Source organism: Megasphaera sp. SC8-1 (assembly GCF_024436295.1).
Taxonomy (GTDB): Bacteria; Bacillota; Negativicutes; order Veillonellales; family Megasphaeraceae; genus Megasphaera; species Megasphaera elsdenii.
This window is the reverse complement of record NZ_JANFQH010000023.1, coordinates 57,444-169,117: the sequence shown is the minus strand read 5'-3', so window position 1 is coordinate 169,117 and position 111,674 is coordinate 57,444. Positions and strand designations below refer to the sequence as shown.

Genomic DNA, 111,674 nt, shown 5'->3' with positions numbered 1-111,674 from the left:
GTTGAAGCACCACAAATCCTCCATGGAGCCGCCACCGCGGCCGACGATGAGGACGTCCAGGTCCTTGCGCCGGCCCATCGCTTCGATAGCAGCGGCAATGGCCGTATCGACGCCGTCGCCCTGGACGGGGATGGGATGGAGGACGATGTCGGCATAGGGATTGCGTTCGCCGGCAATCTTATAGATGTCGTGGAGTACGGCCCCCGTCTTCGACGTCAGGACGCCGACGCGCCAGGGGAACCGCGGCAGCTCCTTCTTGTGGCTGCTGTCGAAATAGCCCTGGGCGGCCAGTTCATTCTTGATGCGTTCGTACTGGGCCTGCAAGGACCCGGTACCCTGAGAAAAGAGCTGTTCAATGATAAAGGAAAGGGCGCCGCCTTTTTCATAGACATTGACGGCGCCGATGACGACGACATGGTCCCCTTCGCGGACCGCCCGGACCGCTGCCGTCACGCGGCTGCGGAACACAATGGCCCGGATGGAACACTGATCGTCGCGGATATTCATATAATAATGGCCGTTCGACGCCCGCTTGAGGCCGATGATATTCCCTTCCATGGCAAGGCTCTGCAGGCGGTAATCACCGTGGATATCCTCTTTGATGCGGCGGACGACGTCCGTAACCGATGCATATTTCATGATTTCTTCCCTTCCTGTACGGCAGCCCAGAAGGCTGCGCCCGAGGCATTATCGGCGCTGAAGCCATCGGCAGCCAGATCCAGGCGTATGCCATGGCAGCGGCAATAATCGCTCATCTGATGGCGCAAATAGGCGTTGGACATGACGCCGCCGGCAGCGACGAGATGTTTCATGCCATCGGCTGCCGCGTAATCGAGGAGGCTCTCCAGGCCGCGCCAGACCGTCGACAGTGTCCAGCTGCAAAGGCGGGCCGGGTCTTCCCCGCCGGAAGCCACGAGCCGCTGTCCCTGCGATTCCGGCCCGGAAAAGCTGACCTGGCCATCGCGGCAGAAGACATGGGCTCCTTTGACAGGCGGATTTACCGTCTGAGCCAGCTTATCGACATGGATGCCCGCCGGAAACGGCAGGTCCAGGGCCACGCCCATGCGGTCGATGAACTGGCCGGCACTGATATCGCTGGTACCGCCGATGCGGGTGATGTCGAGGCCCCGTTCATCCGGGACGGCCCGCAGCAGGTCCGTCGTCCCGCCGGACAAGTGGATGCCGTAAAAAGGATCCGTACCGATATGGCCCAGGCTGCGCAGGACGGCGAGAAGATGATTTTCCTGATGGCTCAGGCGGTATAAAGGGACGCCTAAGACGGCTGCCAGGGCCCGGGCATAACCGAGACCGGCCAAAAAAGCCGGCATATAGGAATCGTCACGGCGCCGTGGCTGGTCAGTCACGGCAATGGCCCGGATATGAGCACGAGACAGGATGCCTGCCAGCCGTTCAAAGAGAACCGGCAGATTCCGCGTATGCTGATAGACCATGTTGGACTGGGACAGGCCACGGCCGCCCTTTGCGACGCTCAGGATGATGCGTTCGTCGGCGACGACTTCATAAGCGTCATCGACGAGGCACAGGGACGTCGTGTAACAACTCGTATCGATGCCGAGAAAGACGTCCATCAGGCCTTCGACCTTACATAGGCACCCAAGATGCCATTGACGAACCGTGCCGATTTATCGCCGCTAAATTCCTTGGCCAGGATGACGGCTTCGTTGAGGACGATGGACGGTGCCAGCGTTTCTTTCGGGTACACGAGTTCGCACAAGGCCAGGCGCAGGATGTTGCGGTCCGTGCGGTTCATCCGTTCGATGTCCCAGCCCTTGGCAAAGGAGCGGATGATGTCATCCAGTTCATCGCGGTGTTCCGTCGTCGTTTCGACGAGATACGTGCAATAGGCATCGCGTTCCTGGTCACTCAGTTCCGGACCGTCTTCGGTCAAGGTATCGGTCGTGACGTAATCGTTTTCCAGGATTTCCTGTTCGCTGTACTGGATATCGTTTTCTCCGTGAAATTCACGGGAATATAAAAGTTCGAGCGCCTGCTGGCGCGCTTTATGTCTGCTCACGAGTTTCCTCCTGTGTTCATAACTTATTCAGCTGGCGGAAAGGCCAGGTCTTCAATGGTGACGGAAATATCGAGTCCCTCCGGTTCAGCCATCTCTTCAATCACAGCGGCTGCCCGCTGCTGGACAGCTAAGGCCAGATGGTGCAAATCTCCGCCATAACGGGCACGGACAGCCAGATGGACACGGACGATACCGCCTGCGACCGATACGCTGCGGCTGCGGATGGCGACGACGCCCGGTACCTCGCGGCCGGCCGTCTCGGCGATATGGCGCAGGGCCTTTTCACTGACGGCATAGGCAAAATCCTGTTCTTCATCCATCGTGACGATCCTCCTCGAAAACCAACTGCTGTACAATGATGTGGACCGCCGTAACCGTGCAGGCCGTCGCCTTTTCGACGGCATCCTTGACGGACTTCTGCACTTCCAGGGCTACGTCGGGAATACGGCAGCCATAGCGGATGACCAGGCGGACCGTCAGCTCGATGCGCTGGCCCTCGATGGTGACATCGACGCCGCGCCCCGGCAAGGTACGTCCTAATTTCTCGGCCGCCGCTTCGGCAATATTCATTCCCAAGTCGGCGACATAAGCCGCTTTGGCCGCGGTCAGGGCCGCAATGGATGCAATGACGCGCTGGGAAATATGGATACTTCCCCATTCATTCACTTCAGTTGTTTCCATGGGAATCACCCCTTTAGTCCACAAAAGGGGCTGTCGCACGTGCGAAGCCCCTTGGATACCTTATGCTCTGCCGATATACTGGCCGGTTCTCGTGTCGATCTGGAGAACTTCGCCTTCATTGATAAAGAGCGGTACTTTGACGACATAGCCCGTTTCCAGTTTGGCCGGTTTGCTGCCGCCTGTCGCTGTATCACCGCGGACACCCGGATCGGTTTCAACGACTTTCAGTTCAACAGCAGCCGGGAGATCGATGCCGATGACTTTGCCTTTGAACATCATGACGGAAACGTTCATTTCTTCTTTCAGGAAATGGACAGCGTCGCCGAGGTTGTCTTTGTTCAATTCGATCTGTTCGTATGTTTCGTTATCCATGAAACAGTACATGCCTTCATTTTCATAGAGGTACTGCATCTGGCGGCGGTCAACGTGGCCGTCCTGTACTTTTTCGCCAGCATTCCAGGTACGTTCGACAACAGCGCCCGTTTCGAGGTTCTTAATCTTAGCGCGGACGAAAGCAGCGCCCTTGCCCGGTTTTACGTGCTGGAATTCAACGACCTGCCATACCTGGCCGTCGATTTCGATAGTTACGCCTGGTCTGAAATCATTACTTGTAATCATGTGTAAACTCCTCCTATAACAGCTCCATCAATTCTTTGGGTGTTTTGGTTAAAATTTCACAGCCGTTGGCTGTAACGGCAACGGAATCCTCAATGCGGACGCCGAACTTGCCTTCTATGTACAGTCCCGGTTCTACCGTGACTATCATATTCTCTTCGAGTACGCCTGTCGATTTCGGCGACAGGACCGGTTGTTCATGGATTTCCAGGCCCGTACCGTGGCCCAGGGAATGAGTGAAATACTGGCTGACGTGATAGCGGGCGAAGTAATTGCGCACGGCAAAATCGACTTCGCGGCGGGAAACGCCGGCCTTGACGAGGGATACGCCCAGCTTCTGCCCTTCCAGGATGAGATTATAGAAATCCTTCTGGGCCTGCGACGCCTTGCCGACGACGACAGTCCGGGTGATGTCCGAATGGTAGCCTTCCCAGACAGCACCGAAATCGAAGGTAACAAAATCACCGGCTTCGATGACTTTCGGGCTGGCCGTACCGTGAGGCATGGCCGAACGCCTGCCTGAGGCGACGATAGTCGTAAAGGACTTTTCTTCCGACCCGAGAAGCAGCATATTGCTTTCCAGGCGGGCAGCCAGTTCCTTTTCCGTGACGCCAGGCTTGATGTACGGCAATAAATCGGCAAAGGCCCGGTCGGCAATATTGCTGGCCTTGCGCGTCGCCTTCAGCTCATACGGTTCCTTCACAGCCCGCAGACTGGTCAAATCACAGGGCAGGAAGCCGCATAAAGCTCCATCGGAAATATTTTCGTACATGAAATGAGTCAGGAAATTTTCTTCATAACCTGCCACGCCGATTTCCATGTCGTTCAAGGACGAGCGGATGGATGACGATAAGGCATTGTGGTGGTTTTTGATATCGTACCAGGTTCCGGACTGGTTGGCAGCCTGTTCCGTATAACGGGAATCAGTCCACAATACAGCCTGATCCAGGCCAATGACCAGTGCGCCTTCACCGCCTGTAAAGGCACTGAAATAACGCAGATTTTCCGGCTGGACGATAATGACGCCGTCTGCATCGTGTTCTTGCAGGAAAGCGCGCAGGCGGGCAATTCGTTGTTCTATCATAGTATCACCCTATATTAATTCAATCATATTTTATAATACCATATTTTCCGCCTGCTGAAAAGGTGGAATTGCAAATCACCGCCCCCGTCCTTTCAAGGCTTCCCGCTCCTCATCGGTCAGCGGGCGGAACTGGCCCGGCTCCAAACCTTCATCGAGGACGACGCTGCCGACGGAGCGGCGGTGCAGCTGGACGACCTTCAGGCCGACGGCAGCACACATGCGCTTGACCTGATGGAACTTTCCTTCCTGGACAACGACCGTAAGGGACCGGGGGCCGGTCTGGACGGCCTTGGCCGGCAGGCAGTGCAGGCCATCGTCAAGGACGATGCCATCGGCAAAGCGCTGGCCCATATCAGGTGGGATATCGCCTTCGACGACGGCATCGTATATCTTGTCCATGTGCTTCTTGGGCGACGTAATGCCATGGGCCCAGGTCCCGTCGTTGGTGATGAGCAGGAGGCCTGTCGTATCCTTATCGAGGCGGCCGACCGGGAACAGGCCGGCGCCCTGATACTGGCGCGGCAAGAGGCCGATGACCGTCGGCGACACGTTGTCTTCCGTCGCCGATACGACGCCGGCCGGCTTATAGAGCATGAGATAGATATGTTCTTCGTAGCCCACGATTTGACCGTCGACGGCAATCACATCAGCTGCCGGGTCGACTTTCTGGCTGCTGTCGAGGCAGACGGTACCATTCATAGTCACATGGCCGCCTTTGCACAATTCCTTCAGTTCCCGCCGCGTCCCCCAGCCCGTATGGCCCAGAAGCTTATCGAGGCGCATAGTCTTTGCCATAATACCTCCTTAGAGCGACGGCATCTTGTCCCACTGGGGCTGATACCCCGTCAGGCCTTCCAGATGCTGCGTGCAGTTCATGAGGGTCATGACATTGCGGTCGCCATAATATTCGATGATGTTAAAAGCCGTGTTGAACTGCTGGAAGCACCAGATACGCTTCATATCGAGGCCCAGCAGGCCAAAGAGCAGGCAGCGGATCGCCGCCCCGTGGGATACCATGAAGACGCTGTCGCCATCTTTGTGATGCGACAAGATTTCCCGTGTCTTCTTCAGTGTCCGGTCGCGGACCTGGCAGAACGATTCACCGCCCCGGGCCGGCAAGGTCCCGTCCGAAGCATAGACCGCTTCCAGTTCACCCGGCCACTGGGTCGTGATTTCCTGGTATGTATGGCCTTCCCAGACGCCGAAATCAGCTTCCTTCAGTTCGTCATAAGCGATGACGTCCAAATGGTGCGGCGCGGCTACACATTCGGCCGTCGTCTTGGCGCGCTGGAGCGTGCTGCTGTAGACGGCGTCGAGATGGACATGGCGGAAAAATTCTCCCAGGCATTTCGCCTGTTCCAGTCCATGTTCATTGAGGGGTACATCAGTCGACCCCTGGTACCACTGCTGGACATTACCTGCTGTTTCGCCATGACGTGCTAAATATAATTTTATCATCGTGTTCCTCCGTGTATTTTCCTATAAGTGGTTCAACCTTCGTGCCCTTTCATTATAGCAAGAAATCGGCCAGCCTGCTACCGACAGCCGTCACCAGTAGCAGGGCCATTTCGCTGCCTTCGAGGACGGCACCATACGTATCGCCCGTCACGCCACCCAGTTTGCGGCTGATATGGAAATTAGCCCACAAGGACAACAGCATGGCCGCCCCTAACAGGCCCAGGTAAAAAGGCCCGCAAAGGAAAGCCGGCACCAGGGCCAGTACGAAAGCTTTCGCTACGGTATGGGCTGGCGCATAGGTGACGAAAGCCTTCCCCAGCCCTTGCTGTCGGGCATAGGGAAACTGGAAGATGCTGATCAGCGTCCCGAAGCGGGCTGCTGCCGGGATCCCGATGAGGGCCGGCAGGGCTGCGTCTGGCGTCAGCTGGCTGAGGAAAGCCACTTTCAGGAGGACCAGGAAGACGAAGGCCGTTACGCCGCCGGCACCGACGCGGCTGTCCTTGAGGATTTCCAGCATCCGTTCGCGGCTGCGGCCGGAAAAGAGGCCGTCCGCCGTATCCATATAGCCATCGGCGTGGAGTCCGCCGGTCAGGTAGAACCAGAAGGCGACGACCAGGGCCGACCGGCCAAAAGCGTCGAAAAGGAAAGACGACGCTCCGTAGAGCGCCGCCAGGAGTAAGCCGATGATCAAGCCGACGACGGGAAAGAACAAGACAGACCGGCCAAAGTCCTCATCGCGCCAGACGCTCTGCGAGGCCAGGTGGATACGCGATAAGAACTGCAAGGCAATGAGAAAAGCTTTCATCGTTTCACCTCCGGCAGACGGACAGCCCGCTGTTTCAGCTCCGTCGTAATCCCGCAGACAGACAAATAGACTTCATCGGCTTCGGCTGCCGCAGCCTGATTGATCTTGCCGATGAGGTCGCGGTACAAACGGCTCACATGCTCCATGGGAACGATGCCGCAGCCCAGCTCGTTGGTGACGAAGATAGCCGTCACGCCAGCCTGGCGAAAGGCGGCCATGACAGTTTTCAGTTCAGCCAGGGCCCCGTCGATGAGGACTTCATCGGCTTCACCGTCGTGAGCAAAGAGATAATTAGAAAAATAAAGAGTCAGGCAGTCGACGAGGACCACATCTGACGACCGGCACAACCGTTCCATCGTCCCCGGCAGGTCTTCCGGGATTTCCCAGGTCTGCCACGATGACGGCCGGCGCCGGCGGTGGGCGGCGATGCGCCGGGCCATTTCTTCATCGAAGATGCGGGCTGTCGCCACATAAGCATGCCGCCCGGGAAGGGCGGCAGCATAGCGTTCGGCAAAGGCGCTTTTACCACTCCGCGCCCCGCCGGTGACAAGGATGATGTTAGATGTTTCCATTTACTTCTTGATTTCCGAATACAAATGAAAGACTTCCGGCAAAATGACTTTTTCCATACCGATCTTGATGAGGCTCGGCAGTCCCGGCAGGCAGTAGACCTGGCACTGGTGGATGATGCCAGCCGTCGTCCGGTAGGCCATGGCCTGGACACCGCAGGCCCGGCGATAGGCAAAATACGTCATCATCGACTGGAAGGCCGGAATTTTCTTATCGAACAGGGGTTCCACCGTTTCGATGGTCACGTCGCGCTTGGCCAGGCCCGTACCGCCGCTGGTGATGACCAGGTCGACGCTGCAGACCCATTCATGGAGATGGCGTTCGATTTCGGCCTTGTCATCTTTGACAATCTGATAGTCGACGACCTGATGGCCGTAGTTGGCCAAAGCCGACTGAATGAGCAGGCCGTTCGTATCGTCGGAAAAGCTGCGGCTGTTGCTGATCGTGAGAATCGCCGCCCGCAAGGGATGTTCTTCCATTTTTTTACTATTCAAGATGAATAACCTCCTAACTTAAGACACATAAGATTCTATGATAGAAAAGGGATCGCGCCCTTCCAGTAATCCTTGTAAGAACGCAGGGATGAAACATTCACTGACGACCTGAGCCTCATAGGACCGTTCCCCGTCCTGACTGGCAACGGTGATGCCGTCCCCCAGGGCCAGGCGCACGGCACAGGCCGGGCCGCCTGATGGCAGGATTTCGCTGCGGGACCAGAGGACCGTCGCCTTATCCCGCCAGGGGTATGGGTCATCTTCATCGAAATCGCAGTCCACGACTTCGGCTGCGACGACGAGGCCGCTCTCTTTAGCCTGTTCTGCCGTATGGCAGACGAACTGCGTGTACTCATCGTCGGAAGTAGCCGCCGCTGCCGAAATGTACAGCAGGCGGAAGTCGTCCCACAAGACGTGCTCTGAAATAAATTCTTCTGACGGGGCCATATCGGCCTCTTCATCGACAAAAGACGTATGCCAATTATAGGCGGAACAGATTTCCTCCGCATCGTCGCCGGCATTGAGGGGATACACGTGGAAATCCAGTTTCTGAAAACCTTCCGTCACGTGAACATCGAGGCCGTGCTCCGACTCGTCTTCCTGCCAAAAGAAAAATGGCAAACCAATATATATCACATCCAATATGATCACCTCTTATAATTATACTATTCGACCTGAAAGGGCAAAAGTCCTACTTGAAAAATATATGTTCTTGTAATGTCTGGCAATTCTTATATAATATAAATATAAACTACGGCTGCCCCTCTTGTAAACAAGGCAGCCAGAAAGGAAGTAATCTTATGTTAAAAAAAATCGCAACCCTGGCCGTTACCTTCGCCTGCCTGTTCAGCTTTATGGCATCGGCTACCTTTCTCGACGATAATCCCCGCTTCGTCCAAGTCGGTCACAACGACACGACCGAATCGTATATCGACATGAACACCATTCAGTCCGTCCGCTACGATCCGCCGTACTATATCATCCGGGCTACTGTCGTGACCTATGATTATGCCAACAATACGGTCCAAGGTTATGATAACAATTTCTTCTACAATTTTAAAGCCCAGACCGTAAAGACCCAGACCCTCGGCGACGTCAGTTATGACTTGCAGGGCAATGTCCTGTCCACTTCAGCCCTGCCCAATCCGGAAGTCAAGACGACAGACCGCCTGTCAGTCAACGGCCATGCCGCTAACCGCGCCTTCCGTACCTGTTATGACATGAACTTTTTCCAAGAATAGGCTCTCAAAATTATTGAAAAGGATTTGATATTTCATGGATTCCCTGATCCACATCATCACGACGATCGTCACCCTCGTCTTCATCGCCGCCGTCCTCTACTCCCTCACGTCGGCCCTGCGCAAACGGCGGCGCAAAGCCAAAGTTCAAGAAGAACTGGCCAAGAAGGAACATGTCAAGGTCGAAAACCTGCACCAGTACGACATCAAGCCCGACGATGGCTATTATAAATACCCTATCGAAGAAAAGGGGAAACTGCGCCGCTTCCCGCAGCACTTCACAGCCGTCGCCCTGGAACTGGCCAATGAGCAGCCTTATTCCATCTGTCTCCTGGCCCTGGCTGAATTTGACCACGGCGAACTGAAGGATACCCGCTATTTCTACGTCCGTCCGCCAGAAAATAACTTGTCCGCCGTGAAAGACCGCTACCACTGGGATGAACTCTCGAAGGCCGATGAGTTCGGCGAATATTGGCAGGCCGGCCTGAAAAACCTCATCGAAGGACAGACCCTGGTCGCCCACAACGCGCCGTTCGTCATGGGCTGCCTGACCCACGCCCTGCACATCTACGGCATCGATGCCCCGGCGTTCCGCTATGCCGATACGCTGGAAGTCGCCAAGAAGCTCTATCACTTCCCGTCGAACCAGCTCGACGTCATCTGCGATGAAATGGACATCGAAACGGAAGAAGGCAACCTCTTGAGCCAGGCCATCGCCATCGGCCGCTTCTTCCTCACAGCCCATAAAGAATACCCCATGTTCCTGCCAGATTTGGCCTATATAAAAGAAGCGCCGACGACAGACGACAAAGAAGCCGCCCTCATCGCAGCTGTCGAACGCGAAGAAGGGACACCGGAAGAAATGTTTGCCCCAGAAAAGCCGGACCTGACCCTCATCGACGACTTAGTGCAAAAAGGCTACGTAGAAGCCGGTGAAAAACCAGGCACGTACTATGCCACCGACAAAGGCCTGGACTTCTCCGAAAGCCGGTAGTTTTGTGGCTCGTGGCTAGTGGTTCGTGACTCGTGGCATGAATATTTGACGAAAGGCTCCCATTATAGGGGAGCTGGCCGCCGAAGGCGGTCCGAGAGGTTGCCTTTAACATCAAAAAAGGACTATCGCATGAAGGTTTGTATCATCATGCGATAGTCCCTTTTACTTTATAGTTTGTAGTACGGAGTTTGTAGTTTGTAGAAGCTGGCTTTAATTTTTTACCATTTGCTGCAAACTAAAAACTACAAACTTAAAACTCAAAAAGAGGCTGTCTTAATGCGACAGCCTCTTTTTTCACACAATATGGTGGGCGATAATGGATTCGAACCATCGACCCCCTCGATGTCAACGAGATACTCTAACCAACTGAGCTAACCGCCCATATTTTATACTTCTCTGTGCGACTCGTTTATTATAACCTACTTTTCTCTTTTTGGCAAGGGAAATAGAAAAATTATTTTAATAACTTTTCCATTTCATAGGACAACTGTCGCGGCGTCAAAACGCTGTCGAAGGGGCGCGTCATCTGGCCACCGCGGGCGATGAAGATGAGTTTCGGTATGTCATGGACGCCATATTCCTTCAGCATCGGTTCCCGGACACAATAGACAGGCAGGCCTGCCCCGCTCTGCTTCATATAAGACAAGCTGTCCTCCTGGTCCGGTCCGACAGGGACCGTCACAAACTGAATGGCTTGCCCATACGTTGGATACACTTCTTCCAGTGCTGCGAGCTGGCGCAAACTGTCCTGGCTCCAGGAAGACCAGAAGAAGAGGCAAACCGGTTTCTCATTATACAAGGCCTGAAGCCGCACCGTACCATTAGGTGATTCCAGAGATTCATCAGGGGCCATCATTTCCGTTTCAGCCGTCGTCACGTCTTCCGCTTCCTTGATGACATCCGAACTATAAGCCTCTTCTTCCTTGCCAGGCCAGAAAAAAATCGTCAATATCAAGCAAATACAGGCAAGCCCTGCCAGGATTCTCGTTTTGATGGTCATGTCTCTCTCCCCTTTTTCCTTATATCCATTATAACTGAAAAAAGTGGTTCGTGGCTAGTGGTTCGTGGCTAGTGGTTCGTGATTCGTCGCGATGGATTTTTTGTCCCTTCGATTTACGATGAACGACCTACGATGAACCTAAAAGAGGGCTTGTCGCCATACGACAAGCCCTCGAATCTGGGGATAGGATCTATTGTAATTGCGTGTTATGCGTGGATGTAGATGCGGACGGCACGGTTGATGAGATTGATCTTGCGGCCGTAGAAGGCATGGTACATGATGAAGCAGGCAACAGCGACGATGGCTGCTACAGCATAGAGCTGCGGGAAGGTGAGCAGGCCGTGGAGGCTGCCGAGGACATAGGGCCCTACGCCGATGCCGAGGTCCAAAGCGACAAAGTACGTCGATAAGGCAACGCTGATGCGGTACGACGGGGTCAATTTGATGCAGACAGCCTGACCGTTGGACATGAACGTACCATAGCCAAGGCCAACGAAGACGCCCGATAAGAGCAGCTGCCAAGAAGCACCGGTAATGCTGAGGAGGAACAAGCCGATAGCCAGGCAGATGTAGCAGGGATAGAGGACGTAGTTTTCGCCTTTGTGGTCGAAGATGACACCCGTCATCGGACGAGTGATAGTGATGACAACGGCATAGACGACGAAGAAGAACGTACCGGCCTGGACCAGGTTGATTTCACGAGCATAAGCGGCCAAGAATGTCAGGACGCTGGAATAAGCGAAGCCCATGAAGAAGCCGATGATGGAGATGATCAGTACGCGATATTCGACGTAATTGTCGAGGGTCATGGCTTTCATGCGGGCAACCTGTTCCGACGTAAGCGTGATTTCGTCGATATGGAGGGCGATGCAGCCAATCATGCACAAGCCGACGAGAACGGCACAGAGGGTGATGATAAAGGTGAAGTTCGTGACGACGATGAGGAACATACCCAGGAAGGGGCCGACAGCGGCAGCCAGGCTGGTGCTCAAGCCGTAGTAGTTGATGCCTTCGCCCCGTTTTTCTGCCGGAATGCAAGAAGCGACGATCGTATTGGTCGCCGTCGAGACGATACCATAGGCCATGCCGTTGAGGAAGCGGATGCCATAGAGAATAGCGAGATTCGGGATATAAAAGTATAATAAGGTCGTTACGAAATAAAAGAGGATCCCGCCATATAAGGACTTGCGGCGGCCGTATAATTCAATAGCCTTGCCGAATTGCAAGCGTGCCAGCAGGGTGCCGACAATGAAGATGCCCGAAGCCAGTCCGGCTTCACCGAGGGAAGCGTGCAATTGGTCTTTGGCGACGACGGCGATGATGACCATTAATAAGTAATAAATAAGATAGACTACAAAATTGATACCTGTGTCGAGAAGGAAATCTTTGTTCCAAAGTGATTGATTCGACATTGTGTATTCACTGCTCCTTTCGTATTTGCAAGCTAGATTCTACACCTTCTCTCCCGTCTTGTATAACGCAAAAAAAAGATACCTGTCATCGTTTTATATGATGGCAGATACCTTTATCATTATTTTTTAATATGATAGACACGGCGGATATAATCGACGAAAACCTGGATCGTCGCGTATTTCGGGTTGTCTTTCTTATACACGAGATAACACGGCAGGCGCAGGGGCGGTTCCAATTCACAGTAACCTTCGGCAATGCCCATGGCCTGGAGGAAGCGTTCCGGCAGGATAGCCCCGATGCGGTTCTGCTGACAGTAGTTCATCATGGCATAAGGCGTCGAGAACCAGGCCTGCGTCTCCTGAGGCGGACAGGCGTGGGACGTGAAATAATGGTTGATGTAGCGATTCATCTCATACTGGGGCGAATACTGGGCCAACGGCTGGGACGCCACATATTGCGGCGTCACGGCATGTTCCGGCAACTTGAGGTTCGGCCCGTAATAGACGAGGTTCTCGATGCCGAAGAAGACCTTCTCATACTCTTCCAGATGCAGCGCCGGCAAGTAAAAGAGCGATACAATATCCAGGCGGTCTTCTTTCAGCCATTGGATCATCTCCCGGACTTCCAGGTTATAGACCCGGAACGAAGCGCCGCTGTGATGTTCCTGGAAATAAGCTAGGTGCCGGTTCATGTGGACATCCCCTAAGGACAGCATGATGCCTACAGACAGGGGCTGGGTCTTCCCCATCCGTCCTGGCAGTTCGCTCATTGCTTCCTCCAATTCGCCCAAAATACGGGCTATTTTCGTATAGAACAGCTTCCCGGCCGGTGTCAGATGACTTCCCCTGTTCGAGCGTTCAATGAGGCGGACGCCGACGAGGTCTTCCAATTTCTTCATCTGCGCACTAAAAGCCGACTGGGTGATGTTGGCAGCATTGGCAGCCGTCGTGAAGTTCCCATACTTCCCATAAATGACGAAATTCCGCAGCTGCTGTATCGACGGTAAATCCATGGGGCCTCCTTATGATAAAAGGCGCCGTCTACGAAGACAGCGCCTTTTAAGTAGTTAGTTGTTATCAGTTAGTGGCTAGTAGATGGCTCTAAATTTAAGCCCTCTTCTACAAACTACAAACTCCGTACTACAAACAATAAAGAAAGGAGCATCACATGACGACAGAAGCCTTCCTGTGACGCTCTCTCCAGTCACTTATTCATCTAAGAGTTCATCGAATTTTGCATTGGCTGCTTCAAATTCTTCGTCCGTCGGTGCGACGTAGACGTCTTCACCATCTTCCTGGTCGACGCGGGCTATGATAGCATCGCCGCCTTCTTCGTCTTCTGTGACTTCGACGAGCAGGGCGAATACGTTGCCATCGAGGGAGATGCGCTGCACTTCCTGATATTCCACTTCGTTGCCTTCGTCATCAGTTGCGGTTACGATGATGACTTCTTCTAATTCGTTGTTCATTTCTTCCGACATAATAGTCCTCCTTAATGAGATTGAGCGTCTAAATAATTCTGTAAAATGAGGATGGCTGCCATTTTATCGACAAACTTCTTGCGCTTTTCGCGGCGCACATTGCCTTCCTTCAATACATTCTGGGCCATGACGGTCGTCAGGCGTTCATCCCAATAGACAATGTCTATATCCGGGACGGTTTGCTGGAATCGTTCGACGAATTCTTCGATTTTCTTCATATTCTCGCTGTAGTCACCGTTCATATGACGCGGTTTGCCTACGACGATGCGATGTACTTCTTTTTCTTTGATCAGTTCGCGCAGACGAGCAAAGTCTGCTTCATCGGATTGACGGCGGATCGTTTCTACGCCCTGTGCCGTAATCAGCAAGGCATCGCTGCAGGCAACGCCGATGGTCTTGGAACCGACATCGAGTCCTAAAATTCTCATATGTCTCCTATAAATTGTGCTGTTTGACGTACGAACGGACTAATTCTTCGATGAGCTCATCCCGTTCGATGCGCCGGATATTGCTGCGAGCATTGTTGTGGCTCGTGATGTACGTCGGGTCACCGGACAGGAGATAGCCTACGATCTGATTAATCGGGTTGTATCCTTTTTCTTCCAATGCATGGTACACATCTTCCAGAATCATGGATGCAACGGTCTTTTCTTCACTTCGGTTTTGCATAATCATCGTTTCGTCGCTTACTGCCATGTTCACTCACATCCTTTTTTATTCGATTGGCATGACTGCCAAAAATCTATGCTAAAATATCGCTTACGGCCTGGACGCCTGCTTTCAGGGCTTCTGCCAATTTTTCCGGTTCTTTGCCGCCAGCCTGAGCCATGTCGGGACGGCCGCCGCCGTTGCCACCAGCAGCCTGAGCCGCTGCTTTGATGATCTTGCCGGCATGGAGTCCTTTTTTCGTATCGCCCTTGGCGACTTTGCAGACGAAGTTGACTTTGTCACCATGGGTCATGCCCAGGAGGACGACGCCGCTGCCGAGTTTATCCAGGACGGTATCGGCCAAATCGCGCAGGTTGTCCATGGAATCGGCCTGAGCCGAAGCTGCGACGACGGGGACGCCGCCGATGTCTTCCTTCGCTGCCAAGATGCTGTCCATATCGGACAAGGCTGCGTCTTTCTTGAGCTGTGCCAATTCTTTTTCCGTATCCTTCAACTGGGCCAGGAGAGCTTCCAGTTTAGCCGGTGCGTCGCCGACTTTGGCTTTCAAGAGGCCTGCCAGCTGCTGCAGTTCCTGCGATTCGTCCTTGGCCAGCTTGAGGGCTGCCGGACCGGTGACGGCTTCGATGCGGCGTACGCCGGAACCCGTACCGGTTTCGCTGGTAATGCGGAAGGAGCCGATGACCGACGTATTGGCGACATGAGAACCGCCGCAGAGTTCGCAGCTGAAGTCGTCGACGGAGACGACGCGGACGACATCACCATATTTTTCACCGAACAAGGCCATGGCGCCTTTTTCCTTAGCGGCATCCAGAGCCATTTCTTCGATGGTAACAGGGACGTTCTTGAGGATTTCTTCGTTGACCAGGGCTTCGATTTTATCCAATTCGGCTTGCGTGACCGGCGAGAAATGGGTGAAGTCGAAGCGCAGGTGATCCGGCATGACCAGGGAGCCGGCCTGATTGACGTGGTTGCCCAGTACCTTGCGGAGGGCAGCCTGTAAGAGGTGCGTTGCCGTGTGGTTGCGAGCCAGGTTCAGATGACGCTGCTTGTCGACGGCGATATCGACGGCGTCGCCTGTCCGGAGGACGCCTTCTGTGATTTCAGCGATGAGGTATACCAAGCCATTCGGGAGTGCCTGGGCATCGGTAACCTTGGCCTTGCCTTCAGCCGCACAGAGGACGCCGGTATCGCTGAGCTGGCCGCCGCCTTCGGCATGGAAGGGGTTGTCATCGAGGATGATCGTCACTTCCTGGCCATCGCGGGCTTCGCTGATTTCGACACCGTCCTTGCCAATCATGGCAATCGTCGCTTTGACAGCACTTTCGTCGTTGACCAGTTTGGACTGGTCCAGTTTCGTCGTATCCGGCGTAGCGACTTTGGCCGAAACCTTGGTATGCGCAGCGCGGGCCCGGTCCTGCTGTTCCTTCATGGCTGCCTGGAAGCCGTCTTTATCGACTTTGAAACCCTGTTCGCCAGCGATTTCTTCAGTCAGTTCCATCGGGAAGCCATACGTATCATAGAGCTTGAAGACTTCTGCCCCTGTGAGGACTTTGTCGTCACCGACATGGGCCATCATATCATTGAGCAGTTCCATGCCCTGTGCCAGGGTAGCACTGAACTGTTTTTCTTCGGTATTGATGATCTGTTTGATGAGGGCTTCGTGTTCCCGCGTTTCCGGATATTCGTCGCCGAGGATGTCCAGGACCGTATCGACGAGGCCTGCCAGGAAGAGGTCCTGAATACCCAGGAGACGGCCGAAGCGGACGGCACGGCGCAGGATACGGCGCAGGACGTAGCCGCGGCCTTCATTGGACGGCAGGATGCCATCGGAAATCATGAAGGTAATGGCACGGATATGGTCGGCAATGACCTTCATGGCCATCTTCTGCCGGGGATCACTGTAATCGCCGCCGGAAATGGCGATGACTTTTTCAATGATCGGGAAGATGAGATCCGTTTCAAAGTTCGATTCTTTCTGCTGGATGACCGAAGCCAGTCGTTCCAGGCCGCAGCCCGTATCGATGTTCTTCTTGGCCAGCGGTTCGTACTTGCCGTCTTTGGTGCGGTTGTACTGGGTAAAGACGAGGTTCCAGATTTCCAGATAGCGGTCGCAGTCGCAGCCGACAGTGCATGTCGGTTTGCCACAGCCCCGTTCCGGGCCGAGGTCATAGAAGATTTCGCTGTCCGGACCGCACGGGCCTTCGCCGATTTCCCAGAAGTTATCGTCGAATTTGAAAATCCGTTCATCAGCCAGGCCGATCATATTATGCCAGTAATCATAGGCTTCTTTATCGTCAGGATAAATGGTGACATACAATTTGTCCGTATCCAGTTCCAAGACCTTGGTCAGAAATTCCCAGGCCCAGGAAATGGCTTCTTTCTTGAAATAATTGCCGAACGAGAAGTTGCCCAGCATTTCAAAGAACGTATGGTGACGGGCTGTACGGCCTACGTTGTCGATATCGTCGGTGCGGATGCACTTCTGGCTGGTCGTGACGCGGTACGACGGCGGTACGAGCTTCCCCGTGAAATACGGCTTGAGCGGTGCCATGCCGGCGCCGATGAGGAGCAGGCTCGGGTCGTTTTCCGGAATGAGCGGAAAGCTGTGCAGGATCAAATGCTCCTTGCTCTTAAAGAATTGTAAATAAGCTTTGCGGATTTCATTACCCGTCATGTACTTCATATCGTAAACACTCCCTCTAAATATCTTTCTACATGGGAAAATTATACGCTCATTTCCCCCTGTTCGGCAACCTTTTCTTGTTATTTTTTATCCCACAGGCCGGTTGTATAAGGAAAGGCTAGAGGACGACTGTTCCCTAGCCAGTTTGCCTATCTCCGGACCCGTGTAGCACCGACATAGCGCGGCGACCAATAACCGCTGTCGAGGCTGTCTACGCGGATACCGCCACTGCTGGTGGCACTGATGAAATTGTTGTTGCCGACATAGATGCCCGTATGGGATACGCCTGGTTCATACGTCGTAAAGAAAACCAGGTCGCCCGGCATGAGTTCGCTCCGGCGGACCCGCTGGCCCACTTCATATTGTTCATCGGCCAGGCGCGGCAGGTTGATGCCATTATGGGAAAAGACATATTTCGTAAAGCCTGAGCAGTCGAAGCCTTCAGCCGGCGTATTCCCGCCGAATACGTAAGGAATCCCTAAATACTGATAAGCGGAATGGACCAGCTGGTTGCCGAAGGCATCGCCGCCGCTGAAATGGCGGTATTTGCTGATAGCACCATTGTTGAAGCGCGTACTCTGCCCTTTCTTCATGACCGGCTTCGGCGGCAGTTTGGAACGATTGCCTGTCAGGAGATAATACGTCCAGCCGCCGACCTTGCCGCTGACCTGGATCTTCTTATCTTTCTGATACTGCGATACAGCCTGTGCCGTATCTTTCGTATAAACGCCGTTGACATTGACCCGATAGCCTTTGCTGCGAAGGATCTGCTGAATGGAACGGACTTCATCGCCCCGGCTGCCAATGGTCAGCGGGGAAGCTGCCAGCACCGGCAGGGCGGCGAAAACGAAAAGTGCGGCCAATATCCAAACTTTACTGATTTTTTTCCACATAAATACTCCTCTCTGTCTCGAAGGCCATACAACGCAAGGGCTTACCTGTCTTTATGCTGGCCGAGTTCAGCCCGCAGCCAATACAGAGGTCTATGCTTTACCTCTTCAAATATACGTCCTATATACTCTCCGATGACACCGATAAAAATGAGCTGAAAGCCGCTGAACAGGCAGTCGACAATCATCGTCGTCGTCCAGCCCTGTACGGCTTCGCCCACGATATTACAGTAAATGACATGCAGGATCAGTAGCAGGCTCAATAAGCCGCTCAGCATGCCGACGTAAAAGGAAACCCGCAGGGGAATCTTAGAATAAGCCATGATCCCGTCGAGGGCAAAATGCAGCATCTTGCGCACGGAAAACTTGGATTTCCCGGCATAGCGCCTCGGCGCTACGAAATGAATGAAGGTCTGGGTATAGCCGATATCGCCGATCATGCCGCGGATGAAGCGGTCGTGTTCGCGGAACTGCTTGAATGTTTCCAGTACCCTTTTGTCGATGAGGCGGAAATCGGATCCGCCCGGTGTGATGTGGACCGGAGATACAGTATTCAATATACGGTAATACCATTTCGACGTCATCCGTTTGAGGAAACCCGCATCGTCTGTCGATTCACGTATCGTCTGGACGACATCGTTGCCTTCGCGCCATTTCCGGACCAGTTCAGGAATCATCGATGGCGGATGCTGCAAATCACCATCCATGGTGATCACGGCGTCGCCAATTGCATGATCCATGCCGCAGGTAATGGCCAGCTGATGACCGAAATTACGAGCCAGGATAAAAGCCCGTACGTGTCCATCCTGCTGGGTCAGGCGGCTGAGGATGAGGGGCGTCGCATCTTTGGAACCATCGTCGACAAAGATAATTTCATAGTCCATATCAAGTGTCGCTGCGGCTTTCGTCGCCTCTTCATAGAACTTCTCAATGTTCGGCTGTTCGTTATATACTGGAACGACAATAGACAATACCTGTCGTCCCGTCCCTCTCGTTTCTAAATTCAATTATATCATCCCAATATTTTTGTTGTCAAAACCGGCCGCCTTGTTTTCTGCCACGACAGATGCCAGGAACTTGCTGATTTCTACCTGCGAGGCATAGCCGATAATGCGTTTCAGCGGTTTCCCGTCCTTAAAGAACAATAACGTCGGAACCGCCATGATTTCATATTTTTCGGCAACATTCCGCATGGTATCGACATTGATGCGTACCACTTTCACAGCATCGCCAAAATTCGCGGCTGCCTGGCTGATTTCTGAATGAACCATCTTGCACGGCTCGCACCAGGGAGCCCAGAAGTCTGCGATGACAATGCCCGGCTGGCGAAGGACCTTCACGGAAAAATCAGCATCACTGTCAATCGAAACTACCGCCATGATTATGCAACCTCCCATCTGGCCGACAATAAATCAAATTAATTATACCACTTTCGCTTAATGAAGCCAACTAGAAAGATTGTTCTTTGTAAAGGGAGCAAAAAAGGAGCTGTCCTTTGAAGACAGCTCCTTTTTGGGTTTGAAGTTGAAAGTTTGATGTTTGATGTGGATGGGGTAAAATTTAAAAGCCATCGCCTCAAACATCATGCATCAAACCTCAAACATTAAACCGAAGCACCCGTTCGAAGAGGTTCTTGGCCAAAGGGCCGAAGCCGTCGCGTTTGAGCGACGAATAGGCCAGGGCCGGCCGGTCCGACGGGAAGAGTTTATTTAACTGGGCCAGGTTGCGGTTCTTTTCGTTGGCCTTGAGCTTATCGGCCTTGGTCCCGACGATCTGCAGGGGTACGCCGGCACTGGACAGCCAGTCATAGGCCTGCTGGTCGATGGCCAGGCCCGGGTGGCGCAGGTCGACGAGCAGACAGAGGACGCAGAGGTTCGGCGACTGCGTGACGTATTCGCCGATGAAAGCACTCCACATGTCGCGGTTCTTGCCGCCGGTCTTGGCAAAGCCATAGCCCGGCAGGTCGACTAAATAGAAAGGCAGCCGCTGCTCCCCTTCTGCTTCATCGCGCCGCCGCAGGGCGGCACTGAAATAGTTGATGGTCTGGGTCTTTCCCGGAGCACCGCTGACGCGGGCCAGGCCGCGGTGGTTGCACAGGGAATTGATCAGGCTCGATTTACCTACGTTGGAACGGCCGAGGAAGGCCACTTCCGGTACAGACCCTTCAGGGTACTGGTCGCGGCGGACAGCCGTCGTGGCATAAGCGGCCTTGATGATATCGTACGAAGCCATCAGGACTTCACCAGTGCCTGAGCCAGCACTTCATCCATATGATGAACAAAGACGAATTTGACATCCTTTTTGACCGACTGCGGCACTTCGTCCATATCTCGCTTGTTTTCTTCCGGCAGGAGGATCTTCTTGATACCCGCCCGATGAGCAGCGATGACTTTTTCTTTGATGCCGCCTACGGGCAGGACCGTGCCGCGCAGGGTAATTTCGCCGGTCATGGCGACATCGTGGCGGACGGCTTTGCCCGTCAGGGCCGATGTGATGGCCGTCGCCATGGTGATACCTGCTGATGGGCCATCCTTGGGGATAGCTCCTTCAGGCAGATGGATGTGCAAGTCCATGTTGGCGTAGAAATCGGCATCGATGCCCAGGACATCGGCCCGGCTGCGGACGTAGGTCACACCGGCTTCAGCCGATTCTTTCATGACATCGCCGAGCTGGCCTGTGAGCAGCAGGCGGCCCTTCCCTTTGACGGCAACGGCTTCTGTTTCCAGGACTTCCCCGCCGACCTGGGTCCAGGCCATGCCGGTGACGATACCGACTTCATCGTCCTTATGGACCGTTTCCGGCAGGAATTTGACCGGGCCGAGCAGTTTTTCCAGGTTCTTGACAGAAACGCTGAGCGGCACTTCATCATTCATGAGCAGGGACTTGCCGATACGGCGGCAGACCGTACCGATCGTCTTTTCCAGGTTACGGACGCCGGATTCCCTCGTATACCCTTCGATGATACGGCGCAGGACGGCGTCGGAGAACTTGGCCTGACTCGGCCGGAGGCCGTTTTCTTTCACCTGCTTCGGTACCAGATAGCGCTTGGCGATCTGGACCTTTTCCTCTTCTGTATAACTCGTGAAGTCGATGATTTCCATGCGGTCCATGAGGGGCCGGGGAATATCACTGAGGACGTTGGCCGTCGTGATCCAGAATACTTTCGACAAGTCGAAAGGCAGTTCCAGGAAATGATCGCTGAAAGTATTGTTCTGTTCCGGATCGAGGACTTCCAGCATGGCCGACGACGGGTCGCCGCGCATATCAGAAGTCATCTTGTCGATTTCATCGAGGAGGAAGACCGGGTTCTTGACACCGGCCTGCTTCATGCCGGCCAGGATGCGGCCCGGCAGGGCTCCGATGTAGGTGCGGCGATGGCCGCGGATTTCGGCTTCGTCGCGGACGCCGCCCAGGGATACGCGGACGTACTTGCGGTTCATGGCGCGGGCAATGGATTTGGCAATGCTCGTCTTACCCGTTCCCGGAGGGCCGACGAAGCAGAGGATCGGCCCTTTCAGGCTGTTCGTCAGCTGTTTGACTGCTAAATATTCGATGATGCGGTCTTTGACCTTCTTCAGTCCGTAATGATCTTCGTCGAGGACTTTCTGCGCTTCATTGAGATCCAGGCGGTCCTTGGTTTCCTTCTTCCAAGGCAGGGCCATGGCCCAGTCGAGGTAAGTACGGATGATTGCCGATTCTGCCATCATGGGCGGCATGGAATCGAGGCGGTCTACTTCTTTGAGCAGGGCTTTTTCGATGTCTTCATCGAGTTTCATCTTCTTGATCTTATCGCGAAGTTCCTGGACTTCCGTATCCTTATCGACTTTATCGCCCAATTCTTCATGAATGGCCTTGATCTTTTCACGCAGGTAATATTCTTTCTGCTGCTGGTCCATCTTGCCGCGGACTTCCATGTTCAGCTTCGATTCCAGGTTGGCAATATCGACTTCCGTATCCAAGAGGGACGCAATACGGCGCAGGCGCGCTTCGACATCGGCCGTTTCCAGGAGCTGCTGGCGGATGACGATCCGCAGGGGCAGCTGGGAAGCGGCAAAGTCAGCCAGGACACCCGGTTCGTCGATGTTCTTGGCATTTTCACTGGCTTCTTCTCCATCGCGGAGATTGCCCAGCCAATCGAGGAGGCGCTTGAGGACAACCCGGCGCAGGGCTTCTTCTTCCACTTCATTGCGGCTGATTTCGGCCACTTTGACAGCCGCCCCTTCGAGGTAATCGGCCTTCTGGGAAAAGCCCTGCATGCGGACGCGGGAAATCCCGTTGACCAGGATGCGGACCAGGCCACCAGGCATGCGCAGGAGCTGTTCTATCTTGACCAGGCAGCCGATGGTATAGACATCGTCAAAACCTGGATTGTCTTCGTTTTCATCGACCTGGGTAGCTACCAGGAGCTGCCGGTCGTGTTCCATGGCATAATCGACGGCTGCCAGGGATTTATCGCGGCCGATGTCGATGTGGCTGACCAGCTTCGGATAGACCACGATGCCCCGGAGCGGGACAAAGGGCAAAGCCAGGATATCTTGTTCATTGAGCACAACGTTTTCGCTCATACGTTTCACCTTCTTCTATGGAAAAATAAAACTCATTTCCGGTTCAAGAAATGAGTTTTATTGTACATTATATCATTTTGCCTCTTTCAGTACGAGGTCGGGCTCAGCGCCTTCTTTGACGCATTTTTCCGTCACGACGCACTTGCTGACATCGTCGCGGCTCGGTACATCAAACATGACGTCGAGCATGATCCGTTCGATGATGGAGCGAAGCCCACGGGCACCGGTATTGCGCCGCAGCGCTTCCTTGGCAATGGCCTGAAGAGCTTCTGGCGTAAATTCGAGATCTACGTCATCCATGGACAGCATCTTCTGATACTGCTTGACCAGGGCGTTCTTCGGTTCTGTCAAGATATGTACCATCGCATCTTCATCGAGAGGATTGAGGGTAACCAATACGGGCAGGCGGCCAATCAATTCCGGGATGAGGCCGAACTTCTGGAGGTCCGTCGGGATGATTTCCTTGAGGAGCGATTCCATGGAGTGTTCGGACTTGGAGTGGATGTCCGCACCAAAGCCCATGTTCTTATCGGTCGTACGGTTGAGGATGGTCTTGTCGATACCATCGAAAGCGCCGCCGCAGATGAACAGGATGTTCGTAGTGTCGATCTGAAGCATTTCCTGATGAGGATGCTTGCGGCCGCCCTGAGGCGGAACACCGGCAACAGTCCCTTCGAGGATCTTCAAAAGGGCCTGCTGAACGCCTTCACCGGAAACGTCGCGAGTAATGGACGGGTTTTCCGATTTACGGGCAATCTTATCGATTTCGTCGATATAGATGATGCCCCGTTCAGCTTTGGCAATATCGTAATCAGCAGCCTGGATGAGCTTGAGCAGGCAGTTTTCGACGTCTTCGCCGACATAGCCGGCTTCGGTCAGGCTCGTCGCATCGGCGATGGCAAAGGGCACATCGAGGAGACGGGCCAGGGTCTGGGCCAGGAGGGTCTTGCCGCTCCCGGTCGGGCCGACCATGACGATATTCGATTTCTGGAGCTCTACATCGTCATCAGAGGCGCTGAAATTGGTCTGGAGCCGCTTGTAATGGTTGTACACAGCGACGGAAAGAGTCTTCTTGGCTGCTTCCTGACCGATGACGTATTCATCAAGGGTGGCCTTGATTTCATGCGGTGTCGGCAGGTCTTTCAGCTGAAAGTCCGGCGTTTCTTCCGCCTTTTCCTCTTCCATGATGTGCTGCGCTACGGCAACACATTCGTCGCAAATGTAGACGCCCGGGCCGGCAATGAGCTTCTGTACTTCACTCTGGGGCCGGCCGCAGAAACTGCAACGCGGTTCATCATTCCTATCGTTCATCTTGTCTTCCTCCTGTCCTATTTCGTTTCATCCGGCAGCGGACGGGTCAGGATTTCATCGATAAGGCCGTAGGCCTTGGCTTCTTCAGCGGTCATGAAATTATCCCGTTCCGTATCCTTCTGGATGACGTCAATGGGCTGTCCTGTATGTTTAGACAAGATGCCGTTCAATTCCTTGCGCATGCGCAGGATTTCGCGGGCATGGATTTCGATTTCCGTAGCCTGGCCCTGTACACCGCCGAGAGGCTGGTGGATCATGACCTGGGAGTGCGGCAGGGCAAAGCGTTTGCCCTTGGCACCGGCTGTCAGGAGTACCGACGCCATGCTGGCAGCGGAACCGACACAAATCGTCGAGACGTCCGGCTTGATGTACTGCATGGTATCGTAAATGGCCATGCCTGCCGTGACGACGCCGCCAGGGCTGTTGATGTATAAATGGATATCCTTGTCAGGATTTTCTGCTTCCAGGAAAAGGAGCTGGGCAATGATGCTGTTGGCAACGGCATCATCGATGGGGCCGCCGAGGAAGACGATGCGGTCTTTCAAGAGGCGGGAATAAATATCATAGCTCCGTTCACCTTGCGCCGTCTGTTCGACGACAATCGGTACATACATATTTGTCAAAACTAACACCTCCGGAGAATGCGTTTCCCGGATTAGTCTTCAGCCTTAACTTCTTCAGCTTTAGCTTCTTCTTTCTTGTCTTCGTTCGGGTCGACGGCATTTTTGAGGATGAAGCTTGCTGCTTTTTTACGGCCGACAGACTGTACAAGCATGGGAACGCGATGTTCTTTCAAAATAATCTTGTAGACTTCTTTCGGGTCTGCGCCGAAGTTCTGGGCCATCGTAATGATTTCAGCCTGGAGATCGATGTCTTTGACTTCGATGTTTTCAGCTTTAGCGATAGCTTCGAGAACGAGGTCCATTTTTACGTTTTCTTTAGCCGGTTCAGCGTAATGTTCCTTGAGTTTGTCCATATCCTGGCCCATGTATTTGAGATAATCGTCGAGGCTCATGCGCTGTGTTTCCAGTTTCATAGCCAGTTCTTCGATCATCTGGTCGATCTTGTCGTCGATCATGACCTGCGGGATATCGACTTCTGCGTTGTTGACGGCTGTCTTCAAGACTTCAGAGTTGAATTTTTCCAAAGCCTGGAAGGAAACTTTCGATTCGAGGCGTTTGCGGATGTCGGCTTTGAGGTCGTCGACGCTGTCGAATTTGCCGGCTTCTTTAGCAAATTCATCGTCGATGGCCGGGAGTTCGCTGCGTTTTACGTCGTTGACTTTAACGGCGAAGACAGCTTCTTTGCCAGCCAGGGATTTTTCAAAGTAATCTTCCGGGAAGGTGACTTTGACGTCTTTTTCGTCGCCAGCTTTGCAGCCGATGAGCTGATCTTCAAAGCCAGGGATGAAGCTGCCGGAGCCAATCTGGAGCGGATAGGATTTGCCTTCGCCGCCTTCGAATGCGACGCCGTCGACAGTGCCTTTGAAATCGATTACAGCGAAGTCATCTTTTGCGATTTCCGTGCCTTCCGGAGCTACGACGAGTTTTGCATGCTGTTTCTGGAGGTTAACCAATTCTTTGGAAACGTCTTCGTCGGTTACGTCGACTTTATCTTTGGCAACGGTGATGCCTTTATATTCGCCGAGTTTGACTTCCGGTTTTTTCGTGACCGTAGCTTCAAATACGACATCTTTGCCTTTTTCGTCAGTAATGACGTTCAATTCCGGTTCAGTTACAGGAACGATGCCTTCCTGGTCGAGGGCGTCGCTGTAGGCTTTATTGGCAATAGCTTCAAAAACTTCCTGTTTGACAGCATCTTTGCCCAAGAAGCTTTCCAGTACCATGCGCGGTGCTTTCCCTTTACGGAAGCCCGGGATATTGACACGGCTTGCCAAGTTCTTGCAAGCGGCTGCAGCCTGTTTGGAAGCATCTTTAGCAGGCACTTCAATGTGCAGGGTTACTTTGTGCTGGTCTACTTCATTTACTGTTACGTTCATTCTAAGTATGTCCTCCTTATGGGCCGGTAGAGCCCTGAATATCTCTAAAATACCATATTACGCTCTACATCATACCACAACTTTACTTTTTTTACAATACGCGATAAAGAGGCTGTCCATGGAGACAGCCTCTTTATCTGTTTGATGTTAAAGGTTTGATGTTTGATGTAGAAGAGGTTAAATTTAAAAACAATCACTTCAAACTTCAAACCCCAAACTTCAAACACAAAATTCTACCGCAATTCGCAGCCGAATTTTTCTTTCAGGTCTTTGACGATGGCGTCGACCGGGGCCTGGATGTCGGCATCGGTCAGGGTCCCTTCTTCGGAACGGAAGACTAAGGAATAAGCCAGGCTCTTGTAGCCCTGCGGTACCTGTTTGCCCGTATACATGTCGAAGAGATGGACTGCTTCCAGATTTTCGCCGCCGTCTTCTTTGATGACATCGACGATGTCGGCATTGGTCGTAGCCAGCGGTGCCAGGAAAGCCAGATCGCGGCTCGATGCCGGGAACTTGGCGACTTTGTGATAATCCGGCAGGAGGTTGACCAAAGGCAGGATGGCGTCCATGTGCATTTCAAAGACGTAGACCGGGCCGGCGACGTCGTAATTGTCGACGGCTTTGGGATGGAGTTCGCCGAAGTCGCAGAGGACTTTGCCGTCTTTGACATAGCGAGCAGCCTTCCCCGGATGAAGCGGTGCCCAGTCGGAGACTTCCAGGTCAGCCTGGATGCCCAGTCCCTGGAGGACGGTTTCGACGAGGCCCTTGACGTCATAGAAGTCGTAATTTTCCGCTTTTTCCGGCCATTCGGCTGCCGTGCGCTGTCCATAGAGAAGGCCAGTGACATAGAATTCCTGTTCCGGCAGTTCCGTCAGGGGCAGCTGTTTCGGGCGATAGACCGGGGCGATTTCATAGATGCCGACAGACGGATTCTTGACGGCCTGGTTGCGGACCAGGACATCCATCAGCGTCGGGATGAGCGTCGTCCGCATGAGCGGGAAGTCTTCCGTAATCGGGTTGAGGATCGGTACGGCATTGTATACGGCGTCACCGTCTTTGAAGAGGAGCTTCTTCAGCTGGTCCGGATGCATGAAGCTGAAGGTGACCGTTTCGTTGAGGCCGCTGCTGCTGAGGATGGACGAAATCTTTTCGCCTACATCGTGATGGAAGCCGGCTTCCCCTTTGGAGATAGGCGCTGCCGGGCGCGTAGACGGGATATTTTCGTAGCCGTAGACGCGGGCTACTTCTTCGGCGATATCCGGCATTTCCGTGCAGTCGCCGCGATAGCTGGGGACGACAGCAGTTAACGTATTACCGTCTTTTTCGATGCCGAACTGCAAGGTTTCCAGGATGTGGACCATGTCGGCTTCCGTGATTTCTGTGCCCAGGAACTTGTTGACCTGAGCTGCCGTAAAGGCAATGCGCGTCGTAGCTTGCGGTTTCGGATAGACATCGACGACGCCTTTGGCTACGTCGCAGGCCCCCATTTCCTGAAGGAGCTGGGCGCAGCGGTCGATGGAGTTGATGCAGCTGTCCGAATCGAGGCCTCGTTCAAAACGGCCCGAAGCTTCCGAGCGCAGGCCGAGCATACGGCCGGTATGACGGATATTGGAGCCCTTGAAGGATGCACATTCGAGGATGACCGTCGTCGTCTGGTCCGTGACTTCCGAATCCATGCCGCCCATGATGCCGGCGATGCAGCAGGCTTTTTCTTCATCGGCAATGACCAGCATGTTGTCCGTCAATTTGCGGTCTACATCGTCCAGCGTCTTCATGGCTTCGTCAGCCTGAGCCCGGCGGGCAATGAGATGATGGCCGGCGACTTTATCGTAGTCATAAGCATGGAGAGGGATGCCCAATTCGATCATCGTGTAGTTCGTGGCATCGACGACGTTGTTGATGGGACGGACGCCGGACTTGCGCAGGCGCTGCTGCATCCACATAGGCGACTTGCCGATTTTGACATTCAGGAGCAGGCGGGCCGTATAGCGGCTGCACAGTTCGTCATCGTCGATGGAAACTTTGACTTTTCCGTCGATAGGCGTATCACATTCCTTGACGGAAATTTCCGGATAGCGGGCTTCTTTACCGCTGAGGACGGCAAATTCACGGGACAAGCCGACCATGGAGAAGCAGTCTGCCCGGTTCGCTGTCAATTCATATTCATAGACGACGTCGCGGACCTGGAGATAGTCGGCAGCGTCGACGCCGAGCGGCGTATCCGGCGGCAGGATCCAGATGCCTTCTCGTTCTTCCGGCAGGAGCAGGCTGTCATCGAAGCCAAATTCGTGAGCCGAGCAGAACATGCCGTTGGACAAGACACCACGCAGCTTCGAGCGCTTGATCTTCGTGCCGCCCGGCAGATGAGCGCCGTGGACAGCGACGGGGACGACCTGGCCGACGCGGACGTTGGTCGCAGCCGTGACGATCTGGAGTTGTTCGTCGCCCATGTCTACCTGGCAGACGACGAGTTTATCGGCATCGGGATGTTTATCGATCTGAAGGATCTTCCCGGTCTTTACTTTCTTGACTTCTGTACCCCAGTATTCCACCTGTTCGACAGGGATACCGGCAATGGTCAGTTTATCGGCAAATACCTGCATGTCCTGGTTCATGTCGACGTCGACATAATCCTGCATCCATGTTAAAGAACTTTTCATTATTCATACCCTCCTAGAACTGGTTCAAGAACCGCATATCGTTTTCATAGAACAAGCGCAAATCATCGATGCCGTATTTCAGCATGGCAATGCGTTCGACGCCCATGCCAAAAGCAAAGCCCGTGACGACATCCGGGTCATAGCCGTTCATGCGCAGGACGCTGGGGTTGACCATGCCGCAGCCGAGGATTTCCAGCCAGCCCGTGTGGGAGCAGACCCGGCAGCCTTTGCCGCCGCACATGACACAGGAAATATCGACTTCAGCACTCGGTTCCGTAAAGGGGAAGTAGCTGGCGCGGAAACGGACTTTCGTCTGGGCGCCGAAAATATCGCGGAGGAAGTCTTCCAGCATCCCTTTGAGGTCAGAGAAGCGGATGTCCTTGTCGATGATCATGCCTTCCATCTGATGGAAGACCGGCGAATGGGTCGCATCATAGTCACAGCGATATACCTTGCCCGGCGCGATGATCTTGAACGGTTCATTGGGCTTATGGGCCTGCAGCGTCCGTGCCTGCATGCCCGACGTGTGGGTCCGCAAGAGGATATTATCCGTAATATACATGGAGTCCTGCATATCCCGGGCCGGATGATCTTCCGGCAGGTTCAGGCACTGGAAGTTGTAATAGTCCGATTCGATATCGTTCCCTTCGACGATGGAAAAGCCCATGCGCAGGAAGGAATCTTCCATGAGGCGCAGCGTCTGATGGAGCGGATGTTCATGGCCCATGACCGGTTTGCGGCCCGGCAGGGTAATGTCGATTTTTTCCGATTCGATCTTGGCAGCCAGTTCCTGGGCCTTGACTTCTTCCATCTTGGCCTTTAACTGTTCTTCAATGGCATTGCGGGCCGTATTGACGAGCTGCCCGATTTTTGGTCGTTCTTCTTTGGAAAAATTCTTCATTTCCTTCATGATCGCTGTCAGTTCCCCTTTTTTACCCAAGAACTTGACGCGGATATCTTGTACGTCCTGAAGATGTTCGCTCTTGGCGAGCTGTTCATTGACGGCCGCTTTAATGGCCTCGATCTTATCACTGATCATATTTTTCTTCCTCCTACTGGCGAGTACAAAAAAAATAGACTCCCGCCCCTAAAGGGGCGAAAGTCTGATTCGCGGTACCACCCTACTTGATTCTCGATTGTCCTGTAACGGGAACCCCCGTCCTGCCTACTCCGTTCAACAGGAGGCTCTAAAGTGAACGCATGGAACTTCCGGCACCGGGCTCTCAATCCATGGCCCGGATTTCCTGTAGGCGGAGTCAGTTCCATCCCCTCTTTATCATTGCCATAATATACCTCTATGGGTTTGTTATCTATTGTATCAGTAAAGTGTCTTATTTGCAATAACCAAACGCTGAATTTGGTTGGTGCCTTCATAAATCTGCATGATTTTGGCGTCGCGCATATATTTTTCGACAGGATATTCCTTGATATAGCCATAGCCGCCCATGACCTGGACTGCATCGGTCGTGACCTGCATAGCCACGTCGGACGCATTGCATTTAGCAATAGCCGCTTCACGGCTGAAGTCCATGCCCTGGTCCTTCATCCAGCAGGCGCGATGGACGAGGAGGCGGGCGCCTTCGACTTTCATAGCCATATCGGCGATCATAGCCTGGACCATTTCAAAGGAAGCGATGGGTTTGCCGAACTGGACGCGGACTTTGGCGTATTCACAGCAGGCGCGGAAAGCCGCTTCGGCAATGCCGACGGAAACGGCGCCGACGAAAGGACGGGCAGCGTCCAGGGTATCCATGGCGATACGGAAGCCGTGGCCTTCCCGGCCGAGACGGTTTTCGACCGGCACGAAGCAGTCCTGGAAGATGAGTTCTGTCGTATTGGAAGCGCGGATGCCCATTTTATTTTCAGCTTTGCCGACGGTGAAGCCTGGCGTCCCCTTGCGGACGATGAAGGCTGTCAATCCGCGGATGCCGCCGCTCTTGCGGGTATTGGCGAAGACGACGAAGACTTCGGCCAGGGCCCCGTTGGTAATGAAGCATTTCGTGCCGTTGAGGATATAGCCCTTGCCATCTTCGGTCTTCATGGCACGCGTCGAAACGGAACCGGCATCGGAACCAGTCCCCGGTTCGGTCAGGGCGAAAGCAGCCAGGTTGTCATCGTTGATGATGTCGAAGTAGCGTTTCTTCTGGTCATCGTTGCCGGCAATGATGACCGGATACGAAGCCAGGGCATTGGCAGCCACCGTCGTAGCGACACCGGCACAGCCTTTGCCTAATTCTTCATAAATAGCGGCAATGGTGATGGCGTCGAGGCCAGCTCCGCCAAATTCTTCGGGAATAGCGACGCCCAGCAGGCCCTGAGCAGCCAATTTTTCGAGGAGCCCTTCATGGAGTTTCCCCGTTTCATCCATTTCTGCAGCGTAGGGGACGATTTCTTTTTCCACCAGGTCGCGGACGACTTTGATGATTTCTTTCTGTTCGTCGTTATAAGCAAAATCCATCTTGTACTAACCAACCTTCCCTATAATTACATGACTATTTTATTAATCGAGTTTCTTCAAAATATAAAAAGACGACCGCCCTTTTACAATAATATTCCCGCTGGCATCGTAGCACTCACATTCGACGACAATCGTCTTCCGGCCGTGGTGGATGACCTGGCCGATGCCGGTAATGTGCTCACCGCCTTTGACGCTGCGGATATAGTTCATATTGATTTCCAGCGTCGTCACCTGGAAGCCCAGGGTCCGGCTGGCCATGCCCATGAGGGTATCGCAGAACGCCGCCAGGACGCCGCCGGAGGCAATGCCCCGGTAATTGCAGGAGTGACGGCTGATATCAAAGCCGACACGGACGCGGCCGACGTCGAGTTTTTCTACCGTACAGGGCATGCTCTGGAAATAAGGTGTCTGAGAATAAATACTATCCAGCATACGGTGCAGCCGTGCTTCCACTTCCGGACTCACTGCCTCTTTTGTTTCATTCATCCGTATGCCCCCTTTCGTCATCAAAGACATAGGCCCCTGTCACAAAGAAGGTGCCCTTGCCATGAGCTAAATAGCGCTGGTCATTATCGTAAAAATCACAGAGGGCTACCATTGTCGTACGGCCGTTGTGGATGACCCTGGCTTCGGCCCGGATTGTCGTATTGGCAAAGGCCGGTCGCAGGTAATTCATGCCCAGGTCCAGGGTGAGGACGGCTTTGCCGCAGACAGCACAGGCAGCCTCCATCGCCGAGTCGGCCATAGAATAAAGGACGCCGCCATACATGGTACCATTGGGATTATCCCATTTCGAGCCTTTATTCTCAAAAGTGAGAATCGTGCTCTCTGGCTCAGCCTTTTCGACGTGGAAATCCATAAAGGTATCAAACGGATTCCGGCGAATCTCTCTTTCTAATCGTTCATTTTCCATTACGATTCCACTCCTTAGGCTAATAACATAAATACCCTTACATTTTACTATACGAACAATCATCCGTCAAACGAAAAGTTTGCAGTTTGCAGAAAAGAGGCTGTCGCATGAAGACAGCCTCTTTTTGAGTTTTAAGTTTGTAGTTTGTAGTTTTTAGTTTGCAGCAAATGGTAAAAAATTTAAAGCCCTCTTCTACAAACTATAAAGAGAAAGGGGCCTCGCATGATGGCAGAATCCTTCATGCGACAGCCCCTTTCCTGACATGCCTGACCTGGTCTTTACCCCCACACTCGCCTGCCGGGACGTTCGCTCATAGACTTCTGTCCCCCACTACTAGCCCTCTCGCGGTATTTCCGCGGCAGGTCTTACTTCTAGGCCGCACTATGATCAGTATCGCTTTGGATACCTTACGTGGATCGCTTGGTCTGCGACTGACATCGACTTTCAACCACAGCACATGTCATTGGTACATTATACGGGACAGAACCGTCCATTGTCAATATCAGAACTTATAGCCCATGCCGACTTGCCAGCCTTTGACATCGTCGTCGTAGTTATCGACGTCGACGCTGCTGCTGCGGTATTTGATATGGGCATCCCAATTCGGCGTGATATCGTAGCCGACGCCGACTTCATAGGTGTTGACGTCATCACCGACGCCGACAGAGGCAAAGCCCTGCCAGCGTTCTGCCAAAGGAAGCTGGCCTTTGAGGCCTACCTGGTAGCCATAGGACTTGGTCGTGTTATACGTTTCGGTCTTGACGTAGGACCCGCCGGCATAGGCCGACAGATACGGCGTAAAGCGGTAATTGCCGACGAGGTAGTTTTCGTTGATCTTGTTGTCATTGTCCCCTTTGGTATAGTTGTTGACGTACTGGATATCCCAATGATTGTTCAGTACATACGTGACGTCGCCACCGGTCAGACGGCTCTTGGCACTGCGGCCGCCTTCTTTCTGGTCAAAGCCATAGTTGGCGTTAGCCTTCAAGTCGCCCGGCTGGGGATCCCGGAGCGGGGCTGCCATAGCCGCCGAAGTCACGGTCAGGGCGGCCAGGGTCGCTGCCATAATAAGTTTTTTCATAACCTTCCACCTCCATATAATACGGGTTATCTTCTTCCATAATAACGGCTCAGGAGCTCTTCGCCAGCGGCGATGACCTGGCTCATGGGAATAACCGAAATACCTTTATAATTACCTTCACGGATGATCTGTTTCATGCTCTTGCCCACTTCGTAATGGTTCGTCGATTCCAGGACGATGGCCCGGTCCGTATAGGGACCGTAGAGCTTGGGATTGCTGGGACCATACAGGGCGACCAGCGGGACGCCCTGGCTGACGGCGACGTGCATAGGACCGCTGTCGTTGGTGATGAACAGGGAGCAGCAGCGGATAGCCGAAGCCAGTTCGCCAATGGTGAATTTCCCCGTGGCGATGATAGGATCCGATTCCATCTGGGATGTCGCTTCTTTGACCATATCTTCATCCATGGGACCGCCAAAGAAGACGCATTTGAAGCCGCGATGGGCAAAATAATCGGCAACAGCGGCAAATCGTTTGGCCGGCCAGCGTTTCTGCGGGACGGCACTGCCGATATTGAAGCCGATGAGGGCGTCGCTGTTATGGACCCCCTGGGACCGGTAAAATTCCGTCGCTGTATCATCCCAGGCCTTACAGGTGAAGAACTGCAGGCCGTCGCTGCGATAGTCGTCGATGCCCAGCTGGGCCAGGACATTAATGTACATATCGGCTGCATGGAGATGGATACGGTCCAGGCGGGTGTAGCGGTCCATCAAGGGACGCACCAGGAAGTGGCTCATGCCGACGAACTGTTTGGCATGGATGACCGCCGCCAGGAAAGACGTCCGTTCATTAGGATGCAGATTGATGAGGATGTCGTAGTAATGCTGATGTAAATGCCGCCCGATGCGCCATAAGGACCGGACGGAGTTGTCCTTGCCCTTCTTATCTACTGTGACTAAGTGATCGATATTGGGATTATAGCGGACGACGTCGGCCACTTTCTCATCGACGACGAGGGTGATGTCCGAGCCCTGGGCATGACGGCGCAGGACCTGCAGGAACGGGGTGATGAGGATGAGGTCGCCTAGATGCATGAGAAAGGTGACGATTATTTTTTTGTTGCGCAGATTAATCATAGTTTCACCTTCTTCAGGACGCCTTCATAGACCTGCCACAGCATGTCCGGCGTAATCTGGGCCATGCAGTCCGGATCATCGACCAGGGGCCGTTCCGGCGTCGCCTGGGACGTCGGCGACAGGACCATATGGATATAGGCGTCGTCGTTTCCGCCGTAAGGGCCGGTCCGCTGGGGACACGTCGGCCCAAAGAGGGCGATGAGTTCTTTTTTCAGGGCATTGGCAATATGCAAAGGCCCCGTATCGGCACTGATATAGAGGGTGCTCTCGGCAATGGCCGCCATGAGCTGCCGTAAATCAGTGCGGCCTGTATAATCGAAGACACGGCCCGACGAATCGTGGTCCTTCAGGGCCTTCCCTTTAGGGACGTCGTCGCCGCTGCCCAGAAGGACGGCAGCCATACCGGACGCCGTCAGGCGCTGCAGGAAGGCCTGCCAATGGGACAGAGGCCATTCCTTGACATTCCAGCGGGCCCCGGGCACGATGGCCACATAAGGACCTGTCAGGCCGTCAGCTGCCAGGCGCTGGCGCCAGGCCTGTTTTTCGCCGCAAATATCGGGCAATGGAAATTCGACGGCATCGACGCGGCCGCCGAGGACGCGGACCGTATCGAGATAGCGTTCGATGACGTGGTCGTACTTATGGGGACCTGTAAGGCCCTTGCTGACCAGGAAACTGCCTTCGCGCATTTCCCAATAGCCATAGCGTTCCCTGGCACCGCTCAAAAAGGCGACGATGGCGCTCTTGGCCAGTCCCTGGAGATCGAAGGACACGTCGAAATGAAAGGCGTGGAGCGTCCGGCGCAGTTCTTTCCAGTACGACAGGGATTTCAGGCGTTTCTTGTCGACATAGATGACCTCGTCAATATAGGGCCTGCCCGGCAGGACCGGCGCAAACTGTTCATGGACAGCCCAGACGATGCGGGCATCGGGACAATTCTGCCGCAATGCATAGAGCGTCGGCAGGGCATGGAGGACGTCGCCGAGAGAGCTCATCTTGATGACCAGTATATTCTTATATGCTTTCACGGCCTTTCCTTTCTGCGACAATGGCCCGGACGAAATCGTCCAGCCTGCCGCCGGTGAACAAATAGCCATCCATGCCGGCCCGCTGCCCACATTCCACGTCGCGGGGCATATCGCCGATCATAAAGGACTGCTTCAAATCGATATCGTAATCTTTTGCCGCCTGCAGGACCATGCCCGGTGCCGGCTTGCGCCAGTCGCTCTTCTTATCATACGCTTTGACCGGCGCCCCTTCGAGATACGGGCAGTAATAGACGGCCGTAATGATGCCGCCGGCCTTGGCCGCTTCCTGACACATCCAGTCGTGGAGGACCTTGACGTCGTCTTCCGTATAGTAGCCGCGGGCGACACCGCTCTGGTTGGTGACGACGATGATGGCATAACCCTGGCGGGTCAAATAAGCCAGGGCCTCCTTGGCCCCGTCCATCCATTCAAAGTCCTTGATGAAGCCCAAGTAGGATTTATCGACATTGAGGACGCCGTCGCGGTCGAAAAAGACGGCCTTCCTCATTCGTAATACCCGTCGCTCTTTTCCAGGATGCTGCAATATTCCTTGACGGCTTCCGGAAGCAGCGTAAAGCCGCGGTCATAGCCGGCTTCCATGAGCTTCGTCGTATCGGCCTGGGTATAGCTCTGGTACTTGCCCTTGAGGATGTCCGGGAAAGGCACGTATTCGATATGGCCTTTGCCGCAATAGTCGATGACGCCCTGGACGAATTCATTGAACGTATGACCGATGCCGGTACCGCAGTTATAGATGCCCGACAGCTCCGGATGTTCCCAGAAATAGAAGATGACATTGACGACGTCGTTGACATAGATGAAATCGCGGATCTGGCCGCCGTTTTCATATCCTGCCGTCCCTTCGAAGAGAGTGATCTTCCCTTTTTCCTGTAATTCATGATATTTCTGGAAAATGAGCGAAGCCATGCGGTCCTTATGGTTTTCCTGGGGACCGAAGACATTAAAATAGCGGAAGCCGACAATCTGGCTCTTGGCCAGGGGCAGGACGCGGCGGACGAAGCGGTCGAACTGGAGCTTGGAATAGGCATAGGGATTCAAAGCCTGTTCACACGACGGGTCTTCGCGGAAGCCATTCTTGCCGCTGCCATAGGTCGAAGCCGACGACGCATAGAGGAAGGGAATCTTGCGCTGCATGCAGTAACGCAGGAGATTCTTGCTGCCTTCGTAGTTGTTCTTCATCATATAGCGTCCGTCGTAGTTCATCGTATCCGAGCAGGCCCCTTCATGGAAGACGACGTCGATGTAGCCGCAGTCGAAGGTATCGTCGGCCATCTGTTCATCGAAGTCGGCATAGTCCATATAATCAAAGAAATCGAGGCCCTGGAGGTTGCGGCATTTGCGGCCGTCCGTCAGGTCGTCGACGATGAGGATATCGTTGATGCCCCGGTTGTTCAATTGTTTTACGATATTGCTGCCGATAAAACCGGCACCACCTGTTACAATTTTCATAGTTTCCCCTTCTTTACTAAATCAGCTATTTTTTCAATCAGTCCCGTCGTAGAATAACCATCTTCAAAAGAAATGATTTCTACGCGCTTGACCGATTCCCGGCCGATGACTTCATCGGCTTTATAATCTCCGCCCTTGACCAGGATATCCGGCCGCAGGACCTGTAATAATTCTTTCGGCGTATCTTCCTCGAAGATGACGACTTCATCGACACAGGCCAGAGCGCTGAGCAGGATCGCCCGGTCTTCCTGTTTGACCAGCGGCCGCGTCTCCCCTTTCAGCCGTTTCACAGAGGCATCGGAATTGAGGCCGACGACGAGGTGCTGGCCCAGCATGGCGGCCTGCTGCAAATAGAGAACATGGCCGCGGTGCAGGATATCGAAGCAGCCATTGGTAAAGACGACGGTATCGCCTTTCTTCTGCCACTGGCGTATCTTTGCAGCCGCTTCTTCCCGGCTCAGTGCCTGGTACGGATGCCAGTGGGTCGGCTGCCATTCCTGCCACAGCTTGAGCAATTCGTGGCGATGGATGGGATAAGTCCCGACCTTGGTGACGACGATACCGGCTGCGGCATTGGCAATCTGCAGGCTCGTGCGGATCGATAAGTGACCGGCAATGGCCGACAAAAAGGCGGCGGCTACGGTATCGCCGGCACCGGATACGTCAAAGACTTCCCGGGCCGTCGCCGGATTGTTCCACACCTTGCCGTCTTTGCCGATGACGGTGATGCCCTTTTCCGACCGGGTCACCATGAGGTGGGCAAAGTCATACTGCTCATGCAGGAGTTCTGCTGCTGCCACGACGGCCTGGCCTTCATTGGCTACGGACCGGCCCAGGCAGTCGCTGAGTTCTTTCATGTTCGGCGTCACGAAGTCGGCCCCGTTGTATTTCGTCCAATCACTGCCCTTAGGGTCGACCAGGACAGGGATTCCGGCCCGATTGGCTTCTCTGATGATGCTCTGGGCCAGGGAATCGGTGAGGACACCTTTCTTGTAGTCCGATAAGATGATGCCGTCCAGACCGGCAGCCACACAGTTGTACAGCCATTTCATGAGCTGTTCTTCTTCCGTAACGGCCAAGGGCGTCACTTCTTCAAAATCCAGGCGTACCATCTGCTGACGGGCGCCGAGGATACGCATCTTGGTCGTCGTCGCATGGTCCTGGCGCACGACCAGGCCCGAGCCGTCGATATGGGCATCTTCCAGCAGCTGGTGCAGGAGGACTGCATTTTCATCGTCGCCGATGAGGCCGGCCAAGAAGACGTGGCAGTCGAGATTAGCCAGATTCGAGGCTACGTTGGCAGCCCCGCCCAGGACGGACGTCATGTGATCGACTTTATTGACAGGCACCGGCGCTTCCGGCGAAATGCGTTCGACCTTGCCGAACACATAGCGGTCGACCATGATGTCACCGATGACGGCAATGCGCAATTCCGGCAGGACATGGTTCAAAAAATGATCGATATAATTTTCTGTCATAGTGTTCCTCGATTCCAGTCTCTTATTTCTTTTCTTTCGTTCCCATGAGGTGCTGCAGTTCGGCCATGAAACTTTCCAAATCGGCAAATTCGCGGTAGACAGAGGCAAAGCGGATATAAGCCACTTCGTCGACAGAGCGCAGTTCACCGAGGACCATTTCCCCTATTTTCTCGCTGGACACTTCCTGGGCCAGGGTATTGCGGATATTGCGTTCGACCTTGGTGACGATGTCTTCCAGCTGCTGCCGCTTGACTTCCCGCTTGTTACAGGCCCTGAGCAGGCCGTTCAGCAGTTTGTTGCGGTCGAACAATTCATGGCGGCCATCCTTCTTGACGACGATGAGCGGCACTTCTTCGACCATTTCATACGTCGTGAAACGGCGGCCGCACTTCTGACATTCGCGGCGGCGGCGGATGGCCTTGCCGTCATCGGTAGCCCGCGAATCCGTTACTTTTGTATCTGCACATTGGCAAAAGGGGCATCTCATGTTTCTTCCTCCAACCTTGTTCTCGACGATATTTTTAAAAAAAAGCGGGTCCGCCGGGATCCGCTTTTTTCATGCTGATTATCTCATCCACGTAGGAATTTCTACGCCGCCGGCATTGTCTTTCGTATCGCCGGTTTTCGCAGCCGTACCACTGCCCTGGCCAAATGCGGGAATCGAAGACGGTTCTTTGCCAAAACCAGTAGCTACGACAGTGATGCGGATGGAATCTTCCATATCCGGATCAATGACGGAACCAAAGATGATATTGGCTTCCGGATCGACAGCTTCAGCCACTTTTTCAGCTGCTTCGTTGATTTCGTACAAGCTGATGTCCGGGCCGCCGGTAACGTTGAGCAAGATGCTCTGGGCACCGTCGATGCTCGTTTCCAAGAGGGCGCTGTGGATAGCCCCATCGACAGCTTCGACAGCACGGTTTTCGCCAGAGCCGACGCCGATACCCATGATAGCTTCGCCCTGGTCGGACATAATCGTCTTGACATCGGCGAAGTCGAGGTTGATGAGACCCGTCGTCGTAATCAAGTCGGAAATGCCCTGTACGCCCTGGCGGAGGACATCGTCAGCGACGAGGAAGGCATCCTTGAGGGGCGTCTTCTTGTCGATGATCTGGAGCAATTTATCGTTCGGGATGGTGATGATCGTATCGACTTTTTCTTTCAAGTAGTCTGCGCCTTTATCAGCGACTTCCTTACGGCGTTTCCCTTCAAAGGAGAACGGTTTGGTAACGACAGCTACCGTGAGGGCGCCCATTTCCTTGGCACATTCGGCAACGATAGGAGCTGCACCGGTACCGGTACCGCCGCCCATGCCGGCCGTGACGAAGACCATGTCCGCACCCTGCAGGGCCTTGACGATTTCTTCTTTGCTTTCCAGGGCAGCCTGTTCACCGACCTGGGGATTGGCGCCGGCACCGAGGCCGCGCGTCAATTTTTCACCGATCTGGATCTTGACATCGGCTTTCGATACTTCCAGGACCTGGTCTTCCGTATTGACCGAAATGAACTGGACGCCCTGCAAGCCGCTTTCTATCATACGGTTGACAGCGTTGTTACCGCCGCCACCGACACCTATTACTTTTATATTTGCAAACTCTGCCATATCGCATTTTCCTCCTTCAGACTCTATAACGCACACCCTGTGCAGTAGGATTCCTTATTATTTTACACTATCTTAGAAAATTTATCTACCTGTTTTTGAAAATCAAGGCCCTATGCGTCTTATTTCGTCTTGACAAGGGGCGAGCGCACATCCGTGTCGATGTATTGGACGGCCAGATGATTTTCCTGAACTTCAGCCAGCAGCGTTTCTGTCAGTTTCGCCCGTTCTGCCGGTTCATCGCCGCTGCCGAGGTGGATGGGGACGGAATCGGTCGTATAGGCGACGAGACTTTCGGGATTGCCCACGTTGATTTCTGCAATATCCTTGAGGATATCCGGCGGCAGGCTTTGGAGATAGACCATGGCCGAATGGAGCGTCGGGTCGGTCACCGTATCCCCTAAGAGCAGGTTATCGACTTTCTTGCCCGTCATGATCGGCAGGGATACGCCTTTGATCTGCGGCCCCAGTTCGATGACCCGCCCCGTCTTGTCGACATAGGCAAAGCCGTAGAGCGTCGTAATGACAGCTGCCGGCTTGCGTTCCGTCAAGGTGACGTGGATCGTCGCCGGGAACTCCCGCGTAACCGTCGCATCGGCAATGCGCAGGTCCTTCTTCAGCCGGTCTTCCACCTCGTCTGTCGACAGCTGGACGACATTGACATAGGAATAGGCCCCGCAGGCCCGGTAGACGTCTTCAAAGGACATGTTTTCATTGCCATCGACGATGATCGTCCCGAAAGAAACGGGAGCCAGCCGCAGGAACAGCCAAAGGACGAAGACGCCGAGAATCGTAAAGATGCAGCCGATCCGGCGGCGCCGGGCCCAGACTTTTTTCTGATGAGCCCGTTTCTTCTTCAGCCGCGCAGCCTGACGGGCCTTGCGGCGGCGCTTGGCTTCTTTCTTGGCAGCCAGCGCTTCCCGGTCCGGTTCGTTCAGCGGGTCGTTCTCAAGATGAGGAGGAATAAACACATCATGAGGATCGTTAGGCAGCACGACCCGTCGCTGCCCCGTATGATATGATTTCTTTCTCATTAAAACTTACCTACCGATGCTTCCAGCAAAATCTTTTCACACAAATCTTCAAAGGACAGGCCCATGGCCCGGGCGGCATCGGGGACCAGGCTGGTCGCCGTCATCCCCGGTACGGTATTGATTTCCAGGACGAAGGGGTGGCCTTCCTTGTCGGTCATGATATCGACGCGGGATACGCCACTGCAGTGGCACAGGTGGAAGACATTCAAAGCCAGGTCCTGCATTTCCTTGGTCAGTTCCGGCGAAATCGGAGCCGGGCAGAGATGCTTTGCTACGCCCGGTGCATATTTGGAATAGAAGTCGTACTTGCCCGTGCTGGACACGATCTGGATGACCGGGAAAGCTACGTCGTCCATGACGGCTACGGTAAATTCATCACCGTCGATGAAAGCTTCAGCTACCAGGGACGCACTGTACTTGAAGGCTTCTTCCAAAGCCGGACGGAGTTCATCTTTCGTCTGGACGATGACCGTGCCGATGCTCGAACCCTGGCCGGACGACTTGATGACGACAGGCAGGTCGAAGCGCTGTTCAATATCGGAGACGATGGCATCGCGGTCCTGCGTCGCGAAGTAATAAGCGAAAGGAGCCGTGGCGATGCCGGCGCCCTGGAAAGCGGCCTTGCTCATGACCTTGTTCATACCGACGGCACTGGCCATGACGCCCGGGCCGGTATAGGGGATCCCCATCATTTCGCATAAGCCCTGGATGACACCGTCTTCGCCGTAGCGGCCATGAAGGGCGTTGAAGACGATGTCGATGCCCTTTTCCGTCAAGGTCTTGGCAAATTCTTTCGGTACGAGTTCCATCATTTCGATGTGGTATCCCTTTTTCGTCAGAGCGTCAGCAATGGCAGCCCCAGTGCGGCGCGATACTTCTGCTTCTGTCGAAGGACCGCCGACGACGACGGCAATTTTTTTATCTTTCATGTCTTCCATTTCCTTATTTCTCCATTTCTTTAGCTTCAGCGAGATAGGCTTCGCCGACTTTATAAATATCTCCGGCCCCCATGGTGATGACCAGGTCGAGGGGACGGGAATTTTCCCTCAAATAAGCCACTAAATCTTCCTTATGCGGGATATAGGTGACATCCTGCCCTGTCGTTTCCTTGACCTTCCGGGCAATGAGTTCTCCCGACACGCCGGGAATGGGGTCTTCACCGGCACTGTAGACGTCGGTGATGATGAGCTTATCAGCCTTGGCAAAGGCGCTGCCATACTGGTCGAGGAGCAGTTTCGTCCGCGTATAGCGATGCGGCTGGAAGAGGCAGACCACGCGGTGCGTCCCCATATCGCGGGCTGCTGTCAGGGTCGCATTGATTTCCGTCGGATGATGGGCGTAATCATCGACGACCCAGACGTCGCCAACAAAGCCCTTGGTCTGGAAACGCCGTTTGGCACCGTGGAAATGACTCATAGCCGAAGCGATGCCTTCAAAGGGAAGGCCGCAGGCATCGGCGACGGCTGTTGTCGCCAGTGCGTTGAGGACGTTATGGCGCCCCGGTACGTTGAGGACCATGTCCCCCATTTTTTCGCCATGCTTATAGACGGAGAAATGGAGCTTGCCCTTGATGTAATGAAGGTCTTTGGCCTGATAGTCCGCCGGCTGTTCAAGGCCATACGATACATAACGCCGTTCCGTCTTCGGAGCCAGGGCCCGGATCTTATCGTTTTCAAAGCACAGGACAGCCAGGCCATCCTGGGGATCGAGCTTCTGGATGAACTGCTTGAAGGCGTCGATGACGTTGTCCAGCGAGCCATAATGGTCCATATGGTCGGCGTCGATATTGGTGACGACGGCAATATAAGGGTTCTGCTTGAGGAAAGTCCCATCGCTTTCATCGGCTTCGGCAATAACATAAGGGCCTTTCCCCAGGATGGAATTGCTATGCAGGTAATCGACTTCGCCGCCGATGACTATGGTCGGGTCCTGATGACATTCTTCGAAGACCTGGCCCAGCATGGACGACGTCGTCGTCTTGCCATGGGCACCGGCTACAGAAATCCCCTTCCCCCAGCTCATTATGTGGACCAGGGCATCGGACCGATGGATGACCGGAATCCCGCGGCGGCGCGCTTCGGCCAGTTCTACGTTAGTATCGCGGATGGCCGACGAAATGACGACGACCTGGGCATCCTTCAGATTTTCCGGACGCTGGCCGATGCAGATACGGGCCCCTTTTTTCGCGAACTGTTCCGTCACCGGCGACGCTTTGAGATCCGAACCGGATACATGATATCCTTTTTCAATGAAAACATTGGCAATTGCCCGCATTCCGGCGCCGGCAATGCCGATAAAATGAACGTTTGTAACCTCGTTCAGATTAACCATAGGTTTATTCCACACCCTTCTTTACCTGTTACCGACGACGTTTACGGGCAATGGACAGGGCCAGTTCAGCAATATCATGTGCCGCCTGGGGCTTGCCCATGGAGCGGCTGGCCTGTGCCATCGCTGCCAGCGCCTTCGGATCGTCTTTTAAATGAATGATTTCTTCCAACAATTCCCGGCCAGTCAGCATCTTGTCGAGGATCATCTTGGCCGCACCGCACATGACCAGGGCCTGGGCATTGTAGCGCTGGTGGTCTTCGGCTGCGTACGGATAGGGAATGAGGATCGACGGCACGCCGCGGACAGTCAGTTCAGCCAGCCCGACAGCCCCGGCCCGGTACACGGCCAGGTCACAAGCGGCCAAGGCTTCCGGCATGTAGTGCAGATAAGGGATGATGCGGCTTCCCTTGCCATAACGGCCGCGACATTCGATACCTGGCAGCTGTTTGACGACGCGGTCGTATTCATGGTCCCCCGTGACGTGGAGGATCTGGATATGTTCGTCGTTGCGGAAATACTTGTGAACTTCGATCATCGCCGTATTGATGCTGCGGGCGCCGCGGCTGCCGCCGGCGACGAGGAGCGTAAACTTATCCGGGTCCAGGCCCAAGGCCTTACGCCCTTCTTCCCGCGTCACGGTGAGGATATCCTTGCGGACGGGATTGCCCGTATAGACCAGAATATTCTTACGCTTGAAACGGGCTGCAGCCTCTTCATAGCCCAAGGCTACGCGATTGACGAAGCGGCTCAAAATCGTATTGGTGACGCCAGGGATGACGTTCTGTTCCTGAATCAGTGTAGGCACACCGCTCAGGCTGGCTGCCAAAAGGACCGGGCCGCAGACGAAACCGCCCGTCCCGATGACGACGTCCGGTTTGAATTTGCGGATGATTCCTTCTGCCTTGATCAGGCTGCCTGCCGTCTTGCCCAGGGTGACGAGGTTGCGGACGGAAATCTTCCGTTCCAGGCCCCGCACATCGAGGGTAACGAAAGGCAAGCCTTCTTTAGGAATCAATGTATTTTCCAGGCCGATTTTGGAGCCGACGTAGAGAAATTCGGTAGGCTCGATGTCGGCAATCGCCCGGGCAATAGTAATCGCCGGGTAGATATGGCCGCCAGTGCCGCCTCCGGAAATAATGACTCGACGCATGTTCCTGCCTCCTGTTGATTTCAAATATCATTAAATGGCGTTGACAATGCCCTTGAAGACACGTCCGCGCTGTTCAAAATTGTCATACATATCAAAGCTGGAGCAAGCCGGCGACAACAGGACGGCCTGCGGTGCTTTGGCAATCTTGCGGGCCAGCATGATCGCCCCTTCCATACTGTAGCCAGTACGGCGGATATCCTGGATGCCCGCTTTCTTGGCAGCGGCTTCGAACCGTTCCGCTGCATCGCCGATGAGGATCAGCGTATCGACGCGTTTCGCCGCCAGAGCCATGAAGTCATCGAGCGGCGTCATCTTGTCATAGCCGCCGGCGATGAGGATGAGGTGTCCCTGGGGGAAGGCTTCCAAAGCTTTCATGGACGCATCGACGTTGGTCCCCTTCGAGTCGTTGTAATAGGTAACGCCGTGAAGGGTCCGTACTTTTTCCAGGCGGTGTTCGACGCCTTTGAAATCCTTGAGGACCTGACGGATGACATCGAGGGGTGCCCCGGCAGCATAGGTCAAGAGGATCGCAGCCAGGCAATTCTGGATATTATGCTTGCCAAAGAGGTGCAGGTCCGTTTCAGCACAGACGACGGTATCCCGGCCCTGGAGGCGCAGGATGAGCTGGCCGTCCTGATAGAATGCCCCTTCCGGGACTTCGCCGCACGTCGAGAAATAGACGACAGTCCCCGTCATGTCTCCCGCCATGGCCCGGACCCGTTCATCGTCGTAATTGAGGACGGCATAATCGCCCTTGTCCTGATTGAGGAAGATGCGTTCCTTGGCAGCGGCATAGCCTTCCATCGTATGATGGCGGTCCAGGTGGTCCGGTGTGATGTTGAGGATCGTCGCCGCTTTGGCCTTGATGCTGTGCGTAAATTCGAGCTGGAAACTGGAAAGTTCGGCGACGACGACGGCCTCCTCAGGCAGATTGTCGGCCTGAGCCGAAAGGCCATACCCGATATTGCCGCCGACGACAGTCTGCCGTCCTGTGGCCTTCATGATTTCGCCGACCAGGGTCGTCGTCGTCGTCTTGCCGTTCGTCCCGGTAATACCGATCACGTCGGCATCGGTGACCCGGCAGGCCACTTCGACTTCACTCCAAATCGGCAGGCCGCGGCGGATGGCTTCTTTCATGATTGGGATTTCCGGAGAAATGACCGGCGACGGGACGACGACATCCATGCCGTCGAGAAGATTCGTTTCCTGGCTGCCGAAGACCAGCTTGACGCCGGCCGCCTCGATATCCGGCCACGGCTGTTCGGCCGTGTCGATAGCCTTCATATCATTCAGCGTAACAGTCCCGCCATGGCCGGCCAGGACCACAGAGGCAGCGCGGCCGCTGATGCCTGCGCCGATGACTAAGAAATTTTTTCCAGAAAAATCCATGATGCTCATTACCAACACCTGCTTTATGTAAAATATCGTAGTTCAATCAGAAAAGCCGCAAGCCCTTATTTGCAGGCCAATACGACGATGATGGACAGAATTGCCATGAGAGCCGAAAAGCTCCAGAATACGGTGACGACCTTGACTTCACTCCAGCCAGACAGTTCAAAATGGTGGTGAATGGGGCTCATCTTGAAGACGCGGACCCCGCGGGTCTTGAAGGAGATGACCTGGATGATGACCGACAGGGCTTCAATGACGTACAGGCCGCCAGCCAGGATGAGGAGCAGTTCCGTCTTGGTCAGGATGGCCATGGCAGCCAAGGCCCCACCCAGTGCCAGGGAACCCGTATCGCCCATGAACATCTTGGCCGGATGCTGGTTATAGAAGAGAAAGCCCAGGCAGGCCCCGGTCAGTGCCGTCCCAAAAATGGCAAAATGGGAATAGCCCAAAGCGACGGCGATGACGACGTAGGCCACGGACGTAATGGCGCAGGACCCGGCAGCCAGGCCGTCGAGGCCATCGGTCAGATTGACGGCATTGCTCGTGCCGACGATCATGACGAAGACGAAGAGATAGTAGAACATCCCCAGATCGACAGTGATGGAAGTAAAGGGAATCCACAAAGTCGTCGGGAAATGAAGAAAGGCATCGAGGATATAGCAGAAGACAGCTGCCATGACGAACTGGCCGGCCAGTTTCTGTTTTGCCGTAAGGCCCAGGTTGCGGTGCTTGATGGCCTTGATGCTGTCGTCGAGGAAGCCGATGACGCCATGGCCCAGGGCCAGGAACAAAGCCAGCCCTTTGCGCAGGTCCATGGGGTCGAAAATGAGGCACGATACGGTCAGCGCCGTCAGGATGAGGATGCCCCCCATAGTCGGCGTACCGGCTTTATACTTATGGCTCTGCGGCCCTTCTTCTCGTTCGGACTGGCGGGCGTGGAATTTCTTCAATTCCTTGATGACAAAAGGTCCTAAGGCCAGGCCGATGACCAAGCTGACAATAAAGCTGAAAACCAGCATTTTAAACATTCACATTACTTCCTTTCAAAATAGGGCAGTATTTTTTCCATGGCAAAGCTGCGCGATCCCTTGAGGAGGACCGTGTCGCCATCCTGGAGCAGGGCTTGCAGCTGACGGGCCGCCTGTTCATGCGTATCCGTCGTATAGACAGCCGTCATCCCTTCCGCTTGGGCCGCAGCGGCGATATCTTTCGCCAGATTGCCCATCGTAATGAGGGCGTCGAGGCCGGTCTGGGCGACGAGGCGGCCAATGGCTTCATGTTCCCGTTTCGCCCAGTCCCCCAATTCACCCATGCCGCCGAGGACGGCAATCTTGCGTCCCTTGGTCAGCAGGTCCAGCGTGCGGATGGCCTCTGCCATGGACGCAGGATTGGCGTTATATGTATCGTTGATGAAAGTATAAGGCCCGATATGCAGCAGTTCCTGACGCATAGCCATTCCGCGGTATGAGGCCAGGCCGCGCTGTATCTCTTCTATACTCAGTCCGGTCAAATGGCCGACGGCGATGGCAGCCAGGGCATTATAGACATTGTGACGGCCGATGACGGGCATGGCTGCCTCGAAGCCGCTGCCAAAGCAGTGGCAGTGGAAACGGACGCCCTGTTCATCGCAGACGATGGCATCTGCCCGGACGGCATCGTCCATCCCCGTTCCGTAGAGGACGCTGGTCCCCTGGCACAGGGCCGTCATCTGGCGGACAAAGGGATCGTCACCATTGAGGACAGCCGTTCCCTTTTCATCCAGGGCCTGGATGAGTTCGCCCTTGGCCTTGGCAATGTTTTCCTGCGATCCGAGCAGTTCGATATGGCTCTTGCCGACGTTGGTGACAACACCGATGGTCGGTTCGCCGATAGCCGCCAGTTCAGCAATCTGTCCAAGACCGCGCATGCCCATTTCTACGACGCACGCTTCATGGTCCGGCGTCAGCTGTAAGAGCGTCTTAGGCAGGCCGATTTCATTGTTGAAATTCTTTTCCGTCTGCAGGACCTTGTATTTTTCACCGAGGACCGTGGCAATCATATTGCGCGTCGACGTCTTGCCGACAGAGCCGGTGACAGCCACGACGGGGATGGAAAAGCGGCGGCGGTGGAACCGGGCCAGGTCCTGATAGGCCTTGAGCGTATCGGCGACGACGAAGAGCGGCGCCGTCAGGCCTTCATATTCCGGGCGTACTTCCGATACGACAGCACCGGCAGCGCCGGCTTCCAAGGCTTTGCCTACGAAGTCGTGGCCGTTAAAAGACGTCCCTTTGAAGGCGACGAACAGCGAATCTTTGGCAATGGCCCGCGTATCCGTGCAGACCTCGCTGAAAGAAACAGGAGCCGCCGGCTTCAGGAGCCGGGCGCCTGTCGCTTGAATGATTTCTTCACTCGTAAAGACAGCCATTATTTATCTCCTCTGTGCAATGCATGGACGGCGTTGCGCGCTTCTTCGCGGTCGTCGAAATGAATGGTCCCGTCATTGAGGATCTGATACGTTTCATGGCCTTTACCGGCAATGACGATGATGTCATTGGTCTGGGCCAGTTCGACAGCGCGGTAAATGGCGTCGCGGCGGTTGACGATGACTTCATGGTGCTGGCCCGGCTTCAGACCTTCTTTGACGCCGGCTTCGACTTCTTCTACGATGGTTTCCGGATTTTCCGAACGGGGATTATCGGACGTGACGATAGGGATATCGGCCAGTTCGGCCCCGATGCGGCCCATGATGGGACGCTTGGTCTTATCGCGGTCGCCGCCGCAGCCAAAGACGGCAAGGATGCGGTTCGGTTTCATAGCCCGCGCCGTTTCCAGGGCTTTCTGCAGGCTGTCCGGCGTATGGGAATAGTCGACGACGATGGCGAAATCCTGACCGGCTTCGACGAGTTCAAAACGGCCCGGTACGGAATGGAAGGTCTGGATGGCCTTGTCGATGGTCGCTTCATCGACACCTTCGGCATGAGCCGCGCCGATGGCAGCCAGCGTATTATAGACGTTGAACAAGCCCGTAATGTTCATGTTGAGATGGACATTGACGAAGGGGCCGACGACGTCGAAAGAGGATTTCTTCAATTCGACTTTCAAGTTGGACCCTTTGAGGTCGGCATCCTTTTCGACGCCATACGTCAAGACCTTGCAGTGGCAGGCATTGAGGATATCCTTGGACCAGGGGTCGTCGATGTTGACGACAGCCGTCTTGTTTTCCTTGACGTGGTCGGCAGCGGTCAGGCTCTGGAAGAGTTTAGCCTTGGCAGCGACGTAGTTTTCCATGGTCTTGTGGAAGTCGAGATGGTCCTGGGTCAGGTTGGTGAAGACAGCCGTATCGTATTCGATGCCGGCGACGCGGTTCAGAGCCAGGGCATGGCTCGATACTTCCATGACGACATGGGTCATGCCTTTTTCCTGCATGAGGGCCAGGAAATGCTGGAGTTCGACGACATCCGGCGTCGTGTTGTGGATTGGCAGCTCTTCATCGTCGATGAGGGCATGGATCGTGCCGATGACGCCGACATGATAACCGGCAGCCCGCAGGATATGGGCGATGATGTGGGTCGTCGTTGTCTTGCCGTTGGTGCCGGTGACACCGATCATGCGCATCTTCTTGCCGGGATAATCATAAAAGAAAGGAACCATGTCTTCCAGGGCATGATGAATATCCGGTACCTGGATCTGGACCGTGCTCTTGGGCAAATCCAGGTGTTTCGTCGTCAAGACGGCGACGGCCCCTTTTTCGACAGCCTGGGCTGCAAAAGCGGCGCCATCGACGTGGACACCGGAAATGCAGACGAAGAGATAGCCGGCTTCAATCTGGCGTGAATCCGACGAAATACCGGTAATCACTGTATCGGCACTGCCGTTGAGATTATAAATGCCTTTGATCTGTTTACAAAGTTCTCCTACCGTTTTGATCATAATCATAGGTCCTCCTTGATGATTCTTTTTCTGTATTCTCTATGAACTAAATAACAATGAGGTCGTCGCACGAAGTGCGTCGACCTCTCGGTTTTAAGCAATTATCGACGTTTTCCCCTTGCGGCTTGATCCGTCTGGTTCCCGTAAAGGATCCGTGACGGCGCTACCATGCCGAGTCGCTTCGTCGCGGTCGTGTAAATTCGTTCCGGTGTTTCCAATTTGGAAATCTCGACGCGCAATTCATCGTTTTCGCGCTGTAACTGCTGCGTCTCGCGCTTCACCTCCATGAGCTCTCCGCTCTGCTGGTATGCCCAGGAGGTCAGGAGATTGGATACAATTACGATGGCCGCAATCATTCCAATCGGTATAAGGACGAATGTCGCCCCTCGCCGGATTGCGTCTACAGCAGCCGTCCGCCATAAGGGTATGCTCTTGTCACCATGTATGTTCCCGGCTTTCCTCACCAACATACGCAACACATCCATTTCCATGATCATAGCCCGGCCCCGTTATTTGCGGACACCGACGCGAAGCTTCGCACTGCGGGCCCGCGGATTCGTATCCAGTTCTTCCTGTGACGGCAGGATAGGCTGGCGCTTCACTTTCAGGATGGCATGATGATGGCACGTACAAACCGGCATGTCCGGCGGACAGATACAGTCTGTCGCCAAGAGCCTCAATGTCTGTTTGGCAATGCGGTCTTCCAGGGAATGGAAGGTGATGACGCACAGCCGGCCGCCTGGCTTCAGGCGCTGGGCAGCGTGTTCCAGGGAATCGTGAAGGATTCCCAGCTCATCGTTGACTTCAATACGGATGGCCTGGAAAGTCCGCTTGGCCGGATGGGGGCCGTCCTTACGGGCGCCGGCCGGGATGGCCTTCTTGATGACCTGGACCAGTTCCTCCGTCCGTTCCAAAGGCTTTTCCCGCCGCGCTTCGACGATAAACGCCGCAATGCGCTTGGCCCACCGTTCTTCGCCGTAGGTCTTGATGATGCGGTATAAATCAGCCTGGCTGTAGCCATTGACGATATCGTAGGCACTGCGCTTCTGGTCCCGGTCCATCCTCATATCCAGGGGCCCGTCCTGCATATAGGAAAATCCCCGTTCCGGTGTATCGAGCTGATAACTGGATACGCCCAAATCGAACATGACGCCGTCTACTTTTTCAATCCCCAATTCATCGAGTACGTCTGGCAGATAACGGAAATTCCGCTGTACCAATATGCGCCGGCAGGCAGTATCCTTCAAGCGTTCCGTCGCGGCTGAAATGGCATCCTTATCCTGGTCAAGGCCGATAAGCGTCGCCTTGGCCGACAAGCGCCCGGCCAGTGCCCGGGAATGACCGCCGCCGCCAAGTGTGCAATCGACATAAATCCCGTCAGGGTCGGTGATCAAGTTATCTATGGTTTCTTGGCGAAGCACACTGACGTGATGAAAATTCATAATTCCTCCTAAAAGTCCAAGTCCAGGGAATCGTCGAGACTTTCTGCGATCTCTTCCATGACCGGTATGGTCTTGGCGGCATAGGCTTCGTAAACGTCTTTGCTCCAGATTTCGACCTTATCCCCTGTCCCCAGGACAGTCACATCCTTGACCAGCTTGGCATAGGCCCTCAATGTCGCCGGAATCAGGATGCGGCCTTGTTTATCAAATTCTACTTCAGCAGCACTGCCGAAGACAAACCGCTTGAAGGCGCGGACGTTTTCTTTAGACGCCCGGAGTTTCTTCAAACTGCCGGCCAAACGCATCCACGCCTCCATCGTATAGACAGAAAGACAGCCTTCCAAACCGCGGGTAACGACGAACTTTGGCCCTAGTTCATCCCGAAATTTGACAGGCAAAATAACGCGACCTTTTGCGTCAATGGAATGTTCATATTCACCCATAAACATAAGGCCGCAACTCCTTTCACTTTTCACCACATTTTACCACATTTACACACGTCGTGACAACACAATGGAGAAAAAAAGAAGCTTTGCCTGAAAGTTTCTTCTTTCAGACAAAACTTCTTAGTGATTCGTGGCTCGTGGTTCGTAGTTCGAGTTGAAAGAGCGCCCCTACAGCATTTTTACGACAATGGGCTCTTTCCGCAATTTACGGAAATCGCAGCAGCGGATAAGTTCGTCCCTGCTGTAGCTGCGCCGTTCCGGCACCAGGCCGCCGGCATAGGCCAGGTGCGACAAGATGGCCTCAGCCGTCATGCCCCGTTCCCGCAGTGAGCGGATGGTGATGCCGTGCTGGCGCTTGGATAAACGGTTGCCGTATTCATCGACGAGCATGGGGACGTGGGTATATACAGGCGGTGTATATCCCAAAGTTTCCATGAGCCAAATCTGCTGGGCCGTCGATGACAGGAGGTCTTCCCCGCGCAGGACATGGGTCACGGCCATGGCTCCGTCATCGACGGAAACGGCCAGCTGGTAGGCATACATGTCATCGGCCCGGCGGACGACGAAGTCGCCGCAGCAGCGCGCCAGGTCTTCATGGAAGGTCCCGTAGACGCCGTCCGTAAAGGAAATGATCCGCGCCGGTACATGGACCCGCCACGACGGCTTCTTGGTCATCTGCTGCCGCTGGGCTTCGCTCATACCGTAGCAATGGCCGTCATAAACGGTGTGCTCGCCGGCATGGGGAGCGCCGACAGCCTGCAGGCGGGCCCGGCTGCAATAGCAGGGATACAGGAGGCCGGCCTTATGGAGCTTCTCCAGGGCCGCATCATAGCGGTCATACCGTTCCTGCTGGATGTACGGGCCATAAGGACCGCCTACATCCGGGCCTTCATCCCAGTTAAGGCCCAACCAGTGCAAATCTTCCATCAGGGCCTGGGTATAGATAGGCTTCGACCGCTGTTCGTCGATATCTTCAATCCGCAGGACCAGCGTCCCGCCGGCCTGGCGTACCTGCAGCCAGGCCAGGAGGGCCGACCAGACATTGCCTAAGTGGATATAACCCGTCGGGCTCGGCGCAAAACGTCCGCGCATAGCACTCACATCCTAATCAGGCAGCGAAACGAGGTTGGCAAACAAATCCTTCGCTTCGCGGATCTTGGCTTCACTGCCCATGACGCAGACGTTGTCGTCTTCCATGACGGCACGGATACGCGGTGCCAGGGCCCGGATATCGGCAGCCGTCGTCGCCAGGAGCTGATCCCGGCGCTGCTGGGCAATGGCTTCCGTCGTGCCCGTAAAGTACCGGCTCATGGCCTTGGCTCCGCGCAGGGACGGCGTCAGGGGTACGTCAATGCGGCTCAGCGTCCCGATGACGTATTTCGTCATTTCCCGATCCGATACATCAAAGGATTCCAGATAATCGGCCAAGGCGTCATAGGCTTCGACGCTGGAGCGGAGATTGGGGTCACGGTACGAGCAGAAGACCATGTCGCCATTGTCATAGAAGCGGGTAAAGGCGCCGTAAGCCCCGCCCTGGACGCGGATTTTCGTCCACAGATAACCGTATTGGAGAATCGTGTCGAGGACCATGAGGGAGCCGTCGTAGTCATAGCCATGGCTGCGGAAGTTGCCGCCTTTGGCTACGTACTGGACCGTCCCGCTGGTCATGATGCCTTCATTCTTCCGGGACAGGCCGAAATCGCATAAGCCCTGGGGCTTTTCGCCCTGCGGCAAGGCTTGGATCCACGCCGGTACGACGACTTTGGCCGTCTTCCAGTCTTCCTGGCTGGCCGTCACTTCCAAAGTCAGGGCCGAACGGGTAAAGATTTTTTTCATGACGGCAGACAGTTTGGCGCCGATTTCATCGGCATCGCTGCGGATGCGTCCGGCGATGTCCGTAATGAATTGGTAATACGACAATTCCCCGGCGTCGCAGAAAGCTTCGACAGGCGAAACATAAGACAAGACGCGGTGCATGACGATCGTATGACCCCGGCGGAACGCATCCATATCCCAGCCGGCCTTCGTTTCTTCGACGAGCTCAGCCAGGCGGTCCTTATTGGTGAAAACCGTGTGCAGGGATATTTCCTTCAACAAATCGACGAGTTTGTCCAGGTTCTGTGTCAAGCCCTTGGCCTTGAAGCGGAAAACAGGCATGTAATCCTTATTGTCTGTCCGGTTTGAGAAAGCCGAGACACTGTAGTCGATGCCGCCGGTATACAGGTCGATGAGCGAGGCGATGTCCCCATACGTGTGGTCTGTCGTGTCCATGTCGCCGATGAGGTCGCTGAGCAGATAGACATAGGAAATTTCTTCCCGCGTCAGGCCGTGGAGGTCGAAGTAGGCATTGACATAGGTAATGCCGTTCGTTTCATCCGGGACATAGCAGACCGTGACGCCATCCATCGTCTGCTGTTCCATGGCAATCGAATCGACCTTCTTTTCCAGGTCGTCCCGGGTCAGGGTCGGAATCGTTTCCAGGGCTTCCGGCGAATCGGGCGTAGCCTGCCGTTTCTGCAGGGCCTGGGAATCAGCTACGATGGCATCGATTTCTTCTTTCGAAAGCGAAGCCTTGTAGGCCGCCAGCTTATCGGCCAGAGCCTTGTCGTGCCGTTCCGTCAGGCCCGGTTCAGGGACTAAGGACATGAGAGCATAATAAGGATTATCCAGGATATATTTCTGGATCAGCCCTTCGAAATAACCGTTGTCGATGCCGCGGCGCAACGTTTCCAGTGCCCCTTCATAGGACAGGGCTGCCAGGGGATCCATATCGTAGAGCCACGTATCCATGCAGCGGATGCCATAGATGAGTCCCTTCGGGCGGCCGACGAAATCGGCTTCACGCAGGGCAAATTCCGTCCGGTTCAGGGCGCCTGTGAGCAAGGTCTTGTCCAGGCCGCTGCGGACCATATCGCTGAGGACCTTGCGGACGAGCGGCAGGATCTGAGCCTGTTTGTCCGGATCCGACCCATTGACAGAAATGCCCCACAAAGGCTGCAAGATGCCATCCTGGAAATCACCGGAAATATCCTTGCCCAGTCCGGCATCGACCAGGGCCTTTTTCAGCGGAGCTGCCGGCGACTGCAAGAGGACATAAGTCAGGACTTTGAAAGCCATGGCTACGGTCGGGTCCAGGGCATCGTCGATGACATAGGTCAGGCTGTGCAGGGTCTTGTGATCCGTCTTTTCTCCCGTCGCAATGCCATAGGGATAGGTCTTGACCTGGCTGCCCGGGCAAGTCTGGCGGCCGATGGCCGAATCGACAGACTGGACATGGAACTGGCTCAGGTATTCCCCATCGATGAAGGCCAGGGTCTGGTCGATATCCATATCGCCGTAGAGGAAGAGGTAACTGTTCGACGGATGATAATATTTGGCGTGGAAGGCAGCAAAGGCTTCCTGTGTCAAGCTGGGGATATCATCGGGATTGCCGCCCGATTCGACGCCATACGTCGTATCCGGGAAGAGGGCATCCATGACGTGCCGTTCCATCTGCGAATCCGGCGAAGAAAAGACGCCTTTCATTTCGTTATAAACGACACCGCGATAAGTCAGCTCACTATCGGCCGAATCGAGATGATAGTGCCAGCCTTCCTGCATGAGGACCTGTTTATCTTTGATCATGTTCGGGAAAAAGACGGCATCCAGATAGACATCCATGAGGTTCTTGAAATCGGCAGCGTTGCGGCTGGCTACGGGATACATGGTCTTGTCCGGGAACGTCATGGCATTGAGGAAGGTGTTGAGCGAACCCTTTACCAGTTCGACGAAGGGTTCCTTGAGGGGGAACTTCCGGGAGCCGCAAAGGGTAGAATGTTCGCAGATATGGGGTACGCCCGTGCTGTCAGACGGCGTCGTCCGGAAAGAAATGGAAAAGACTTTATTGTCGTCATCATTCTGGATATATAACAAGCGGGCACCGGACTGGATGTGGTGCAACTCATAAGCCTGGCTGTGCAGTTCCGGTACGTAACGGGACCGGTCGACGGCAAAGCCATGGATAGTCTGTTTTTCTTGTAATTTCATAAAAAAATACTCCTTATCGTATATATAATGTATATGATGGGCTTGCTAAGCCTGCAAAAGCAGCTGGCCCAGAGCCGCTACGGTATCGGCCGTATACTCTGGCTGGAAGGCCTTCCGTTCCGCTTCATTGCCATACCCGTAGGTGACATAGATGACGGGCAGGCCCAGTTCGTGGGCTCCGATGACATCGAAGCGGCGGTCGCCGACCATGACGGCATCGCCTGGCTGCAGCGGGCCCAGGCCATCCAGGATACGGCGCATGACATCGGCTTTCGTATCGGTACCGCCGACGGCAGGCCCGGCAATGGCTTCCACGTAAGGCGCGATGCCGAATTTCTGGCAAATCGCTTCGGCATGGACCTGGGGTTTGGATGTAGCGACAAACGAGCGGATGCCCGCTTCTTTCATGGTCTTCAGCATGGGAACGATGCCGTCGAAAGCCCGGTTCTCGAACTTGCCGATCGTGCTGTAGCGTTCCTGGAAATAGGCATAAGTCCGGCGCGCCTTTTCCGGCGAAAAGCCATAGACTTCTTCAAAAGTCGTCAAGAGCGGCGGCCCGACGACGGTGTGCTGGTCCAGCCGGCCTTCTGTCGATTCGCCCATTTTTTCCAGGGCATAGGCAACGGAATTGATGATGCCGTCTTTAGAATCGGTCAGCGTACCGTCCAGATCGAATAAAACGTATTTATACATAATCTTCTCCTGTTAAAACTATACTTAATGTGTACCCTATCTATTTTAGCTTGCTTTGCCAATATTTGCAATCATTTGGCCGGCACAGAGACCGTGAAAAGTTTCCCATTGTTGACCATTTTGGTACACTTATGGTATAATAAATTTACAATTAACAAATAATTATTTTTAACTATATCTGCTCCGCAGACTCTCAGAAAGGAAGTGCTCTCATGAAACACGTCATCCGCCCTTCTTACGATTTATATATTAACGGCCGCTGGGTCCCGTCCAGCGACGGTTCTACTTTTAAAGCCATCAATCCGGCCAACGGCGACGTCCTCTCCGTCTGTGCCGAAGCGACGCAGGACGATGTCAATGCCGCCGTCCGCGCAGCCCAGGCCGCTTTCCCGGCCTGGAAAAAAGTATCCCCCGTCAAACGGCAGGCGATCCTCCTGAAAATCGCCGACATCATCGAAAAGAATGCTGATACGCTGGCCCTCATCGAAACCCTGGATAACGGCAAGCCCATCCGGGAAACGAAAGCCATCGACATCCCGGCAGCGGCCGACCATTTCCGCTATTTCGCCGGTGTCCTCCGCAGTGAAGACGGCCGGGCATCCACGCTGGACGACCACACGCTGAGCCTGGTCATCCACGAACCGATTGGCGTCGTCGGCCAGATCATCCCCTGGAACTTCCCCTTCCTCATGGCCGCCTGGAAACTGGCACCGGCCCTGGCTGCCGGCTGTACGATCATCCTCAAGCCGTCGAGCACGACGTCCCTCAGCGTCCTGGAACTGATGCACCTCCTGGAAGGCGTCCTGCCGGACGGCGTCGTCAACGTCATCACCGGTAAAGGCTCCCGGTCGGGCCAGTACATCCTCGACCATCCGGACATCCAGAAACTGGCCTTCACAGGCTCTACGGAAATCGGCCGCGACGTCTATAAGGCAGCTCAGGAAAAACTCATCCCGGCCACCTTGGAATTAGGCGGCAAATCGGCAAACATCTTCTTCGACGACTGCGATTGGGACATGGCCATGGACGGGGCCCAGCTGGGCATCCTCTTCAACCAGGGCCAGGTCTGCTGCGCCGGTTCCCGCATCTTCGTCCAGAAAGGGATCTACGACAAATTCGTCGCTGAACTGGCAGAACGCTTCAACCGCGTCAAAGTCGGCCTGCCCTGGCTGGAAGACACGCAGATGGGCGCCCAGATTGACGGCCGTCAGGTCGAAAAGATCCTCAGCTACATCGAAATCGGCAAACAAGAAGGAGCACGCCTGGTCTGCGGCGGCGAAAAAGTCACGACAGACGGACTGGAAAAGGGCAATTTCATCAAGCCGACGATCTTCGCCGACGTCACCAACGACATGCGCATTGCCCAGGAAGAAATCTTCGGCCCTGTCGTCTGCATCCTGCCCTTTGAAACGGAAGACGAAGTCATCGCCATGGCCAATGACAGCGAATACGGCTTAGGCGGCGCCGTCTGGACGCGCGACATCAACCGGGCCCTGCGCGTAGCCAAAGGCGTCGAAACGGGCCGCATGTGGGTCAATACCTACAACGCCCTGCCGGCCGGCGCACCTTTCGGCGGCTACAAGCTTTCCGGCATCGGCCGCGAAACAGATAAGACGACCATGCGCCATTACATGCAGACCAAGAACATCTTCATCAACCTCTCAGAAAAACCGAGCGGCTTATACGAATAAATCATCGTGAAAGGACACTTCCTCTATGACAGCTAAAAAAATCATTTCTCTCCTCCTCATGCTGCTCCTGGCCTGTACGGCCGTCTACGGCTTCACCTCCGTCGACCGACCGGGCCAGAGCCAGCCACAGGCCACGACGAGTGCCAGCACTAAGAAATAGTAATTGACAAGAACCTCCTTTCTTCCTATAATAAAGCCATTGCAGAGAAGAAAGGAGGTTTTTCCATGAAAAAGGTACTGTCGAAAAAAGAAAAAGCCCGGCGCCAGACCATCCGCCGGTCGCCGAAGATCAAACAGGCCATCCGCCGCCTCGACCCGTCGCGCATCCTGACGCTGGATCTGGAAACGACGGGCCTCACAGCCGACGCAGAAATCATCCAGCTGTCCATCATGAACGGCTGCGGCGACGTCCTCATGAACCGCTATTTCAAACCCCTCTATACGGAACGCTGGGATGAAGCGATGGAAGTCAATCACATCACGCCGGAACAGGTCGCCCAGGAAGACCCGTTCATCCTCTGGGCCGATACGGTCAGCCGCCTTTTCATGGACGCAGACCTCATCGTCGGCTACAGCACCTTCAACGACATCGCCAAGCTCCACGCTTCTGGCGTCGTCCTGCCCGACAAGGACATCTATCTCGACCTGGCCGAAGCCTTTTCCCTCATCCATTATCAGGAAACGAAAACCATTACCTATGAAAAGCTCATGAACTGCGCCGCCCATTACGGCTACCACGGCCGCAACTGGCACGACAGCCTGACCGATACGGACGCGACCCTCTTCTGTTTCCAGCACATGCTCGATGACGACCAGGCCATCTTCAAAAAACGCCGTTACCCGCAGATCAGCGGATAACGGCGTTTCGTCGTCTCAGTCAGACGCCCCGGTCATCGGGGTTCCAGATGAATTTATGGAGCTGGAGCTGCATGTGCCAGTCCGTCAGGCGGTTTTCCTTCATGAACTCGACGATGCGCCGCGGCTCGATCTTGCCGAAGACGGCACCGACATAGACGGCACACTTCGGGCGGTACAAGCGATAGACGCCCAAAGCCTGACGCAGGTCGGCTTCATCGCCGACGACGAACTTGAGGACGTCCTGAGGCCGGAGCTTCTCGAAGTTTTCCGGCAGCATACGGTTGGCCATGTCCGAAGACAGGCTCTTGTAATCGACAGTGAACCAGACGTGATCATATTTGAAATACGGTTCGATATCCATACTGCCATTGGTCTCGATGTTGACGCTGTGCCCCTTCAGTCCTTCCAGGAGAGCGTGGATATCCTGGCACAGCGGTTCACCGCCCGTCAAGGTGACGTTGGGATAGGAGACCTGGGCGATGATATCGGCAATATCCATATGCCGGCCTTCATTGAAGGCATAGGCCGTATCGCAGTACGAACAGCGCAGGTTGCAGCCGCAGAGGCGGATGAACGTCGCCAGCTGGCCGGCTTTCTTCCCTTCCCCGTCGATGCTGTCGAAAATCTCGTTGACACAGAGGCTATAATTCATAAGTGGCCACGTTCCCTTCACTTTCCTGGACCGTTACTTTGACACAATGGGGAACGGTGTCGCAAATCCATTTGGCGATATTTTCTGCCGTCGGATTGAAGTCGAAGACATCGTTCAGGTTCTGATGGTCCATCTTGGCGTGGACCATTTCCTTGATTTTCTTGAAATCGACGACCATGCCGTTGCGGTCCAGTGCTTCGGCCTGGCAGGTCACATAGATGATCCAGTTATGTCCATGGAGATGCTCGCACTTGCTTTCATAGTCGAGGACCAGGTGGTGGGCAGCGGACACTTCCATCCGCTTGGTTACAGTATACAAAAGGCGTTCCTCCCTTGCTGCAAAGCCAGCTATAAGCCAAGCTGGTAGATGCGGTTGGCATTGTTGAAGAAGACGTCATCCCAATACGTTTCGGGGATGAAATCTTTGACAAAGGTAATATAATCGGCGAAATTGGCCAGGGGCCAGTCGGTCCCGAACATGACCCGGTCGTAAGACCCGAGATAGTTCAGCCAGTCCCGGAGCATGGAGATATACCCCTGTTTGTCCCGCAGGAAGGTGACCATGTCGGGAATCTTGCCTTCCAAAAGGCCTGACAAATCGACGGCGACGTTGTGGTTCTTTTCCAGGACGGCAATGGCATCCTGCAGGAAAGGATTGCCGATATGGCACATGACGAACTGGACGTCAGGGTATTTGACGGCCGCTTCATCGAGGGTCATGGGATGGCTGTACTTCAAAAGGGCATTGGCCGTCGCCGTCAGGCCCGTGTGGATGGCGACGGGCTTATTGTACTTCCGGGCCAATTCGTAGATCGGGTCGTAGAGTTCATCATAGACGTAGACGTGGTTATAGCCCGGATAGAGCTTGATGCCGCAGCACTGCTTGCGCTTGAGGTTCTCTTCGACCTGTTCCACCATGAGGTCCATATTGTCATAAAAAACGTTGCTGTCCAGGCCGATGCAGTAACTCATGTAATCGGGATAGTGATGGCCGGCCGGGTCCAGGGTCTTGTTGCCCATGACGACGCCGTGGACGATATTGTTATCTTGAAAGGCCTTGTGCAGACATTCTTCGGTATTGGTATAACCGGCAGCAATAGCAATCTGATTGAAGCCGATATAGTCACAGAAATGGAAATGACTGTCAATGACCCGCAATTCCTTAGCTTTCATAAGCACCTCTATTCCTGGATAGCCGTTTCCAGGGCAATGTGAATCATATCATCGAAAGACGTCTGCCGTTCTTCCGGCGTGCAGGCTTCTCCCGTCAGCAAGTGGTCGCTGACCGTAAATAATCCCAGGGCCTGGGCGCCGTATTTGGCAGCCAGCGTGTACAGACCGGCCGTTTCCATTTCGACGGCCATGATGCCGTACTGGGTCAGTTTATCGTTGTCGATTTCGTCATCGTAGAAGCGGTCCACCGAGACGATGTTGCCGACCCGGGCCGGGATACCCTGCTTGACCGACTGTTCATACGCCTGGCGCAGGAGGGTGAAATCAGCCAGCGGCGCATAGTTGATGGAACCGCCGAAAATGTTGCGGATAATCGACGAGTCCGTCGTGGCCCCTTGGGCGATGATGACGTCGCGGAGCCTGATATCTTTCCGCATAGCCCCGCAGGTGCCGACGCGGATGAGTTTCTTCACGCCGTAATCGCGCATGAGTTCCGTCGCATAAATGGAAATCGACGGGATTCCCATGCCCGTCCCCTGGACCGACAGGCGGACACCCTTATAAGTCCCCGTATAGCCGAGGATGTTGCGGATATCCGTATAGCAGACGGCGTCGTCCAAAAAAGTTTCAGCAATATATTTAGCCCGCAAGGGATCGCCAGGAAGCAAGATGCGGTCGGCGATTTCACCGTCACGAGCAGCAATATGAAGACTCATGATAATTTCCTCCTTAAAATAGCATATATGTATTATACCACATGGTTTGAAAATGGCTATCTCTATGCTACAATGTATAGTAGGTATCAAAAGGAGCGGTCATCATGAATGAAAATCCCTTATCTCACATCTTGGAATATAATCTGGACCTGGGCAAAACCAAGCCCGACACGGTCCATCGCGATGAAAAGTATTGTCCGTTTTGCGACGTAGCCCATCTGAAGAATGTCATGGAAAAGCGGGGCCCTATGATCTGGCTGGAAAACGCCTATCCCGTCCTCAAGGATTCGTGGCAGACGCTGATCATCGAAAGCGATGACTGCGATGGCGAATTTTCATCGTATACGCCGGAATACGCCCTGAAGCTCATCCAGTTCGGCCTGGAAAAATGGCAGCAAGTCAAAGACATGGGGAAATTCCGGTCCGTCGTCTTCTACCGCAACCACGGTTATATGGCAGGCGGCACGATCCATCATCCCCATTCGCAGATCGTCGGCTTCAAGGACTACGACTATCACCAGGATATCAAGCCCTTCCATTTCGTCGGACCTGCCATCGTCGAGGAAGACGGCCTGACCGTCAACTTGTCCCAGCGCCCCATCATCGGTTTCTACGAAGTGAACCTCATCCTCAAGGACCGGGAAAAGCTGGGGAAATTCGTCCGCTATATGCAGCGGACGGCAGATTATTTCATGCACTCCTTTGTCAGCTTCAACGACAGTTATAATATCTTCTTCTATGACTTCCCGGCTGACGATGCCTTGTATGTCAAAATTATCCCGCGCTTCCTGACCAACCCCCTCTACGTAGGCTATATGATTCCCCAAATCGCGAACGGAGGCCATTCAGCGCGCTTCATTCATGCTTTGCAGCAGCGCTTGCATGAACTATAAGAAAGGACGGTTATTACAACTCTATGCGTTTATTTGCAATCGGTGATCTACATTTATCAGGCAATCCCCCTAAAAAGCCGATGGAAGTCTTCGGCAGCCGCTGGAAGAACCATTGGCAGCGCATCGCCGCCGACTGGAAGAGCCGTGTCAGTGACGATGACGTCGTCCTCATCGCCGGCGATACGTCTTGGGCCATGCACCTGAAGGATGCCCAGGAAGACCTGGATCAGATTCGGGCCCTGCCGGGCAGGAAAATCATGATCCGCGGCAACCATGACTACTGGTGGGAAAGTGCCGGTAAGCTGAACCGCATGGACGCCGAAAATAAGATACAGTACCTCTACGGCTCGACAGCTGTCCTGGGCGACAAGGAAATCGCCATCTGCGGCACTCATGGCTGGGTCTGCCCCGGCGATATCCATTACCAGGAAGACCGGGACGCCAAGCCGTACCGGCGGGAACTCCTGCGCGTCGAACGGACCCTGCAGGAAGCGGAAGCTTTACAGTGCCGGCATACGATTCTCCTGCTCCACTATCCGCCGGTCTGCGACCTGACCAAGCCCAGCGGCTTTACGGACCTTTTAGAAAAATACCACGTCCCGCTCTGCGTCTTCGGCCATCTCCACGGCATGCAGCCCGGGACCATGTTCCCGCGCCGTTATAACGGGACACTGCTCCAGCTCGTCTCGGCCGATTACCGGGACTGCAAGCTCTTAGAAATCAAATTCGACGGACAGGAGGCCCTGCGATGAGCCAGATAGCCAAAAAACACCTCTTAGCCGGCATCATCTTCGGCGATGCCGAAACGGGTGAATACATCTATCTCCCTGGCGGTGAAGTCGGTACAGACCATCCGCTCTGCGTCTTTGAACACGACGGACAGAAAGAAGACGTCGATCTCGACCAGGCCGGCTACCTCGTCGACCACCTGACCTTGAAAAAATGCAGCCACCCCACCTTGGGAAAACGGTCGTTTTAGCAGTAAAAAGGGATTGTCGCACGAAGGCTTTTGCCGTCATGCACAATCCCTTTTTTCACGTGGTTTGCCGTGGTTCGTGATTTGTTTGCCGTGAAGGTTTAAATTTTTTAACAATCTACTGTATGAAAATATCATTTTTCTTGCAGCTGTGAGAATTTTCGGCAAACGAACCACGCCAAACGAACCACAAAAGGGGCTTGTCGCTTAATGCGACAGCCCCTTTTCGTTTGTTGATGAACGACGAACGGCCTACGATGAACGACGAACTAGCTCTTCTTAAGGGTAAACCAGAAGGTGACGCCATCCGTTTCGTTGCGGACGCCGTATTGTTCGCCGTGGAGTTTCACTAAGGCAGCAACCGTTCCCAATCCCAGGCCGTGGCCACCGAAGACGCGTTTCGGGCTGCGGGCCCGCGACGAGTCGATCTTATAGAAAGGCTCCCAGATGCGCTGCTGATATTCTTCAGCAATGTGGCTGCCTTCATTGTAGACGGAGATGCGATACCGCGTCCCCAAGTCATCGGCAAAGACGCGGATATGTCCGCCGGACCTCGTATAATCAATGGCGTTGCTCAAGAAATTGGTCACAATCGTATCGATCCGTTCCGGGTCGCCATAGACGTTCATCTCAGCTGGCAGCTCCCAATCGGCAGTGATGCCCTTATCGGCAATGGTTTTGGCAAAACGAGCCTTGCTTTCTTCGGCCAGGGCCGTGAAGTCGAAGACGGTCTGCTCCAGTTTGAAGGAGCCCGTTTCCAGGCGCGACAAGTTGAGCAGGTCCTTGACCAGTTTATCCATCTTCTGGGTTTCACTGCGGATGACGGCACAGTAGCGCTGTTGTGTCGCCTTGTCGATGTCCAGGGTGTCCAGCCCTTCGGCGTAGCCCTGGATGATAGCCAGAGGCGTCTTCAACTCATGGGAGACAGCGGACAAGAAGGATTTGCGCATATGTTCCACTTCCTTGGCCTTATCGAGCTGTTTCTGCAGTTCCGTATTGGACTGCTGCAGCGCCGTCAGTGCGACATCGAGCTGATGGGCCAAGGTATTGATGCTGTCGCCGAGTTCACCAATTTCATCGTTGAAATGCCCCTGCCAGCGCTTGGAAAAATCGAGATGGGCCATGGCCACGGCCAGATTCTTCAGTTCCAGCAGGGGCCGGGTCATGCGCTTCGTCAGGAAAAGCGTACCGATAAGGGCCAGGACCAGCCAGAGGAGGCCGCAGACGATGATGAACCGCTGGACGATATAGATATTCTCCCGCATGGGTGCGACGGACTGGCTGATGATGACATAGGTGCCATCCTGGATGCGGTCGATGAGGTTGAAATGCTCAAAATCGGGCATATCCTTATACAGCTCAACCTTGCCCAGCATGTCCTCATCAGGTACCTTGCCATTGAGCAAATCCAGGAGCTCTTCTACATGCAGGGGCATCTTGAAATTGTTCTTCACCTGAGCCGCCTCATCTTCTTTCCCCGTGACGACGACATCATGGCTGGTGAGCGGCGGTTTATCCGGCGGAATAAAGACCCGCCGCCCCGGCCGGGATGAATAGACGAGCCGGCCATGGTCGACGATGAGCACATCCAAAGCATAATGCTGGCTCAAATCATCGAGCTGGCTCTCGTCTGGCTTGCCTTCTTCCCGGTAGATGGTGCTGATTTTCTGGCTGGCTTCACTCATGGCTTCTTTCTTCATGAAATAATAGTAACGATCAAAGCCGAAGCCAACGGCTGCCATGAGAGTGATGATGAAGAAAATCGTAAAAAAGCCGACATAGAGTCCAGCCTTAAACTTTAACGACCAGCGCGCTTTGCTCATTTGCCATCATAGCGGTAACCGTAGCCGCGGACCGTGCGGATATAGCGGCCTTTATCGCCCAATTTGATGCGCAGGCGGTTGATGTGCGTATCGACAGTCCGCAAATCACCATAATAATCGTAATTCCAGACCTGATTGAGGATCTGACGGCGGCTCAGGGCCTTGCCGGTATTGCTCATGAGATAATTGAGGAGCTTGTATTCCGTCGGACTGAGGTCGACGTTCTTGCCGTCGATGACGACCTGGCGGGCATCGCGGTCGATGGCGACGCCATCGTCGGCTTCATGCGTTTCCTGTTCATTCTGGGAACGGCGCAGGAGGGCTTTGATCTTGGCGACCAGGATTTTCGGGCTGAACGGCTTGGTGATGTATTCATCGGCACCGAGGTCATAGGCGAAGAGCTGGTCGATTTCTTCGCCCTTAGCCGTCAGCATCATGATGGGCACTGTCGATTCACGGCGGATTTCACGGCAGACAGTCCAGCCGTCGTACCCCGGCATCATGACGTCCAGGAGGATGAGGTCCGGGTGTTCTTTATCATAAATATCCAGGGCTTCTTTGCCGTCCGACGCTTCCAGGATTTCGTAGCCTTCGGGCTTCAAGAAATCGATGACTAATTGACGCATGAGCTGTTCATCATCTGCAATGAGTATTTTTTCCATAGTTAGTTGTCCTTCTTTCTGATAGAGTCTGTATCCGGCAGCTGGTCCAGCCAGTCACCGATGGACCGGCCGCAAAGGATGAGGTCCGGTGCCAGGTCCCGCAAGGGTACCAGGACGAAAGCCCGCCGGGTCAGATAGGGATGCGGCAAAGTCAGGGTTTCCGTCCGGCACGTTTCGTCCGGGCTGTAGACGAGGTCGATATCAATAGTCCGGGCGCCCCACTTTTCGTGGCGCACGCGTCCTAACCGCCGTTCGATATCCAGACAGGCGTCAAGCAGTTCCTGTCCGGACAGTTCCGTTTCGACAGCCACGGCCCCGTTGATAAAGGCAGGCTGGTCGGTCTTTCCCCAGGGCGGTGTTTCATAGAACGGGGAAACGGCCGTCACCATTACCCCTGGCGTATCGGCCAGGAGACGGACGGCCTGGCGCAGCGTCGCCATCCGGTCGCCCAGATTGGCGCCGATACTGAGATAGAATCTAGCCATGGCGCCGCCTTTCCAGGACGATGGCCGCATCATCAAAGGGTCCGCCGATGGGGGCCTGCGGCTTATGGACGGTCACGGTCAGGGCCTGGACCGGTGGGAACTCGGCCAGGATGCGGTCGGCAATGACCTGTCCCACCCGTTCGATCAAGTCGAAGGACGGCCCTTCGACGACTTCCTTGACGACGCCATAGACGGCACTGTAATCGACAGTCTGCGTCAGGTCATCGGTCTGGCCGGCCCGTCCCAAGTCCGTTTCCAGCGTCAAATCGATGTGAAAAGGCTGGCCCTGGCGCTTTTCTTCGGGCAGACAGCCATGATACCCATAAAAATGAAGTCCTGTCAGGACGATTTTATCCATCTTTTTCCTCCTCCATGAGCAGTTTCCAAGCCTGATCATAGGCGGCTGTCCCCTCTTTCAGACAGCCCGATGACGCCGTCGTTACGATATTTGAATCGATAGCCATGCGGTCGCGCATGGTCAGGCATAAATGAGTCGCTTTGACGATGATCAGGACACCTTCCGGATCGAGGCCGCGGCAAATGGACTGGCACAGGTCATCGGTCATCCGTTCCTGGAGCTGCGGCCGCCGGGCCAGGATGTCGACGGCGCGGACAAAATGGCCGAAGCCGGCGATAGTTCCGTTTTTCGGATAATAGGCCACATGGACGGAGCCGAAAAAAGGCAGCAAATGGTGTTCGCACATCGAATGGAAGCGGATGTTGCGGACGACGACCAAGCCATCGCTCTGGGTCGCAATGGGAGCCTGCCACTCGTCATCGGGATTTTCCCTGAGCCCCGAAAAAAATTCCCCAAAAGCCTGAGCGACGCGGTGCGGCGTCTTTTCCATGCCCAAAGCCTGGAGATCCAGTCCCAGGGCCTCTAAAAACTGCCGCATGGCAGCCACAGCTCTTTCATTTTCTTCCAACGTAACCAGGTCCTCCTTTATTTACAAAATGAAGTAATACGCAGCGATAAAGATAAGGCCGCCGATAATGATGAAAAAAGGACTGGCATACTGCTGCCAGACACTTTGCACGTGATCGAGATAGATTTCCTGTGGATCCGCCGGATTATAACGAAGGTCCAGTTCATCGCCGGCCGTATAATCCCATTCGGCATCGCCAAAGGCATACCGGGCCTGATAGGTCTTGCCGTCTTGCGTCTGAAAACGGACGACGGGGTAATAAAGAGTTCCGCTCTTCATCTTCTTTTCTTCAAATCCGAGGAGCGTCCCTACAGCCGCTACCTTACAGCGCCGCGTCATGCTGCGGAACTTCCAGCCGTGATAGGCCCCGACGGCAATGAACAACACGCCGAGGATAGCCGGGAGATAATAAAATATTTGCAAGAACATACATACCTTCCTTTCTATTCAGGCCGATGCCCGAGGAAACGGCTGATTTCCATTCCCAGGACCGCCCCGATGATGCCGGTCACGATCTGGGGCCAGCTCATAGCAAACAACAGCATATGGCGCACAGCCGGCGGAAACGCAATACAGGCGAACAGCAGGTAGAACGAGCCATAGAGGATGGCCGCCTTCCCCAAGGCACCGCCGCAAAAAGCCGGCAGACCGTACCGCTGCCAGCGCCAGGCCGTCCAGACGTAGAAACAGTTGCCCAGCCCTACGGGAAAGACAAAGGGAAAGAAGGGCAGCATCCCTTCCAGCCAGGCAAAGACCGGCGTACACCCGGCCACGACCAGGCCGGCACGGCGGCCGATGAGGAGGACCGCCACGAGGAGACAGGCATTGACCAGGGACCCGACGACGAACATGCTGACCTGCGGCGGTATGGGAATGACCAGGCGGAGACCCTGCAGGATCAAGGTCACTGCCAGGATGAGTCCCGTGCGGGTCACTTTTTTTATATCTTCTGTCATAAAGCCTCCCTGTCCAAGCTGAAAAAATTTGTTATAATAGGATAGGTCATTATCCTAATTATCTTTATTGTATCTTTCGAGGTGTCAGATGTCAAAACGATTCATTCATTCTATCAACTATATGCGCGGCCTTTGTATGCTCGGCGTCATCGCCATCCATGTCGGCTCCGTCGCTATCGTCAATCCGTCGCCCAACCTGGGCCTGGTGGCCATCCTGGAAATCCTGTCCCGTTTTTCCGTGCCGGCCTTTTTCTTCCTGTCGGCTTTCGGCATGTTCTACAGCCAGCCCCTGGACCAGCCCTTCGTCTATAAAGACTACCTGCGGCGCCGCCTGCGGACGGTCTTCGTCCCCTACCTGGCCTGGTCCCTGTTCTACATGGTCTACGTATCGGTCATCAGCCACAACTTCAGTGTCTTCCAGCCTTACGCCTTTTTCCGTACCTTGTGGTACGGCCTGGCCATGTATCATATTTACTTCCTGGTCATCCTCTTGTGGTTCTACTTCCTCATGCCCCTGTGGCGGCCGCTCCTGCGCTTCATGGATAAAGCACCGTGGCTGTCGTTTACTCTTCTCTTCTTCGCCAACATGGCCTTCAACTTCTATTCCAGTTATATCTGGACGGTCCATTCCAACAATCCCCTCATCCAGGACGCTTTCAACTTCCGTTTGAACTACATCGTCCTGCACTACTTGTTCATCTTCATGTTCGGCGCCTTCACGGCAGAACACTTCGGCAGCGTCACGGACTGGCTGAAAAAGCACGGCGTCCTGGTCAACGTCTTCCAGGCGGCGACGACGCTGGGCATGCTGGCCGCGTACTACGGCGTCATGCACTACCTGGGCTATGACCCCTTATCGGCAGTCTTCACCATCCATCAGCTCAGCCCTATCGGCATGGCCTATACCCTGTCGACGATGCTCTTCCTCCTCTACTGGTGGGAATGTCGGCCTGTACCGCAGTGGGTCCACAAAGTCTTCTCCCTCCTGGGCGACTACTCGTACCCCATCTACCTGGTCCATCCGGTCTTCCTCAGCGCCTGCACGGGCCTGGCGGCTCACCTGCATATTTACCTGCGGGCCGTCCACATCATCGCCATCTACGTCATCGTCACAGCCTGTGCCGCCGCCTACTCATGGGTCGTCGTCGAACACAAACTGCCAAAATGGCTCAGCATCTGCGTTAAAGGCAAGTGATGTCGTATAAAAAGAGGCTGTCTCTCGAAGGCAGCCTCTTTTTGAGTTTGAAGTAGTAAGTTTGATGTTTGATGTGGATAGCGTTAAATTTAAAATCATTACTTCAAACATCAAACCTCAAACATCACACCCTTTATTTTTCGTTCTTTTCCTTTACTTTGGCCAATACGTCATTCGCCATGCGGGCTCTGGCCTTGATGACGGCATTGCCGTCTTTGATGGATTCCGGATAGAAGCTGCTCTTATACTTATGCTTCTTCGTCTTGGTAATCATCTTTTTCAGCTGGATCGTCTGGTCATCGATGTTATACACATAGGTGCAGTAGTCTGTCGTTTCGCCGGATTTTTCCACCGTATCGAAGGACAGGATCTGGCGGCCCATATCGTAATAGAGCTTGGCCGAGTTCATGTCGATGGACGTATACTGGTTATATTGCCACATATTATCCGCTGCGAAGACCGATGCCGACAAGACCAGGGAAAAGCCCAGGGCCAAAAGCATTTTTTTCAATTTCACAGGTAACACCCCTTACTTCTGTTGTTTTTAGATTATTATATCATGAAACAGCCGTAAAAGGTAATAGATTTAGCGATTATCTACTTTTTCAGGATATAAATCATGCTGGGACAGGCGCTGCCAGGCCACGTCAGCCCAGGGCGTACCGGGCCGGCCGTAATTGCAGTACGGGTCGATGCTGATACCGCCGCGGGGCAGGAATTTCCCCCACACTTCGATGTATTTCGGGTCCATGGCCCGGATGAGGTCGTCCATGATGATATTGACGCAGTCTTCATGGAAATCGCCGTGATTGCGGAAACTGAACAGGTAGAGCTTCAGCGACTTGCTTTCTACCATGCGTTCCCCTGGGACGTAAGAAATATAAATCGTCGCATAGTCCGGCTGGCCCGTCATGGGGCAGAGACTGGTGAACTCGGGACAATTGAACTTGACGAAATAGTCCCGGTCGGGATGCTTGTTGACAAATGTTTCCAATAAAGACGGATCGTAGTCCTGGGCATACACCGTATGCTGATTGCCCAGCTTGGTCACGCCCTGCAGTTCTTCTTTACTTCGGCTCATAGATCAAAACTCCTTTTTCAAAATATAGCGATGGCTCAGGGCCTGGATGAGCAGGACCCCGCAGATAGCCGGCGGCAGCTGACCGACAGCCAGGCTGCTGACCAGGACGGCATAAGGCAGGTTGAGCAGATACGACAGCCAGGCGCTGACGCAGAGGGTCGGCACCCACCAGATGGGCAGGGCGGCCAGCCAGGGATTATAATGACGCTGACGGACCTGGACGATGAGCCATGTCGTGACGATGCCGACAAAGCAGCCACCGATCATGTCGATGAAGCCCAAGCCGCCAAAGAGAAAGTTAGCGATGAAGTTCGCAAGCCCCAAGGGTACGACCAGGAAAGGATATACAAAGGCCAATGCATAGAGCGACGTGGCGATGCGGATCTGATACGGGCCAAACGAAATGCCCTGGGTGACATACAAGATGACGATGTACAATGCCATGACCATAGCAGCGACGGTCATGCGTTTCGTGTTCGCTAAGAAATTATACATAGGCGTTCCTCCTTTCAACTGAGAGCAAAAAAAAGACGGGGTTGCCGAAACAATCCCGTCTGCATTGCAAGATACCTTTTGTAATGCTTCCTAGTTTTGTTTACCGACAGGATGGATTGCGAACTGTCGTATGCTGTTTTGAGGCCTACCAGATGACGTGGCCTAAGACGTGGTCGATGGGGACCGGGCCGATGAAGCGGCTGTCACTGCTGTGGTTGCGATTGTCGCCCATGCAGAAGACATAGCCTTCGGGAATCTTGATTTCTCCTTTGCGGCTGTATTCCATCGGTTCATTGATGTACGGTTCATCTAACGGCTCGCCGTTGCGCCATACCTTGCCGTCATGGAAAGCCAAGGTATCGCCTGGACGGCCGATGACCCGTTTGACCCAGATATTCTTGGTCTGCAAATCATGATTGAAGAAGGCCATGTAATTGTTCATCGGTTCGGCAACGTCATCTTTCCACGTACGCGGATACTGGACGCGGCTGTCGATGATGACAATATCCCCATAATTCGGGACTTCCCCCAGGATGTGATTCCACTTGGATACGATGAGGTATTCCCCATTGTGCAGGGTCGGCATCATCGATTCACCAGAAACGCGGGTCGGCTGGAAGAAGAAGATATGGATGACCATGGCAATGGCCAACGCGATGATAATGGAATAAATCCATTCGTAAACTTCATGTAGAAACGTATTCACGCTGCAACCTCCTTACTTGCGTACTCGTATATTGTAGCAAACCAGGGGTATAAAAGCAAGAGTCAGGGAAGGTCGCTTTCGCCGGTGATTTCAAGGCCTTCTGCACGTAATAATTCCGCTGTCACGCCGTCGCCAGCCGTCAGGGTCCGGGAAAAAGTACCATCGTAAATCTGTCCATGTCCACAAGACGGACTTTTCTCCTTCAAGATGGCTTTCGTACAGTGGAACAGGCGTGCCCAATACAGAGCCGCTTCGGCGCCACGCTGGTACTGGGCCGTCACATCGCTGCCATTAGCAGTGACGACACGTTTGCCCTGCCGTTCAGCCGCTGGCCGCGGCGTCGCCAGACCACCAGCCTGTTCCGGACAGACGGGAATCAAATGGATATCATCCCGTCCGAGCAAATCCTGTACCTGCGGATAAACCTTCGTCTGACCATCGTAACGGCAATACTGGCCGAGCAGGCAGGCGCTGATTAGAATGTTCATAAAATCCCCCTCTCAAATGATTGAAAAACAAGCTATACCATATTATAATACAGGTTGCAACACGAATTTCAACTCATCCATCTATCGTCAAAGGAGTGCACACCATGGAACAAAAGAAGACGCGCAACACCGCCGACTTTCTCGTCGAATGTCTGGAAGAAGAAGGCGTCCATTATATCTTCGGCATCCCCGGCGAAGAAAACCTCGCCGTCATGGATGCCCTGGAACATTCAAAGATTGAATTCATCACCGTCCGTCACGAACAGGGCGCCGCTTTCATGGCCGACGTCTACGGCCGTCTGACCGGCAAAGCCGGCGTCTGCATGGCTACCCTCGGGCCTGGTGCTACCAACCTGATTACTGGCGTCGCCGATGCCGACTGCGACGGGGCCCCGCTGGTCGCCATTTCCGGCCAGGTCGGTACGGATAAAATGCACATCACCGCCCATCAGTATCTCGACCTGCGGGCCATGTTCGAACCGATTACCCGCCGCGCCTACACCGTCGTCCGTCCGGACACGATGGCAGAAATCACCCGCCTGGCCTTCAAATATGCCGAACGGGAAAAACCCGGTGCGACCTTCATCGACCTGCCGGTCAACATCAGCAAGATGCCCGTCGCCGACGATGAAAAACCGTTACAGCATAAGACGATCCTGCCGGAAACGGCCTTGGAATCGCAAATCGAAGCAGCTGCTGCCATGATTTCCTATGCCAAGAATCCGGTCATCCTGGCCGGCAGCGGCGTCATCCGCAGCAAAGCGGCCAAGCAGCTCACGGCTTTCGCAGAAAAATTGAAGCTCCCCGTCATCAATACCATGATGGCCAAAGGCGCCATCCCCTTTGACAATAAATATTCCATGTGGACCGTCGGCATCCCCATGGACGACTATCAGACCAAGATGCTGGAAAAAGCCAGCCTGGTCATCGCCGTCGGCTATGACATCATCGAATATGCCCCGGCCAAATGGCATTTGACCAATGCCGACATCATCCACATCGACACCATGCCGGCCGATATCAACAAGAACTACCAGCCGGAAGTCGAAGTCGTCGGGAACATCCCCAACTCGTTGGAACGCATCATGGCCAAAGCCGCCCGCCTGGCTGAACCGAAACAGTTCCTCGATCTCCGTCAGAAAATGGTCGACGAACACGAAAGCTACGCTCACGACATGTCCTTCCCGGTCAAACCGCAGAAAGCCCTCATCGACTGCCGCCGCATTATGGGCAAGGACGATATCGTCATTTCCGACGTCGGTGCCAATAAAGTCTGGATTGCCCGTCATTACAACTGCTACGAACCGAACACCTGCCTCATCTCCAACGGTTTCGCCACCATGGGCATTGCCGTCCCCGGTGCCATTTCGGCCAAACTCGTCCATCCCGATAAGAAAATCCTGGCTATCACCGGCGACGCCGGTTTCCTGATGAACGTTCAGGAATTTGAAACGGCTTACCGCCTGGGCACGAACTTCGTCACCCTCATCTTCAACGACTGCAGCTATGGCCTGATCAAATGGAAACAGGATATGCAGTATGGCCATCACCAGTACGTCGACTTCACCAACCCGGACTTCGTAAAAATGGCCGAAAGCTTCCACGCCATCGGCTACCGCATCGAAAAGACCGAAGACCTCCTGCCGACACTGAAAAAAGCCTTCCAGCAGGATAAACCCGTCATCATCGACTGCCCCGTCGACTACTCAGAAAACATGAAGCTCACAGAACATCTGGAAGAATTGATGAAAACGTTGTAAAAAAAGTCCTGTCGCATAGCGACAGGACTTTTTTTAGTGGTTAGTGGCTAGTGGCTAGCAGTTCGTAGGGGCCGTCCCAAAGGGCGGCCCGCCTGGATATTTGACGCCAAACTACAAACTATTTCTTCGGCATTTTTTCTGCGTTTTTCAACATATCCGTGACGGCGCTGATGATGTCGTCATCGCCTTCTTTGGCGATGTTGCCCAGGATGGCGGCGACTTCCATCGTATCGCCGTGCTGCCAGGCCAGGCAGTGAATCGTTTCCGTGAAGGGATTGCCATTGATGACCAGTGATTTGACGATGGTCCATTCATAAAAGAGATGACCATTGGTCTTCTTCGCCGTCACCGGCGAGACGACGCGGAAGCCCTGCGGCAGGCGCCCCGGCATATTCTGATTCAGCCGGTTCATGAGGGTCCGCATATCCGGCCGGCTGCCGATATCGCGGAGGTAGGAATTTTCCCGGTTCTCCCCGTAGACAGCGGCTTTGACATCCCAAATCGTCGCCGTATAGTGCAGCAAATAGGCGTACTGGAAATCGGCATCATCTTTCTTGACGACCTGATACGTTTCCGGCTGGATCGGGAAGATTTTTTCAAACAATGCAATGACGTCATTCCCTTCATCCGCTGCCGTCAGCATGGGCTGCCGTCCGGACTGCATGTAGATATCATCGGGCACTGTGATGATGCCCCAGTTGGGGAACTTAGTCATCGTCCCTTTATCCTTGGCCAGCGATGCCGTCCCAATCGACAGGACAGCCGCTGCCATCAGCAAAATAGCTTTGATTCTCATAATTTCACTCCTCGTTTTTCTCAAACAGTAACATGTTCATTGTATCCCATGACGCTTTTTCTGTCAAAAAAGAGGAAAGTATGATATGATATAGTTATGTAAATCGCCTCAATCTATACGATTCAGGCATATTCCCATTTACTTAGGAGGTTATACCACTATGGAATTCAACATCAAAGCGAACTCGACAGCAGAAGTTTCCGAAAAATGCACAGAAAACAACACGGCCATTAAATTAGGCAGCGGCAAATCCCCGGTCTATGCCACACCGGCCCTGGTAGCCCTCATGGAAAACGCAGCCATCAACGCCTGCGATCCTCAGCTCCCGGAAGGCTATAACACCGTCGGCATTGCCATGAACGTCAAACACGTCGCAGCTACTCCGATTGGCCTGACCGTCACCGCCAAAGCTACCTTGGTCGAACAGGACCGTAAAAAACTCACCTTCAAAATCGAAGCTCACGACGAAGCCGGCCTCGTAGGCGAAGCTACCCACGACCGCTTCATCATCGAATCGGCACCGTTCCTGGCCAAAGCCGAAGCAAAAAAAGCTGCAGCTAAATAATATCTCGCAGCTCATATAAAAAGGGGTTGTCGCACATGCGACAGCCCCTTTTTTAGTTTACAGTGATGACTCTCCAATGGTCCCTAGCTGGCTTGCTGTTCAAAGATGTCCTGAGCCAGGCCCATGGGTTCATCGCGGAAGATTCGTTCGTCCATGGTCTTCAGGTCTTCGGCAATGTGCGGCACGAATTCCATCTGGTCGAGGATATCCTTTTGCAGATCCACGCCCGGTGCGATTTCCGTGAGGACCAGGCCTTTGTCGGTGAGGACGAAGACGCAGCGTTCGGTAATGAACATGACCTGCTGATTATGTTTGTGAGCATAGTCAGCACTGAAAGTAATCTGGCCGACCTTATCGATGAATTTCTGGACAGCCCCTTCATGGGTGATGACCAGTTTGCCGTCGCGGATTTCTTCGCGCAGGCCTTTAGCCGTGAAGGTACCGCAGAAGACGACTTTATGCGTGTTCTGGGTGATGTTGATGAAACCGCCACAGCCGGCGATGCGGTCTTTGAACTTACTGACATTGACATCGCCTTTGGCGTTACATTCAGCCATGCCCAGGAAAGCCATGTCCAGCCCGCCGCCATCGTAAAAGTCGAACTGATACGGATGGTCGACGATTGCATCGGCGTTGGCCGATCCGCCAAAGTCAGCGCCGCTGGCCGGTACACCGCCAATCGGTCCGGCTTCGACAGTCAGTGTCAGCTGATCGCCGATACCTTCTTCATTGGCTACACTGGAGACGCCTTCCGGAATCCCGATGCCCAAGTTGACGACGGCGTTGGGTACGAGTTCCATCGCAGCCCGGCGGGCAATGACCTTACGGGCGTTGAGTGCCATCGGCGGAATCTGGGACAGAGGCATACGCATTTCACCGGTATAGGCCGGGTTCTGGACCTGACGGACCTTGGACAAGACGATGTAGTCGACGTCGATGCCCGGCAGGACGACGTGTTTCGGCGGAATCGTCCGGTTTTCGGCCAACGTTTCGACCTGGACGATGACCATGCCGCCGCTGGCTTTGGCTGCCAGGGCCATGGGCAGGAGCTCCATGCGGACTTCTTCGTTATCCGTCGATACGTTACCGTTCAAGTCGGCACAGGTCCCGTGGACGATAGCGACGTCAATGGGGAACGGTTTGTACCACAAGTATTCTTCACCATCCAATTCCTTCACTTCTACCAGGTCTTCCTTGGTGATGCTGTTCAATTTACCGCCTTCAATGCGGGGGTCGACGAACGTATTGAGGCCGACGCGGGTGAAGAGGCCCGGCTTGCGGCCGGCAATGCTGCGGAACCACTGAGCCATCGTACCCTGCGGCAGGTTGTAGCCTTCGACCTTGTTGTCCATGACCAGTTTACCCAGTTTGGGAGCCAGGTTATAATGACCGGCAATGACCCGTTTCAGCATGCCTTCATGGGCGAAATGGCTGGCACCTTTGCTCACACCGTCACCGATGCCGGCTGTATGGACCAGTGTCAGCTGCTGCGGATATCCGGTCTTGGTAAAGCGGTCTTCCAGGGCCTGCAATACTTCTTCCGGTAATGCACACTGTGCAAAACCACAAACGGCGATAGTCGAACGATTCTTAATAAGCGATGCTGCATTTTCTGCTGTAATCAGTTTTGCCATGATGACTCCCTCCTTATAGATTGCCTTGCTTATCTTCGATGAGCTCTTTTTCTTCTCATCTTCTGACTTTAGTATAGCCCTGTTTTCCCTTGAAAAATACGCACAAAGCCGTGACAAAAGATGAAAAAGTTGCCCGAAAGATGACAAACGTGACAAGGTCTTTCCTTGAAGGTGTCCCGCCACAGCTATATAATGAATATAAAGAATATACACACATTCAATTTTACCATCAAAGGGGTCTTAGTTATGAATCCTTATGCAGAAGTCCTCAAGCAGCTGCTGCAATACACGGAGACGAAATATACGACCTTATCCCAGGCTATCGACTACGACATGTCCTATATCAGCAAATGGGTCAACGGCGCCCGCCTGCCGGCTTCGCGCCACGCCGATCGCATCCACGAAGACATGGCCCGCTTCTTTGCCGATACCGCCCAGAAACAGCACCAGGAAGACGACTTGAACCGTATCTTCTCCTTTGCCGACGACGGCCAGGATCTGGCGTTCCATCTCTACGGGCTGCTCAGCCAGGCCTATCGCCAGGCCCAGATCAAGACGGGAAAAAATGAAAACCGCGACCAAGCTATCCATTTCTATGCCGGCCGTGCGGACTGCCACACGGCCCTGCGCCAGCTCCTCCACCAATACATCGAAGGCCTCCCGTCTCAGGGGATGCTGGTCATGACCGGCCAGTTCCACGTTCTCGACCAGAATGGCATCTGGCAGATTCTGGAAGAATGTCACAATGACCACTGGTCCTGTGATGTCCACTTAGGCCTGAAAATGGATGTCTTCGCCGCCCACATGCCCCAATCCGTCAGCAGCCTCTACCAGTGCCTGGACCATCTGCTGACTTATAATTTCACCATGCATGAAATCAGTCACGAGTCGTACCGCAACATCATCGTCCTCAAAGATGCCTTCGCCTACCTCTATTACGTCGACGGCGACGATTACATCGACATGTGCCTGACCATCACCGACCCGGTCCAAGTCCGGGAAATCTATAAGAAATGCTGCGCCTATATGATGGTCCAGCCGGTCCTCATGGAACCCCGCCAAACGCTGGGCATGGAACGCTTTGGCTACCGGGACATCTTCTTTACGTCCAATAAGTACCTCTTCTTCCTGACTAATGGCCTGGAATTTCTCCTCCCCGACGAAGTCTATACGTCTCTGTGCCAGCTCGTCGACAAAGGGAAATACCCTAACGCCACTAAAGAATGGGTCCGCCGCATCCAGTACATCTGGTACCGCATCATCGAGCAGGGCCGCATGAAAATCATCATGCCCAAAAATTCTATCATCCGCTACCTGGAAACGGGCTGTTTCTACCTGACCGACATGAACTACCAAATGACGCCAGACGAAAGAAAGGCCCAGCTCAACCTCATCGTTGAAAAGATGAAGCAGAACCCGGCCATTACCTGTGGGATTCTCCTCCCGGCACCGGGAGAAAGCAGTTATACGAATTTTTCTAATCTCGCCTTTTACGGCAACTACACGTCAGCTTTCTTAAAAAAGAACACGCACCACATCCTGCCGCAGACCAAACCGATTTACTTGCTCAACAACCCTCAGCTCATCACCTGTATGCATGAGTTCTTCGACGACCTGAGCCGTTCGCCCCAGTACAAAGGCTTCTCTGCCGAAAATGTCGACGCCCTGCGGGGCCTCATCATGCCGCTCATGACAGTCCTGACAGAAGAAAACGGCGACGCCTAGTGTTCCGGCTGGGAAATACCGCGGACCGTAATCTTGAGGATTTCGACGGCCATGCCCGTCGTGTATTCTACTTCCTGCTGGATAGCCTTGCGGATGCGGCTCATGAGCTTCTTGATGTTCTGGCCATAGGCGATGGTCAAGGACAGGATGATAGCCAGGCCGTTGCGCGTTGAATTGTAATTGATGGCCACCCGCAGACGGTTGATCTTGGTGACGCCGCCATTTTGTTTCAACGCATGACGCACTAAGGCTTCCAGTACTTCGTTCGAAAAGGTCAGCTTGCCATAATAGCTGAAGACAGGCCGGACGACGGACCGTTCAAAGTTGGAAATCTGCTTGCCGTTACGGCCGTAGAAGAAGGAGCGTATCGGGTCCAGGAGATAGCCCTGGAAATGGGGCTTCAGTTCCATCGTCGGCACGGGGATGATATGCTTGCCTTCTTTCAGGCGGATAGCCCGGGCCTTGGCGATCTCGGACGGGCACGATACATCCTCGATGCGGATGAACTGCGACGCTTCCGGCAGATCCAAGGCCTGGCAGATGCGGTGGATCATGTGTTTCGACGTCCCCAGGATGAGCAGTTTCGGCGGATGGACTCTCGCCAACGCCGCCCGCATGGCTGCTGCATCTTCAGGCTTGTTGAAAATGGCCCGGCGCACGGCCTTCAGGCGGTTCGTCTCTTCCTTGGCCGACCGGCCGGCAACGATACGGTTGTGGTCGATGAGCAGGCCGTCGTCGATGATGGTCTGGATATCGTGGTCATAGGCAACGACCAGGGCATGATGGCTCTTGCCGGTACCACTGGCCCCAATAAAACCGAAAACTTCCATGAATCTCACCTGCTTTTCTTAAAGCTTATCCTTTTACATCATTCAGTAAGGCTTTTACAGCTTGGGCATCGACGGTGAAGACGCCGACCTTTTCCGGGAAGCGCCCTGTCGTGCCGTGGAAATCAGAGCCGCCGCTGACGTACCAATGACGGTCCTCGGCCAGTTTCAAAAATTCCTTATAACGGCCGCGGTTCTTGGGATGATAGACTTCGACGCCGTCAAAGTCATGGGCCAGGACCTGGTCCAGCGTCCGCTTGAGCAGTCCCGGATGGGCCAGGACGGCAATGCCCCCGGCCTGGCGGATAAGGGCGACACAGTCGTCGATGCTGCGGCGGTGATACGGCACGTAGGCTGGACCCCCGCGATAGAGGAGCTTATCAAAGACCGTCTTGACGTCCGGGAAATAGCCTTTGGCCACGAGCTGGCGGGCAATATGGGGCCGGCCGACGGTGCCGCCCTGTCGCAGCGTCGCTTCGATGGCACTGCGGTCGATATCATAACCAAGCGCCCGGCAGCGGTCGACGATTTCCAAGGCCCTGTTGAAACGCCGTTCCTTGAACTGGGCACAGTAAGCCTGCAGCCCTTCATCAGCCGTATCAATGCCGTACCCCAGGATATGGACATCTTCGCCGTCACATTCCGAACTGATTTCAATAGCCGGGATGACGCGGACGCCTGGCGCAAAAGAATGGCTGCCATCATAGGCGGCGACGGTATCGTGGTCAGAAATGGCCATGACACTGAGCTTGGCATCGACAGCCATCCGGGTCAGCTGCTCCGGTGTATAGACACCATCGGAGCAGGTCGTGTGCATGTGTAAGTCTACGAGCATGGGAAGCCTCCCTGTAATAAATGAAGAATCGATTTGATGCCGACGCCGGTCGCCCCGATGAGGCCCGTTTCGTCGGCTTTTTCATTGAAAGCTGGACCGGCAATATCCAAGTGGATCCACGGCGTGCCGTCGTGGACGAACTGCTTGAGGAAGAGGCCTGCCGTAATCGCGCCGGCTTCGGGACCGCCGACGTTCTTCAAATCGGCTACGTCGCTTTCCAGGAGCTTTTCATATTCTTCATCAGCCGGCAGCTGCCATATCTTTTCGTGGACTTCCGTAGCGGCCTGGAAGAAATGGTTCATCCACTCCTGGTCGTTGCCGATCATGCCCGTCCGGACAGTCCCCAAAGCCGTCACGCAGGCGCCGGTCAAAGTCGCCAGGTCGATGAGGCGCGTCGCCCCTTTTTCCTGGGCATACGTCAGGGCGTCGGCCAGGATGAGCCTTCCTTCGGCATCGGTATTCTTGACTTCTACGGTCTTGCCATTATACATGGTCAGGATATCATCGACATGATAGGCCATACCGGAAGGAATATTTTCGACCAGCGGGATGACCGCCAGGACATTGACGGGATACTTGAGCAGCATCAACGCCCGCATGACGCCGACAGCTGCTGCGGCCCCAGCCATATCGTCCTTCATAAATTCCAGATTGGCATGACTTTTAAGGGACAAGCCGCCGCTGTCATAGGTGACGCCCTTGCCGACGATGCCCAGGACTTCCCGGCTGTTAGGGTCCCCCTGATAGGCGATGGACAAGAGCTGCGGCGGATTCATGCTGCCCTTGCCGACGGCGACGATGCCGCCCATATGGCGTTTTTCCAAAGTCCACTTATTGAGGTTCTCAATGAGGATATTATCGCCCTTGAGCATCCCGCCGGCGATGTCGGCGAACTTGCGCGGCGTCAAATCGTTCGACGGCATGTTGACCAGATCCCTGGCGGTATAGATGCCTTCATAGACCGAAGTATACATATAGCACATAGAATTGAATTCCTTCGGCCGCAGGCTATGGGTCAGGATATTGATATTGCCAATGGTCCGGCTCTTGGCCTGGCGTTTATAGCGGGTAAATTCATAATTGCGGTACAGCAGGCCATCGATGAGGGAACCCAGATCCATATCCAGGGTATCAGCCATGACAGCCAACTCGCTGACGCCTTCCTTCATAGCCGCTGCCATGAGGCGCCGGGCCATACGGAAATCTTCATACGTCGAATAACGGATGGGCTTCCCTTCCAGGCCGATGAGGAAATATGTCTTAGCCTGACCATCCGACAGGAAATGGAAGACATGGAGGGATGTATATGGTAACACCTCCGGATGCTGTTCAACATAAGCCCGGATGACCATGACATCATCCTTGGGCAACTGACGCAGCGTCGACAAGCGCCGATTGATGCCGACGGCAAGCGTATCCATACCGCCATTGCCATTATAAGTAATCATGCGCATCGCTCACTTTCATTCTATTTACAAATTAAGTATTTTGGGTAAAATCTCACTGCTTTCATTATACATTCGCCGTATCGCCAAAATCAAGAATCGGGAGAAATTCAACTTTCTGTAAATTTTTTTAAAAAAAAGCTTGCAATTCTCTCCGATTTAGTGTATTATACTACATGTGCTCAGGAAACAGCGAGTACGAAGAAAAAACAAAACATGGACCATTAGCTCAGCTGGCAGAGCACCTGACTCTTAATCAGGGTGTCCAGGGTTCGATCCCCTGATGGTCCACCATAGCAAAAAAGGGCTTGTCGCACGACGACAAGCCCTTTTGAGTTTTAAGTTTGCAGTTTATAGTTTTTAGTGGTAGGGGACGTCCTGATAAGGCGTCCCGCTGCGAGATTCAGGTATAACCTGTTCAGAAAAAGCCCGGTAACTTATGCGTAACGTACAGCATAAGTTACCGGGCTTTTCTATCCACTATCATTTAAAATATAATCTTACTTCACGATGACGGCCAGTACGTCGCCGGTCTTTACGTTATCGCCGGGATTGACGCGGATTTCGTGGAGCGTGCCGTCAGCAGTGGCTGTGATGTCGTTCTGCATCTTCATGGCTTCCAAGACGAGGATGATGTCGCCTCGTTTGACGGCTTTGCCAGCTTCGGCTTTAAGAGCCGAAATCTTGCCCGGCATGGGGGCTTTGACCGTAATGGCGCCATCAGGGATCGGGCCGCCTACAGCGGGAGCCGGTGTAGATGCCGGTGCAGCCGGAGCCGGTGCGGGAGCTGCCGGAGCGGGTGCCGGTGCAGATGCCGGTGCAGATGCCTGCGGAGCCGGAGTTGCCACCGGAGTGCCGCCCATTTCTTCGACTTCTACTTCATACGCTTTGCCATTGACAGTAATCTTGAATTTTTTCATATATCTTGTCCTCCTGGATCTAAATACGTTTTCAGTTAACGACTCATGCCACCCAGGCGGGCTGCCATAGCCCAATTTTCCCGATGGCGTTTATAACCGCGCTTCTGCGGACGGATAGAGCGGATAGCTGCCGGTGAATAGCCATAGGCGGCAACAGCAGCCATGATGACGGCGACGACTTCATCCGAAAGCTCCCCTTCCGGAACGGCCTGGTTCCCGTCTGATACGACGGTCATCGGCCGGGCCGCTACGACAGCCGGCTGACGCTGGCCGACAGGGACGGCGGGGTGGGTCAGTTCCTGTTTTTCCGGTTGTGTCGATTGTAGCTGGACCGTCTTTTCAGATTTTACAGCTTCCTTCAAGTCCTGGACGGCTTCTGCCAGGTCTTTGACGCTCTGCTGGAAATCGGCGACATCCTTCATCTTATCTTCCAAGGCACGGAAGCGGGTATTATAGTACCGGCTCAGGACCAAGGTCATGGCAATCAACAGGACGATGACGGCAAATTGAATTTCTATCATACGGCAGCCTCCTTATAACGGCATGTTGCCGTGCTTCTTCGACGGCCGTTCTTCCCGTTTGCTGTAAAGCATTGCCAAGGCGCTGATGATGCGCGGCCGCGTTTCCTTCGGTTCGATGACGCAATCGATCTGGCCGTGTTCAGCAGCTTTATAAGGCGTCGAGAATTCATTGATATATTCCTGTTTCTTCTTTTCCTTTTCCGGATCGTGTTTGAAGATGATATTGGCAGCTCCATCGGGACCCATAACGGCGATTTCTGCCGACGGCCAGGCCATGACCATGTCAGCACCGAGCTGACGGCAGCACATGGCGATATAGGCCCCGCCGTATGCTTTGCGGGTGATGACAGTAATCTTGGGAACCGTCGCTTCACAATAGGCATAGAGCATCTTGGCACCATGACGGATGATACCGCCGTATTCCTGGGTCGTCCCCGGCAGGAAGCCCGGTACATCGACGAAAGTGACGACGGGGATATTGAAGCTGTCGCAGAAGCGGATGAAACGGGCCGCTTTGTCGGACGCATTGATATCCAGGCAGCCGGCGAGGAACTTCGGCTGGTTGGCGATGATGCCGACAGTCTGGCCGTCAAAGCGGGCAAAGCAGGTGATGATGTTCAGGGCATAGTTTTCCAATACCTGGAATACGTTGCCGTCGTCGACGCAGGCTTTGATGACGTCGAGCATATCGTAAGGCATGCTGCTGTTATCGGGAATGACCGAATTGAGGCTTTCATCTTCACGGTTCGGATCATCATCGGAATCGATGACCGGCGCTTCTTCCATATTGTTGCTGGGCAGGAAGTCGAGGAGAGCCTTGATTTTTTCGATGCAGTCATCTTCATTTTCACAGGCAAAGTGAGCGACGCCGGAAATGGAGCTGTGCGTCATGGCGCCGCCCAATTCTTCGGCCGTTACTTCTTCGGCTGTGACCGACTTGATGACGGCCGGGCCCGTAAGGAACATGTCCGATGTATTCTTGACCATGAAGACGAAATCCATCAGAGCCGGGCTGTATACAGCACCGCCAGCGCAGGGCCCCATGATGACGGCGATCTGCGGGATGACGCCGGATGCAGCCGTATTATTCATGAAGATGCGGCCAAACCCGGACAGGGCATCGACGCCTTCCTGGATGCGGGCACCGCCGGAATCATTGATGCCGATGACGGGAGCCCCCATCTTCAGGGCCATTTCCTGCATCTGGGCAATCTTGTGGGCATGCATTTCGCCAAGGGAACCGCCTTCAACCGTAAAATCTTCGGCATAGGCAAAGACCAGACGGCCGCGGACCGTACCGTAGCCGGTAACGACGCCGTCGCCGGGGATTTCCTTTTCCTGCATGTTGAAATTCATGCAGCGATGATGAATGAACTGCCCCATTTCGGTGAAGCTGCCTTCATCAAATAATTTAGCCAGCCGTTCACGGGCTGTCATCTTGCCTTTTTTATGTTGCGAATCGATTCGCTTCTGACCGCCGCCCAGCTCGATTTTCGCGAGCTTTTCATGGAGCTGGTCAATCTTTTCCTGAACTGTAGCCATTCATATACCTCCAGTATCAAAGTATTTCATCAGGTCACATAACAATTAATTATATCATAGAATATTCAATTTTTATAGTCTTGCGCCTATACCGTTCAGTACTGGCCGCGGACGACTTCCACCTTCTTCCCGCAAAAGGCGATTCCGTATTTCCATACCGTCTGGATTCCCCGCCGGCGAAATTCCGTCACGTATTCCCGCTCTTCAATCTGCTGCAACGCCTCCTTGGCCTTATCGGCCATGTCCGCTTCACTGTCAGCTACCTTGAATTCCATGATGACGCCGGCCTTCTCTACATCCTGGGGAATAATGGCCAGGTCAAAGCGCCCGTATCCGCTTTCCCGGTTCGATTCGATGATATAATCAGATACAAATAACGCCGTCATGCCAAGGACGAAGCCGTGGTAGAAACTTTCTTTATGGGCCGTATCATACACGCTGACCAAATCCCGAAGATACCCTCCCAACAGTTCTGAAAAGGCCTGTCCTTTGCCCGAAAGTAACTCATCGAACATGGTTTCCAGTCGGGACACAGAATAACGGCCTCGCATCTTATCCAAGATTTCAAAGCGGTAAATATCCTGAACTTCCCGATTGGGAATCACTAATTCACAGCGTATGCCGCCAATGCCTCGTCTGCGGCTGACAGCCGTCAAATAGCCTGTCGTCAACAACATTGTATACAGCGCATCGGTATCGTGGCCAATGTCTTCATAAATGACACCCTCCCGGATCAAGGCAGTCACTTGGCACCCCTGCAACAAAGCTAGCAAATCACCTTCTGTATCAGCTGTCACGTGGCGCAGCATTTCCCGGATGATACCATTGCCCGACGTATTGACCCAATAGTCACCAACCTCACCGTGACGGAAAAAATTGATAATCGACCAGGGATTATAAATCTCTGCCCCACCAAAGAGATAGCCGTCATACCATTTCTTCAAGTCGGGCAATGCCTCCGCCATGGTCAGGTCTTCCGCCATCTGTGCCACTTCCTGCGGCGTAAATCCAATGACCTCCCGATAGGCAGCATCCATGACTGAACAGACATCGAGATTATTCAGATCACTGAAAATACTTTCTTTGGCGACCCGCAGGACCCCTGTCAGTACGGCAAAATCTAAGTCGCGATTGCCCTTCAGGACGCTGCCCAAAAACTGTTTCATAAAAGCAATGCACTCTGTATAAAAGCCGTGTTCCCAAGCCTGCTGAATGGGCGCATCGTATTCATCAATCAATAAAATGACCGGCTTGCCAAAATGCTGATGCATCATCTTGACCAACAGTGCCAGGGCCAGCTGCATTTCATTCTGCCCAGAAGCCTGCTGTTTCAGTGCCAGAAAGCGCCTGCGCAAGTCCGGATTGACAGACGGACTATCAGCTAAATAATCATGGTCAATGAACCAGTAGCTGATCCAGGAACTCAGGGATTGCAACATCTGCGGCCACGTGAGGTCCTTCAAATCCTTCAAGGACAAGAACAATACCGGATACTGTCCGCGATGGGCCATGTAATCCGCCCCGGCCCGGTCGATAGCCAGGCCGTCGAAGAGGTGGCGGCTCTGTACTTCTTTTTCAATGGAAAAGAAATACTCCAGCATGCTCAGCGTCAAGGTCTTGCCGAACCGCCGCGGCCGCGTAATCAGCGTCACCGCACTGTGCCCGTCGATGAGCTGGCGGATAAAGTCCGTCTTATCGACGAAATAATAATGTTTGCTCCGTATATCAAAAAAATTATCGACACCAATCGGCATCTGCCACTTCATAGCCTCACCTGCTTTCTTTTATTTCATTATAACAAGAATCACGGGAAACAAAAAGAGGAGCCATCCCATGAGGGTTTCTGCCCCATGCATGACTCCTTGAGCTCATAACTCCACAATCTTAATGTCTTTGACGTATTTCCCCTGGCTTCGCAACCACATTTCAATGCCCTTCCCGTAGACTTCTGCTTCCAGCTGGTACGTCCCGTTATCTTCACTCAGGATTTTCGCCGTCGGCAGGCGGTCCAGGATAGCGTCGATATCGTAGCCCGTATAGGTGAACGTGACACGCTGCAGCCGACCGCCGTACATGAATTGGACGCGCTTGCGGAACTCGCCTTCCTGGAAACGCCGGTTATAGGGAATATGGAACGTCTCCTGTTCCACTTCCAGGGTCTTGATGCGATCCAGGCGGTAAATAGTCGGCGTAATGTCCCGGGCACTTTCATAAATCTTGGCAATATCCTTATCGTCGATGAAGGCGATGAGATAGAAATAATACTCCGAAAAGAGCAGGGCCAGCGGCTTCAGCCGGCGCTTAACGATTTTCCGGTCCTTCAGGCGGCCATAAGACACGTCGACGTAGCGGTGCTGCTGGATGGCCTCGCCAAGATGCCACATCGTATCGAGGAAACTCGTCCGGTGCCGCGGTTCCACATAATGGAAAGCCTCATTGTTGACCAGCTGAGTCACCATGGCCTGATTCGACGCCGGTACACAGCAGGCAATCACCTTGTGCAACATGTCCTCCATTTCCGTCTTGACGAAAGCCCGGCTGTCGAGCAAAATCTTGCACAATGCCAAGATTTCACTATTGGACAACTTCTGCGCCTGGCCGCCTTCCATGCGATAGCCCTTATCGACATAATCATAGACAATATCACAAGGCGCTCCATCGCCAAGGGCCATGCCATTGCGGCAGAAAGCCCGGATATCCTCAATATCCCGCTGAATACTGCGCTCATTCACACCATACTGCTGGGCTGCCGCCGCCTTCTGAATCGTCCGCCCGCCCAAAAGCTGCGAATACAGCGCCAGTACCCGCGAAACCTTATCTTCCTTCAAATAAACACATCCTTTCAAGAAGGCTCCCATCATAGGGGAGCTGGCCGCCAACGGCGGTCTGAGAGGTTGCCCCGCTTTAAATCGTAATCGTCATCGTAATGGGCTGGGCTAATCCATACCACCGGGCGATAATATAAAGGACCAGCACGTATAACAGCACATTGACCATCACACAGCGGACACGATGCCGATTTTCCTGGGCCTCCTTCTTGGGGGCAAAAATACCGACGAGCAGTCCCAAAAAGCCAAGGGTAATAAAAATCAGCAGGCCCCTCGTAAGCCAATCGCCACTGTTCCATCCCGTCTCATAGACAGTAAAAAAATTGACACCAAGGCCATAAATAAACGGCCATAAAACCTGTATCAAAATATAAAATAAAGGCCGCAAAATAAACCATTTAATAAACTCATGAGCCACAGCCGTCCCCATCTTTTACGTCCTCACGCCCTTCTCAAATCTTACAAACAAACTGCTTACACGACTGTACGCCACGGGTCTTCATGTTCCGCACCATGCACTGATTCTCAGCCAGCGGATCATACTCCCAAAAACCGACAATCGGCGCCTTCGGCCGGATGGCCTGGTTCATCGGGTCATACCAGTGTTTACAAAAAGCACACTTATGTGAAGCGGGATGATTCAAATTCATGAGTTCCATCGTACCTGACCTCCTTAATCCGCATCATCATGTGATACATCGATGACTTCGACAGCCACTTCCCCATTTTCCATATGCCGGGCTTCCAGAATAAACATTTCCTTGGCCTTATTGCCAATAATCTGCGTCGAATATGCATCGAAGCCACCGCCAATCAGACCGCCGACAAGGGGAATGGCCTTCCCTAAATTAATGGCACTCTTCGTTCCGAAACGCGATAACAAGCGCATGGTAACGGTTCGATTGATGCGGTCGAAGAGCACAGCCGACAACTTTTGAATCGCCTTTGCCGTCAAATCCTTTCCCACCTTGATACCGGCCTGTTTTAAAACTTCTTTAATCTGATTGCCGCAAAGACAGGCGATGACCAGTGTCCGCACGCGGTCACTCTGCAAATCATAGCCGCCCATATGAGCAATGGCCGCAATCATCTGAAGCTGCATATACAGCACACTGAGGACATTGGCCGGCAAAGCCACGGGCAGCGTAATAGCGCCGCCTAAACTCGTCAGAAAGCCCGAAGCCCCGCACTTGATGACCTGATTGCGGATCAGCATATCCACCTGTTTCTCCAAATCACCACCAGTCGCCATATATTCCGCCGCCAGCGCCTTGGCCCCCTTCATGCCGGCAATACCGCTGAGGGCCTTATCATAAGACAATGACAAAGCTTTTCCCATAGCCGTTACATCCATAGTATCACCTTACCCTAACATCTAAATTCTTCCTATACCTATATCATAGCAGATGGCGACGACAAATACTGTCATTCACAATAATTATTGTGAATCTCATGCAAAGCATCTTCGAAAACCTAAATCATAAATATAAAGGCCCGCTATTAAATTCGAATATCACAAATAGGTATTGGATAATATTTTTCAATATTATCCAATACCTTCACCATGCCATCTATTTATATTATATCATTTTTTTCATCAGCCCTAATTATTTTTCTTCTTTTTCAAGCCTTTCCCTTTCTTCTATTTTATACATAATAAGACCTAAAAAATTCTGTATTTCTATATCTAAACCTATGAAATCTTTATGTACAAGTGATTGAACTTCTTCATCTGAAATGAAAATATCAAAAGTTTCCATAAATGCTCCTGTAAGTTCTACTATATCTAACGAATCGGCACCTAAATCACCAATCAAACATGTATCTAACCGAATATCTTCTATTTCATCGTCAGTTAGGCCTAATTGTTCGATAATAATATTTATTACTTGTTCAGTAACAATATACGGATCCATATTATTTCTCCCTTCTCTTTTTCAAAAACATATGATAAAAAACCATGAGCTTATAACAAAAAATCGTAAGCTCATGGTCATTATTTCTATGATTAGTACATATATCAGTTGGTATTAGCGTGACTACAATGTGTCATATAATGAGCACACCGTGCTCCAACAACAATATCATATTTTTGCGCTGCAGAAGCTTTGGGTAAACAAAATTGTTTCTTCTGTTCCATAATAATCTCTCCTTACATCAATTAACATACAGATTATACGTACAATTGCTGAAATTATGAGCGCAAGGTCTGCTTTGTGCAGTACGATATTTAGTTTTACTCATAATCTTAGGATTTACAAATTTCTTTTTATCTTTCATTGACGCTCCCTCCTTTCGATTATTCTTTAATGATTAAGAATTGTCTTTTGAAGAACTGCAAGTTTGCAAGCCTCATCATAAGCCTTATGCCAATTCCCACCATTTTCTAAGTAAGCTTGTGAAGGACAGAAATTACAATATTGCAATAAATCGCAAGTAGAACATTTCTCTATATCCTTAAATCTATATTGTCTCCATTTTTTTAATATCGGAGAATGATGCCATATATTTTCTAACTTTTCTGTTCTCAAATCGCCGAGGCTTTTCCCAAAAGAAATACATAAAAAAACTTCTCCGTAAGGGTTAATCGTCAAGGAATTAAAACCTGCATTGCAAATCGTCTGAGGTTTCAAATTAATAGAAACATTTTTATCTTCAGGATGCTTAATTTCTTCTTGTTGCATAACATATTTAATATCTTCTAAATCAGCTCTAGAAAAGTTGGCCTTTTATCACCTATCATAGTTGGCCTGATACTGGTTGATACCTGTGTCGTGATTCCCAAGGCTTGAGCCATGTTCATAATATTATCATATTCTTGAATATTGTCTTTCATTAAAACAACTTTCATATTGACAGGAGTGCCTAATGCTTTAAATTTTTTTAAGGAATGCATTGTCTTTTGAAATGATCCATGTACGCCTGTAATACCGTCATGAGTTTCAGCGTTACTTCCATATATACTAAAGTGGACACATTTTAATCCCATTTTCGACATACGTTCTATCATATCATCTGTCAACGCTATGCCATTAGTAAATACTGTTACCATTAAATTACTATCAACAGCATACTGAAGGATATCCAAGGTATCAGGACGAGTAAAAACATCACCACCACTAAAAGCCACATCAGCTACATTCATTTCATTGAGTTGATCAATAATATTAAAAATTTCTGATGTAGTAAGTTTTTGTTTTTTATCAAAAGTTTCTACATAGCAGTGTTTACACCGTTCATTACAATCATAAGTCAGTTCAATCATGACCTGATATAGAAGATGATTTTCTGCCGTTAAACGAACAATTTCGTTACTCAAATCTACGGGAGACCCCTGCCTGATATTGTCTTCCTTTATTGTAACAATATTCATGCGTTCTAATTCATATAAAAAATCAAGTATACATTGAATGTTTTCAGTTGTTAAATCATAAATCGAAGCTAATTTATCAATTAATTCATCGTCTTGCATTGGTGCTAGCATATAAATAGGACAAGTCAAACTGAGGTTTTCCATAAAGTGATACAATAAAAGTATATATAGGGGGCCTTAGTATGACGAAGTTCAACAAACAATTCAAAGTGGATGCTGTCCAATATTACCATGATCATCGTGATTGAGGACTGATTGGGTGTGCCCATAATTTAGGAATTTCCCAACAGACACTGTCCCGATGGCAAAAGCAATTGCGGGATAATGGGGAAATGCCATATCGCGGATCCGGAAACTATGCATCTGATGAAGCCAAGGAAATCGCTCGTTTGAAACGTGAATTACGAGATGCCAAGGATGCCATCAATGTCTTAAAAAAAGCTATCCGCATTCTAGACAAATAATCCCTGCCATTTACCATAGCGTCAAACAGGAAGCCGAAAAAGCCCATCAGGAGAAACGCCATTTTTCGGTATCTGGAGTGCTGGCAGAACTGGGCGTTTCTACATCAGGTTACTATGGATGGAGTCATCGCAAATTATCCAAACAAGCTACGCACCGTAAGGAGGTAAAAAAACAGATTCAAACCATTTACGAAGATTCAAAGCATATCTATGGAGCACCCAAAATTACTACATTGCTTCAAAAGAAAGGTGAATGTATTTCCGAAAGGACAGTGGACCTTTACATGCGGCAAATGGGGATTCGTGCTTGTTGGGTCAAGCATTATACCGTTACGACCCAGAGCCGTTGTTTGGATGCCATATTGGTTAACATTCTGCAAGAACAATTTAATCCGCCAAGACCAGACACAATCTGGTGCAACGATATTACTTATATTTGGACCACTGAAGGATTTGTGTATCTGGCCAGTATCATGGATTTGTTTTCTCGAAAAATCATTGCCTGGAATTTATCCCGGAAGTTGGATGCATCTAGCATTATTAGGATGATTCAAATGGCAAAGCAAACCAGGAATCCAGGCCGTCTGGTAGTAATTCACACGGACCGCGGTTGTCAATATCTTTCGCAATCCTATATCAAGGAAACCGCACAGATGCGCCGCAGCTATTCGAAGAAAGGCTATCCATGGGATAATGCCTGCATAGAATAATTCCATGCCTTGATTAAGCGAGAATGGCTAAATCGATTTAAGATTGAAAATTATCAACAAGCCTATATGCTGGTGTTTGAATACATTAACACGTTTTATAATACCGTTCGAATTCATAGTCACTGTAACTATATGTCACCCAATGACTATGAAAAATTATATGCAAACTACAAGAAAAAGGCAGCTTTGATTGCTGGATAACTGATTGATAGAAACCTCAATTTAATTTGTACTCAAACTTGACATAGGACCAACTTGTCAGTAAGATTTTGACGGATTCCGTCCTGTCGACGGGGTCAACATATTATGGGATCTTTTGAATGAGAAGAAGGACCTCGGTATAAGTGAGAGAGAGAATCGAACTCTCGCAGATGCTAAATCAATTTATTTTGTTTAGCAAGTTCCTTAATGATGGAAAGTGATAGTTTGCTATACTTTGCCACTTTGTCCAAGGCCATCCCATCCTTTAACAACTCGAGAGCGAATTCCAATTTACCTTCTCTTCTGCCTTCTTCTCTACCTTTTTCCCATCCTTCTTGCTTGCCTTTCATCAGGCCATCTTCATATATTCCTTCTCCTAAGTTGCACATGACTACCAAATCCCCCTCTCCTTCTCGTGTCAAATCAATCTCAAAATCAAAACGATGCCCATGAGGTCATAATTCTGGCAAGGTTCTTTATAGCGGTGCAGCAAATACTGTTCTTTCAGCTGATAGCGGTTGATAGCGCTTTTTCCCTGTGGGGCTTCCATGGAAAAAGCCGTGGCTCGTTGTTCGTAGTTTATGGCTCGTAAAAACCTACCATTATACTCGAATAGGCTGTGATTGAATCTCTCTAGCGGGCTCGCCACGTGCGAGCCCCTACACACAAGGCCGCTGACCGTGTATTTTTTTGCGAACTGCAGCCTGCGGCCTGCGTTTTTACTTCTCTCCCATTTGCTTGCGGATTTCCTGGGGTGTTCCATGGGGTGCATAGCCGTTGATGGCGGCCAGGCGGATCAGTTTTTTGCCTTTTTCCCTGTCTTTCGGAACACCGATGCCTTCTTTATACATCTGGCCCAGCCAATATTGGGCCACGGCGGCTTCGACGTTAAGTTCGCCGCCCTGCAAGGCTTGTTCGAAGTAATGGCGGGCTTTGGCGTAATTTCGTGTGACGCCGCGTCCCATAAGATAGAGCATCCCCAGCATGGCCTGGGCTTCTGGCAGGCCCTGTTCGGCGGCTTTGGTGTACCAAAAGGCGGCTTTTTCATCTTTTTTGTAACTGTAAAAATAGGCATCGCCTAAATAGTTCTGAGCGTCTCGGTCGCCCTGGGTGGCTGCATTTTCTATCAGCATCCAGCCCACTTTATCGGCATCTCGGACGTGGCCGCCGTCAGAGAGGAGTTCTAAGCCCCACGTATACAAATTGATGGCCTGATTTTTCTTGGTCTGTTCGCTTCTATCCATGATCATCCCTCCTGCAACATACGAGTTCTATCTTTACTATAGCATCTGAAGATGACAGGTTTTGTCAAAATGTACCATGCAGTATCTTTCCTTTCTCTGTATCTTCTGTCTTCGTGTTCTTCTTATTATACCAAGGATACTTCAGGGACGGAAGGATACCAAATTCTTTCAGCCGGGCTTTGAGCTGTTTTTGGATTTCATGTTACCAGAGGTAGCGGTCGAGCATTTCTTTTTGGGCATACAATACGCTGTCTTCGACTTGATGGCGCGTGAAGGTATTCAGGCCATCGATTTCTAAGAGGCAGGTATTCAGGCGTCCCACCAGTTCCCAGCAGGCCATTTTATCTTCCATGACGGCCTGGTACTGTTCTTTCAATTCTTCACGCATGTGGTAATAGTCCGTCAGCGAATGGACGTTGGAAAGTCTGTCTTTTTCCAGGACGGCTTCTGCTTTCTCGGCGACGCCAGCCCGTTCGAAGTCGTAGAAGTGGCAGTCGTTTAGGAGGTAGCCATGGGTGTATTTTCCCAGTTGTTCGTTGAAATTCAGGGTAAAGACGGCATGGCAGCGTTCACATTCAACGGTCTGTACCATATTCGGCAGATTATGGATCAGCAGGTTCCCCTGTTCATCGCGGTGATTACAGACGGGTTCCCAGGCATAACGGCGCCGGCTTTCCTGCAAGGTCGTGCCGGCCTTTTTGAAGCAGTCTTCGATAAGCATGAGCGCTTCGTCCATATTGAGCCCCGGGATGTCGTCAAGGAGATTGACCGTACGATCATAATAATCGAGGGTATCAAAGATGGGTACGGAAAAGCTCAGGACCCAAAAGGTCCTGAATGTCATCTGCTTGTACAGGGGAAAGAGGATGCTGTTGTGGAAAAAGGTGACATCTTTTGGCGTGAACTGCTGCATCCTGTCCAAAATATGATAGGATTTTTCGATGTGCCCTATGAAATCCGGCTTGAGAAGGTCATCCAGGCTGTTATATCTCAAAACTTCATTGTAGCTGTATTCCTGCGTATCCGGGTTGATTTTCAGCGAAAAAACAGTCTGGCATTTTTTTGCAGATATACGTATCATGGCAATTCTTGGCGCCATCTATCATCGTCAGGGAACTGGCCTCATCAAAGAGCAGATGGCCGTCGCTGTCGCGGTGTTCACAGCAGTCGCGTTCTTTAAGGACCGCCCGACATTCGTCCACGTCAAGGCCGAAATGCTTATAGCAGTTATAGATGAACTGGATATCTTGCTGTGCTTGTACTATGTCAATCTGTTTCATTCCTATCGCCTCCTTGGGTTCTCTATTATACATAGTCCAGTAGACAGTATCTGTCTTGGCATGAAAAAAAGACTGTCGCATTAAGACAGCCTTTTTTTGAGTATTAAGTTTGCAGTTTGTAGTTTTTAGTGAAGGGTTTTTAATTTAAAGGCAACCTCTCAGTCAGCTTCGCTGACAGCTCTCCTATAAGGAGAGCCGGGCCGCCCTTCGGGACGGCCCCTACGATGCGGTCCCATGGACCGCGGCGACCTGCCGCCTGCGGACTGCGCCGGCATTCATTTTCATCGCCTGTATGCGATTTCGTAGGGGACGTCCTGTTAAGGCGTCCCGCTGTGAATCCTGGATACAGCCGAAATTTATGACCAGTGGTACACGATTGTAATACAATCATGAGTCTGTCGCGGCGAAGCCGCCTCTGCGTCCGAAGCGGCCGGCGACCTGCAAACTGCGACCGGCGGGCGCCCCACAGGACGCCCTACGCGATTTTGTATTTCTTTTCCAGGCGGTCCAGGAGGTCCATGTAGCCTTTGGCGAAGTCCGGGCCTTCTTCCGCTTCCATGTCTTTGACGGTCTGGTCGATTTTAGCTTTGATGTCGTCCGACAGGCCGCGGTCGGCTAAGGGGTAGACGACGTTGTTTTCTTTTTCTACGTGCTGCTGCAAGCGGTTGGCATAGGCCATGGCTTCGGTCAGGATCTGGAGTTTGTATTCGGTCTTCGGTTCCTGGACATAGAGTTTCAATGCTTCGTCGAGGGCCCGGACGTGGGCACGGATGAGGTCGTGTTCGACGAGCATGCCGTGCTTGATGATGATCGACGCCACTTCTTCCAGGTGGTCGACCATTTCCGGAAAGAGGACGAGTTCTTCCCGGCGATGATGATGGCCATCGGCATAACGGCGGATGAAATCGAGGATTTCCGCAAATTCCTGCTGGTCGATTTCGGCGCCTTCCAAGATGGCGCAACACGATTCTTTGATGACTTTCAGCATCCGTGAAATATTGGCATGTTGTTTGACCATGACTTCCGTGCAATACATAAGGGTCCCTCTCTTTCGTTTAGGCAGATTTCTTTACGATTTCATACTGGCCTTCAGCCGGGCTGGTGAAGGCGTAACCCGTGGCAGCCAGCAGGCCGTCGACTAAGGCTTGGCGCAGGGCATAGTAGCAGTCGCCGTGGCCCTGCCAGAATTCGCTGTGCAGGTCCATGGTGCGGTCCCAGGCGATACGGTTGTCATCGCTTTCGCGGACGCGGTTGACCTGGTCACAGGGCATACCGTCGAGGAGCAGGTCGTCCAGGCGGTGGAAAGCTTCCGGTGCCGTAGCAGCGCTCAGGTTCTGGCTGGCACCGAAGTCGTAAGCGGCTTTTTTTAGTGCTTCCAGGCGGGCATCATCATTGCCGGCAATGGCGAGGACGAAAGCGGCATAGCGGCCTTCGGCGTCGTGGATGCGAGACTGGAGCCAGCCGTGGATGTTCGCTTCATCGATGACTTCATCGAGTTTGCGGCGGTCTTTGCTGCAGTATTTATCAGCCAAGTCTTCATCGGACCAGCCCTGCGCTGTGGCAACGCGGACGAGTTCGTCGATCAGGCTTTCCTGGAACTGGATTTTATTGTAAAGCCAAAAATGGATAGGTCCTAAAAATGCGCTCATTGTCGTTTCCTCCTCTTATCGTCTCTTACTGTTTGTTTGCTTCAATGGCAACGTTGACGGCTTTGGTAACAATTTCCGGGTCGAGGCCATGGACGAAGCAGGCGTTTGCCAGGCTTTCCTGCTGGGAAGACGGGCAGCCCAGGCAGTGCATGCCCTGACCGATGAGGGTATCGACGACTTCTGGATGCATACGCAGGATATCGCCCATGATCATGTCAGACGTAACTTTTTCATTAGCAGCAAATTTATTCAGAACGGATTTCAACATAGTAACTACCTCCTAAAGTATATGGACAACTTTTATCTTATCTCTGAGTGAGCTTTCTCTCAACTTCTGAACGTAGTATACCATGGAGATGAAGAGGAATCTGTTGTTATTACAACATTTGAAAAAAATCGTTCGTCGTAGGTCGTTCATCGTTTGTCGAAAATCCACGCAAATACAGAGTAAGGCTATCCACAGGATTCACGCGGGCCTCCGGCTATGGAGGCCCCTACAAAGTTTAAACCATCACGTCAAACGGCAAACGCCAAACGAACCACGAAAAAAGGGCTGCCGTGCAGGCGGCAGCCCTTTTTTCTTTATTCTTCCTCTTCCGGAAGTTCTGCGTTGTGGTATACGTCCTGGACGTCGTCGAGTTCGTCGAGAGCGTCTACGAAGCGTTCCATTTTTTCAGCGTCTTCACCGGTGAGTTTAATCGTGTTTTCCGGAACCATGGTGATCGATGCGTGTTCCGTTTCGATGTTGTTGTCAGCCAGGGCTTTTTCGACAGCATCGAAAGCTTCCGGCGTCGTGATGATTTCGTAGTCTTCATCGGAGACTTTTACGTCATCGGCACCGGCGTCGAGAGCGACTTCCATGATCTGGTCTTCATCAGCCTGGTCGCGGTTGACGACGAAAATGCCCGTGTTGTGGAACATCCAGCTGACACAGCCCGTAGCACCGAGGTTGCCGCCGGATTTGGAAAATTCGTGACGGACAGCAGCGGCTGCGCGGTTGCGGTTATCCGTGAGGACGTTGACCGTAACGGCAACGCCTGCCGGGCCATAGCCTTCGTATACGATTTCTTCATAGTTCTGGCCTTCCGTAGCGCCAGCACCTTTCTGGATAGCCCGTTTGATGTTATCTTTCGGGATATTGTTTTCCTTAGCTTTCTGAAGGGCCAGTTTCAGACGCATGTTGCCGACCGGGTCCGGGCCGCCCATGCGGACAGCAATCGTGATTTCACGGCCGATTTTGGTCGTGATCTTGCCACGGATTGCGTCGTTTTTCCCTTTTTTACGTTTAATATTCGCCCATTTAGAATGTCCAGACATTCAAATGCCTCCCTTTATTTCCACCAATCTTCGCCGGCCAGGCGATCTAAGATGATAGCTGCTGCCGAACGGACAGATAAGTGATTATATTCCCCGGCGCCGTAAATCGGTTCCAGGATGAAATCAAATTTTTCCATCGTTTCTTTGGTCATGCCATAGCCCGTGCCAAAGAGCAGGAGGATCGGCGTATCGTCTTCTTCCCGCTTGTGCCGCAAATCCTTGTAGGAAATGGTATTGGCATAGGTCCGCGCATCCGTCGTGACGACGTAAGGTTTCTTCCCTTCTGCGGTGGTGACTGCTTCGACAGCCGCTTCGATGGACGGGCGGATGTCGACGATATCGGAAGCCTGTGTGCGGTAGCCGTTATAATTACGGCCTACCGGGCTTTCCCAAAAATCCATGATTTTATGCACCATATCGAGCTGCCCCGGAATATGGTGGATGATGAAATATTTCTTGACGCCATACGTCTTGGCTGACCGCGAAATGTCGTGCAAATCGTAGTTGGTAATAGCCGTGGCAATGACGTTAAAGTTCTTATCATATATGGGATAATGAACCAATCCTACATACAAAGGGGAAGTCATCCTTTTTTCGCCCCTTTCAGTTTTGCCAGTATCTTTTGGTCAGCTGGCGACAAATCGCAGTGCTGCAAAAGATCTGGCCGTAATTCCAAGGTCCGCGCTAGCGACGCCTCCCGGCGCCAGGCATCGATTTTGGCGTGATCGCCGTTTCGCAGGACTTCCGGTACGGCCATGCCGCGAAAGACGGCAGGCTTAGTGTACTGCGGATATTCCAGGAGCGACGAATAGAAAGAATCGTCAGCGGCCCCGGCAGCTGCGCCGAGGACTCCGGGAATCATGCGGGCCACGGCATCGGTAACGGTCATAGCCGGCAGTTCACCGCCAGTAAGGACGTAATCGCCGACGGAAATAGTTTCATCGGCCAAATCCTGCTCAACGCGGTAATCGACGCCTTCGTAATGGCCGCATAATAAAATAAGCTGGTCGTATGTCGCCAGCTCGCGTGCTTTGGCCTGCGTAAAGGTCTGCCCTGCGGGCCCCATGAAGATGATACGCCGCCGCGGAACTTGACGCCGCACGGCTTCGACAGCGGCATAGAGGGGCGCTGTTTTCATGAGCATCCCACAGCCGCCGCCATAGATGGTATCATCGACCATGTGATGGCGGTCATACGTGAAATTACGTGGATTGGTCACATCCAGATCCAACAGACCGGCTGCCCGGGCCCGCCCGATGATGCTGTGCTGAAAAAAAGCTTCGATGAACTCCGGAAAGAGTGAGATAATGTCGATTCTCATTCGTCCACCCACTCCGGCGGATCGACGACGATTTTCTTTTCGCCTTCATCAATGGACTTGATGACATCGGGAATGGCGGCCAGGAGTGTTTCCTTGCCGTCATCGGCAGTGACGACGTAGACGTCGTTGCTGCCCGTGCGCAGTACGTCTGTAAGTTTTCCCAGTTCATGGCCCTGAAGGTCATATACGGCCGAGCCGAGGATGTCGTAGATATAGTGCTGGCCTTTTTTCAGGGGTACTAAATCTTCGCGCGGGACCTGCAGGTCTTTCTTGACCAAGAGTTCCGCTGCGTTGCGATCATCGACGCCGACAAATTTCATGAGGACGACCCGCTTATGAAGACGTGCAGATTCTACTTCATATTTTTTGCCGTTGATGTAGCCGTATTTCATTTTCAGGAATCGTTTCGGAAAATCCGTATCGGGATAAATACGAACATCACCCCGCACGCCGTGCGGGGCAACGATTTGACCGATTGTAAAAAGATCTAATTCAGCCATCGTATTCTATTGGCGGATAGAAACAATCTTGCCGTCTTCAAGCAAGATTTCTGTTCCCATCAATTTTTCTAAATCATCGCCGACCTTGACAACGACAGTCTGTTCGAGCGTGCCTTGTCTGATTTCGGAACCGATTGTCAACTGTTCAGCTTCTTCTCTGTCGTGCTGTGCCTTTGCTTTTGCTGCAGCAAGACGCTGTTTCTGTTCTTCTACTTTAGCACGCAAGGAAATCAACCCCTGGGCATCGATTTTAGCCTGTTCGGTCATCATGCGTTTAGCCTGGAATTCCAGGTTCTGCATTTCCCGATCGATGTCACTCAGGGCCTGGTCAGCACCTTTGAGGATACGATCCTTGAGGGCCTGCGTCACCTTTGCTTTGACAGCGACAGGAACGCGCAATGTAATCTGATCCATGGTTCCTCCTATACGATATCCACTGATACTTTCTTGTTAGCCTTCACTGCCGCAGCCTTGACAACAAGGCGCAATGCTTTCGCAATTTTACCCTGTTTGCCAATGACTTTACCCATATCTTCGGGTGCGACATGAAGCTGATAGACTTCGAGGCCTTTTTTTTGAATCTTGGTAACTGTAACCGCATCCGGGTTCTTGACGAGGGACCGGGCGATACATGCAATCAATTCTTCCATAGTATCCAGCCTCACTTACTTTTTGGATGCTTCAAACTGAGCCATGATGCCAGCTTTTTTGAAGATAGAACGGATCGTATCTGTAGGCTGTGCGCCTTTGCCGAGCCATGCTACAGCTGCTTCAGCATCGACAGTCAGACGAGAGTCCATGTCTTTGGACGGATCGTACATGCCCAACGTAGCGACCGGGCGACCGTTGTTACGAGCATCGCGGGAATCAGCGACGACGACACGGTAGATCGGTTTCTTTTTAGCACCTAAACGAGCCAAACGAATTTTAATCATTGAAAATCACCTCCTTGATATAGTATCTTATTTCCACAAAAAAAGGGAAATCCATTTAAAAAGGCAGACGCGGCATGAAACCCCGTCGTTTATTCTTCTGTGCTTTCTTGGCCTGCTTCATCATCTTCTGCATTTCTGCGAACTGCTTGATGAGGCGGTTGACATCCTGTACGCGGGTGCCGCTGCCTTTAGCGATGCGGCGCTTGCGGCTGTCCTTGATGAGCATCTTCGGATTGGCACTCGACCGTTCCTGGGCCGTCATGGATGTGATGATGGCTTCGATCCGTTTAAATTCTTTGCCGTCCATGTCGACTTTGTCGAGTTCTTTCTTGTATTTCCCAATGCCCGGAATGAGGCTCAGGAGACTGCCCATATTGCCCATCTTCTTGATCATATGGAGCTGGGACAGGAAGTCATCGAAGGTAAAGGTACCACTTTTCATGGTCTTCTTCATGTTTTCCATCGACTCTTCATCGAAGGCTGCCTGGGCCTTTTCGATGATTGTTTCGACGTCGCCTAAATCGAGGATACGCGACGCGTAGCGGTTCGGATGAAATTCTTCCAGACCGTCGAGCTTTTCGCTGACGCCGATGAACTTGATTGGTTTGCCCGTAACGGCCTTGATGGACAAGGCAGCACCGCCGCGGGCATCGCCATCGAGCTTGGTCATGATGATACCGTCGATGCCGAGAGCTTTATCGAAGGCCGATGCAGCCGTAACGGCATCCTGACCGGTCATGGCGTCGACGACGAGCAGGATTTCATGGGGATGGACTTCATTCTTGATATTGATGAGTTCATCCATGAGTGTTTCATTAATATGTAAACGGCCGGCCGTATCGATGATGACGACATCGCGTAAATGGCTGGTCGCATAGGGTATCGCATGTTGGGCGATGGCTACAGGGTCCTTGCTGCCCTCTTCAGTGTAGACGGGCATGTCCAGTTCCTGGCCGAGGACCTGCAACTGCGTGATAGCGGCCGGACGGTAGACGTCGGCTGCAACCATGAGCGGGCTCTTGCCCTGGGACTTCAGCTTCTTAGCCAGTTTGGCAGCTGTCGTCGTCTTGCCGGCGCCCTGGAGGCCGACGAGCATGATGATGGTCGGTGGCTTGGGGGCGATGGTGATCCGGCTCTGTGTCCCGCCGAGGAGTTCCGTCAGTTCATCGCGGACAATCTTGATGACCGTCTGCGACGCGTTGAGGCTGCCGAAAACTTCTTCGCCGACGGCCTTTTCTTTTACTTTCTTGATGAAATCTTTGGTGACGGCAAAGTTGACGTCCGCTTCCAGAAGGGCGCGGCGCATCTCTTTCAGCGCTTCGCTGACATCCTCTTCAGAAAGCTTCCCTTTGCCGCGGAGTTTTTTAAATGCCGCCTGGAATCGTTCGGACAGACTTTCAAATGGCATAAGGGGCCTCCTTCTATAACTCTATTTCATGCAAAAGCTGTTTCGCTCTTTCAAGGGTCTGCGGTTCTTCCCGGTCGAGAAGCCACTCTACTTCATCGATTTTATCCCGGACCGCATCGTAGCGGGCCAGCAGATGAAGGCGCTGTTCGTAATTTTCCAGCGAGTGGGACGCGCGCTTGAGCATGTCATAGGCACCTTGACGGGAAATGTGCAGTTCTTCACCGATTTCGCTAAGGGACAAGTCCATATCGAAATACATTTCCATGCAGCGCCGTTGTTTTTCCGTAAGCAAAGGCCCGTACAAATCGAGGAGCCGTCCCTTGCGGACTACATCTTCAAGCATGGCTTCACCGCCTTTCAAACAGCGTACTTTGGTATTATAACGGAAAGCGACCCATCTGTCAAGTATTTTTACTTGTCAGATGGCATATCCGCCAGACAGCCAATAACGCACAGCTGCTGGCGGGCGCCCACGTGGCAAGCCCGCCTCTACGGATGTGGCAACAGTGCTCTCTACTTGATGATGGAGACCCGGACGTCGTAGAAGGTGCTGCCGGCACCTTCATCGGTCAGGCGCTGGGACGTGAGGACGTTGACCGAAGCCCCCTGCCCTTTGACCCATTCGCGCCACCAGACGCCTTCGCTGACGACCTGGCCTGGTACGGTCCGGTCGGAAATGACGACGGTGAAATCGGCCTGGCCCCGTTCATTGGCCAAGGTCACGGTCTGCCCTTCTGTCAGTCCATAGCGGGCTGCATCATCGGGATGGACGAAGAGGTCCATGATGTGGCCGGCCGTCAGCTCGTCCCGTTCATTGAAGGACGAATCGAGGATGCGCATATCCGGGCCGTTGACGAAAGCCAGGGTGCCGTCATCTTCAGCCAAAGGCATATAGTCGGGCAAAGGCTGGGCCAGGGCTTCGTTGCGGATTTCGATTTTCCCTGATGGCGTTCCAAAGCGGGTCTGATAATCGTCCGGCAGGGGCAGCGGCGTCGGCAATCCCTGGAGCAGCCGCTGCCGGTCTACCGGAAGGGGCCATTTCGTCGTCGATGCAGCCAGGGCTTCGACGAGGTCCCTTTCCGAGCGATTATAGAACTCATCCTTGATTCCCAGGGCATGGGCCAGGTCACAGGCGATGCGCCAGTTGGAGCGGCTCTGGCCGACTGGCGGAATGGCCGCATAGCCGCACTGAATCGTATAGTTGCCATAAGAATAATAAGCATCGTCGTGCTCCAGGGACGTCGTCGCCGGCAGGACGAGGTCGGCATAGCGGGCCGTATCGGTCATGAAGCGTTCATGGACGACGGTGAATAAATCGTCCCGGCAAAGTCCTTTCAGGACCTGGTTCTGGTCCGGCGCCGTGCAGGCCGGGTTCGACGAATAGACGAAGAGACTGCGGATGCTATCATCTTCCGTCAAGGCCTGGCCGAGGCAGCACATGTTGACGATGCGCTTGCCTGGCTGTTTCCAATCGGAATGGGTGACGATTTCTTTATCATAGGCTTTCGACGCCGATGCCGACGTCAACAGGCCGGCCCCTTTCTTGCCCCAGGCGCCGACGACGGCAGGCAGACAGGTGATGAGGCGTGTCGTCATGGCGCCGTTGCGATAGCGCGACTGGCCGCTGCCGAGGCGGATGAAAGGCGCCCGGGCCTGTCCGTAGGCCTGGGCCAAGGCGACGACAGTCGCAGCCGGTACGCCGGTGATAGCCTGCACGGCTTCCGGCGTATACTTGGGGAGGACCTGAACTTTCAGTTCGTCCCAGCCGAGGACGTTTGCCGCCAGAAAGGCTTCATCGGCCAGTCCATCGCGGTCGAGGACATGCATCATGCCCAGGACCAGGGCTCCATCGGTCCCCGGGCGGACGGCGACGAAATGGTCGGCTAAATCAGCCGTCTTATGGCGGTACGTATCAATACACCAGACGACGGCCCCTTTGCGCCGGGCCGTTTCGACATCGTGGCGGAAATGGATATTCGTCGCCACCATGTGGAGACTCCAGAGGAAGATGCAGTCGCTGTCCTGAGCTTCCTGCGGTGCCGTCGGCATGGTGCTGCCCATGACATCCTTGAATCCCTGCCCTTTGGCCGGAGCGCAGATGGTCCGGTCCAGTTCCGAAGCGCCCAGACGGTAAAACAGTCCGTGCAGAACATCATGCTGGACAATGCCCATGGTGCCGGCATAGGAATAAGGCAGGATGGCTTCGGCACCACAATCGGCAATAATCGCCTTCCACCTTTCAGCAATCTCCGCCAGGGCTTGGTCCCAGGAAATAGGTGCAAACTGGCCGCTTCCCTTGGGCCCGGTCCGCTTCAAAGGCATCGTCAGACGGCGCGGCGAATGGACGGTCCGTTCATAATGGGCCATCTTCGGGCACAACGTCCCGCGCGTAAAAGGATGGGCCCCATCGCCGGCGACGGACACGACGCGGCCGTCGTCGACAGAAACGACAAGCCCGCAGGCATCGGGGCAGTCATAAGGGCAGACAGATGTATAGGTTTTCATGATATCACCTCTTGTTTCGTGGTTCGTGGCTCGTAGTTCGTGGCTCGTAGGGGCCGTCCCAAAGGGCGGCCCTCCTGGAATTGGTGGAAAAAGGAGCCGTCGCATCGCGACAGCTCCTTTTAAGCAGTTAGCAGTTAGGGGTTAGCAGTTAGCAAATGATTTTAAATTTAAAAGCCATTACATCAAACTTCAAACATCAAACCCCAAACATTGAATATAAAAGAAAACGACCTTTCCCGACAGAAAGGGGGATATGCTTAATGATGGAACAGGCGCAGGCCGGTCATGGCCATGGCGATGTTGTATTTATCGCACGTTTCGATGACATTGTCATCGCGGATGGAGCCGCCGGCCTGGGCGATGTAGTCGACACCGCTGCGATGAGCCCGTTCGATGTTGTCACCAAAGGGGAAGAAAGCATCACTGCCCAAGGCGACGCCGTGGAGCTGGGCAATCCAGGCTTTCTTTTCTTCCCGTGTGAGCGGTTCCGGTTTTTCCGTGAACAGATCCTGCCAGATGCCGTCGGCCAGGACATCTTCGTAATCATCGGAGATGTAGACGTCGATAGCGTTGTCGCGGTTCGGGCGGCGGACATCGTCGCGGAAAGGCAGATTCAGGACTTTCGGATTCTGGCGGAGCCACCAGATATCGGCTTTGTTACCAGCCAGGCGCGTGCAGTGGACGCGGGACTGCTGACCGGCGCCGACGCCGATGGTCATGCCGTCTTTGACGTAGCAGACCGAGTTGGACTGAGTGTATTTCAGGGTGATGAGGGCGATCATCAAATCGCGCTGGGCATCGGCGGGGATATCCTTGTTTTTCGTCGGGATATTCTTAAAGAGGTCCGTCGTGATCTTGGCTTCGTTGCGTTCTTGTTCAAAAGTGACGCCGTAGACTTCCTTCGATTCGATTAAGCGCGGCTTGTAGTCCGGGTTAATCTGGAGGACGCAGTAGTTCCCCTTCTTCTTGGTCTTCAAAATGGCCAGGGCTTCGTCGCTGTAGCCCGGAGCGATGACGCCGTCCGAAACTTCCCGTTTGAGGAGCGTTGCCGTTTCAACGTCGCAGACGTCGGACAAGGCGACGAAATCACCATAAGAGCTCATGCGGTCGGCACCGCGGGCACAAGCATAAGCCGAAGCCAGGGGTGACAATTTCAAATCGTCGACCCAGTATATTTTTTTCAGGGTATCACTCATTTCCGTGGCGACGGCGGCCCCAGCCGGGCTGACGTGCTTGAAGGAAGCCGCAGCCGGAAGGCCCGTTGCTTCTTTCAATTCTTTGACCAGCTGATAGCTGTTGAAGGCGTCGAGCAAATTAATATAACCGGGGCGGCCGTTGAGGACCGTAAAGGGCAGGTCGCTGCCGTCTTTCATATAAACCCGGGCCGACGACTGATTGGGGTTGCAGCCGTATTTTAATTGCAGTTCTTTCATGGTGATTCCTCCTGAATAGTTAAGCAAAAATAAAAAAATACCGACACTTCTGGAACGTTTCGCCCAGACGGTCGGCTCGTATGAATCATGCTCCCCGTGGTAACTCCACTTCCGTCAGTCACATGTTTCAGATTTATTATACCGTCCGCAGCCGGGAGATGTCAAGAAAAAGCCCCTCCCTGGATAGGCATAACTTCCACGGGAGGGGCTTTGTTTTATAAGTGATACGGCTCGTGCCGGTCGATCTTGATGGCCCGGTAGATTTGTTCCAATAAGAGGAGGCGTATCATCTGATGGGTCAAGGTAATACGGCCAAAGGAAATGCAGTTGTCGGCTTTGCGGCGGACGAGGTCGCTCAGGCCGAAGGGGCCGCCGATGATGAAGGAGATTTCACTGCAGCCGTACAGGGCCAGTTTGGCAAAGGACGCTGCCAGATCTTCAGAGGATACGAGTTTCCCCTGTACATCCAGGGCGAAGAGGTGCGAGCCCTGGCGGACGTGGCGCAGCATCTTCTCCCCTTCTTTGTCGAGGACCTGGGCCTTCTGGGCCGGCGACGGATTCTCAGGCATCTTCTCTTCAGGAAGGACGGTCACTTCGACCTGGCCATACGGGCGCAGGCGCTTCAAAAACTCGTCGATGCCGGCGGTGAGGTATTTCTCTTTGATCTTGCCGATGGTAATGACGTGATACTTCATCAGTTGGTCCCATCCCCCTGGTCTGACGAATCATTCTGCGGACTTTCCTGGAGGACGACGGTGACTTCGTGGTCCGAACCGTTGCGCGTATAATCCAGGCTGACAGAATCGCCGACATTGTGCTTGTCCATGACGCTCTGGAGGGCGCTGAAGTCTTTGACATCGGTGCCATCGAGTTTCAAGATGACGTCGCCGTGTCTGAGTCCTGCCTGATCCAGAGGTCCGCCGGCAGCGACTTTATAGACGTAAATGCCAGGTACATTCAATCTCATGCCGAAGCGGGCAGCCATCTGCTGGTCCAGGCCGTATAAGCCGAGGTACGGGCGGACGACCTTGCCGTTCTGGATGAGGTCCTGCAGGATCGGGCGGGCTGCGTTGATAGGAATGGCGAAGCCCAGGCCTTCGACACCTTCTTTAGAAATCTTGGCGCTGTTGATGCCGATGACCTTGCCGTCAGCATCGACGAGAGCGCCGCCGGAATTGCCCGGATTGATGGCAGCGTCAGTCTGGATGAGCTTCATGCTCTGCCCTTCGGCACCGATAGTCCGGTTCAAAGAGCTGATGACGCCGACCGTGACGGTCCCCTGAAATTCCAGGCCCAGCGGGTTGCCGATGGCAATGGCCGGTTCGCCGACCTGCAGGGAATCGCTGTCGCCAAATTCAGCGACGGGCAGGTTGTCCATCTTGATCTTGACGACGGCTAAGTCCGTCTTTTCATCGCGGCCGACGACGGTCCCTTCCGTACTCTGGCCATCGGCCAGGGAGACGATGACCGTCTTGGCCGTACCGACGACGTGGTTATTGGTTACGATATAGCCGGCCTTGTCGAAGATGACGCCGGAACCGACGCCTTCACCGACCAGGACTTTCCGGTTGAACATATCGCGGTTATAGACTTTAGTCGTAATGCCGACGACGGCCGGGCTGACCTTCTTGGCAGCCTGGACGACAGCCGTATTTCGGGCATCCGAGATGGAATCCGATTTCGACGGTTCCTGGAGCTGGTTCACGGTTCCGTTATAAGTGCCGCTCGGCGTAAAAAAGGCATCGTGGATCTTGAAGCCGCCGAAGACGCCGACAGCGATGAGGACGACGGCAGCAGCTGCCGTGATGATATGTTTGCGTTGCATCATAGTTCATGACTCCCTTCCTGGAAGCGGACACTGCCCTTCTGGCAGGCCAGCCGTAATAAGATATCCTGGCCGATGACCCGGCCGGCCTGGGATAAGACTGTACGCATCGTGTGCAGCGCCAGGGACGGCGTATTGTTCTTTTCGCTGCGGTGGGCCAGGAGGACCCGCATGACGCCTTTCGTCGGCAGACCGGCCAGAAAAGCGGCTGCCGTCTTGTTGGACAGATGCCCCCAGCGGCCAAGGATGCGCTGCTGGAGCGGATACGGATACGGACCGTTGCGGACCATCTGCTCATCGTGATTGGCTTCTAAGATGAGGATATCCGCATAAGCCGCAGCGGCTGCGACGTCGGGGCTGACACAGCCTAAGTCCGTCGCCAAGGTAATCTTCGAATCGCCGTGGCAGATAGTATAACCGACGGGCCGGGCCGCATCGTGGGAGATGGCAAAGGGGATGACCTGGATGTCTTTCAGTCCTACGCGCCGCGTCAGCCGGACGAAACGGTCCTGGAAGCCTTCTACTTTCCGGCCCATGGCCTGCCAGGTCTCGGCCGTCGTATAGACGGGCATGGCCGTCCGCTTGAGAAGCGTCGCCAAGCCGTTGACGTGGTCCGAATGTTCATGGGTGATGAAGACCGCGTCGAGGTCGCTCAAGGTGCAGTCATAGCGCTTCAATCCCTGTTCGATACGGCGACAGCTGATGCCGGCGTCGATGAGGATATTCGTCTTCCCACAACGGATATAGGCCGCATTGCCCTTGCTGCCGCTGGCCAGCATACTGACCAGGCAGTCGCCTGACCGGGCTTCGCCGCCGAGATTGGGAATCGCATCAGCCGCTGCTGGCGGTGCCGCAACAGGTACCTTGCATCCGGCCTGCTGACGGGCTGCCTGAATCGACAGGGCCATCGCCTGGAGCTGCCTTTCACTTTCCGTCATGGTCTCCCCTCCTTCTGTTGAAAAAAAAACCATCGTTCCGGAATAATCCAAACGATGGTCTGTGTGGTGGGCCTAGGTGGACTCGAACCACCGACCTCACGCTTATCAGGCGTGCGCTCTAACCAGCTGAGCTATAGGCCCATGTCATGGGACTTGCTTAGTATAACATATCGCAGAAAATTGTCAAGTGAAAAAATTGGTGGGCCTAGGTGGACTTGAACCACCGACCTCACGCTTATCAGGCGTGCGCTCTAACCAGCTGAGCTATAGGCCCATTTCCTAACGACTTGTTTAGTATACCACAGATACAGGACGTGTCAAGGAAATTCTTCCAATTTCTTACACTTTTTTATTGATACTGTTCCATCAATTTCTTAAAGGCAGCAAAAGACCGTTTGATCATATCCGGATCGACGCAATACGATACGCGGACGTAGCCAGGGCAGCCAAAGCTGTCGGCCGGGACGATGAGCAGGTTCAGTTTCTTGGCCTTATCGGAGAAAGCCTTGGCATCGGCTTCGGGCGATTTGACGAAGAGGTAGAAAGCACCGCTCGGATAGACGCAGTCGTAGCCCATTTCTTTTAATCCATTATATAAAAGCTTGCGGTTTTCGTCGTAAATATTCATATCGCTGGTCTGGCCCAGGCATTTGAGGACGACGTCCTGGAAGAGATGAGGTGCGCAGACGAAGCCCATGGAACGGCCGGCCCCGCAGACAGCCGTATAGACTTCCTTGGCATCGGCAGCGCAGTCCGGGACCAGGACGTAGCCGATACGTTCGCCAGGCAGGCTCAGGGATTTACTGTAGGAATAGCAGATAATCGTATCTTTATAGAATTTCGGGACATAGAGGATGGGAAGGCCATCGTAAATGATTTCCCGGTACGGTTCATCTGAGATGATATAGATGGCATGACCGATTTCCTGGGATTTCCGCGTCAGCAAAGCGGCCAGTTTTTCATAAGTATCGGCGGAATAGACGACGCCAGACGGGTTGTTCGGCGAATTGATGATGACTGCCCGCGTATGAGGCGTAATGGCCTTTTCCAAGGCATCCAGGGAAATCTGGAAGTGTTCCGTATCCGGCGGCAGGACGACGGATTTGGCATTGGCATTCTGGACGAAGACCGTATATTCCGGGAAGAACGGTGCAATGAGGATGATTTCGTCATCCGGGCTTTCGACGAGGGCTTTGAGGCTGATCGTCAAAGAGGCCGCAGCCCCGCAGGTCATATAGAAATTATCGGCCCGTACCTGGGCGTCATAAGTCTGGTTCATGAAGTCAGCCAGGCCCTGGCGGACAGCCGTATCGCCAGCAGCGGCCGTATAACCGTGGATGGCTGCCGATTCCCGCGTTTCCATGATATCTTCAATGGCTTCTTTGACGCAGGCTGGAGCCGGGACAGTCGGATTGCCGATACTGAAATCAAAGACATTTTCCTTGCCGACGACAGCCGCCTGCTGCTGGCCATAAGCAAAAAGGTCGCGGATGACCGAAGCCTGTGACCCCAGGGCGTACATTTCTTTTGATGCCATAATAACCACTCCTTCTAATATATATTGATTAGTTTGTTATTATTATAACACCAACAGGAAAAGGAAAATAGTCTATGTTATAATAGAAACGATTCATATTTCTTGAAAGGAGGATTTGTATGAAGAAACTAAGTCCTTATGTATACCTATTCGCTACGGGCCATTTTTCCGTAGACTGGGCGCAAGGCGCCATCCCGGCCCTCCTGCCCTATTTCATCTCGTCGTGTAACCTGAGTTATCAAGACGCGGCGACGCTCATCTTTGCCAATATGCTCTTATCGTCCGTATCCCAGCCGATTTTCGGCTATTACTCCGATAAGGTGTCCAAGCCCTGGTTCGCACCGCTCGGCCCCGTCCTCTGCGGCCTCTGCCTGACCCTGCTGGCCTTTACTCAGAATTATTGGTTCATCTTCCTCTGTTCCATGTTCAGCGGCTTCGGTTCTTCCATCTATCACCCCGAAGCGGCCCGTATGGTCAACAACATCGCCGGCGACCGCAAGGGACAGGCCCTGGGGACTTTCTCCGTCGGCGGCAATGCCGGCTTCGCCATCGGCCCCATGGTAGCCGGCGCCTGTGCCTATGCCTTCGACATCCACGGTCTGGTCATCTTCGGCATCGTCAATGCAATCATCGCCTTCATCCTCTATCATCAGATGCCGCACATCTTAGCCTTGGTCAACGATGCCAACCTGGCCGAAAAACAGGCTCATCCCGGCGAAGTCCTGACCAACGACTGGAGCGCGTTTGGACGCTTATCCGTCGTCATCTTCGTCCGTTCCGTCGGCTTTACGGTCTGTAACACCTTCATTCCCCTCTACTGGATCCACGTCCTGCATACCTCGCCGTCCACAGGCAGTCTGGCCTTGTCCATCCTCTTTTCCATGGGCGTCGTCATCACCTTCCTCGGCGGGGTCCTGGCCGACCGCTTCGGCTTTCTCCGCGTCCTTCGCGGCTCCATGCTGATCATGATTCCTTCCATGTTCTTCCTGGTAAACAGTACGAACCTCATCGCAGCGACGCTGCTGCTCATCCCCGTCGCCTTTTCGCTGTTCGCCGCTTACAGTCCCATCGTCGTCCTGGGGCAGACATACCTCGGCAAAAACGTCGGCTTCGCTTCTGGCGTCACCCTGGGTCTGACGACGACTATTGGCGGCCTCATTTCGCCAATCGTCGGCTGGGGCGCTGACCAGTGGGGCATCCCCACGGCCCTGCAGTGCCTCTGGATCTGCGCCATCATAGGCGCCATCTTCGCCTTCCTCATCCCCGTGCCCAAGGCCTGGCGGCATTGAAAAAAAGGCGCTGTCGCATGAAGACAGCGCCTTTTTTCGTGGTTCGTGATTCGTGGTTCGTGATTCGTGGCTGATAGTTGCCAGCCCCTGCAGAAAAAAATCCCCTGCATGACGGTGGAAACCTTCATGCAGGGGATTTTTATTTACATAAATTACTGTGCTTTTGCAACTTCTACGAGTTTTGCGAAAGCAGCTGCGTCGTTGACGGCGAGGTCAGCGAGCATTTTGCGGTTTACGATGACACCAGCTTTGGTGAGGCCGCAGATGAAGCGGCTGTAGCTGAGGCCGTTAGCGCGAGTTGCAGCGTTGATACGGGCAATCCACAATTTACGGAATTCGCGTTTCTTGGCGCGGCGGTCACGACGAGCGTAGTAGAGCGCTTTCATGACGCTTTCGTTAG

The 111,674-nt window shown here is 53.4% G+C and carries 127 protein-coding genes, 4 tRNA genes and 1 riboswitch (2 of these 132 cut by a window edge); of the genes, 17 read left to right on the top strand and 114 right to left on the bottom strand.

The window, feature by feature from the left end:
* The 13 genes from xseA to NOS26_RS07365 all read right to left on the bottom strand — a co-directional run.
* Positions 1–639: the 5' portion of an exodeoxyribonuclease VII large subunit gene (gene xseA, locus NOS26_RS07425; protein ID WP_036203597.1), read on the bottom strand. 570 nt of this gene lie to the left of the window's left edge; only the first 639 of its 1,209 coding nucleotides appear in the window; the start codon lies at positions 637–639; the stop codon falls past the left edge of the window.
* Positions 636–1,589: a peptidase gene (locus tag NOS26_RS07420; RefSeq protein ID WP_014015964.1), complete on the bottom strand. Its 954-nt coding sequence runs from the start codon at positions 1,587–1,589 to the stop codon at positions 636–638. The genes xseA and NOS26_RS07420 overlap by 4 nt, the downstream gene beginning before the upstream one ends.
* Complete coding sequence (gene nusB / locus NOS26_RS07415) at positions 1,589–2,035, bottom strand: transcription antitermination factor NusB (RefSeq protein WP_014015963.1); 447 nt, start codon at positions 2,033–2,035, stop codon at positions 1,589–1,591. The genes NOS26_RS07420 and nusB overlap by 1 nt, the downstream gene beginning before the upstream one ends.
* 23 nt (positions 2,036–2,058) lie before the next feature.
* Positions 2,059–2,355 (bottom strand): hypothetical protein, encoded by a 297-nt coding sequence (locus NOS26_RS07410; protein WP_014015962.1) that lies wholly within the window; start codon positions 2,353–2,355, stop codon positions 2,059–2,061.
* Positions 2,348–2,716 carry an Asp23/Gls24 family envelope stress response protein gene (locus NOS26_RS07405; protein ID WP_014015961.1) on the bottom strand — a complete coding sequence of 123 codons (369 nt, stop codon included), beginning with the start codon at positions 2,714–2,716 and terminating at the stop codon, positions 2,348–2,350. Before NOS26_RS07405 ends, NOS26_RS07410 begins: the two co-directional genes overlap by 8 nt.
* 60 nt (positions 2,717–2,776) lie before the next feature.
* Positions 2,777–3,334 (bottom strand): elongation factor P, encoded by a 558-nt coding sequence (efp, locus tag NOS26_RS07400; RefSeq protein WP_014015960.1) that lies wholly within the window; start codon positions 3,332–3,334, stop codon positions 2,777–2,779.
* 13 nt (positions 3,335–3,347) lie between these two features.
* Positions 3,348–4,415 (bottom strand): Xaa-Pro peptidase family protein, encoded by a 1,068-nt coding sequence (locus NOS26_RS07395; RefSeq protein WP_022498322.1) that lies wholly within the window; start codon positions 4,413–4,415, stop codon positions 3,348–3,350.
* Between the two features lie 75 nt (positions 4,416–4,490).
* Positions 4,491–5,210, bottom strand: a complete 720-nt coding sequence (locus NOS26_RS07390) for a pseudouridine synthase (RefSeq protein ID WP_255917452.1) — start codon at positions 5,208–5,210, stop codon at positions 4,491–4,493.
* 9 nt (positions 5,211–5,219) lie between these two features.
* Positions 5,220–5,873, bottom strand: a complete 654-nt coding sequence (locus NOS26_RS07385; protein WP_074786848.1) for a histidine phosphatase family protein — start codon at positions 5,871–5,873, stop codon at positions 5,220–5,222.
* Positions 5,874–5,925: 52 nt separating this feature from the next.
* The gene (cobS, locus tag NOS26_RS07380) at positions 5,926–6,678 is read right to left on the bottom strand and encodes an adenosylcobinamide-GDP ribazoletransferase (RefSeq protein ID WP_014015956.1); all 753 of its coding nucleotides are present in this window, start codon (positions 6,676–6,678) and stop codon (positions 5,926–5,928) included.
* Positions 6,675–7,250, bottom strand: coding sequence for a bifunctional adenosylcobinamide kinase/adenosylcobinamide-phosphate guanylyltransferase (cobU, locus tag NOS26_RS07375; RefSeq protein WP_014015955.1), 576 nt, complete (start codon positions 7,248–7,250; stop codon positions 6,675–6,677). Before cobU ends, cobS begins: the two co-directional genes overlap by 4 nt.
* Entirely contained in the window at positions 7,251–7,742 is a 492-nt protein-coding gene (locus NOS26_RS07370) for a molybdenum cofactor biosynthesis protein B (RefSeq protein ID WP_014015954.1), read from the bottom strand. It abuts the gene before it with no gap.
* Positions 7,743–7,760: 18 nt separating this feature from the next.
* Complete coding sequence (locus NOS26_RS07365) at positions 7,761–8,363, bottom strand: hypothetical protein (protein ID WP_255917451.1); 603 nt, start codon at positions 8,361–8,363, stop codon at positions 7,761–7,763.
* A 179-nt stretch (positions 8,364–8,542) separates the two neighbouring features.
* On the opposite strand from NOS26_RS07365, the gene NOS26_RS07360 reads away from it, so the two are divergent.
* On the top strand, positions 8,543–8,983 hold the full coding sequence (locus NOS26_RS07360) for a hypothetical protein (RefSeq protein WP_022498319.1): 441 nt from the start codon (positions 8,543–8,545) through the stop codon (positions 8,981–8,983).
* Between the two features lie 34 nt (positions 8,984–9,017).
* Positions 9,018–9,974: an exonuclease domain-containing protein gene (locus NOS26_RS07355; RefSeq protein WP_255917450.1), complete on the top strand. Its 957-nt coding sequence runs from the start codon at positions 9,018–9,020 to the stop codon at positions 9,972–9,974.
* A gap of 304 nt (positions 9,975–10,278) precedes the next feature.
* On the opposite strand, the gene NOS26_RS07350 is transcribed toward NOS26_RS07355, so the two are convergent.
* The 43 genes from NOS26_RS07350 to NOS26_RS07140 all read right to left on the bottom strand — a co-directional run bounded on the left by NOS26_RS07350 (position 10,279) and on the right by NOS26_RS07140 (position 56,171).
* Positions 10,279–10,355: transfer RNA gene (locus NOS26_RS07350), tRNA-Val, on the bottom strand.
* A gap of 73 nt (positions 10,356–10,428) precedes the next feature.
* Positions 10,429–10,929, bottom strand: a complete 501-nt coding sequence (locus NOS26_RS07345; protein WP_255917491.1) for a thioredoxin family protein — start codon at positions 10,927–10,929, stop codon at positions 10,429–10,431.
* Between the two features lie 251 nt (positions 10,930–11,180).
* A complete protein-coding gene (locus NOS26_RS07340; protein ID WP_014016153.1) occupies positions 11,181–12,386 on the bottom strand; it encodes an MFS transporter in 1,206 nt (401 codons plus the stop codon).
* A gap of 119 nt (positions 12,387–12,505) precedes the next feature.
* Positions 12,506–13,399 carry a LysR family transcriptional regulator gene (locus NOS26_RS07335; protein ID WP_027895128.1) on the bottom strand — a complete coding sequence of 298 codons (894 nt, stop codon included), beginning with the start codon at positions 13,397–13,399 and terminating at the stop codon, positions 12,506–12,508.
* 195 nt (positions 13,400–13,594) lie between these two features.
* Positions 13,595–13,867 carry a DUF1292 domain-containing protein gene (locus tag NOS26_RS07330; RefSeq protein WP_014016151.1) on the bottom strand — a complete coding sequence of 91 codons (273 nt, stop codon included), beginning with the start codon at positions 13,865–13,867 and terminating at the stop codon, positions 13,595–13,597.
* 11 nt (positions 13,868–13,878) lie between these two features.
* The gene (gene ruvX, locus NOS26_RS07325; RefSeq protein WP_014016150.1) at positions 13,879–14,295 is read right to left on the bottom strand and encodes a Holliday junction resolvase RuvX; all 417 of its coding nucleotides are present in this window, start codon (positions 14,293–14,295) and stop codon (positions 13,879–13,881) included.
* A gap of 7 nt (positions 14,296–14,302) precedes the next feature.
* Complete coding sequence (locus NOS26_RS07320) at positions 14,303–14,563, bottom strand: IreB family regulatory phosphoprotein (RefSeq protein ID WP_027895127.1); 261 nt, start codon at positions 14,561–14,563, stop codon at positions 14,303–14,305.
* A gap of 46 nt (positions 14,564–14,609) precedes the next feature.
* Positions 14,610–17,210 carry an alanine--tRNA ligase gene (alaS, locus tag NOS26_RS07315; RefSeq protein WP_255917503.1) on the bottom strand — a complete coding sequence of 867 codons (2,601 nt, stop codon included), beginning with the start codon at positions 17,208–17,210 and terminating at the stop codon, positions 14,610–14,612.
* Between the two features lie 158 nt (positions 17,211–17,368).
* Positions 17,369–18,112 (bottom strand): C40 family peptidase, encoded by a 744-nt coding sequence (locus NOS26_RS07310; protein ID WP_014016147.1) that lies wholly within the window; start codon positions 18,110–18,112, stop codon positions 17,369–17,371.
* A gap of 41 nt (positions 18,113–18,153) precedes the next feature.
* Positions 18,154–19,080 carry a glycosyltransferase family 2 protein gene (locus tag NOS26_RS07305; RefSeq protein WP_022497869.1) on the bottom strand — a complete coding sequence of 309 codons (927 nt, stop codon included), beginning with the start codon at positions 19,078–19,080 and terminating at the stop codon, positions 18,154–18,156.
* Between the two features lie 36 nt (positions 19,081–19,116).
* The gene (locus tag NOS26_RS07300) at positions 19,117–19,488 is read right to left on the bottom strand and encodes a co-chaperone YbbN (protein ID WP_170101292.1); all 372 of its coding nucleotides are present in this window, start codon (positions 19,486–19,488) and stop codon (positions 19,117–19,119) included.
* A 217-nt stretch (positions 19,489–19,705) separates the two neighbouring features.
* A complete protein-coding gene (gene yihA, locus NOS26_RS07295) occupies positions 19,706–20,341 on the bottom strand; it encodes a ribosome biogenesis GTP-binding protein YihA/YsxC (protein ID WP_014016144.1) in 636 nt (211 codons plus the stop codon).
* A complete protein-coding gene (gene lon, locus NOS26_RS07290) occupies positions 20,341–22,674 on the bottom strand; it encodes an endopeptidase La (RefSeq protein WP_072981743.1) in 2,334 nt (777 codons plus the stop codon). Before lon ends, yihA begins: the two co-directional genes overlap by 1 nt.
* A 72-nt stretch (positions 22,675–22,746) precedes the next feature.
* Positions 22,747–23,985 carry an ATP-dependent Clp protease ATP-binding subunit ClpX gene (gene clpX, locus NOS26_RS07285; protein ID WP_014016142.1) on the bottom strand — a complete coding sequence of 413 codons (1,239 nt, stop codon included), beginning with the start codon at positions 23,983–23,985 and terminating at the stop codon, positions 22,747–22,749.
* 17 nt (positions 23,986–24,002) lie between these two features.
* A complete protein-coding gene (gene clpP / locus NOS26_RS07280; RefSeq protein WP_027895124.1) occupies positions 24,003–24,599 on the bottom strand; it encodes an ATP-dependent Clp endopeptidase proteolytic subunit ClpP in 597 nt (198 codons plus the stop codon).
* 41 nt (positions 24,600–24,640) lie between these two features.
* Positions 24,641–25,984, bottom strand: coding sequence for a trigger factor (gene tig / locus NOS26_RS07275; RefSeq protein WP_072981745.1), 1,344 nt, complete (start codon positions 25,982–25,984; stop codon positions 24,641–24,643).
* A gap of 233 nt (positions 25,985–26,217) precedes the next feature.
* Positions 26,218–28,644: a phenylalanine--tRNA ligase subunit beta gene (gene pheT, locus NOS26_RS07270; RefSeq protein ID WP_255917490.1), complete on the bottom strand. Its 2,427-nt coding sequence runs from the start codon at positions 28,642–28,644 to the stop codon at positions 26,218–26,220.
* A 13-nt stretch (positions 28,645–28,657) separates the two neighbouring features.
* Positions 28,658–29,683, bottom strand: a complete 1,026-nt coding sequence (gene pheS / locus NOS26_RS07265) for a phenylalanine--tRNA ligase subunit alpha (protein WP_014016138.1) — start codon at positions 29,681–29,683, stop codon at positions 28,658–28,660.
* A 279-nt stretch (positions 29,684–29,962) separates the two neighbouring features.
* Positions 29,963–31,102, bottom strand: a complete 1,140-nt coding sequence (locus tag NOS26_RS07260; protein WP_014016137.1) for an acyl-CoA dehydrogenase family protein — start codon at positions 31,100–31,102, stop codon at positions 29,963–29,965.
* A 42-nt stretch (positions 31,103–31,144) separates the two neighbouring features.
* A complete protein-coding gene (locus NOS26_RS07255; RefSeq protein ID WP_255917488.1) occupies positions 31,145–31,588 on the bottom strand; it encodes a PaaI family thioesterase in 444 nt (147 codons plus the stop codon).
* A complete protein-coding gene (locus tag NOS26_RS07250; protein ID WP_255917487.1) occupies positions 31,581–32,015 on the bottom strand; it encodes a PaaI family thioesterase in 435 nt (144 codons plus the stop codon). The genes NOS26_RS07255 and NOS26_RS07250 overlap by 8 nt, the downstream gene beginning before the upstream one ends.
* Before the next feature lie 502 nt (positions 32,016–32,517).
* Entirely contained in the window at positions 32,518–33,096 is a 579-nt protein-coding gene (locus tag NOS26_RS07245; protein WP_022497859.1) for an outer membrane beta-barrel protein, read from the bottom strand.
* A 26-nt stretch (positions 33,097–33,122) separates the two neighbouring features.
* Positions 33,123–34,172 carry a glycosyltransferase family 9 protein gene (locus tag NOS26_RS07240; RefSeq protein ID WP_255917486.1) on the bottom strand — a complete coding sequence of 350 codons (1,050 nt, stop codon included), beginning with the start codon at positions 34,170–34,172 and terminating at the stop codon, positions 33,123–33,125.
* Complete coding sequence (locus NOS26_RS07235) at positions 34,169–35,200, bottom strand: glycosyltransferase family 9 protein (RefSeq protein ID WP_014016132.1); 1,032 nt, start codon at positions 35,198–35,200, stop codon at positions 34,169–34,171. Before NOS26_RS07235 ends, NOS26_RS07240 begins: the two co-directional genes overlap by 4 nt.
* The gene (locus NOS26_RS07230; RefSeq protein ID WP_014016131.1) at positions 35,187–35,708 is read right to left on the bottom strand and encodes an HAD-IIIA family hydrolase; all 522 of its coding nucleotides are present in this window, start codon (positions 35,706–35,708) and stop codon (positions 35,187–35,189) included. Before NOS26_RS07230 ends, NOS26_RS07235 begins: the two co-directional genes overlap by 14 nt.
* Positions 35,705–36,670 carry an ADP-glyceromanno-heptose 6-epimerase gene (rfaD, locus tag NOS26_RS07225; RefSeq protein WP_014016130.1) on the bottom strand — a complete coding sequence of 322 codons (966 nt, stop codon included), beginning with the start codon at positions 36,668–36,670 and terminating at the stop codon, positions 35,705–35,707. Before rfaD ends, NOS26_RS07230 begins: the two co-directional genes overlap by 4 nt.
* Positions 36,667–38,148: a D-glycero-beta-D-manno-heptose-7-phosphate kinase gene (gene rfaE1, locus NOS26_RS07220; protein WP_204903804.1), complete on the bottom strand. Its 1,482-nt coding sequence runs from the start codon at positions 38,146–38,148 to the stop codon at positions 36,667–36,669. Before rfaE1 ends, rfaD begins: the two co-directional genes overlap by 4 nt.
* Before the next feature lie 22 nt (positions 38,149–38,170).
* Positions 38,171–38,635, bottom strand: a complete 465-nt coding sequence (gene nrdR, locus NOS26_RS07215) for a transcriptional regulator NrdR (protein WP_014016128.1) — start codon at positions 38,633–38,635, stop codon at positions 38,171–38,173.
* Positions 38,636–38,713: 78 nt separating this feature from the next.
* On the bottom strand, positions 38,714–39,751 hold the full coding sequence (gene ftsZ / locus NOS26_RS07210; RefSeq protein ID WP_255917485.1) for a cell division protein FtsZ: 1,038 nt from the start codon (positions 39,749–39,751) through the stop codon (positions 38,714–38,716).
* A 119-nt stretch (positions 39,752–39,870) separates the two neighbouring features.
* Positions 39,871–40,782 (bottom strand): cell division protein FtsQ/DivIB, encoded by a 912-nt coding sequence (locus NOS26_RS07205; RefSeq protein WP_014016126.1) that lies wholly within the window; start codon positions 40,780–40,782, stop codon positions 39,871–39,873.
* The gene (locus NOS26_RS07200) at positions 40,782–41,720 is read right to left on the bottom strand and encodes a D-alanine--D-alanine ligase (RefSeq protein WP_014016125.1); all 939 of its coding nucleotides are present in this window, start codon (positions 41,718–41,720) and stop codon (positions 40,782–40,784) included. Before NOS26_RS07200 ends, NOS26_RS07205 begins: the two co-directional genes overlap by 1 nt.
* A 4-nt stretch (positions 41,721–41,724) precedes the next feature.
* Positions 41,725–43,113, bottom strand: coding sequence for a UDP-N-acetylmuramate--L-alanine ligase (murC, locus tag NOS26_RS07195; protein WP_255917483.1), 1,389 nt, complete (start codon positions 43,111–43,113; stop codon positions 41,725–41,727).
* Between the two features lie 28 nt (positions 43,114–43,141).
* A complete protein-coding gene (gene murG, locus NOS26_RS07190; protein ID WP_255917482.1) occupies positions 43,142–44,263 on the bottom strand; it encodes an undecaprenyldiphospho-muramoylpentapeptide beta-N-acetylglucosaminyltransferase in 1,122 nt (373 codons plus the stop codon).
* 30 nt (positions 44,264–44,293) lie between these two features.
* Entirely contained in the window at positions 44,294–45,661 is a 1,368-nt protein-coding gene (gene murD / locus NOS26_RS07185) for a UDP-N-acetylmuramoyl-L-alanine--D-glutamate ligase (protein ID WP_014016122.1), read from the bottom strand.
* Between the two features lie 56 nt (positions 45,662–45,717).
* A complete protein-coding gene (gene mraY / locus NOS26_RS07180; RefSeq protein WP_014016121.1) occupies positions 45,718–46,683 on the bottom strand; it encodes a phospho-N-acetylmuramoyl-pentapeptide-transferase in 966 nt (321 codons plus the stop codon).
* A gap of 5 nt (positions 46,684–46,688) precedes the next feature.
* Positions 46,689–48,059, bottom strand: a complete 1,371-nt coding sequence (murF, locus tag NOS26_RS07175; RefSeq protein ID WP_255917481.1) for a UDP-N-acetylmuramoyl-tripeptide--D-alanyl-D-alanine ligase — start codon at positions 48,057–48,059, stop codon at positions 46,689–46,691.
* Positions 48,059–49,564: a UDP-N-acetylmuramoyl-L-alanyl-D-glutamate--2,6-diaminopimelate ligase gene (locus tag NOS26_RS07170; protein WP_255917480.1), complete on the bottom strand. Its 1,506-nt coding sequence runs from the start codon at positions 49,562–49,564 to the stop codon at positions 48,059–48,061. Before NOS26_RS07170 ends, murF begins: the two co-directional genes overlap by 1 nt.
* A gap of 101 nt (positions 49,565–49,665) precedes the next feature.
* Complete coding sequence (gene ftsL, locus NOS26_RS07165; protein WP_014016118.1) at positions 49,666–50,034, bottom strand: cell division protein FtsL; 369 nt, start codon at positions 50,032–50,034, stop codon at positions 49,666–49,668.
* A gap of 39 nt (positions 50,035–50,073) precedes the next feature.
* Complete coding sequence (gene rsmH, locus NOS26_RS07160) at positions 50,074–51,006, bottom strand: 16S rRNA (cytosine(1402)-N(4))-methyltransferase RsmH (protein WP_022497356.1); 933 nt, start codon at positions 51,004–51,006, stop codon at positions 50,074–50,076.
* A gap of 8 nt (positions 51,007–51,014) precedes the next feature.
* Positions 51,015–51,455, bottom strand: a complete 441-nt coding sequence (mraZ, locus tag NOS26_RS07155) for a division/cell wall cluster transcriptional repressor MraZ (RefSeq protein ID WP_014016116.1) — start codon at positions 51,453–51,455, stop codon at positions 51,015–51,017.
* A 165-nt stretch (positions 51,456–51,620) separates the two neighbouring features.
* Complete coding sequence (gene gluQRS, locus NOS26_RS07150) at positions 51,621–52,544, bottom strand: tRNA glutamyl-Q(34) synthetase GluQRS (RefSeq protein ID WP_169013397.1); 924 nt, start codon at positions 52,542–52,544, stop codon at positions 51,621–51,623.
* 12 nt (positions 52,545–52,556) lie between these two features.
* Positions 52,557–55,478, bottom strand: coding sequence for an insulinase family protein (locus tag NOS26_RS07145; protein ID WP_255917479.1), 2,922 nt, complete (start codon positions 55,476–55,478; stop codon positions 52,557–52,559).
* Positions 55,479–55,523: 45 nt separating this feature from the next.
* Entirely contained in the window at positions 55,524–56,171 is a 648-nt protein-coding gene (locus NOS26_RS07140) for an HAD hydrolase-like protein (RefSeq protein WP_014016113.1), read from the bottom strand.
* Positions 56,172–56,383: 212 nt separating this feature from the next.
* Between NOS26_RS07140 and NOS26_RS07135 the strand changes: the two genes are divergently transcribed.
* The 3 genes from NOS26_RS07135 to NOS26_RS07125 all read left to right on the top strand — a co-directional run bounded on the left by NOS26_RS07135 (position 56,384) and on the right by NOS26_RS07125 (position 58,720).
* The gene (locus NOS26_RS07135; protein ID WP_014016112.1) at positions 56,384–57,862 is read left to right on the top strand and encodes an aldehyde dehydrogenase family protein; all 1,479 of its coding nucleotides are present in this window, start codon (positions 56,384–56,386) and stop codon (positions 57,860–57,862) included.
* A gap of 25 nt (positions 57,863–57,887) precedes the next feature.
* Positions 57,888–58,022 carry a hypothetical protein gene (locus NOS26_RS07130; protein ID WP_014016111.1) on the top strand — a complete coding sequence of 45 codons (135 nt, stop codon included), beginning with the start codon at positions 57,888–57,890 and terminating at the stop codon, positions 58,020–58,022.
* 65 nt (positions 58,023–58,087) lie between these two features.
* On the top strand, positions 58,088–58,720 hold the full coding sequence (locus NOS26_RS07125) for an exonuclease domain-containing protein (RefSeq protein WP_014016110.1): 633 nt from the start codon (positions 58,088–58,090) through the stop codon (positions 58,718–58,720).
* Positions 58,721–58,739: 19 nt separating this feature from the next.
* Here NOS26_RS07125 and NOS26_RS07120 read toward each other — a convergent pair whose 3' ends face one another.
* From NOS26_RS07120 to deoD, 4 genes are read right to left on the bottom strand one after another with little or no spacing between them, the layout of a single operon-like run.
* A complete protein-coding gene (locus NOS26_RS07120; protein ID WP_054336321.1) occupies positions 58,740–59,372 on the bottom strand; it encodes a radical SAM protein in 633 nt (210 codons plus the stop codon).
* Positions 59,362–59,691, bottom strand: coding sequence for a 6-carboxytetrahydropterin synthase QueD (gene queD / locus NOS26_RS07115; RefSeq protein WP_255917478.1), 330 nt, complete (start codon positions 59,689–59,691; stop codon positions 59,362–59,364). The genes NOS26_RS07120 and queD overlap by 11 nt, the downstream gene beginning before the upstream one ends.
* A gap of 29 nt (positions 59,692–59,720) precedes the next feature.
* Positions 59,721–60,545: an amidohydrolase family protein gene (locus tag NOS26_RS07110; RefSeq protein ID WP_014016107.1), complete on the bottom strand. Its 825-nt coding sequence runs from the start codon at positions 60,543–60,545 to the stop codon at positions 59,721–59,723.
* Positions 60,546–60,553: 8 nt separating this feature from the next.
* A complete protein-coding gene (deoD, locus tag NOS26_RS07105; RefSeq protein WP_014016106.1) occupies positions 60,554–61,261 on the bottom strand; it encodes a purine-nucleoside phosphorylase in 708 nt (235 codons plus the stop codon).
* Positions 61,262–61,365: 104 nt separating this feature from the next.
* Here deoD and NOS26_RS07100 point away from each other — a divergent pair, with 104 nt between their 5' ends.
* From NOS26_RS07100 to NOS26_RS07090, 3 genes are read left to right on the top strand one after another with little or no spacing between them, the layout of a single operon-like run.
* Positions 61,366–62,154, top strand: a complete 789-nt coding sequence (locus NOS26_RS07100) for a DUF4931 domain-containing protein (RefSeq protein ID WP_255917477.1) — start codon at positions 61,366–61,368, stop codon at positions 62,152–62,154.
* Between the two features lie 23 nt (positions 62,155–62,177).
* Positions 62,178–62,906 carry a metallophosphoesterase gene (locus NOS26_RS07095; protein WP_169013393.1) on the top strand — a complete coding sequence of 243 codons (729 nt, stop codon included), beginning with the start codon at positions 62,178–62,180 and terminating at the stop codon, positions 62,904–62,906.
* Entirely contained in the window at positions 62,903–63,133 is a 231-nt protein-coding gene (locus tag NOS26_RS07090; protein ID WP_014016103.1) for a hypothetical protein, read from the top strand. Before NOS26_RS07095 ends, NOS26_RS07090 begins: the two co-directional genes overlap by 4 nt.
* Positions 63,134–63,399: 266 nt before the next feature.
* On the opposite strand, the gene NOS26_RS07085 is transcribed toward NOS26_RS07090, so the two are convergent.
* Genes NOS26_RS07085 through NOS26_RS07055 form a run of 7 tightly spaced genes read right to left on the bottom strand, consistent with a single transcriptional unit; the run spans position 63,400 to position 67,982 of the window.
* Positions 63,400–64,953 (bottom strand): cell wall metabolism sensor histidine kinase WalK, encoded by a 1,554-nt coding sequence (locus NOS26_RS07085; protein WP_054336316.1) that lies wholly within the window; start codon positions 64,951–64,953, stop codon positions 63,400–63,402.
* Positions 64,950–65,615 (bottom strand): response regulator transcription factor, encoded by a 666-nt coding sequence (locus tag NOS26_RS07080; protein WP_014016101.1) that lies wholly within the window; start codon positions 65,613–65,615, stop codon positions 64,950–64,952. Before NOS26_RS07080 ends, NOS26_RS07085 begins: the two co-directional genes overlap by 4 nt.
* A gap of 2 nt (positions 65,616–65,617) precedes the next feature.
* Positions 65,618–66,100: a 2-amino-4-hydroxy-6-hydroxymethyldihydropteridine diphosphokinase gene (gene folK / locus NOS26_RS07075; protein WP_014016100.1), complete on the bottom strand. Its 483-nt coding sequence runs from the start codon at positions 66,098–66,100 to the stop codon at positions 65,618–65,620.
* The gene (gene folB / locus NOS26_RS07070) at positions 66,093–66,458 is read right to left on the bottom strand and encodes a dihydroneopterin aldolase (RefSeq protein ID WP_014016099.1); all 366 of its coding nucleotides are present in this window, start codon (positions 66,456–66,458) and stop codon (positions 66,093–66,095) included. The genes folK and folB overlap by 8 nt, the downstream gene beginning before the upstream one ends.
* On the bottom strand, positions 66,451–67,026 hold the full coding sequence (gene folE / locus NOS26_RS07065) for a GTP cyclohydrolase I (protein WP_255917475.1): 576 nt from the start codon (positions 67,024–67,026) through the stop codon (positions 66,451–66,453). The genes folB and folE overlap by 8 nt, the downstream gene beginning before the upstream one ends.
* A 21-nt stretch (positions 67,027–67,047) precedes the next feature.
* Positions 67,048–67,455, bottom strand: coding sequence for a DUF3592 domain-containing protein (locus NOS26_RS07060; RefSeq protein WP_036203726.1), 408 nt, complete (start codon positions 67,453–67,455; stop codon positions 67,048–67,050).
* 14 nt (positions 67,456–67,469) lie between these two features.
* Positions 67,470–67,982, bottom strand: a complete 513-nt coding sequence (locus tag NOS26_RS07055) for an ECF transporter S component (protein WP_255917474.1) — start codon at positions 67,980–67,982, stop codon at positions 67,470–67,472.
* A gap of 88 nt (positions 67,983–68,070) precedes the next feature.
* Here NOS26_RS07055 and NOS26_RS07050 point away from each other — a divergent pair, with 88 nt between their 5' ends.
* Positions 68,071–69,177, top strand: coding sequence for an acyltransferase (locus NOS26_RS07050; RefSeq protein WP_072981785.1), 1,107 nt, complete (start codon positions 68,071–68,073; stop codon positions 69,175–69,177).
* Between the two features lie 133 nt (positions 69,178–69,310).
* Here NOS26_RS07050 and NOS26_RS07045 read toward each other — a convergent pair whose 3' ends face one another.
* The 5 genes from NOS26_RS07045 to NOS26_RS07025 form a co-directional block, all read right to left on the bottom strand.
* Entirely contained in the window at positions 69,311–69,694 is a 384-nt protein-coding gene (locus NOS26_RS07045) for a hypothetical protein (RefSeq protein ID WP_255917473.1), read from the bottom strand.
* 69 nt (positions 69,695–69,763) lie between these two features.
* Positions 69,764–70,258 (bottom strand): preQ(1) synthase, encoded by a 495-nt coding sequence (gene queF / locus NOS26_RS07040; RefSeq protein WP_255917472.1) that lies wholly within the window; start codon positions 70,256–70,258, stop codon positions 69,764–69,766.
* Positions 70,259–70,261: 3 nt separating this feature from the next.
* Entirely contained in the window at positions 70,262–70,753 is a 492-nt protein-coding gene (locus tag NOS26_RS07035) for a QueT transporter family protein (protein WP_027895098.1), read from the bottom strand.
* 145 nt (positions 70,754–70,898) lie between these two features.
* Positions 70,899–71,459 (bottom strand): signal peptidase I, encoded by a 561-nt coding sequence (gene lepB, locus NOS26_RS07030; protein WP_022497337.1) that lies wholly within the window; start codon positions 71,457–71,459, stop codon positions 70,899–70,901.
* A gap of 62 nt (positions 71,460–71,521) precedes the next feature.
* Positions 71,522–71,947: a DUF523 domain-containing protein gene (locus tag NOS26_RS07025; RefSeq protein WP_169013388.1), complete on the bottom strand. Its 426-nt coding sequence runs from the start codon at positions 71,945–71,947 to the stop codon at positions 71,522–71,524.
* A 104-nt stretch (positions 71,948–72,051) separates the two neighbouring features.
* Here NOS26_RS07025 and NOS26_RS07020 point away from each other — a divergent pair, with 104 nt between their 5' ends.
* Positions 72,052–73,707: an acetolactate synthase large subunit gene (locus tag NOS26_RS07020; protein ID WP_255917471.1), complete on the top strand. Its 1,656-nt coding sequence runs from the start codon at positions 72,052–72,054 to the stop codon at positions 73,705–73,707.
* Between the two features lie 118 nt (positions 73,708–73,825).
* On the opposite strand, the gene NOS26_RS07015 is transcribed toward NOS26_RS07020, so the two are convergent.
* On the bottom strand, positions 73,826–74,503 hold the full coding sequence (locus tag NOS26_RS07015; protein ID WP_255917470.1) for a hypothetical protein: 678 nt from the start codon (positions 74,501–74,503) through the stop codon (positions 73,826–73,828).
* A gap of 160 nt (positions 74,504–74,663) precedes the next feature.
* Between NOS26_RS07015 and NOS26_RS07010 the strand changes: the two genes are divergently transcribed.
* Positions 74,664–75,068, top strand: a complete 405-nt coding sequence (locus tag NOS26_RS07010) for a thioesterase family protein (protein WP_014016087.1) — start codon at positions 74,664–74,666, stop codon at positions 75,066–75,068.
* An 83-nt stretch (positions 75,069–75,151) separates the two neighbouring features.
* Here NOS26_RS07010 and NOS26_RS07005 read toward each other — a convergent pair whose 3' ends face one another.
* Positions 75,152–76,702 carry an acyl CoA:acetate/3-ketoacid CoA transferase gene (locus NOS26_RS07005; RefSeq protein WP_036203665.1) on the bottom strand — a complete coding sequence of 517 codons (1,551 nt, stop codon included), beginning with the start codon at positions 76,700–76,702 and terminating at the stop codon, positions 75,152–75,154.
* Between the two features lie 246 nt (positions 76,703–76,948).
* Here NOS26_RS07005 and NOS26_RS07000 point away from each other — a divergent pair, with 246 nt between their 5' ends.
* On the top strand, positions 76,949–78,427 hold the full coding sequence (locus NOS26_RS07000) for a hypothetical protein (protein ID WP_095340194.1): 1,479 nt from the start codon (positions 76,949–76,951) through the stop codon (positions 78,425–78,427).
* Here the strand turns inward: NOS26_RS07000 and NOS26_RS06995 are convergent.
* From NOS26_RS06995 to NOS26_RS06985, 3 genes are read right to left on the bottom strand one after another with little or no spacing between them, the layout of a single operon-like run.
* Positions 78,424–79,257, bottom strand: coding sequence for an Asp23/Gls24 family envelope stress response protein (locus NOS26_RS06995; RefSeq protein ID WP_014016084.1), 834 nt, complete (start codon positions 79,255–79,257; stop codon positions 78,424–78,426). The two genes, NOS26_RS07000 and NOS26_RS06995, sit on opposite strands and share 4 nt — an antisense overlap.
* A 25-nt stretch (positions 79,258–79,282) precedes the next feature.
* Complete coding sequence (locus NOS26_RS06990) at positions 79,283–80,089, bottom strand: PHP domain-containing protein (RefSeq protein WP_014016083.1); 807 nt, start codon at positions 80,087–80,089, stop codon at positions 79,283–79,285.
* On the bottom strand, positions 80,080–81,537 hold the full coding sequence (locus NOS26_RS06985; RefSeq protein WP_022496982.1) for a leucyl aminopeptidase: 1,458 nt from the start codon (positions 81,535–81,537) through the stop codon (positions 80,080–80,082). The genes NOS26_RS06990 and NOS26_RS06985 overlap by 10 nt, the downstream gene beginning before the upstream one ends.
* A 215-nt stretch (positions 81,538–81,752) precedes the next feature.
* Between NOS26_RS06985 and NOS26_RS06980 the strand changes: the two genes are divergently transcribed.
* Positions 81,753–81,828, top strand: a tRNA-Lys gene (locus NOS26_RS06980).
* Between the two features lie 206 nt (positions 81,829–82,034).
* Here the strand turns inward: NOS26_RS06980 and NOS26_RS06975 are convergent.
* From NOS26_RS06975 to NOS26_RS06925, 11 genes are all read right to left on the bottom strand, one after another.
* Complete coding sequence (locus tag NOS26_RS06975) at positions 82,035–82,454, bottom strand: biotin/lipoyl-containing protein (protein WP_022496983.1); 420 nt, start codon at positions 82,452–82,454, stop codon at positions 82,035–82,037.
* A 35-nt stretch (positions 82,455–82,489) separates the two neighbouring features.
* Positions 82,490–82,975 carry a hypothetical protein gene (locus NOS26_RS06970; RefSeq protein ID WP_255917469.1) on the bottom strand — a complete coding sequence of 162 codons (486 nt, stop codon included), beginning with the start codon at positions 82,973–82,975 and terminating at the stop codon, positions 82,490–82,492.
* A 12-nt stretch (positions 82,976–82,987) separates the two neighbouring features.
* A complete protein-coding gene (locus NOS26_RS06965; protein ID WP_255917468.1) occupies positions 82,988–84,517 on the bottom strand; it encodes an acyl-CoA carboxylase subunit beta in 1,530 nt (509 codons plus the stop codon).
* Positions 84,518–84,612: 95 nt separating this feature from the next.
* Positions 84,613–86,283: an AAA family ATPase gene (locus NOS26_RS06960; protein WP_255917467.1), complete on the bottom strand. Its 1,671-nt coding sequence runs from the start codon at positions 86,281–86,283 to the stop codon at positions 84,613–84,615.
* Between the two features lie 102 nt (positions 86,284–86,385).
* The gene (locus NOS26_RS06955; protein WP_255917466.1) at positions 86,386–87,345 is read right to left on the bottom strand and encodes a YafY family protein; all 960 of its coding nucleotides are present in this window, start codon (positions 87,343–87,345) and stop codon (positions 86,386–86,388) included.
* Positions 87,346–87,421: 76 nt separating this feature from the next.
* Positions 87,422–87,775 carry a hypothetical protein gene (locus NOS26_RS06950; RefSeq protein WP_255917465.1) on the bottom strand — a complete coding sequence of 118 codons (354 nt, stop codon included), beginning with the start codon at positions 87,773–87,775 and terminating at the stop codon, positions 87,422–87,424.
* 22 nt (positions 87,776–87,797) lie between these two features.
* The gene (locus tag NOS26_RS06945; RefSeq protein ID WP_255917464.1) at positions 87,798–88,004 is read right to left on the bottom strand and encodes a hypothetical protein; all 207 of its coding nucleotides are present in this window, start codon (positions 88,002–88,004) and stop codon (positions 87,798–87,800) included.
* Positions 88,005–88,018: 14 nt separating this feature from the next.
* Positions 88,019–88,684: an EcsC family protein gene (locus NOS26_RS06940; protein WP_255917463.1), complete on the bottom strand. Its 666-nt coding sequence runs from the start codon at positions 88,682–88,684 to the stop codon at positions 88,019–88,021.
* Positions 88,685–88,952: 268 nt separating this feature from the next.
* Positions 88,953–89,261, bottom strand: coding sequence for a phosphopantetheine-binding protein (locus NOS26_RS06935; protein ID WP_255917462.1), 309 nt, complete (start codon positions 89,259–89,261; stop codon positions 88,953–88,955).
* 390 nt (positions 89,262–89,651) lie between these two features.
* Entirely contained in the window at positions 89,652–90,029 is a 378-nt protein-coding gene (locus NOS26_RS06930; RefSeq protein ID WP_255917461.1) for an SPASM domain-containing protein, read from the bottom strand.
* A gap of 17 nt (positions 90,030–90,046) precedes the next feature.
* Complete coding sequence (locus NOS26_RS06925; RefSeq protein WP_255917460.1) at positions 90,047–90,862, bottom strand: radical SAM protein; 816 nt, start codon at positions 90,860–90,862, stop codon at positions 90,047–90,049.
* A gap of 107 nt (positions 90,863–90,969) precedes the next feature.
* Here NOS26_RS06925 and NOS26_RS06920 point away from each other — a divergent pair, with 107 nt between their 5' ends.
* From NOS26_RS06920 to NOS26_RS11720, 3 genes are read left to right on the top strand one after another with little or no spacing between them, the layout of a single operon-like run.
* A complete protein-coding gene (locus NOS26_RS06920; protein ID WP_305120442.1) occupies positions 90,970–91,182 on the top strand; it encodes a transposase in 213 nt (70 codons plus the stop codon).
* Entirely contained in the window at positions 91,119–91,892 is a 774-nt protein-coding gene (locus NOS26_RS06915; protein WP_370687622.1) for an IS3 family transposase, read from the top strand. Before NOS26_RS06920 ends, NOS26_RS06915 begins: the two co-directional genes overlap by 64 nt.
* Positions 91,893–91,901: 9 nt before the next feature.
* A complete protein-coding gene (locus tag NOS26_RS11720) occupies positions 91,902–92,093 on the top strand; it encodes an IS3 family transposase (RefSeq protein WP_366012181.1) in 192 nt (63 codons plus the stop codon).
* A gap of 173 nt (positions 92,094–92,266) precedes the next feature.
* On the opposite strand, the gene NOS26_RS06910 is transcribed toward NOS26_RS11720, so the two are convergent.
* The 25 genes from NOS26_RS06910 to NOS26_RS06790 form a co-directional block, all read right to left on the bottom strand.
* Positions 92,267–92,482: a hypothetical protein gene (locus NOS26_RS06910; RefSeq protein ID WP_255917459.1), complete on the bottom strand. Its 216-nt coding sequence runs from the start codon at positions 92,480–92,482 to the stop codon at positions 92,267–92,269.
* A 29-nt stretch (positions 92,483–92,511) separates the two neighbouring features.
* Entirely contained in the window at positions 92,512–92,643 is a 132-nt protein-coding gene (locus NOS26_RS06905; protein WP_255917458.1) for a hypothetical protein, read from the bottom strand.
* Between the two features lie 169 nt (positions 92,644–92,812).
* Positions 92,813–93,337: a tetratricopeptide repeat protein gene (locus NOS26_RS06900; RefSeq protein ID WP_255917457.1), complete on the bottom strand. Its 525-nt coding sequence runs from the start codon at positions 93,335–93,337 to the stop codon at positions 92,813–92,815.
* Positions 93,338–93,539: 202 nt separating this feature from the next.
* Positions 93,540–94,331, bottom strand: a complete 792-nt coding sequence (locus tag NOS26_RS06895) for a hypothetical protein (protein ID WP_255917456.1) — start codon at positions 94,329–94,331, stop codon at positions 93,540–93,542.
* Positions 94,332–94,335: 4 nt separating this feature from the next.
* Complete coding sequence (locus NOS26_RS06890; protein WP_255917454.1) at positions 94,336–94,617, bottom strand: hypothetical protein; 282 nt, start codon at positions 94,615–94,617, stop codon at positions 94,336–94,338.
* 475 nt (positions 94,618–95,092) lie between these two features.
* Positions 95,093–95,653 carry a hemerythrin domain-containing protein gene (locus NOS26_RS06885; protein ID WP_255917407.1) on the bottom strand — a complete coding sequence of 187 codons (561 nt, stop codon included), beginning with the start codon at positions 95,651–95,653 and terminating at the stop codon, positions 95,093–95,095.
* Between the two features lie 19 nt (positions 95,654–95,672).
* A complete protein-coding gene (locus NOS26_RS06880; RefSeq protein WP_255917406.1) occupies positions 95,673–96,266 on the bottom strand; it encodes a hypothetical protein in 594 nt (197 codons plus the stop codon).
* 25 nt (positions 96,267–96,291) lie between these two features.
* The gene (locus NOS26_RS06875; RefSeq protein ID WP_014016004.1) at positions 96,292–96,534 is read right to left on the bottom strand and encodes a DUF1858 domain-containing protein; all 243 of its coding nucleotides are present in this window, start codon (positions 96,532–96,534) and stop codon (positions 96,292–96,294) included.
* Between the two features lie 314 nt (positions 96,535–96,848).
* Positions 96,849–97,583, bottom strand: coding sequence for a YebC/PmpR family DNA-binding transcriptional regulator (locus NOS26_RS06870; protein WP_014016003.1), 735 nt, complete (start codon positions 97,581–97,583; stop codon positions 96,849–96,851).
* A 14-nt stretch (positions 97,584–97,597) separates the two neighbouring features.
* Entirely contained in the window at positions 97,598–98,170 is a 573-nt protein-coding gene (locus NOS26_RS06865; protein WP_255917405.1) for an RNA methyltransferase, read from the bottom strand.
* Positions 98,167–98,904, bottom strand: coding sequence for a tRNA (guanosine(37)-N1)-methyltransferase TrmD (gene trmD, locus NOS26_RS06860; protein ID WP_022497506.1), 738 nt, complete (start codon positions 98,902–98,904; stop codon positions 98,167–98,169). Before trmD ends, NOS26_RS06865 begins: the two co-directional genes overlap by 4 nt.
* Positions 98,901–99,404 (bottom strand): ribosome maturation factor RimM, encoded by a 504-nt coding sequence (rimM, locus tag NOS26_RS06855; RefSeq protein ID WP_014016000.1) that lies wholly within the window; start codon positions 99,402–99,404, stop codon positions 98,901–98,903. The genes trmD and rimM overlap by 4 nt, the downstream gene beginning before the upstream one ends.
* A 6-nt stretch (positions 99,405–99,410) precedes the next feature.
* Complete coding sequence (locus NOS26_RS06850; RefSeq protein WP_014015999.1) at positions 99,411–99,818, bottom strand: YlqD family protein; 408 nt, start codon at positions 99,816–99,818, stop codon at positions 99,411–99,413.
* Positions 99,819–99,826: 8 nt separating this feature from the next.
* Complete coding sequence (locus tag NOS26_RS06845; protein ID WP_014015998.1) at positions 99,827–100,054, bottom strand: KH domain-containing protein; 228 nt, start codon at positions 100,052–100,054, stop codon at positions 99,827–99,829.
* A 15-nt stretch (positions 100,055–100,069) separates the two neighbouring features.
* A complete protein-coding gene (rpsP, locus tag NOS26_RS06840) occupies positions 100,070–100,339 on the bottom strand; it encodes a 30S ribosomal protein S16 (RefSeq protein ID WP_014015997.1) in 270 nt (89 codons plus the stop codon).
* 55 nt (positions 100,340–100,394) lie between these two features.
* On the bottom strand, positions 100,395–101,747 hold the full coding sequence (ffh, locus tag NOS26_RS06835) for a signal recognition particle protein (RefSeq protein ID WP_014015996.1): 1,353 nt from the start codon (positions 101,745–101,747) through the stop codon (positions 100,395–100,397).
* A 13-nt stretch (positions 101,748–101,760) separates the two neighbouring features.
* Positions 101,761–102,090 (bottom strand): YlxM family DNA-binding protein, encoded by a 330-nt coding sequence (ylxM, locus tag NOS26_RS06830; RefSeq protein WP_255917404.1) that lies wholly within the window; start codon positions 102,088–102,090, stop codon positions 101,761–101,763.
* A gap of 170 nt (positions 102,091–102,260) precedes the next feature.
* On the bottom strand, positions 102,261–104,252 hold the full coding sequence (locus NOS26_RS06825) for a molybdopterin-dependent oxidoreductase (protein ID WP_255917403.1): 1,992 nt from the start codon (positions 104,250–104,252) through the stop codon (positions 102,261–102,263).
* 257 nt (positions 104,253–104,509) lie between these two features.
* Complete coding sequence (locus tag NOS26_RS06820; RefSeq protein WP_022497573.1) at positions 104,510–105,685, bottom strand: phosphoribosylaminoimidazolecarboxamide formyltransferase; 1,176 nt, start codon at positions 105,683–105,685, stop codon at positions 104,510–104,512.
* Positions 105,686–105,739: 54 nt separating this feature from the next.
* Positions 105,740–105,817, bottom strand: a riboswitch (ZMP/ZTP riboswitch).
* 83 nt (positions 105,818–105,900) lie between these two features.
* Positions 105,901–106,380 (bottom strand): 23S rRNA (pseudouridine(1915)-N(3))-methyltransferase RlmH, encoded by a 480-nt coding sequence (rlmH, locus tag NOS26_RS06815; protein WP_014015992.1) that lies wholly within the window; start codon positions 106,378–106,380, stop codon positions 105,901–105,903.
* On the bottom strand, positions 106,380–107,513 hold the full coding sequence (locus NOS26_RS06810; protein ID WP_014015991.1) for a S1C family serine protease: 1,134 nt from the start codon (positions 107,511–107,513) through the stop codon (positions 106,380–106,382). The genes rlmH and NOS26_RS06810 overlap by 1 nt, the downstream gene beginning before the upstream one ends.
* Positions 107,510–108,448 (bottom strand): MBL fold metallo-hydrolase, encoded by a 939-nt coding sequence (locus NOS26_RS06805; RefSeq protein ID WP_054336284.1) that lies wholly within the window; start codon positions 108,446–108,448, stop codon positions 107,510–107,512. Before NOS26_RS06805 ends, NOS26_RS06810 begins: the two co-directional genes overlap by 4 nt.
* Positions 108,449–108,512: 64 nt before the next feature.
* Positions 108,513–108,589 (bottom strand) — tRNA-Ile (locus NOS26_RS06800).
* 56 nt (positions 108,590–108,645) lie between these two features.
* Positions 108,646–108,722, bottom strand: a tRNA-Ile gene (locus NOS26_RS06795).
* Positions 108,723–108,797: 75 nt separating this feature from the next.
* Positions 108,798–109,985 carry a pyridoxal phosphate-dependent aminotransferase gene (locus NOS26_RS06790; protein WP_014015989.1) on the bottom strand — a complete coding sequence of 396 codons (1,188 nt, stop codon included), beginning with the start codon at positions 109,983–109,985 and terminating at the stop codon, positions 108,798–108,800.
* A 119-nt stretch (positions 109,986–110,104) separates the two neighbouring features.
* Between NOS26_RS06790 and NOS26_RS06785 the strand changes: the two genes are divergently transcribed.
* On the top strand, positions 110,105–111,274 hold the full coding sequence (locus NOS26_RS06785; protein WP_054336283.1) for an MFS transporter: 1,170 nt from the start codon (positions 110,105–110,107) through the stop codon (positions 111,272–111,274).
* Positions 111,275–111,426: 152 nt separating this feature from the next.
* Here NOS26_RS06785 and rplT read toward each other — a convergent pair whose 3' ends face one another.
* Positions 111,427–111,674 carry the 3' portion of a 50S ribosomal protein L20 gene (rplT, locus tag NOS26_RS06780; RefSeq protein WP_014015987.1) on the bottom strand. It continues 103 nt past the right edge of the window, so only the last 248 of its 351 coding nucleotides appear in the window; its start codon lies off the right edge, out of view — the gene reads right to left on this strand; the stop codon is at positions 111,427–111,429.

Excerpts from the sequence above, each read along its gene's own strand:
- NOS26_RS07420 (WP_014015964.1), bottom strand. The coding sequence starts at position 1,589 with ATGGACGTCTTTCTCGGCATCGATACGAGTTGTTACACGACGTCCCTG.
- NOS26_RS07410 (WP_014015962.1), bottom strand. The coding sequence starts at position 2,355 with ATGGATGAAGAACAGGATTTTGCCTATGCCGTCAGTGAAAAGGCCCTG.
- NOS26_RS07405 (WP_014015961.1), bottom strand. The coding sequence starts at position 2,716 with ATGGAAACAACTGAAGTGAATGAATGGGGAAGTATCCATATTTCCCAG.
- efp (WP_014015960.1), bottom strand. The coding sequence starts at position 3,334 with ATGATTACAAGTAATGATTTCAGACCAGGCGTAACTATCGAAATCGAC.
- NOS26_RS07395 (WP_022498322.1), bottom strand. The coding sequence starts at position 4,415 with ATGATAGAACAACGAATTGCCCGCCTGCGCGCTTTCCTGCAAGAACAC.
- NOS26_RS07390 (WP_255917452.1), bottom strand. The coding sequence starts at position 5,210 with ATGGCAAAGACTATGCGCCTCGATAAGCTTCTGGGCCATACGGGCTGG.
- NOS26_RS07385 (WP_074786848.1), bottom strand. The coding sequence starts at position 5,873 with ATGATAAAATTATATTTAGCACGTCATGGCGAAACAGCAGGTAATGTC.
- cobS (WP_014015956.1), bottom strand. The coding sequence starts at position 6,678 with ATGAAAGCTTTTCTCATTGCCTTGCAGTTCTTATCGCGTATCCACCTG.
- cobU (WP_014015955.1), bottom strand. The coding sequence starts at position 7,250 with ATGGAAACATCTAACATCATCCTTGTCACCGGCGGGGCGCGGAGTGGT.
- NOS26_RS07360 (WP_022498319.1), top strand. The coding sequence starts at position 8,543 with ATGTTAAAAAAAATCGCAACCCTGGCCGTTACCTTCGCCTGCCTGTTC.
- NOS26_RS07355 (WP_255917450.1), top strand. The coding sequence starts at position 9,018 with ATGGATTCCCTGATCCACATCATCACGACGATCGTCACCCTCGTCTTC.
- NOS26_RS07340 (WP_014016153.1), bottom strand. The coding sequence starts at position 12,386 with ATGTCGAATCAATCACTTTGGAACAAAGATTTCCTTCTCGACACAGGT.
- NOS26_RS07335 (WP_027895128.1), bottom strand. The coding sequence starts at position 13,399 with ATGGATTTACCGTCGATACAGCAGCTGCGGAATTTCGTCATTTATGGG.
- NOS26_RS07330 (WP_014016151.1), bottom strand. The coding sequence starts at position 13,867 with ATGTCGGAAGAAATGAACAACGAATTAGAAGAAGTCATCATCGTAACC.
- ruvX (WP_014016150.1), bottom strand. The coding sequence starts at position 14,295 with ATGAGAATTTTAGGACTCGATGTCGGTTCCAAGACCATCGGCGTTGCC.
- NOS26_RS07320 (WP_027895127.1), bottom strand. The coding sequence starts at position 14,563 with ATGGCAGTAAGCGACGAAACGATGATTATGCAAAACCGAAGTGAAGAA.
- alaS (WP_255917503.1), bottom strand. The coding sequence starts at position 17,210 with ATGACGGGTAATGAAATCCGCAAAGCTTATTTACAATTCTTTAAGAGC.
- NOS26_RS07310 (WP_014016147.1), bottom strand. The coding sequence starts at position 18,112 with ATGTGGAAAAAAATCAGTAAAGTTTGGATATTGGCCGCACTTTTCGTT.
- NOS26_RS07300 (WP_170101292.1), bottom strand. The coding sequence starts at position 19,488 with ATGGCGGTAGTTTCGATTGACAGTGATGCTGATTTTTCCGTGAAGGTC.
- yihA (WP_014016144.1), bottom strand. The coding sequence starts at position 20,341 with ATGGCTTCGTACGATATCATCAAGGCCGCTTATGCCACGACGGCTGTC.
- lon (WP_072981743.1), bottom strand. The coding sequence starts at position 22,674 with ATGAGCGAAAACGTTGTGCTCAATGAACAAGATATCCTGGCTTTGCCC.
- clpX (WP_014016142.1), bottom strand. The coding sequence starts at position 23,985 with ATGAACGATAGGAATGATGAACCGCGTTGCAGTTTCTGCGGCCGGCCC.
- clpP (WP_027895124.1), bottom strand. The coding sequence starts at position 24,599 with ATGTATGTACCGATTGTCGTCGAACAGACGGCGCAAGGTGAACGGAGC.
- tig (WP_072981745.1), bottom strand. The coding sequence starts at position 25,984 with ATGAACGTAACAGTAAATGAAGTAGACCAGCACAAAGTAACCCTGCAC.
- pheT (WP_255917490.1), bottom strand. The coding sequence starts at position 28,644 with ATGAAAAGTTCTTTAACATGGATGCAGGATTATGTCGACGTCGACATG.
- pheS (WP_014016138.1), bottom strand. The coding sequence starts at position 29,683 with ATGATCAGTGATAAGATCGAGGCCATTAAAGCGGCCGTCAATGAACAG.
- NOS26_RS07260 (WP_014016137.1), bottom strand. The coding sequence starts at position 31,102 with ATGGATTTTGCTTATAACGACGAACAGAAAGAAATCATCAAAGTCGTC.
- NOS26_RS07255 (WP_255917488.1), bottom strand. The coding sequence starts at position 31,588 with ATGAATGAAACAAAAGAGGCAGTGAGTCCGGAAGTGGAAGCACGGCTG.
- NOS26_RS07250 (WP_255917487.1), bottom strand. The coding sequence starts at position 32,015 with ATGGAAAATGAACGATTAGAAAGAGAGATTCGCCGGAATCCGTTTGAT.
- NOS26_RS07245 (WP_022497859.1), bottom strand. The coding sequence starts at position 33,096 with ATGAAAAAACTTATTATGGCAGCGACCCTGGCCGCCCTGACCGTGACT.
- NOS26_RS07240 (WP_255917486.1), bottom strand. The coding sequence starts at position 34,172 with ATGATTAATCTGCGCAACAAAAAAATAATCGTCACCTTTCTCATGCAT.
- NOS26_RS07230 (WP_014016131.1), bottom strand. The coding sequence starts at position 35,708 with ATGAGGAAGGCCGTCTTTTTCGACCGCGACGGCGTCCTCAATGTCGAT.
- rfaD (WP_014016130.1), bottom strand. The coding sequence starts at position 36,670 with ATGAAAATTGTAACAGGTGGTGCCGGTTTTATCGGCAGCAATATCGTA.
- rfaE1 (WP_204903804.1), bottom strand. The coding sequence starts at position 38,148 with ATGACAGAAAATTATATCGATCATTTTTTGAACCATGTCCTGCCGGAA.
- nrdR (WP_014016128.1), bottom strand. The coding sequence starts at position 38,635 with ATGAGATGCCCCTTTTGCCAATGTGCAGATACAAAAGTAACGGATTCG.
- ftsZ (WP_255917485.1), bottom strand. The coding sequence starts at position 39,751 with ATGGCAGAGTTTGCAAATATAAAAGTAATAGGTGTCGGTGGCGGCGGT.
- NOS26_RS07205 (WP_014016126.1), bottom strand. The coding sequence starts at position 40,782 with ATGAGAAAGAAATCATATCATACGGGGCAGCGACGGGTCGTGCTGCCT.
- NOS26_RS07200 (WP_014016125.1), bottom strand. The coding sequence starts at position 41,720 with ATGGAAGACATGAAAGATAAAAAAATTGCCGTCGTCGTCGGCGGTCCT.
- murC (WP_255917483.1), bottom strand. The coding sequence starts at position 43,113 with ATGGTTAATCTGAACGAGGTTACAAACGTTCATTTTATCGGCATTGCC.
- murG (WP_255917482.1), bottom strand. The coding sequence starts at position 44,263 with ATGCGTCGAGTCATTATTTCCGGAGGCGGCACTGGCGGCCATATCTAC.
- murD (WP_014016122.1), bottom strand. The coding sequence starts at position 45,661 with ATGAGCATCATGGATTTTTCTGGAAAAAATTTCTTAGTCATCGGCGCA.
- mraY (WP_014016121.1), bottom strand. The coding sequence starts at position 46,683 with ATGTTTAAAATGCTGGTTTTCAGCTTTATTGTCAGCTTGGTCATCGGC.
- murF (WP_255917481.1), bottom strand. The coding sequence starts at position 48,059 with ATGGCTGTCTTTACGAGTGAAGAAATCATTCAAGCGACAGGCGCCCGG.
- NOS26_RS07170 (WP_255917480.1), bottom strand. The coding sequence starts at position 49,564 with ATGATCAAAACGGTAGGAGAACTTTGTAAACAGATCAAAGGCATTTAT.
- ftsL (WP_014016118.1), bottom strand. The coding sequence starts at position 50,034 with ATGTTGGTGAGGAAAGCCGGGAACATACATGGTGACAAGAGCATACCC.
- rsmH (WP_022497356.1), bottom strand. The coding sequence starts at position 51,006 with ATGAATTTTCATCACGTCAGTGTGCTTCGCCAAGAAACCATAGATAAC.
- mraZ (WP_014016116.1), bottom strand. The coding sequence starts at position 51,455 with ATGTTTATGGGTGAATATGAACATTCCATTGACGCAAAAGGTCGCGTT.
- gluQRS (WP_169013397.1), bottom strand. The coding sequence starts at position 52,544 with ATGCGCGGACGTTTTGCGCCGAGCCCGACGGGTTATATCCACTTAGGC.
- NOS26_RS07145 (WP_255917479.1), bottom strand. The coding sequence starts at position 55,478 with ATGAAATTACAAGAAAAACAGACTATCCATGGCTTTGCCGTCGACCGG.
- NOS26_RS07140 (WP_014016113.1), bottom strand. The coding sequence starts at position 56,171 with ATGTATAAATACGTTTTATTCGATCTGGACGGTACGCTGACCGATTCT.
- NOS26_RS07135 (WP_014016112.1), top strand. The coding sequence starts at position 56,384 with ATGAAACACGTCATCCGCCCTTCTTACGATTTATATATTAACGGCCGC.
- NOS26_RS07130 (WP_014016111.1), top strand. The coding sequence starts at position 57,888 with ATGACAGCTAAAAAAATCATTTCTCTCCTCCTCATGCTGCTCCTGGCC.
- NOS26_RS07125 (WP_014016110.1), top strand. The coding sequence starts at position 58,088 with ATGAAAAAGGTACTGTCGAAAAAAGAAAAAGCCCGGCGCCAGACCATC.
- NOS26_RS07120 (WP_054336321.1), bottom strand. The coding sequence starts at position 59,372 with ATGAATTATAGCCTCTGTGTCAACGAGATTTTCGACAGCATCGACGGG.
- NOS26_RS07110 (WP_014016107.1), bottom strand. The coding sequence starts at position 60,545 with ATGAAAGCTAAGGAATTGCGGGTCATTGACAGTCATTTCCATTTCTGT.
- deoD (WP_014016106.1), bottom strand. The coding sequence starts at position 61,261 with ATGAGTCTTCATATTGCTGCTCGTGACGGTGAAATCGCCGACCGCATC.
- NOS26_RS07100 (WP_255917477.1), top strand. The coding sequence starts at position 61,366 with ATGAATGAAAATCCCTTATCTCACATCTTGGAATATAATCTGGACCTG.
- NOS26_RS07095 (WP_169013393.1), top strand. The coding sequence starts at position 62,178 with ATGCGTTTATTTGCAATCGGTGATCTACATTTATCAGGCAATCCCCCT.
- NOS26_RS07090 (WP_014016103.1), top strand. The coding sequence starts at position 62,903 with ATGAGCCAGATAGCCAAAAAACACCTCTTAGCCGGCATCATCTTCGGC.
- NOS26_RS07085 (WP_054336316.1), bottom strand. The coding sequence starts at position 64,953 with ATGAGCAAAGCGCGCTGGTCGTTAAAGTTTAAGGCTGGACTCTATGTC.
- NOS26_RS07080 (WP_014016101.1), bottom strand. The coding sequence starts at position 65,615 with ATGGAAAAAATACTCATTGCAGATGATGAACAGCTCATGCGTCAATTA.
- folK (WP_014016100.1), bottom strand. The coding sequence starts at position 66,100 with ATGGCTAGATTCTATCTCAGTATCGGCGCCAATCTGGGCGACCGGATG.
- folB (WP_014016099.1), bottom strand. The coding sequence starts at position 66,458 with ATGGATAAAATCGTCCTGACAGGACTTCATTTTTATGGGTATCATGGC.
- NOS26_RS07060 (WP_036203726.1), bottom strand. The coding sequence starts at position 67,455 with ATGTTCTTGCAAATATTTTATTATCTCCCGGCTATCCTCGGCGTGTTG.
- NOS26_RS07055 (WP_255917474.1), bottom strand. The coding sequence starts at position 67,982 with ATGACAGAAGATATAAAAAAAGTGACCCGCACGGGACTCATCCTGGCA.
- NOS26_RS07050 (WP_072981785.1), top strand. The coding sequence starts at position 68,071 with ATGTCAAAACGATTCATTCATTCTATCAACTATATGCGCGGCCTTTGT.
- queF (WP_255917472.1), bottom strand. The coding sequence starts at position 70,258 with ATGAGCCGAAGTAAAGAAGAACTGCAGGGCGTGACCAAGCTGGGCAAT.
- NOS26_RS07035 (WP_027895098.1), bottom strand. The coding sequence starts at position 70,753 with ATGTATAATTTCTTAGCGAACACGAAACGCATGACCGTCGCTGCTATG.
- NOS26_RS07025 (WP_169013388.1), bottom strand. The coding sequence starts at position 71,947 with ATGAACATTCTAATCAGCGCCTGCCTGCTCGGCCAGTATTGCCGTTAC.
- NOS26_RS07020 (WP_255917471.1), top strand. The coding sequence starts at position 72,052 with ATGGAACAAAAGAAGACGCGCAACACCGCCGACTTTCTCGTCGAATGT.
- NOS26_RS07015 (WP_255917470.1), bottom strand. The coding sequence starts at position 74,503 with ATGAGAATCAAAGCTATTTTGCTGATGGCAGCGGCTGTCCTGTCGATT.
- NOS26_RS07010 (WP_014016087.1), top strand. The coding sequence starts at position 74,664 with ATGGAATTCAACATCAAAGCGAACTCGACAGCAGAAGTTTCCGAAAAA.
- NOS26_RS07005 (WP_036203665.1), bottom strand. The coding sequence starts at position 76,702 with ATGGCAAAACTGATTACAGCAGAAAATGCAGCATCGCTTATTAAGAAT.
- NOS26_RS07000 (WP_095340194.1), top strand. The coding sequence starts at position 76,949 with ATGAATCCTTATGCAGAAGTCCTCAAGCAGCTGCTGCAATACACGGAG.
- NOS26_RS06995 (WP_014016084.1), bottom strand. The coding sequence starts at position 79,257 with ATGGAAGTTTTCGGTTTTATTGGGGCCAGTGGTACCGGCAAGAGCCAT.
- NOS26_RS06990 (WP_014016083.1), bottom strand. The coding sequence starts at position 80,089 with ATGCTCGTAGACTTACACATGCACACGACCTGCTCCGATGGTGTCTAT.
- NOS26_RS06985 (WP_022496982.1), bottom strand. The coding sequence starts at position 81,537 with ATGATTACTTATAATGGCAATGGCGGTATGGATACGCTTGCCGTCGGC.
- NOS26_RS06975 (WP_022496983.1), bottom strand. The coding sequence starts at position 82,454 with ATGAAAAAATTCAAGATTACTGTCAATGGCAAAGCGTATGAAGTAGAA.
- NOS26_RS06970 (WP_255917469.1), bottom strand. The coding sequence starts at position 82,975 with ATGATAGAAATTCAATTTGCCGTCATCGTCCTGTTGATTGCCATGACC.
- NOS26_RS06965 (WP_255917468.1), bottom strand. The coding sequence starts at position 84,517 with ATGGCTACAGTTCAGGAAAAGATTGACCAGCTCCATGAAAAGCTCGCG.
- NOS26_RS06960 (WP_255917467.1), bottom strand. The coding sequence starts at position 86,283 with ATGAAGTGGCAGATGCCGATTGGTGTCGATAATTTTTTTGATATACGG.
- NOS26_RS06950 (WP_255917465.1), bottom strand. The coding sequence starts at position 87,775 with ATGGGGACGGCTGTGGCTCATGAGTTTATTAAATGGTTTATTTTGCGG.
- NOS26_RS06945 (WP_255917464.1), bottom strand. The coding sequence starts at position 88,004 with ATGGAACTCATGAATTTGAATCATCCCGCTTCACATAAGTGTGCTTTT.
- NOS26_RS06940 (WP_255917463.1), bottom strand. The coding sequence starts at position 88,684 with ATGGGAAAAGCTTTGTCATTGTCTTATGATAAGGCCCTCAGCGGTATT.
- NOS26_RS06935 (WP_255917462.1), bottom strand. The coding sequence starts at position 89,261 with ATGGATCCGTATATTGTTACTGAACAAGTAATAAATATTATTATCGAA.
- NOS26_RS06930 (WP_255917461.1), bottom strand. The coding sequence starts at position 90,029 with ATGCAACAAGAAGAAATTAAGCATCCTGAAGATAAAAATGTTTCTATT.
- NOS26_RS06925 (WP_255917460.1), bottom strand. The coding sequence starts at position 90,862 with ATGGAAAACCTCAGTTTGACTTGTCCTATTTATATGCTAGCACCAATG.
- NOS26_RS06910 (WP_255917459.1), bottom strand. The coding sequence starts at position 92,482 with ATGTGCAACTTAGGAGAAGGAATATATGAAGATGGCCTGATGAAAGGC.
- NOS26_RS06905 (WP_255917458.1), bottom strand. The coding sequence starts at position 92,643 with ATGGAAGCCCCACAGGGAAAAAGCGCTATCAACCGCTATCAGCTGAAA.
- NOS26_RS06900 (WP_255917457.1), bottom strand. The coding sequence starts at position 93,337 with ATGGATAGAAGCGAACAGACCAAGAAAAATCAGGCCATCAATTTGTAT.
- NOS26_RS06890 (WP_255917454.1), bottom strand. The coding sequence starts at position 94,617 with ATGAAACAGATTGACATAGTACAAGCACAGCAAGATATCCAGTTCATC.
- NOS26_RS06885 (WP_255917407.1), bottom strand. The coding sequence starts at position 95,653 with ATGTATTGCACGGAAGTCATGGTCAAACAACATGCCAATATTTCACGG.
- NOS26_RS06880 (WP_255917406.1), bottom strand. The coding sequence starts at position 96,266 with ATGAGCGCATTTTTAGGACCTATCCATTTTTGGCTTTACAATAAAATC.
- NOS26_RS06875 (WP_014016004.1), bottom strand. The coding sequence starts at position 96,534 with ATGTTGAAATCCGTTCTGAATAAATTTGCTGCTAATGAAAAAGTTACG.
- NOS26_RS06870 (WP_014016003.1), bottom strand. The coding sequence starts at position 97,583 with ATGTCTGGACATTCTAAATGGGCGAATATTAAACGTAAAAAAGGGAAA.
- NOS26_RS06865 (WP_255917405.1), bottom strand. The coding sequence starts at position 98,170 with ATGACTTCCCCTTTGTATGTAGGATTGGTTCATTATCCCATATATGAT.
- trmD (WP_022497506.1), bottom strand. The coding sequence starts at position 98,904 with ATGAGAATCGACATTATCTCACTCTTTCCGGAGTTCATCGAAGCTTTT.
- rimM (WP_014016000.1), bottom strand. The coding sequence starts at position 99,404 with ATGGCTGAATTAGATCTTTTTACAATCGGTCAAATCGTTGCCCCGCAC.
- NOS26_RS06850 (WP_014015999.1), bottom strand. The coding sequence starts at position 99,818 with ATGGATCAGATTACATTGCGCGTTCCTGTCGCTGTCAAAGCAAAGGTG.
- NOS26_RS06845 (WP_014015998.1), bottom strand. The coding sequence starts at position 100,054 with ATGGAAGAATTGATTGCATGTATCGCCCGGTCCCTCGTCAAGAACCCG.
- rpsP (WP_014015997.1), bottom strand. The coding sequence starts at position 100,339 with ATGATTAAAATTCGTTTGGCTCGTTTAGGTGCTAAAAAGAAACCGATC.
- ffh (WP_014015996.1), bottom strand. The coding sequence starts at position 101,747 with ATGCCATTTGAAAGTCTGTCCGAACGATTCCAGGCGGCATTTAAAAAA.
- ylxM (WP_255917404.1), bottom strand. The coding sequence starts at position 102,090 with ATGCTTGAAGATGTAGTCCGCAAGGGACGGCTCCTCGATTTGTACGGG.
- NOS26_RS06825 (WP_255917403.1), bottom strand. The coding sequence starts at position 104,252 with ATGAAAACCTATACATCTGTCTGCCCTTATGACTGCCCCGATGCCTGC.
- NOS26_RS06820 (WP_022497573.1), bottom strand. The coding sequence starts at position 105,685 with ATGAAAGAACTGCAATTAAAATACGGCTGCAACCCCAATCAGTCGTCG.
- rlmH (WP_014015992.1), bottom strand. The coding sequence starts at position 106,380 with ATGAAGTATCACGTCATTACCATCGGCAAGATCAAAGAGAAATACCTC.
- NOS26_RS06810 (WP_014015991.1), bottom strand. The coding sequence starts at position 107,513 with ATGATGCAACGCAAACATATCATCACGGCAGCTGCTGCCGTCGTCCTC.
- NOS26_RS06805 (WP_054336284.1), bottom strand. The coding sequence starts at position 108,448 with ATGACGGAAAGTGAAAGGCAGCTCCAGGCGATGGCCCTGTCGATTCAG.
- NOS26_RS06790 (WP_014015989.1), bottom strand. The coding sequence starts at position 109,985 with ATGGCATCAAAAGAAATGTACGCCCTGGGGTCACAGGCTTCGGTCATC.
- NOS26_RS06785 (WP_054336283.1), top strand. The coding sequence starts at position 110,105 with ATGAAGAAACTAAGTCCTTATGTATACCTATTCGCTACGGGCCATTTT.